This window comes from Pseudomonas sp. UMAB-40, from assembly GCF_900095275.1.
GTDB classification, from domain to species: Bacteria; Pseudomonadota; Gammaproteobacteria; order Pseudomonadales; family Pseudomonadaceae; genus Aquipseudomonas; species Aquipseudomonas mandelii_B.
Map to the genome: position 1 here is coordinate 129643 of NZ_LT607558.1, position 115343 is coordinate 244985.

The 115343-nt window shown below is 58.4% G+C and carries 104 protein-coding genes (1 of these 104 running past the window's edge); 38 read left to right on the plus strand and 66 right to left on the minus strand.

All coding sequences use genetic code 11. From position 1 onward, the window contains the following. Window positions 1–669: ABC transporter permease (locus K0F88_RS32370; protein ID WP_306823123.1), on the plus strand; the 669-nt coding region annotated here is incomplete at its 5' end. A 34-nt stretch (window positions 670–703) separates the two neighbouring features. After that, window positions 704–1201 carry a transcription elongation factor GreB gene (greB, locus tag K0F88_RS13220; protein ID WP_033057207.1) on the plus strand — a complete coding sequence of 166 codons (498 nt, stop codon included), beginning with the start codon at window positions 704–706 and terminating at the stop codon, window positions 1199–1201. A 4-nt stretch (window positions 1202–1205) separates the two neighbouring features. Here the strand turns inward: greB and K0F88_RS13225 are convergent, their stop codons facing one another. The 3 genes from K0F88_RS13225 to K0F88_RS13235 form a co-directional block, all read right to left on the minus strand. After that, window positions 1206–1514 carry a hypothetical protein gene (locus K0F88_RS13225; RefSeq protein WP_094468403.1) on the minus strand — a complete coding sequence of 103 codons (309 nt, stop codon included), beginning with the start codon at window positions 1512–1514 and terminating at the stop codon, window positions 1206–1208. A 248-nt stretch (window positions 1515–1762) separates the two neighbouring features. After that, entirely contained in the window at window positions 1763–2197 is a 435-nt protein-coding gene (locus K0F88_RS13230; RefSeq protein WP_094468404.1) for a DoxX family protein, read from the minus strand. A 103-nt stretch (window positions 2198–2300) separates the two neighbouring features. Continuing rightward, a complete protein-coding gene (locus K0F88_RS13235) occupies window positions 2301–3722 on the minus strand; it encodes a transglycosylase SLT domain-containing protein (protein WP_219095326.1) in 1422 nt (473 codons plus the stop codon). Between the two features lie 235 nt (window positions 3723–3957). Between K0F88_RS13235 and K0F88_RS13240 the strand changes: the two genes are divergently transcribed. The 3 genes from K0F88_RS13240 (at window position 3958) to K0F88_RS13250 (ending at window position 7032) form a co-directional block, all read left to right on the plus strand. Further along, entirely contained in the window at window positions 3958–4767 is an 810-nt protein-coding gene (locus tag K0F88_RS13240; protein ID WP_219095327.1) for a TatD family hydrolase, read from the plus strand. A gap of 208 nt (window positions 4768–4975) precedes the next feature. Beyond that, window positions 4976–6457: a methyl-accepting chemotaxis protein gene (locus tag K0F88_RS13245; RefSeq protein WP_219095328.1), complete on the plus strand. Its 1482-nt coding sequence runs from the start codon at window positions 4976–4978 to the stop codon at window positions 6455–6457. A 209-nt stretch (window positions 6458–6666) separates the two neighbouring features. Continuing rightward, on the plus strand, window positions 6667–7032 hold the full coding sequence (locus K0F88_RS13250) for a terminase (RefSeq protein WP_094468408.1): 366 nt from the start codon (window positions 6667–6669) through the stop codon (window positions 7030–7032). Here the strand turns inward: K0F88_RS13250 and K0F88_RS13255 are convergent, their stop codons facing one another. The 3 genes from K0F88_RS13255 to K0F88_RS13265 all read right to left on the minus strand — a co-directional run bounded on the left by K0F88_RS13255 (window position 7033) and on the right by K0F88_RS13265 (window position 9075). Next, a complete protein-coding gene (locus tag K0F88_RS13255) occupies window positions 7033–7830 on the minus strand; it encodes an acyl-CoA thioesterase II (RefSeq protein ID WP_219095329.1) in 798 nt (265 codons plus the stop codon). A 155-nt stretch (window positions 7831–7985) separates the two neighbouring features. Next, a complete protein-coding gene (locus K0F88_RS13260; RefSeq protein ID WP_219095330.1) occupies window positions 7986–8753 on the minus strand; it encodes a CHAD domain-containing protein in 768 nt (255 codons plus the stop codon). A 43-nt stretch (window positions 8754–8796) separates the two neighbouring features. Then, complete coding sequence (locus K0F88_RS13265; protein WP_094468410.1) at window positions 8797–9075, minus strand: hypothetical protein; 279 nt, start codon at window positions 9073–9075, stop codon at window positions 8797–8799. Window positions 9076–9298: 223 nt separating this feature from the next. On the opposite strand from K0F88_RS13265, the gene K0F88_RS13270 reads away from it, so the two are divergent. Then, entirely contained in the window at window positions 9299–10339 is a 1041-nt protein-coding gene (locus K0F88_RS13270; protein ID WP_219095331.1) for a patatin-like phospholipase family protein, read from the plus strand. Between the two features lie 143 nt (window positions 10340–10482). On the opposite strand, the gene K0F88_RS13275 is transcribed toward K0F88_RS13270, so the two are convergent. The 6 genes from K0F88_RS13275 to kdpF all read right to left on the minus strand — a co-directional run bounded on the left by K0F88_RS13275 (window position 10483) and on the right by kdpF (window position 18656). After that, on the minus strand, window positions 10483–11181 hold the full coding sequence (locus tag K0F88_RS13275) for a response regulator (RefSeq protein WP_219095332.1): 699 nt from the start codon (window positions 11179–11181) through the stop codon (window positions 10483–10485). A gap of 48 nt (window positions 11182–11229) precedes the next feature. Then, on the minus strand, window positions 11230–13881 hold the full coding sequence (locus tag K0F88_RS13280; RefSeq protein WP_219095333.1) for a sensor histidine kinase KdpD: 2652 nt from the start codon (window positions 13879–13881) through the stop codon (window positions 11230–11232). 161 nt (window positions 13882–14042) lie between these two features. Next, on the minus strand, window positions 14043–14588 hold the full coding sequence (gene kdpC, locus K0F88_RS13285; protein ID WP_094468414.1) for a potassium-transporting ATPase subunit KdpC: 546 nt from the start codon (window positions 14586–14588) through the stop codon (window positions 14043–14045). 207 nt (window positions 14589–14795) lie between these two features. Beyond that, window positions 14796–16853, minus strand: coding sequence for a potassium-transporting ATPase subunit KdpB (gene kdpB, locus K0F88_RS13290; protein WP_219095334.1), 2058 nt, complete (start codon window positions 16851–16853; stop codon window positions 14796–14798). 10 nt (window positions 16854–16863) lie between these two features. Beyond that, a complete protein-coding gene (kdpA, locus tag K0F88_RS13295; RefSeq protein ID WP_219095335.1) occupies window positions 16864–18558 on the minus strand; it encodes a potassium-transporting ATPase subunit KdpA in 1695 nt (564 codons plus the stop codon). Window positions 18559–18566: 8 nt separating this feature from the next. After that, a complete protein-coding gene (kdpF, locus tag K0F88_RS13300) occupies window positions 18567–18656 on the minus strand; it encodes a K(+)-transporting ATPase subunit F (protein WP_007899818.1) in 90 nt (29 codons plus the stop codon). A gap of 428 nt (window positions 18657–19084) precedes the next feature. Between kdpF and eat the strand changes: the two genes are divergently transcribed. Both eat and K0F88_RS13310 read left to right on the plus strand, forming a co-directional pair. Next, window positions 19085–20449, plus strand: coding sequence for an ethanolamine permease (eat, locus tag K0F88_RS13305; protein WP_219095336.1), 1365 nt, complete (start codon window positions 19085–19087; stop codon window positions 20447–20449). Between the two features lie 125 nt (window positions 20450–20574). Next, a complete protein-coding gene (locus K0F88_RS13310) occupies window positions 20575–20742 on the plus strand; it encodes a DUF2897 family protein (protein ID WP_094468421.1) in 168 nt (55 codons plus the stop codon). 45 nt (window positions 20743–20787) lie between these two features. Here K0F88_RS13310 and K0F88_RS13315 read toward each other — a convergent pair whose 3' ends face one another. Both K0F88_RS13315 and K0F88_RS13320 read right to left on the minus strand, forming a co-directional pair. Next, window positions 20788–21639, minus strand: a complete 852-nt coding sequence (locus tag K0F88_RS13315) for a DUF1989 domain-containing protein (protein ID WP_094468422.1) — start codon at window positions 21637–21639, stop codon at window positions 20788–20790. Window positions 21640–21654: 15 nt separating this feature from the next. Further along, window positions 21655–22308, minus strand: a complete 654-nt coding sequence (locus K0F88_RS13320) for a GntR family transcriptional regulator (RefSeq protein WP_219095337.1) — start codon at window positions 22306–22308, stop codon at window positions 21655–21657. Window positions 22309–22484: 176 nt separating this feature from the next. Here K0F88_RS13320 and K0F88_RS13325 point away from each other — a divergent pair, with 176 nt between their 5' ends. After that, a complete protein-coding gene (locus K0F88_RS13325) occupies window positions 22485–23042 on the plus strand; it encodes a TetR/AcrR family transcriptional regulator (RefSeq protein WP_094468424.1) in 558 nt (185 codons plus the stop codon). On the opposite strand, the gene fabF is transcribed toward K0F88_RS13325, so the two are convergent. From fabF to K0F88_RS13345, 4 genes are all read right to left on the minus strand, one after another. Then, window positions 23039–24313: a beta-ketoacyl-ACP synthase II gene (fabF, locus tag K0F88_RS13330; protein WP_094468425.1), complete on the minus strand. Its 1275-nt coding sequence runs from the start codon at window positions 24311–24313 to the stop codon at window positions 23039–23041. The two genes, K0F88_RS13325 and fabF, sit on opposite strands and share 4 nt — an antisense overlap. 32 nt (window positions 24314–24345) lie before the next feature. Continuing rightward, window positions 24346–25140, minus strand: a complete 795-nt coding sequence (locus K0F88_RS13335) for an SDR family oxidoreductase (RefSeq protein WP_094468426.1) — start codon at window positions 25138–25140, stop codon at window positions 24346–24348. A gap of 198 nt (window positions 25141–25338) precedes the next feature. Next, window positions 25339–25674: a helix-hairpin-helix domain-containing protein gene (locus K0F88_RS13340; RefSeq protein ID WP_219095338.1), complete on the minus strand. Its 336-nt coding sequence runs from the start codon at window positions 25672–25674 to the stop codon at window positions 25339–25341. Between the two features lie 112 nt (window positions 25675–25786). Further along, the gene (locus K0F88_RS13345; RefSeq protein ID WP_219095408.1) at window positions 25787–27781 is read right to left on the minus strand and encodes a nucleoside-diphosphate sugar epimerase/dehydratase; all 1995 of its coding nucleotides are present in this window, start codon (window positions 27779–27781) and stop codon (window positions 25787–25789) included. Window positions 27782–29339: 1558 nt separating this feature from the next. On the opposite strand from K0F88_RS13345, the gene wecB reads away from it, so the two are divergent. The 10 genes from wecB (at window position 29340) to K0F88_RS13395 (ending at window position 41932) form a co-directional block, all read left to right on the plus strand. Then, window positions 29340–30467 (plus strand): non-hydrolyzing UDP-N-acetylglucosamine 2-epimerase, encoded by a 1128-nt coding sequence (gene wecB / locus K0F88_RS13350; protein ID WP_219095339.1) that lies wholly within the window; start codon window positions 29340–29342, stop codon window positions 30465–30467. Between the two features lie 9 nt (window positions 30468–30476). Beyond that, window positions 30477–31742, plus strand: a complete 1266-nt coding sequence (gene wecC / locus K0F88_RS13355) for a UDP-N-acetyl-D-mannosamine dehydrogenase (RefSeq protein ID WP_219095340.1) — start codon at window positions 30477–30479, stop codon at window positions 31740–31742. Between the two features lie 131 nt (window positions 31743–31873). After that, window positions 31874–33118: a hypothetical protein gene (locus K0F88_RS13360; protein ID WP_219095341.1), complete on the plus strand. Its 1245-nt coding sequence runs from the start codon at window positions 31874–31876 to the stop codon at window positions 33116–33118. Window positions 33119–33120: 2 nt separating this feature from the next. After that, complete coding sequence (locus K0F88_RS13365; RefSeq protein ID WP_219095342.1) at window positions 33121–33582, plus strand: serine O-acetyltransferase; 462 nt, start codon at window positions 33121–33123, stop codon at window positions 33580–33582. Window positions 33583–33602: 20 nt separating this feature from the next. After that, the gene (locus K0F88_RS13370) at window positions 33603–35174 is read left to right on the plus strand and encodes an O-antigen ligase (protein ID WP_219095343.1); all 1572 of its coding nucleotides are present in this window, start codon (window positions 33603–33605) and stop codon (window positions 35172–35174) included. A gap of 60 nt (window positions 35175–35234) precedes the next feature. Continuing rightward, entirely contained in the window at window positions 35235–37073 is a 1839-nt protein-coding gene (gene asnB, locus K0F88_RS13375) for an asparagine synthase (glutamine-hydrolyzing) (protein ID WP_219095344.1), read from the plus strand. A 54-nt stretch (window positions 37074–37127) separates the two neighbouring features. Further along, window positions 37128–38777, plus strand: a complete 1650-nt coding sequence (locus tag K0F88_RS13380) for a heparinase II/III family protein (protein WP_219095345.1) — start codon at window positions 37128–37130, stop codon at window positions 38775–38777. A gap of 7 nt (window positions 38778–38784) precedes the next feature. Further along, window positions 38785–39963: a glycosyltransferase family 4 protein gene (locus tag K0F88_RS13385; protein ID WP_219095346.1), complete on the plus strand. Its 1179-nt coding sequence runs from the start codon at window positions 38785–38787 to the stop codon at window positions 39961–39963. Window positions 39964–39965: 2 nt separating this feature from the next. After that, window positions 39966–40925, plus strand: a complete 960-nt coding sequence (locus tag K0F88_RS13390; RefSeq protein WP_219095347.1) for an SDR family oxidoreductase — start codon at window positions 39966–39968, stop codon at window positions 40923–40925. Further along, entirely contained in the window at window positions 40922–41932 is a 1011-nt protein-coding gene (locus K0F88_RS13395; protein WP_219095348.1) for a glycosyltransferase family 4 protein, read from the plus strand. The genes K0F88_RS13390 and K0F88_RS13395 overlap by 4 nt, the downstream gene beginning before the upstream one ends. Before the next feature lie 125 nt (window positions 41933–42057). On the opposite strand, the gene K0F88_RS13400 is transcribed toward K0F88_RS13395, so the two are convergent. The 11 genes from K0F88_RS13400 to mtnA all read right to left on the minus strand — a co-directional run bounded on the left by K0F88_RS13400 (window position 42058) and on the right by mtnA (window position 55689). After that, window positions 42058–42297 carry a LapA family protein gene (locus K0F88_RS13400; protein ID WP_219095349.1) on the minus strand — a complete coding sequence of 80 codons (240 nt, stop codon included), beginning with the start codon at window positions 42295–42297 and terminating at the stop codon, window positions 42058–42060. 27 nt (window positions 42298–42324) lie between these two features. Beyond that, window positions 42325–42621 (minus strand): integration host factor subunit beta, encoded by a 297-nt coding sequence (gene ihfB / locus K0F88_RS13405; RefSeq protein ID WP_002554561.1) that lies wholly within the window; start codon window positions 42619–42621, stop codon window positions 42325–42327. 142 nt (window positions 42622–42763) lie between these two features. Then, window positions 42764–43042 carry a hypothetical protein gene (locus K0F88_RS13410; RefSeq protein WP_094468429.1) on the minus strand — a complete coding sequence of 93 codons (279 nt, stop codon included), beginning with the start codon at window positions 43040–43042 and terminating at the stop codon, window positions 42764–42766. Window positions 43043–43257: 215 nt separating this feature from the next. Further along, window positions 43258–44952: a 30S ribosomal protein S1 gene (gene rpsA / locus K0F88_RS13415; RefSeq protein ID WP_123406822.1), complete on the minus strand. Its 1695-nt coding sequence runs from the start codon at window positions 44950–44952 to the stop codon at window positions 43258–43260. Between the two features lie 119 nt (window positions 44953–45071). Further along, entirely contained in the window at window positions 45072–45761 is a 690-nt protein-coding gene (gene cmk, locus K0F88_RS13420) for a (d)CMP kinase (RefSeq protein ID WP_059406801.1), read from the minus strand. Further along, window positions 45758–47965, minus strand: a complete 2208-nt coding sequence (locus K0F88_RS13425; RefSeq protein ID WP_257605250.1) for a bifunctional prephenate dehydrogenase/3-phosphoshikimate 1-carboxyvinyltransferase — start codon at window positions 47963–47965, stop codon at window positions 45758–45760. Before K0F88_RS13425 ends, cmk begins: the two co-directional genes overlap by 4 nt. A gap of 28 nt (window positions 47966–47993) precedes the next feature. Next, window positions 47994–49106, minus strand: coding sequence for a histidinol-phosphate transaminase (gene hisC, locus K0F88_RS13430; RefSeq protein WP_219095351.1), 1113 nt, complete (start codon window positions 49104–49106; stop codon window positions 47994–47996). Between the two features lie 10 nt (window positions 49107–49116). Continuing rightward, the gene (gene pheA / locus K0F88_RS13435) at window positions 49117–50211 is read right to left on the minus strand and encodes a prephenate dehydratase (protein ID WP_162436108.1); all 1095 of its coding nucleotides are present in this window, start codon (window positions 50209–50211) and stop codon (window positions 49117–49119) included. Beyond that, on the minus strand, window positions 50211–51296 hold the full coding sequence (gene serC / locus K0F88_RS13440) for a 3-phosphoserine/phosphohydroxythreonine transaminase (RefSeq protein WP_219095352.1): 1086 nt from the start codon (window positions 51294–51296) through the stop codon (window positions 50211–50213). Before serC ends, pheA begins: the two co-directional genes overlap by 1 nt. A gap of 237 nt (window positions 51297–51533) precedes the next feature. Beyond that, on the minus strand, window positions 51534–54197 hold the full coding sequence (gene gyrA, locus K0F88_RS13445; RefSeq protein WP_219095353.1) for a DNA gyrase subunit A: 2664 nt from the start codon (window positions 54195–54197) through the stop codon (window positions 51534–51536). Between the two features lie 415 nt (window positions 54198–54612). Beyond that, window positions 54613–55689 (minus strand): S-methyl-5-thioribose-1-phosphate isomerase, encoded by a 1077-nt coding sequence (gene mtnA / locus K0F88_RS13450; protein WP_219095354.1) that lies wholly within the window; start codon window positions 55687–55689, stop codon window positions 54613–54615. A 108-nt stretch (window positions 55690–55797) separates the two neighbouring features. On the opposite strand from mtnA, the gene K0F88_RS13455 reads away from it, so the two are divergent. The 5 genes from K0F88_RS13455 (at window position 55798) to K0F88_RS13475 (ending at window position 60785) form a co-directional block, all read left to right on the plus strand. Then, the gene (locus K0F88_RS13455) at window positions 55798–57129 is read left to right on the plus strand and encodes a TRZ/ATZ family hydrolase (RefSeq protein WP_219095355.1); all 1332 of its coding nucleotides are present in this window, start codon (window positions 55798–55800) and stop codon (window positions 57127–57129) included. A gap of 62 nt (window positions 57130–57191) precedes the next feature. Continuing rightward, window positions 57192–57890, plus strand: coding sequence for a bifunctional 2-polyprenyl-6-hydroxyphenol methylase/3-demethylubiquinol 3-O-methyltransferase UbiG (ubiG, locus tag K0F88_RS13460; protein WP_219095356.1), 699 nt, complete (start codon window positions 57192–57194; stop codon window positions 57888–57890). A 4-nt stretch (window positions 57891–57894) separates the two neighbouring features. Next, window positions 57895–58566, plus strand: a complete 672-nt coding sequence (gene mupP / locus K0F88_RS13465) for an N-acetylmuramic acid 6-phosphate phosphatase MupP (protein WP_219095357.1) — start codon at window positions 57895–57897, stop codon at window positions 58564–58566. Between the two features lie 177 nt (window positions 58567–58743). Continuing rightward, the gene (locus K0F88_RS13470; RefSeq protein ID WP_219095358.1) at window positions 58744–59484 is read left to right on the plus strand and encodes a YciK family oxidoreductase; all 741 of its coding nucleotides are present in this window, start codon (window positions 58744–58746) and stop codon (window positions 59482–59484) included. Between the two features lie 374 nt (window positions 59485–59858). After that, window positions 59859–60785 carry a GGDEF domain-containing protein gene (locus K0F88_RS13475; protein ID WP_219095359.1) on the plus strand — a complete coding sequence of 309 codons (927 nt, stop codon included), beginning with the start codon at window positions 59859–59861 and terminating at the stop codon, window positions 60783–60785. A gap of 140 nt (window positions 60786–60925) precedes the next feature. Here K0F88_RS13475 and K0F88_RS13480 read toward each other — a convergent pair whose 3' ends face one another. The 7 genes from K0F88_RS13480 to K0F88_RS13510 form a co-directional block, all read right to left on the minus strand. After that, window positions 60926–61687 (minus strand): TenA family transcriptional regulator, encoded by a 762-nt coding sequence (locus tag K0F88_RS13480; RefSeq protein WP_374039717.1) that lies wholly within the window; start codon window positions 61685–61687, stop codon window positions 60926–60928. 78 nt (window positions 61688–61765) lie between these two features. Continuing rightward, window positions 61766–64225: an EAL domain-containing protein gene (locus K0F88_RS13485; protein ID WP_094468443.1), complete on the minus strand. Its 2460-nt coding sequence runs from the start codon at window positions 64223–64225 to the stop codon at window positions 61766–61768. A 135-nt stretch (window positions 64226–64360) separates the two neighbouring features. Continuing rightward, a complete protein-coding gene (locus K0F88_RS13490) occupies window positions 64361–66178 on the minus strand; it encodes an ABC transporter ATP-binding protein (RefSeq protein ID WP_219095361.1) in 1818 nt (605 codons plus the stop codon). After that, window positions 66171–66773: a DsbA family protein gene (locus tag K0F88_RS13495; protein ID WP_219095409.1), complete on the minus strand. Its 603-nt coding sequence runs from the start codon at window positions 66771–66773 to the stop codon at window positions 66171–66173. The genes K0F88_RS13490 and K0F88_RS13495 overlap by 8 nt, the downstream gene beginning before the upstream one ends. 39 nt (window positions 66774–66812) lie before the next feature. Continuing rightward, window positions 66813–67754, minus strand: coding sequence for a rhodanese-related sulfurtransferase (locus tag K0F88_RS13500; RefSeq protein WP_109633750.1), 942 nt, complete (start codon window positions 67752–67754; stop codon window positions 66813–66815). Window positions 67755–67952: 198 nt separating this feature from the next. Further along, window positions 67953–68252 (minus strand): BolA family transcriptional regulator, encoded by a 300-nt coding sequence (locus K0F88_RS13505; RefSeq protein ID WP_052964137.1) that lies wholly within the window; start codon window positions 68250–68252, stop codon window positions 67953–67955. Between the two features lie 12 nt (window positions 68253–68264). Then, window positions 68265–68795, minus strand: a complete 531-nt coding sequence (locus K0F88_RS13510) for a DUF2059 domain-containing protein (RefSeq protein WP_219095362.1) — start codon at window positions 68793–68795, stop codon at window positions 68265–68267. 192 nt (window positions 68796–68987) lie between these two features. Here K0F88_RS13510 and K0F88_RS13515 point away from each other — a divergent pair, with 192 nt between their 5' ends. Further along, the gene (locus K0F88_RS13515; RefSeq protein ID WP_219095363.1) at window positions 68988–70382 is read left to right on the plus strand and encodes a class II fumarate hydratase; all 1395 of its coding nucleotides are present in this window, start codon (window positions 68988–68990) and stop codon (window positions 70380–70382) included. 130 nt (window positions 70383–70512) lie between these two features. Here the strand turns inward: K0F88_RS13515 and K0F88_RS13520 are convergent, their stop codons facing one another. Beyond that, window positions 70513–71472, minus strand: a complete 960-nt coding sequence (locus tag K0F88_RS13520; protein WP_219095364.1) for a DMT family transporter — start codon at window positions 71470–71472, stop codon at window positions 70513–70515. 211 nt (window positions 71473–71683) lie between these two features. Between K0F88_RS13520 and K0F88_RS13525 the strand changes: the two genes are divergently transcribed. Further along, window positions 71684–71878 carry a DUF6316 family protein gene (locus K0F88_RS13525; protein ID WP_094468451.1) on the plus strand — a complete coding sequence of 65 codons (195 nt, stop codon included), beginning with the start codon at window positions 71684–71686 and terminating at the stop codon, window positions 71876–71878. A 138-nt stretch (window positions 71879–72016) separates the two neighbouring features. Here K0F88_RS13525 and K0F88_RS13530 read toward each other — a convergent pair whose 3' ends face one another. Next, window positions 72017–73201: a thiolase family protein gene (locus tag K0F88_RS13530; RefSeq protein WP_219095365.1), complete on the minus strand. Its 1185-nt coding sequence runs from the start codon at window positions 73199–73201 to the stop codon at window positions 72017–72019. Window positions 73202–73303: 102 nt separating this feature from the next. After that, window positions 73304–74827, minus strand: coding sequence for a polyphosphate:AMP phosphotransferase (gene pap, locus K0F88_RS13535; RefSeq protein ID WP_219095366.1), 1524 nt, complete (start codon window positions 74825–74827; stop codon window positions 73304–73306). A 281-nt stretch (window positions 74828–75108) separates the two neighbouring features. Here pap and mnmC point away from each other — a divergent pair, with 281 nt between their 5' ends. The 5 genes from mnmC (at window position 75109) to K0F88_RS13560 (ending at window position 82599) form a co-directional block, all read left to right on the plus strand. Further along, the gene (gene mnmC / locus K0F88_RS13540; protein ID WP_219095367.1) at window positions 75109–77088 is read left to right on the plus strand and encodes a bifunctional tRNA (5-methylaminomethyl-2-thiouridine)(34)-methyltransferase MnmD/FAD-dependent 5-carboxymethylaminomethyl-2-thiouridine(34) oxidoreductase MnmC; all 1980 of its coding nucleotides are present in this window, start codon (window positions 75109–75111) and stop codon (window positions 77086–77088) included. Window positions 77089–77287: 199 nt separating this feature from the next. Beyond that, window positions 77288–79060 (plus strand): N-acetylglutaminylglutamine amidotransferase, encoded by a 1773-nt coding sequence (locus tag K0F88_RS13545; RefSeq protein ID WP_219095368.1) that lies wholly within the window; start codon window positions 77288–77290, stop codon window positions 79058–79060. A 3-nt stretch (window positions 79061–79063) separates the two neighbouring features. Beyond that, window positions 79064–80812, plus strand: a complete 1749-nt coding sequence (gene ngg / locus K0F88_RS13550; RefSeq protein WP_219095369.1) for an N-acetylglutaminylglutamine synthetase — start codon at window positions 79064–79066, stop codon at window positions 80810–80812. Between the two features lie 161 nt (window positions 80813–80973). Then, window positions 80974–82164, plus strand: coding sequence for an osmoprotectant NAGGN system M42 family peptidase (locus K0F88_RS13555; protein WP_219095370.1), 1191 nt, complete (start codon window positions 80974–80976; stop codon window positions 82162–82164). 207 nt (window positions 82165–82371) lie between these two features. Then, window positions 82372–82599, plus strand: coding sequence for a YheU family protein (locus K0F88_RS13560; RefSeq protein ID WP_010461751.1), 228 nt, complete (start codon window positions 82372–82374; stop codon window positions 82597–82599). A gap of 5 nt (window positions 82600–82604) precedes the next feature. On the opposite strand, the gene csrA is transcribed toward K0F88_RS13560, so the two are convergent. From csrA to K0F88_RS13575, 3 genes are all read right to left on the minus strand, one after another. Continuing rightward, window positions 82605–82790: a carbon storage regulator CsrA gene (gene csrA, locus K0F88_RS13565; protein ID WP_010461752.1), complete on the minus strand. Its 186-nt coding sequence runs from the start codon at window positions 82788–82790 to the stop codon at window positions 82605–82607. A gap of 144 nt (window positions 82791–82934) precedes the next feature. Beyond that, window positions 82935–83267 (minus strand): YnfA family protein, encoded by a 333-nt coding sequence (locus tag K0F88_RS13570; protein WP_094468458.1) that lies wholly within the window; start codon window positions 83265–83267, stop codon window positions 82935–82937. A gap of 64 nt (window positions 83268–83331) precedes the next feature. Continuing rightward, on the minus strand, window positions 83332–84147 hold the full coding sequence (locus K0F88_RS13575) for an SDR family oxidoreductase (protein WP_219095371.1): 816 nt from the start codon (window positions 84145–84147) through the stop codon (window positions 83332–83334). 281 nt (window positions 84148–84428) lie between these two features. Between K0F88_RS13575 and K0F88_RS13580 the strand changes: the two genes are divergently transcribed. Then, window positions 84429–84587 carry a DUF3309 family protein gene (locus tag K0F88_RS13580; protein WP_169858239.1) on the plus strand — a complete coding sequence of 53 codons (159 nt, stop codon included), beginning with the start codon at window positions 84429–84431 and terminating at the stop codon, window positions 84585–84587. 58 nt (window positions 84588–84645) lie between these two features. On the opposite strand, the gene K0F88_RS13585 is transcribed toward K0F88_RS13580, so the two are convergent. From K0F88_RS13585 to K0F88_RS13630, 10 genes are all read right to left on the minus strand, one after another. Next, a complete protein-coding gene (locus K0F88_RS13585) occupies window positions 84646–86739 on the minus strand; it encodes an LTA synthase family protein (protein WP_219095372.1) in 2094 nt (697 codons plus the stop codon). A 376-nt stretch (window positions 86740–87115) separates the two neighbouring features. Further along, window positions 87116–87721, minus strand: a complete 606-nt coding sequence (locus K0F88_RS13590) for an START domain-containing protein (protein WP_094468461.1) — start codon at window positions 87719–87721, stop codon at window positions 87116–87118. Window positions 87722–87762: 41 nt separating this feature from the next. Next, a complete protein-coding gene (locus K0F88_RS13595; protein ID WP_094468462.1) occupies window positions 87763–88017 on the minus strand; it encodes a YkgJ family cysteine cluster protein in 255 nt (84 codons plus the stop codon). Window positions 88018–88183: 166 nt separating this feature from the next. Next, on the minus strand, window positions 88184–88675 hold the full coding sequence (locus K0F88_RS13600) for a translation initiation factor 2 (protein WP_094468463.1): 492 nt from the start codon (window positions 88673–88675) through the stop codon (window positions 88184–88186). Between the two features lie 89 nt (window positions 88676–88764). Beyond that, window positions 88765–90204, minus strand: coding sequence for a PLP-dependent aminotransferase family protein (locus K0F88_RS13605; RefSeq protein WP_219095373.1), 1440 nt, complete (start codon window positions 90202–90204; stop codon window positions 88765–88767). Window positions 90205–90405: 201 nt separating this feature from the next. Beyond that, the gene (locus K0F88_RS13610) at window positions 90406–91218 is read right to left on the minus strand and encodes an OmpA family protein (protein ID WP_219095374.1); all 813 of its coding nucleotides are present in this window, start codon (window positions 91216–91218) and stop codon (window positions 90406–90408) included. Continuing rightward, window positions 91215–91571: a DUF4398 domain-containing protein gene (locus K0F88_RS13615; protein WP_219095375.1), complete on the minus strand. Its 357-nt coding sequence runs from the start codon at window positions 91569–91571 to the stop codon at window positions 91215–91217. Before K0F88_RS13615 ends, K0F88_RS13610 begins: the two co-directional genes overlap by 4 nt. Before the next feature lie 9 nt (window positions 91572–91580). Then, window positions 91581–92405: an ABC transporter substrate-binding protein gene (locus K0F88_RS13620; RefSeq protein WP_219095376.1), complete on the minus strand. Its 825-nt coding sequence runs from the start codon at window positions 92403–92405 to the stop codon at window positions 91581–91583. A gap of 79 nt (window positions 92406–92484) precedes the next feature. Continuing rightward, window positions 92485–93414, minus strand: coding sequence for an electron transfer flavoprotein subunit alpha/FixB family protein (locus K0F88_RS13625; RefSeq protein WP_010461774.1), 930 nt, complete (start codon window positions 93412–93414; stop codon window positions 92485–92487). Continuing rightward, window positions 93415–94164 carry an electron transfer flavoprotein subunit beta/FixA family protein gene (locus K0F88_RS13630; protein ID WP_010461775.1) on the minus strand — a complete coding sequence of 250 codons (750 nt, stop codon included), beginning with the start codon at window positions 94162–94164 and terminating at the stop codon, window positions 93415–93417. It abuts the gene before it with no gap. A 548-nt stretch (window positions 94165–94712) separates the two neighbouring features. Between K0F88_RS13630 and K0F88_RS13635 the strand changes: the two genes are divergently transcribed. Continuing rightward, window positions 94713–96377, plus strand: a complete 1665-nt coding sequence (locus K0F88_RS13635) for an electron transfer flavoprotein-ubiquinone oxidoreductase (protein WP_219095377.1) — start codon at window positions 94713–94715, stop codon at window positions 96375–96377. 178 nt (window positions 96378–96555) lie between these two features. Here K0F88_RS13635 and K0F88_RS13640 read toward each other — a convergent pair whose 3' ends face one another. Further along, window positions 96556–97446 (minus strand): AraC family transcriptional regulator, encoded by an 891-nt coding sequence (locus K0F88_RS13640; protein WP_219095378.1) that lies wholly within the window; start codon window positions 97444–97446, stop codon window positions 96556–96558. Window positions 97447–97636: 190 nt separating this feature from the next. On the opposite strand from K0F88_RS13640, the gene K0F88_RS13645 reads away from it, so the two are divergent. Continuing rightward, window positions 97637–98689, plus strand: a complete 1053-nt coding sequence (locus tag K0F88_RS13645) for an NAD(P)-dependent alcohol dehydrogenase (RefSeq protein WP_219095379.1) — start codon at window positions 97637–97639, stop codon at window positions 98687–98689. Here the strand turns inward: K0F88_RS13645 and K0F88_RS13650 are convergent. The 6 genes from K0F88_RS13650 to K0F88_RS13675 form a co-directional block, all read right to left on the minus strand. Beyond that, complete coding sequence (locus tag K0F88_RS13650; protein ID WP_219095380.1) at window positions 98686–99489, minus strand: IclR family transcriptional regulator; 804 nt, start codon at window positions 99487–99489, stop codon at window positions 98686–98688. The two genes, K0F88_RS13645 and K0F88_RS13650, sit on opposite strands and share 4 nt — an antisense overlap. Window positions 99490–99549: 60 nt before the next feature. Next, complete coding sequence (locus K0F88_RS13655; protein WP_219095381.1) at window positions 99550–100860, minus strand: MFS transporter; 1311 nt, start codon at window positions 100858–100860, stop codon at window positions 99550–99552. A 172-nt stretch (window positions 100861–101032) separates the two neighbouring features. Further along, entirely contained in the window at window positions 101033–102181 is a 1149-nt protein-coding gene (gene dgoD / locus K0F88_RS13660) for a galactonate dehydratase (protein ID WP_008152275.1), read from the minus strand. A 63-nt stretch (window positions 102182–102244) separates the two neighbouring features. Beyond that, window positions 102245–102865: a 2-dehydro-3-deoxy-6-phosphogalactonate aldolase gene (locus K0F88_RS13665; RefSeq protein WP_219095382.1), complete on the minus strand. Its 621-nt coding sequence runs from the start codon at window positions 102863–102865 to the stop codon at window positions 102245–102247. 19 nt (window positions 102866–102884) lie between these two features. Continuing rightward, window positions 102885–103877: a 2-dehydro-3-deoxygalactonokinase gene (locus K0F88_RS13670; RefSeq protein ID WP_094468476.1), complete on the minus strand. Its 993-nt coding sequence runs from the start codon at window positions 103875–103877 to the stop codon at window positions 102885–102887. 192 nt (window positions 103878–104069) lie between these two features. Then, entirely contained in the window at window positions 104070–104552 is a 483-nt protein-coding gene (locus tag K0F88_RS13675) for a GNAT family N-acetyltransferase (protein WP_219095383.1), read from the minus strand. Window positions 104553–104716: 164 nt separating this feature from the next. Here K0F88_RS13675 and K0F88_RS13680 point away from each other — a divergent pair, with 164 nt between their 5' ends. The 4 genes from K0F88_RS13680 (at window position 104717) to K0F88_RS13695 (ending at window position 107406) form a co-directional block, all read left to right on the plus strand. Beyond that, window positions 104717–105394: an HD domain-containing protein gene (locus tag K0F88_RS13680; protein ID WP_094468477.1), complete on the plus strand. Its 678-nt coding sequence runs from the start codon at window positions 104717–104719 to the stop codon at window positions 105392–105394. Between the two features lie 88 nt (window positions 105395–105482). Next, the gene (locus K0F88_RS13685) at window positions 105483–106688 is read left to right on the plus strand and encodes an MFS transporter (RefSeq protein WP_094468478.1); all 1206 of its coding nucleotides are present in this window, start codon (window positions 105483–105485) and stop codon (window positions 106686–106688) included. 84 nt (window positions 106689–106772) lie between these two features. Continuing rightward, entirely contained in the window at window positions 106773–107111 is a 339-nt protein-coding gene (locus tag K0F88_RS13690) for a hypothetical protein (RefSeq protein ID WP_094468479.1), read from the plus strand. 40 nt (window positions 107112–107151) lie between these two features. Then, window positions 107152–107406: a hypothetical protein gene (locus K0F88_RS13695; protein WP_094468480.1), complete on the plus strand. Its 255-nt coding sequence runs from the start codon at window positions 107152–107154 to the stop codon at window positions 107404–107406. A 118-nt stretch (window positions 107407–107524) separates the two neighbouring features. Here the strand turns inward: K0F88_RS13695 and K0F88_RS13700 are convergent, their stop codons facing one another. The 7 genes from K0F88_RS13700 to K0F88_RS13730 form a co-directional block, all read right to left on the minus strand. Further along, window positions 107525–108454 carry a PfkB family carbohydrate kinase gene (locus tag K0F88_RS13700; RefSeq protein ID WP_219095384.1) on the minus strand — a complete coding sequence of 310 codons (930 nt, stop codon included), beginning with the start codon at window positions 108452–108454 and terminating at the stop codon, window positions 107525–107527. Further along, on the minus strand, window positions 108447–109913 hold the full coding sequence (locus tag K0F88_RS13705) for a cytosine permease (RefSeq protein WP_219095385.1): 1467 nt from the start codon (window positions 109911–109913) through the stop codon (window positions 108447–108449). The genes K0F88_RS13700 and K0F88_RS13705 overlap by 8 nt, the downstream gene beginning before the upstream one ends. Before the next feature lie 222 nt (window positions 109914–110135). Then, window positions 110136–111134 carry an ADP-ribosylglycohydrolase family protein gene (locus tag K0F88_RS13710; protein WP_094468484.1) on the minus strand — a complete coding sequence of 333 codons (999 nt, stop codon included), beginning with the start codon at window positions 111132–111134 and terminating at the stop codon, window positions 110136–110138. Continuing rightward, complete coding sequence (locus tag K0F88_RS13715) at window positions 111131–111844, minus strand: GntR family transcriptional regulator (protein ID WP_219095386.1); 714 nt, start codon at window positions 111842–111844, stop codon at window positions 111131–111133. Before K0F88_RS13715 ends, K0F88_RS13710 begins: the two co-directional genes overlap by 4 nt. 223 nt (window positions 111845–112067) lie before the next feature. Next, window positions 112068–113036: an L-arabinose ABC transporter permease AraH gene (gene araH, locus K0F88_RS13720; RefSeq protein ID WP_010461824.1), complete on the minus strand. Its 969-nt coding sequence runs from the start codon at window positions 113034–113036 to the stop codon at window positions 112068–112070. Between the two features lie 9 nt (window positions 113037–113045). Further along, complete coding sequence (gene araG / locus K0F88_RS13725) at window positions 113046–114590, minus strand: L-arabinose ABC transporter ATP-binding protein AraG (protein ID WP_219095387.1); 1545 nt, start codon at window positions 114588–114590, stop codon at window positions 113046–113048. 66 nt (window positions 114591–114656) lie between these two features. After that, window positions 114657–115343, minus strand: the 3' portion of a protein-coding gene (locus K0F88_RS13730; RefSeq protein ID WP_219095388.1) for a substrate-binding domain-containing protein. The gene runs 318 nt beyond the window's last position; 687 of the gene's 1005 nt are visible here — the last part of the coding sequence; its start codon lies off the right edge, out of view — the gene reads right to left on this strand; its stop codon occupies window positions 114657–114659.

A 115343-nucleotide genomic window follows, 5' to 3' on the forward strand; every position in this document is an offset into this window, starting at 1 on the left:
CTGAAGCTCAAGCTTGGCGATCACATGGTCTTTACCGTCGGCGGGGTCAATCGCGAAGCGAAGGTCACCAGCTTGCGGGAGATCAACTGGGACAACTTCCAGCCGAACTTCTTCATGATCTTCCAGCCTGGCACGTTGAAGGATTTGCCCGCGACCTACCTGACCAGTTTCTATCTGGCGGCGGGTCACGATCAGCAGATTGTCGACCTGTCCCGGGCCTTCCCGGCGGTCACTATTCTGCAAGTCGAAGCCTTGCTGGAGCAGCTGCGCAGCATCCTCGCCCAGGTCACCCTGGCCGTGGAATACGTGCTGCTGTTTGTATTGGCGGCGGGGATGGCGGTGTTGTTCTCGGGTTTGCAGGCGACCCTCGATGAGCGCATTCGCCAAGGCGCGCTGCTGCGAGCACTGGGGGCCGAACGGCAGTTGCTGGTCAAGGCGCGGCGGATCGAGTTCGGTTTGCTCGGTGCGGTCAGCGGGTTGTTGGCGGCGTTGGGTTCGGAACTGGTGAGCCTGGTGCTTTACCGCTACGCCTTCGACCTGCCGTGGCATCCGCATCCATGGCTGTTGGTGTTGCCGTTGATTGGCGCGGTGCTGATCGGCGGCGCTGGCGTGTTCGGTACCCGTCGCGCGTTGAACGCCAGCCCCCTGACAGTGTTGCGCGAGGGTTGATAGACTCAAGGCCTTTCCCTCACAAGAAGTTGCCATGAGCCGTTATCGCCCTCCCCGCACCGCTGGCACCGCGCTGATCACCCCCGAAGGTGAAGCGCGGATGCGGGCCGAGTTTCATGAGCTCTGGCATGTCCGTCGGCCTCAGGTGACGCAATCGGTCAGCGAGGCGGCGGCCCAGGGGGATCGTTCGGAAAACGCCGAGTACACCTACGGTAAAAAGATGCTGCGCGAAATCGACAGTCGCGTGCGCTTTCTCACCAAGCGTCTCGAAGCACTGAAGGTTGTCAGCGAGAAGCCCAGCGACCCGAATAAGGTCTACTTCGGCGCCTGGGTCACCATCGAAGATGAAGACGGCAAAGAGTCACGCTACCGCATTGTCGGGCCGGATGAACTGGACCTGAAACTGGGCCTGATCAGCATCGACTCGCCGCTCGCTCGTGCGCTCATTGGCAAGGCGCTGGACGCCGAGGTTCGGGTCCAGACACCGACCGGTGAGCAGTGCGTGTATATCGTGGCGATCGAGTATCTCTAAAGCTTCAGCGGCGCGTGATCAAACCTTGCCGGGCAACCCGGGTCAGTTGCTTGATCACTTCAGGTGCGTCCTCAATGCTGGGCGATTGAATCACCGCCAGATCAAAACTGTCGCTGGCAAATCGCGCCAGTGATTCACCGTCTTCGACAAACTGGATCAGGAACGCCGCAGGGCCGCCGGTACGACGTGGCCAGCCATCGAGATAACGCAGGAGCGTCGGCTGATGTTTCCCGCCAAGCAGGATTTTTGGATTGCGCTGGGTGAGGTGTGCCGTGATCGGCGCGGGGCGTACAACAGGGCTTAGTGCATTCATTGGGTCGTGTCTCTGCCTCAAAAGTCTGCATGGCAGGTGAGAGGCAACACCGAACCAGCGCTTTAGCGGTATTTCGAAGCCTGTTTCAAGCTTCTATCGGCAACTGGATGAGTCACCTGGCGCCCCGCAAGTAGCTGTTTAAATCGGCGCATGAGCAGCATCCTAGAGAAGCTGACCGGACAGTGTCAAGAATGACGCACAACAAAAAAGGCCCGCGCAATGCGGGCCTTTTCGTTGAGCCAGAGCGGTCAGTCAGCGATCGCGCGGTCTACCGACAGTTTGCCGGCACCCTCGATCAGTACAGCGATGCTGCCGCCGAGCAAGGCCAGAGCGAATTCATAACCGTTGTTGGACATGAACAGGCCGTGGCTGATATGCACGGTAAAAATGGCGACCAGCGAAAGAAAGGTCAGCCCCAGTGCTGCCGGGCGTACCAGCAGACCGATGATCAGGGCCAGACCGCCGAAGAACTCGGTACCACCGGACAGGATCGCCATCAGGTGACCCGGTGCCAGACCCAGGCTTTCCATGTACTGCGCGGTGCCGGCAATGCCGTAACCACCGAACATGCCGAAGAGTTTCTGCGCGCCGTGAGCGGCAAAGATGATACCGACGAAGATCCGCAGAACGGTCAAGCCGTAGCCAGCGCGGGTAAACAGTACCTTGTTGATCAGTGTGCTCATGCTGTGTCATCCATTGTGATTGTGTGTTGGTTGGCCGCTATAATAATCGACAAACCAAATGTTAAAAGCGCGATTTTTGCGACATAACAATCAGTTTAGTCGATCATTTTCGTGAGGCAACTTTCTGCCCCTGGGGCTCCAACGATTCCCTCTCACGATCGAACGCCAAGTAATACTTGTTCACGCTATTAACATAGCTGACGGCACCCATTCCCACTTGCTCCATGGCAATGCGCTCGACCTGGAAGAACCACTGATTGGGATTCAGGCCTCGGCGCCGGGCTTCGGCGCGCATGCCCTGCACCCGTTCCGGCCCCATGTTATAGGCCGCCAGCACGAACGCCATGCGCTCACGCTCGTTGAGTTTGGGGCTTGCGAAGAACTTGCGTCGGATCATCGCCAGGTACTTGGCCCCGGCCTGCACATTGGCGTCGAGGTTCTGAATGTTGTTAACCCCGACGCGCTGGGCGGCGGACGGAGTGATCTGCATCAGGCCGGTGGGGCCGCTGCCGCTGCGGGCGTTGGGTTGCAGGGCAGACTCCTTGAAGGCCAGCGCTGCCAGGTTCAGCCAATCCATGCCCTGGGCATCCGCGTGCTTTTGCAGCACCGGGCGAAGTTTTTCCAGACGCTGGCGATCAGCCTTGGCCAAGGGATAGTGCACTTGATACAGACGTCGATAAATGCGCAGGAACGCCGCATCCTGGTCCGACGGTTTCTTGTAGGTGGTCAGGAAGCGATCGATGCTCGCGCGCAGCATCGAGGCGTCGCGGCGCACGAACCAGAACTCTTCGCCCGGGTCGCTGATCGACACCTGCTTATCAAAACGTAATTTGGGCAGGATCTTGCCCCAGCGCTCGGCAATCGGTTGCTCGACAATGGTCAGGTGAAAGATCCCGCCCTGGACCATTTCCAGAACGTCCTCGACCGCCAGACTGGGGTCGACCCATTCGATTTTCACCGGTGCCAGCTTGTGCAGTGCAAGCTTTGAATTGATCTGACTGACCGCATCCCCAGCCGCGCTGCCAGTGGGCAGCGCCAGGGTTTTACCCGAGAGTTGTTCGACGCGGGTGTAACGGCGCTCCCCCTTGATGCCCACCAGCACCAATGGGATGTTGCTGGCAATCGGTTCGCTGCTGCTGATCGCATGGCCCGGTTGCAAATCGAGCAGCTCCCCCGGCGCCACCAGGTCGCCTTCCCCGCGCTGCAAGGCACCGAGCAGTTGGTCCTTGCCTTTGGGAATGATCTTGAGGGTGACTTCCTGACCGTCACGGGCGTGACCGTTGAGGTATTGCTCGAAGGCGCGCAAGCGGTGGTATTCGACGCCGATGGCCTGCCCCTGGACTTCGCCGGAACTGTTGCGGCTCTGATTGACCAGCACCCGCAACACTCGACTGCTGCGAATCTCCGCCAGGTCACGGACCTTGGCCGCCGGCACGGCTTGCAGCGGGCCGGCCAGACGCGCGACCGCCGGCATCGGCAGCAGCAACGAACAGCACAGCAGTAGCAACATCGAGGGACGTGTCATCCACTCTCCGGAAAGAATACTGGGCCGACCTCATGAGTTTTCATGAAATCGAACGACAGAAACAGAGCGCCTTGAGCGCTGACAAAGTGCGAAAGACTGGCACAGTGATGGCACCTTGGCCACCCCGGCGTGTCTCGCGGCATCAAGAGACAGCTTTAACTCGTTGTAGTTCTTGGCTTTTCTTATAAATCTACAGCTCTGATATGCTTTCCGGCCTTTGGTCCGAGGTAGCACCATGCAACTCATCGATATCGGCGTCAACCTGACCAACCCCAGTTTTGGTGATAAACACCAGGCCGTACTTGATCGCGCGTATGCCGCGGGGGTCTGCCAATTGGTGCTGACCGGCACCAGTGTCGAAGGCAGCGAGCAGGCGCTGGAGCTGTGCCGGCATCTGGACGAAACGGCCCAGCGGCTGTTCGCCACCGCAGGCATTCACCCTCATTCGGCCAGCGACTGGAACGCCGACAGCGACCAGCGCCTGCGCAGTTTGCTCAAGGAACCCAACGTGGTGGCCGTGGGTGAATGCGGGCTGGATTTCAATCGCGATTTCTCGCCGCGTCCCCAGCAGGAAAAAGTCCTCGAAGAGCACTTGGCGATGGCGGTCGAACTGCAATTGCCGGTGTTCCTCCATGAACGCGATGCCAGTCAGCGACTGCTGGAAATCCTACGTGATTACCGCGATCAACTGCCGGCCGCAGTAGTGCATTGCTTCACCGGGGAAAAGAAGGCGCTGTTCAGCTACCTCGATCTGGATTTGCACATCGGCATCACCGGCTGGATCTGCGACGAGCGCCGGGGCACGCATTTGCATCCGTTGGTGAAAGAGATAAAGCGCGGGCGTTTGATGCTGGAGAGCGATGCGCCGTATCTGTTGCCACGCAGCTTGCGACCCAAGCCGAAGAACGGTCGCAATGAACCGGCGTATTTGACGGAAGTGTTGCGGGAAGTGGCGTTGCATCGGGGTGAAACGGAAGAGGATCTGGCCGCCCACACCACTGCCTGCGCACGGGCGTTTTACGGCCTGCCCTCAATCCCCCAGTAATCACAAATCCCCCTGTGGGAGCGGGCTTGCTCGCGAAGGCGTTGGAACAGTCAATGTAGAAGTCGACTGATTCACCGCTTTCGCGAGCAAGCCCGCTCCCACAGGGGATTTGTGATGATCCTTGATCCACATCAAGTTCAGAATCGCTGCATAGCGGCACAATGCTGGCACCTTGCCAATACTGTTTCCGCTATCAGAGAAGACCTCCATGGGTGCCTGGCTTAGCAACATCTCGCTGAAATACAAATTCTGGGCGGTCAATGCGGTCGCCTTCTTGACCACGCTCTTACTGGTGCTGTACGCCGTGCAGCTCGAACAACAGGCCCGCAGCCAAGCCTCTCAAGTGTCGGCTCAGGCGCAGGCTCGCTTGCTCAATGCCTGGCCTGCCGGACAACCGTTGCCCAAGGCCGATAATCTGCTGACCTTCAGTCGCGGGCAGGCGCCGTTGCTGAACGAGCAACCGGTGCTGGAACTGGCCGAGGCCAATGGCTGGGTCAAGATCAATTCCATGCCGCTATTCGGCGACAACCCGTTGATGGGCGCTGAGGTGTTCTCCCGCCCCGACGGTCAGCAGGTCGCGGTGATCGCCCATGGCCCGAGCCTGAGCCAGGTGTTCGGCGAGCGCTTTCCCAACTACGCGGTGGCGGTGTTCATCCTGATGCTGGCGATGCTGGGCGCTTCGCAGCTATTGATCCGCTTCCTGCTGAGTCAGCTCAACACCTTGAAAGATGTGATGCTCCACGTCGAGAAAACCGGCGACCTGTCAGCCCGTGTGCCGCTCGCCTGCAAGGACGAGGTCGGGCAGATGGCCAATGCCTTCAATGCGATGCAGGCCGGTTACCAGCGAGTGGTCAACACCGTCGCCAGCACCGCCCGGCAACTGGATGTCGGCGCGGCACGACTGGCTTCGAGCATGAACGAGGTGCGTCACGGCATGCTCGGCCAGCAAAGCGAAACCGATCAGGCTGCCACGGCGATCAACGAAATGACCGCCACTGTCTATCACATCGCCCAGCACGCCGGCGCAACCCGCGACCTCTCGCAAACTGCTGACACCTTGGCTGGCAGCGGGCAGGAAGTGGTCAGTCGGGTGCAGAAATCCATCGCCGGGTTGTCCAGCGGCGTACAGCAGACGGCCGAGATGATCCAGCGCCTGGCCGAGGACAGTCAGAAAATCAACGGCGTGGTCGGCGTGATTCACAGCATTGCCGAGCAGACCAATCTGCTGGCCCTGAATGCTGCGATTGAAGCGGCACGGGCCGGCGATATGGGCCGTGGCTTTGCGGTGGTTGCCGATGAAGTGCGCAACCTGGCCAAGCGCGTGCAAACCTCGACCGACGAGATCACGATCATGGTCTCCGCGTTGCAGGCCGGGACTCGGGACGCGGTGGACTTCATGCAGGAAAGCTCGTTCAAGGCCGACGATTGCGTGCAACAGGCCCAAGAGGCTGGCGTCGCGCTGGCACAAATCACCAGCGCGGTGGCGCAGATGCGCGAAAGCAATACGCAGATTGCGGTGGCGGCCGAGCAGCAGAGTCAGGTCGCGGAAGAAATGAACCGGGCGGTGGTGAGTATTCGGGACGTGACCGAGAACACGGTGCAGCAAACGGTGGATTCGGCGACTACCAGCAACGAGCTGGCGGCGTTGGCCGGGGAATTGAACAAGGCGATCGGGCAGCTCAAGCTTTGAAGGCCTCTTCGCGGGCAAGCCTCGCTCCTACAGGGAATTGCGCGCTCTTGATGTTGTAGGAGCAAGGCTTGCCCGCGAAGGCGTCAGCCCGCTCAACATCAATCCTGACCATGACCGCTATCACTTCGATAGCCAACCTTGATTCGTCGCTCGCAGTGACCACGCCTATTCTTCAATCATGTGTTCAACATGGATCGAGGATTAGCATCATGGGCAAACGTCACCCCAACCTACCCGCCTGGCAATGGCGCGCCTACCCGGGCAATCACCAGCACCCGACCAATCTGGTGTTGCACCTGATTGCCGTGCCGCTGTTCATCGTGGCGTTTCTACTGATTGTTTCCGGGGTGTTCGGCCTGAACTTCGTGAACTTCACCATCGGCGTCATTGGCGTGATCGCCGCGTTGGGCTTGCAGCGCCATGGCCACAGCCTGGAGGCGCAAGCCTCCGAGCCGTTCAGTGATCGTAAAGATGCGCTGTCGCGCTTGCTGGTCGAGCAGTTCCTGACCTTCCCCCGGTTTTTCCTCAGTGGCGGCTGGTGGCGCGCCTGGCGTGAGCGCCACCGTCGTCACTGATCAGGCGAAAATCGTCACCGTCTGCCGGCTCATGGCGATCAACTGACCGTCCGCGCTCCACAGTTTCGCGGCCGCGTGACCGTAGCCGTCAGCACCATGCTCAATTTCCACCAGGTATTTGCACCAGTCCAGCGTACTCAACTCGAGCAACGGCTGGACGAATTCGATGGTCCAGGTCAGCGTGCTGCCCATCGCGGGTTTGCTCAGGTGCGGCAACAGAGCCGGTGGCCAGGCGTCCACCAGTGCCAGAATGTGCGACTCGCCGAGCGCCTCTTCCTTCACATCCCCACGCAAACGCACCCAGCCACCCATTTCGCGGGATTTGTTGCCGGTGAACGGCAGACCGCCGACACTCCAGCGCATCGCCAGGTGCTGCATGAATGCCGGGAGTACGCCTTTGATATACGGCAGTTCCTGGCAATCGTCCCAGTGCTTCATTTCAGGTGCCGGCTCGGCCGCGACCGCCACTTCGGAAGGTCGCGAGGCACCGAAGCTGCCCTGGATCAGCGTCACCACTTGGCCCTTCTGCATCGCCCGGCCCAGCACCTGACTGACGGCTTTGCCTTCACGCAACACATCGACCTCAAAACTGACCGGCACCTCCGGTTCGACCGGCCCGACAAAGGTGATCGCCAGCGAACGCACCGGCCGGTCCGCCGGGACTTTTGCGCGCATGGCTTCGAATTGCAACGCGGCCACCAGGCCACCGAAACTGGCACGCCCCTGCGCCCATTCAGCCGGGATAGACAGCTCCAGCGGCTGGCTGCGGACGGCGTCGAGCAGATCGGAAAAGCGCATGGGAACCTCGGAGCGGAAAAAGGATGGAGGGATGTTAACCAGACGGCGAGGCAGGCACAGCGCTTATTCCGGCCAAATAGACTGACAAACAAGCCGGATCCACACGACCCCCTGTAGGAGCTCCTACACAGCTCCTACAGGGGCCGGGGATGGTTTCAGGATTTGAAGCAGGCGGCGCTGAGTTTGTCGAGGACGCGATCGGCGCAGCCTTCGGCCTTGGCCATGGTGGTTTTCCAGACCGCGACGCAAGGTTGCAGATCGGGTTCCTGTTCAGCCTTGGCCAGCCATTGAAAACAGTCATGCCATTCGCCCAGGGCACCTTGCGCAGACTTCAATCGCGGCATCGCCGCTTCAGGCAATCGATCCAGTTCGGGATAGGCGTCGATGCCATAGCGCACACGCTTGATCAGCAGGCGCAAGCGATGGCGATCATGGGCAGGATCATGCAGGGCCTCATCCAGCTTCTTCCATTGTTTGGCGAGGCGTTTTTCGATGCGTTTGCGCAAGCCCTTGAGCAAACCCTGGCGTTGGGAGGCACGGATAAATCGCGGAAAAGCATCGACGATCATCAACAATTGCGTCACTTCGGGGCTGGTCGCCACCGCCGGATACGCCGCGGCCATCTGCGCCATGCGCCGTTGCGCCGCCTCGGGTTGATCGTGCTTGAGCAAGTACGCCGCCAGCACCTCGCGATCACGCAACGGCGTGGTCAACTCGCCCACCCGGGACGCCGCCGCTTCCAGCTGCTCGACCCCGGGGAGACCGCGTAGCGGGCGCAACAGACTGCGCAAACGGCGAACCGTGGTGCGCAGGTTGTGCAGCGCTTCCGGGTCGGTGCGTGCACTCAAACGCGCCTGGCACGCCAGCAGACGAACTTCCAGACCCAGAACATGAGCCACCAACCGATCAACCAAGGCAGACATCGTTTGCTCCCTGAAGCGAATTTCCGTAAGCCTAGATCATGCCTCAACGACCAGCGCGTGACTCACGAATATAGAAGCGCGCCTTCTCGGCCTTCTTGGTGCAGCCTTCAAAGCCTTCGAATTGTTGCTGGGTCTTGGCCGCCGTCAACAGCGACAGAGCCTTGGAGTAGCTGACGGTGCCAGCGAAACCCTCGGCCTTGGCCAGGTCCAGTTCATGCCACGCCGCGTCGAGCCCACTACCGCAGCTGTCACGATAAGCGGTTTTACCGGCACAACCGGCGAGAGCCAGGGCAATCAATGGCACGTAAATCCAGGCTTTCATCACTCACACCTCAACATTAGGTAAACAGTCGTGCTGGTAAGACGGTCTGGCACGTGAAAAGTGCCTTGGCCGCGCCACGCAAACTTCAAGCGTGCGTGAGAATACCCATGCGCCGCCATGGAGTGTCGAAAAAACGACGCTCTGGGTCCGCCGAGCGACCTTAGCGATTGAAGCGCGCCCCTCGATGGGTGCATTGTTGAACCTTGTCAGACGAGGGCGATTCATGAAAAAGCGTGTCGCACTGGTGCTGGGCTCAGGCGGGGCCCGGGGCTATGCCCATATCGGTGTCATTGAAGAAATCGAACGACGCGGCTACGACATCGCCTGCATTGCGGGATGCTCGATGGGCGCCGTGGTCGGTGGGATCTACGCCGCCGGCAAACTTGACGATTATCGCGACTGGATCGAAAGCCTGGACTACCTCGACGTCTTGCGCCTGGTGGACGTCAGTTTTCGCCTGGGCGCGATTCGCGGGGAGAAAGTGTTCGGGCAGATCCGCAAGATCGTCGGCGAGATCAACATCGAAGACCTGCGAATTCCTTACACGGCGGTGGCCACGGACCTGACCAACCAGCAGGAAATCTGGTTCCAGGAAGGTTGCCTGCACCAGGCCATGCGAGCCTCGGCAGCGATTCCGAGCCTGTTCACGCCCGTGATGCAGGGTAATCGCATGCTGGTGGACGGCGGCATTCTCAACCCTTTACCGATCGTGCCCGTGGTGTCGAGCCATTGCGACCTGATCATTGCGGTCAACCTCAACTCCACCAACCAGCGCCACTATCAACTGCCGGTGATTCAGCGTCCGCCCGCGTTCAAGACCCGGTTCGACAGCCTGATCAATTCCCTGGGTTCAAAAATGCCGTTCCGCCGCAAACAGGCAGAACAATTGCTGCTGCTGGAAAAGGAAGCGTTGATGGCCGAAGCGGCCGACATCAACCCCTGGATCGAGTCCGCCGAACCCGAAGCCCAGCAACCGGCGGCCGCCCCCGAACGCGAAGGCGCACCGAAGTCGGCCACTGGATCTTTCATCATCGACAACGTGGGGCCGGCGTCCTTGCTGGACCTGATCAACCAGAGTTTCGAGGTGATGCAGACGTCGTTGGCGCAGTACAAGATCGCCGGGTATCCGCCGGATATCTTGATCAACGTGCCGAAACGGGTGTGCCGGTTTTTCGAGTTTTACAAGGCGCCGGAGTTGATCGCGTTGGGGCGGGAGATTGCGCGGGATACGTTGGATCGGTATGAGAATGAGCGGGATTCCTGACGTTTTCGGGTGAATGATCCGGCCTCATCGCGAGCAAGCTCGCTCCCACAGTGGACTCAAGTGAGGCACAAATTTTGTGACCACCAAAGATCACCTGTGGGAGCGAGCTTGCTCGCGATGGGGCCGGATCATTCAGCAAACAGCTAAAGGCTGCCCTCACTCAACAATCGATACCCAACCCCCGCTTCGGTCACGATAAAGCGCGGCTGAGTCGGATCATCCGCCAGCTTCTGGCGCAAATGCCCCACCACAATCCGCAAATAATGGCTGTCTTCGGTATGGGTCGGCCCCCAGATATCTTTCAGCAGTTGCTGTTGGGTGATCACCCGCCCGGGGTGCCGGGCCAGTTGCGCCAACACCGCATACTCTTTGCGGGTCAGGGCGACTTCGGTGCTATCGAGCAGCACCCGGCGATAGGCCAGGTCCACGGTCAACGGGCCGAACGTCAGCGCCGCTTGCTGAGCCTCACCCGCGGGCGCCTGGCGCAACAAGGCGCGCACCCGGGCCAGGAACTCCTGAATACCGAACGGCTTGGTCACGTAATCGTTGGCACCGCCATCGAGTGCTTCCACCTTCTGCCCTTCGCCGGCACGTACCGAGAGCACCAGCACCGGCACTGTCGACCATTCGCGAAACTCGCGCAGCACTTGCTGGCCGTCCATGTCCGGTAAACCGAGGTCGAGCACCAGCAGGTCAGGCTTGTTCAGCGCCGCCTGCGCCAGGCCTTCGGTGCCAGTGCCAGCTTCCAGTACTTTGTAGCCTTGGGAGGCGAGGCTGATGCGCAGGAATTTGCGGATCTGCGGTTCGTCGTCGATGACCAAAATGGTCGCGGTCTGGCTCATGAATTCACATCAAAAAAAAGAAGTAGCAAGAGAGTAGCGCAAGCGCGTTCAGGCTTCACTTTCGTATCCCGGTTGTTCCTGCAAAGGCAAGTGAAGCGTGATGCAGGTACCGCGCCCCTCAATACCATCGGCGACACTTATCCGCCCGCCATGCGCACCGACCATTCCCTGACAGATAGCCAGCCCCAGCCCCGTGCCCTGCCCGCCCCGATCACCGCGCGCAGCGGTGTAAAACATGTCGAAAATCTTCGCCCGCTCCTCCTCCGGAATTCCCGGCCCCTCGTCGCTGACCGAGAAAAACAGCTCGTTGTCATCGGCGCCGGCGCGTAATTGCAGACGGCCGTGAGGCGGAGAAAAACGCGCGGCGTTTTCCAGCACGTTGACCAGCGCCTGCTCGATCAGCGCGGCATGCACGTACAGCAGCGGCAATTCGGCCGGCACTTCGGTGCTGACCTGCAACGGCGCCAGCACCGCGCGCAGGCGATTGAGTGAACTGCCGACAATGTCGGCCGGCGACACCCAGTCCCGCGCCAGCTTCAATGCGCCGTGACCGAGGCGGGTCATGTCCAGCAGGTTTTGAATGTAGCGGTCGAGGCGCTCGGCTTCATCGCGGGTGCCTTCGAGCAGTTCACGGCGATCCTCCAGCGGGATGGCTTCACCGAGGGCCAACAGGCTGTCGATGCTGCCGCGCATGGAGGTCAACGGCGTGCGCAAATCGTGGGATACCGACGCCAGCAAGGCACTGCGCAACTGCTCGGTTTCGCCATGCAGGCGCGCCGCTTCCAGGTCTTCGGCCAGTTGCGCACGCGCCAAGGCCTGGGCCAGCGGCTGACTCAACGCTGTCAACAAACGCCGACGCTGACCGCTCAAGGTCTGGCCTTCTTTGGCACAGACGCCCAGCAGCGCCAACGGCCCCTCCTCCACCGACAACGGCCACCACCACCAACGCCCGAACGGCAGCGTGCCAGTGCCCGCGCCCGCCGGCTGGTCGTGTTGCCAGGCCCAATCGGCAGCGGCACGCTCGGCTTCGGAAAACGCCAGCGGGCCGCCGGTTTCGACCTTCCAGCCGCCCTGGCCGTCGCGGTTGAGCAGGCACAGTTGCAGATCGCTCCAGCCGTTGAGGTGCTGGGCCGCCGCGCTGACCACAGCCTGGCGGTCGGTGGCAGCAGTGAGTTTGCGCGACAGGTCGAGCAGTTCGGTGGTCTCTTCCTGGGTGTCGCGCAACGCCTGCAATTGCCGCCGTTGCCGCGCCGCGAGGTTACCGGTAAGGGCCGCCATCAGCAGGAAGAACAGCAAGGTCAACACGTCTTCTTCGCGCTGGATGGCGAACGAGAAATTCGGCGGAATGAACAGAAAGTCATAGGTCAGAAACGACAGTGCCGCACAGGCCAGCGCCGGGCCGAGGCTGCTGCGCACCGCCACCAGCAACACGGCGGCGAGGAACACCAGCGAGATATTCGGCAGCGGCAAGACACTCGCCACTGCCCAGGCCAAAGCACTGGCCAAAACCGTTGCCACCACCGCTAAAGCGTAGTCGAACCAGACCAGCGTTTGCGCCGAACGCTGGCGCGGCTGATGCTGTTCGTGCTCGCTGTCGAGGACGTTGATTTCCAGCCCGCGCGCATCGCGCAGCAAGCGTGACGCCAGTCCGCCGCCGAACAACCGTCGACGCAAACGCTGCCGGGACTGACCGACCAGCACCAGGCTGGCACGACGTTCGGCAGCGTGCTGAATCAATGTTTTTGCGACTTCACCGGCGCGCAGTAAAACCACTTCGCCGCCCAGTCGCTCGGCCAGTTGCTGGGCACTTTGCAGGCGCAGTCGCGATTGTTCGTCGCGCACGCTACCGTTGTCCACGTGCACCAGGCTCCACGGCAAATGACGACGCTGGGCGACGCGGCTGGCGTGGCGCACCAGGCGCTCGGCCTGAGCATCGCCATCGACGCCCACCAACAATCGACCGCGCACCGCTGGCGCGGCCTGGCCGAGTTGTCGATAACCCTGGGCCAGGTCATCGTCGACTTGCGCAGCGGCGGTTTGCATCGCCAGCTCGCGCAAAGCAGTGAGGTTGGTCTGGGTGAAAAATGCGTCGATGGCCGCCCGCGCCTGCTCCGGCACGTAGACCTTGCCATCGCGCAGACGCTCAAGCAGTTCGCGTGGCGGCAGGTCGATCAGCAGCAGTTCGTAGGCTTCTTGCAGCACCCAGTCCGGCAGGGTTTCGCGAACCTGCACGCCGGTGATCCCGCGGACTTGATCGTTAAGGCTTTCGAGGTGCTGGACGTTGACCGTGGTGAACACGTCGATGCCAGCGGCGAGCAGTTCCTGGATGTCTTGCCAACGTTTGGCATGACGGCTGCCGGGGGCATTGGTGTGGGCCAGTTCGTCCACCAGCACCAGCTTCGGCTTGGCCGCGAGCAGGCCGTCGAGGTCCATTTCTTCAAGCATCACGCCACGGTATTCCGAACGCACCAAGGGCTGCTGCGGCAAGCCGCCGAGCAGTGCTTCGGTTTCGGCGCGGCCGTGGGTTTCGACCACACCGGCGATGACTTTCACGCCCTGGCGCAGTTGGGTGTGGGCGGCTTGCAGCATGGCGTAGGTCTTGCCGACACCGGGCGCGGCGCCGAGGAAGACCTTGAGCCGGCCACGGCCATCGCGGGGCAGGTCTGCTAACAGCGCGTCGGCGCGGCCGGAGTCACTCATGCTTGAAGCTCTCTTTATTCAGATGTTGATGTGGTGATTGTTCTGCCGCCATCGCTAGCAGGTCGAATCGTCGCGCCGTAGCTCCCACAGGGGAATGCCGACTTCCTGTGGGAGCTGCGGTGCGACGATTCGACCTGCTAGCGATTGGCGGCGCCACCGATCTACAGGTTTTCCAGCGCCAGGTTCAATGCCAGCACATTAACCACTGGCGGGCCAACGAGCGGCTGCTCAATGTGCGCATTCATCAATTGCTGAAGCGTAGACACCGGCAAATTACGCGCTGCCGCAACACGCGCCAGTTGATAGGCAATCGCCGCCGGTGGCAAGTGTGGATCGAGGCCGCTGCCGGAGGTGGTCACCATCGCCAAGGGCACTGGCCCCTGACCGGGCACCAGCAGTTTGTTGGCATCGTCAATCACGCGAGTCGCGAGCGTCGGGTTGCTCGGCGAGAGGTTGCTGGCACCGCTCGCCACGGTGGCAAACGCACCCGCCGATGGCCGTGGATGGAACCAGGCATCGCCGACGAAATCCTGGGCGATCAGTGAGGAGCCGCGGACCTTGCCGTCGGCGTCACGCACCAGGCTGCCATTGGCTTGATCCGGGAACGCGACCTGGGCGACGCCGGTGACGACCAAGGGGTAAGCGACGCCGGTAATCAGGGTCATCAACACGAGCAGGCTCAGTGCGGGACGTATCATTGTGGACATTTCAAAATCCTCGAATTCAAAGAACATTCATCAAGCACACACGTCACTTGTGGCGAGGGAGCTTGCTCCCGCTCGACTGCGAAGCAGTCGTAAAACCGGTCAATGCGGTGTGCCTGAATAAACACGGTGCCCAAGTGGGGCTGCTTCGCAGCCCAACGGGAGCAAGCTCCCTCGCCACAAAAGCCGCTCCCACCCGTTTGCTGAGGGTTAAACCAGATGCAACGCCGTCAACAGCATGTCGATGGCCTTGATCCCCACAAACGGCACCAGGATCCCGCCCAACCCATAGATCAGCAGGTTGCGTCGCAGCAACGCCGCCGCACTCGCCGCCTGCACCCGCACGCCGCGCAACGCCAGTGGAATCAGCACCACAATGATCAAGGCGTTGAACACAATCGCCGACAGAATCGCGCTCTGCGGACTGGCCAGATGCATGACGTTCAGCACGCCCAATTGCGGGTAGATCGAGGCGAACAACGCCGGCAGGATCGCGAAGTATTTGGCCACGTCGTTGGCGATGGAAAACGTCGTCAACGCACCGCGGGTCACCAGCAATTCCTTACCGATTTGCACCACGTCCAGCAGCTTGGTCGGGTCGCTGTCGAGGTCGACCATGTTCGCCGCCTCGCGCGCGGCTTGCGTGCCGTCGTTCATCGCCATGCCGACGTCAGCCTGGGCCAGGGCCGGGGCATCGTTGGCGCCGTCGCCGCACATGGCGACCAGGCGACCGTCGTTCTGTTCGTGGCGAATGCGCGCCAGTTTTTTCTCTGGCGTGGCCTCGGCCAGCACGTCATCGACGCCCGCTTCGGCGGCAATGGCAGCGGCGGTCAGCGGGTTGTCGCCGGTCACCATGACCGTGCGGATGCCCAGTTTGCGCAGCTCGGCGAAACGCTCGCGAATGCCGGGCTTGACCACGTCCTTGAGGTGAATCGCGCCGAGCAATTTACCCTCGGCGCAGACCAGCAATGGGGTGCCGCCGCTCTGGGCGATCTTGTCGATTTCCCGGGACAGGGACGGTGCCAGATCGGCGCGTTTCAGGCCGACGAAGGCCAGCAGCGAATCCACTGCGCCCTTGCGATACACGCGGCCCTGATAGTCGACACCGGACAGACGAGTTTCAGCACTGAACGGTACGGCAGTCAGCAGCTCGGCGCTTGGTTCAGGCTGCGGATGCAGGCCGCGCAGATACTCGACGATGGATTTACCTTCAGCCGTGTCATCGGCCAGCGAGGCGAACAGGGCACCCTCGGCGAGTTCCTTGGCGGTGACGCCAGGTGCCGCATAAACCGCGGTGCAACGACGGTTACCGAAGGTAATGGTACCGGTCTTGTCCAGCAGCAGAACGTGTACGTCCCCCGCCGCTTCCACGGCGCGACCGGATTTGGCGATGACATTCAGACGCACCAGACGGTCCATCCCGGCGATACCGATGGCGGACAACAAACCGCCAATGGTGGTCGGAATCAATGTGACCAGTAACGCCACCAGGAACACCAGCGGCAGGCTGCCGTTGGCGAAGTGGGCGAACGGTTGCAGGGTCACGACCACCAGCAGGAAGATCAGGGTCAGCCCGATCAGCAGGATATCGAGCGCCACTTCGTTCGGGGTTTTCTGGCGTTTGGCGCCTTCGACCAGGGCGATCATGCGGTCCAGGGTCGACTCGCCCGGGTTGGCGGTGATGCGCACTAACAGCCAGTCGGACACCAGGCGGGTGTTGCCGGTGACGGCCGAACGGTCGCCTCCGGACTCACGAATCACCGGCGCGGACTCACCGGTGATTGCCGCTTCGTTGACCGCGGCGATGCCTTCAATCACCTCGCCATCACCGGGGATCATTTCCCCGGCTTCGACGCGCACCACATCGCCCTTGCGCAGAGCGGTGGCCGGCACCACTTGAAAAGCGCCGTTGCTGGTTTTGCGACGGGCGCTCAGGCCTTCGCTGCCGGCCTTGAGGCTGTCGGCGCGAGCCTTGCCGCGACCTTCGGCCAACGCTTCCGCGAAGTTGGCGAACAGCACCGTGAACCACAACCACAGGGCGATTTGCGCAGCGACGAAGGTCGGCACGGCGCTGTCGGGAATGAAGCACAGCACGGTGGTCAGGATCGCGGTCAGTTCGACCACCAGCATCACCGGCGCGCGTTGCAATTGCCGTGGGTCGAGCTTGACGAACGCTTGCACCAGCGCCGGGCGCCACAGGGCCGAGATCGCGGTTTTGGGTTGCTCCGGCGCCTTGGCGACGACGGTTTTGCTTACAGGCATATTCATGATGGATTCCTTAGAAGCCCATGCTCAGATGTTCGGCAATCGGACCCAGTGCCAACGTCGGCAGGAAGGTCAGTCCGCCCACCAGCAAAATGGTCACGGTCAGCAGAGTCACGAACAGCGGGCCATGGGTCGGGAAGCTGTTCTGGCCGATTGGTGCGGTTTTCTTCATCGCCAGGCTGCCGGCCAGGGCCAGTACCGGGAGGATGTAACCGAAGCGACCGATCAACATGCCAAGACCGAGCATCAGGTTGTGGAACGCCGTGTTGGCACCGAAGCCGCCAAACGCCGAACCGTTGTTGGCACTGGCCGAGGTGTAGGCGTACAGCAACTGGCTGAAACCGTGGGCTCCTGGGTTGCTCACCGCCGCCACAGGGCCGGGCAGACTCGCGGCAATCGCGCCCAGTACCAGCACGCCGACCGGCATCACCAGCAAGGTCACCACCAACAGCTGCACTTCCTTCGCTTGCAGTTTCTTGCCAAGGTATTCCGGCGTGCGGCCGATCATCAGGCCGGCGAGGAACACCGCGATCAAGACGTTGAGCAACATGCCGTAGAGCCCGGCGCCGACGCCGCCGAAGATCACTTCGCCGACCATCATGTTGACCAGCGCGACCATGCCACTGAGCGGGTTAAGGCTGTCATGCATGCCGTTGACCGAACCGTTGGACGCCGCAGTAGTGGTCACCGACCACAGCACAGTGGCGGTGGTGCCGAAGCGCGCTTCCTTGCCTTCCAGCGGCGCAGTCTGTTCGACGGCGACGTTGTTCAGGGTCGGGTTCGGTTGGTATTCAGCCCACAACGAAGTTGCGCCGCCGATCAGGAACAGCGCGAACATGCAAGCGATGATCGCGCGGCTCTGACGCAGGTCTTTCACGTAGTGGCCGAAGGTGAACACCAGGGCGACCGGGATCAGGATGATCGAGACCATCTCGAACAGGTTGCTCCACGCCGTCGGGTTCTCGAACGGATGCGCCGAGTTGACGCCGAAGAAACCACCACCGTTGGTGCCCAATTGCTTGATCGCAATCTGGCTGGCGGCCGGGCCCAGTGGAATCACCTGATCGACGCCTTGCATCGTCACGGCATTCACGTACTGCGCGAAGGTTTGCGGCACGCCCTGCCAGACCAGGTACAGCGCCAGCAACAGGCACAGCGGCAGTAAGCCGTAGAGCGTGGCGCGGGTCATGTCGACCCAGAAGTTGCCCAGGGTCTTGGTCGATTTGCGACCGATACCGCGACACAGCGCAACCAATACCGCCAGGCCGGTGGCAGCGCTGACGAAGTTCTGCACGGTGAGGCCGACCATCTGACTCAGGTAGCTGAGCGACGCTTCACCGCTGTAGGCCTGCCAGTTGGTGTTGGTCATGAAACTGATGGCAGTGTTGAACGCCAGCGTCCACTCCTGGCCCGGCAGGTTTTGCGGGTTGAGCGGCAAGTGGTCTTGAAACAACAGGATCACGAACAACAGCAAAAAGCCCGCGAGGTTGAAGGCGAGCAAGGCCAGGGTGTATTTCTGCCAGCTCTGTTCGGCCTGCGGATCAACGCCGGCCACCCGATAACAGCCACGCTCCACAGGTCCCAGGATCGGTGAAAGCCAGGTGCGCTGACCTTCCATTACCTTGTAGTAGAACCGCCCAAGAAACGGTGCCGGGATCAGCACCAAGGCAAAGAAGGCCAGGATCAGCCAATAGTCATAACTGTGCATAGCCGCTCCTAGTTCCGGTCCGCGCGCAACAGCGCAACCAACAGATAAATGAACAGCCCCACTGCCAATAGCAGTGACACCCCGTCCAGAACGCTCATGGAAGTTCTCCGTGTTACGGCGTATTGCCGCGTGTGGAGTCATTGTCGGCAGGGAGGCTGTAAAGGAACGAGATCGAGGGGTGTGGCGGGGCATAAAGAAAGCGTAAAGAGTGGGTTTATGCGGGCGTTACAGTCAGGGTTTTGGGGTGTCTGGGCGGGCCTCTTCGCGGGCAAGCCCGGCTCCCACAGGTTCAGTGGTGGAGTCGGATTCGGAGATTGATTCAGATCCCTGTGGGAGCGTGGCTTGCCCGCGATGGCGGCAGGCCAGACAACATCGCACCCAACTGGCGCACCAAAATGCATACATCCAGTGCCGAACATCCCCGATACGACACCTTTTTACGCTTTACGACTGCTATCACAACACTGGCACGCCCACTGCAAACACCCTCACCTGAAGCTTTTCAAACCGTTCAGTGAGCAAACGCATGAACACACAACTCAAACCCACACTGGGCACATTGCACCTGTGGGGTATTGCGGTCGGGCTGGTGATTTCCGGTGAGTATTTCGGCTGGAGTTACGGCTGGGGCGTGGCGGGCACGCTCGGGTTCCTGGTGACCTCGTTCATGGTCGCCACGATGTACACCTGCTTTATCTTCAGTTTCACCGAACTGACCACGGCGATTCCCCATGCTGGCGGCCCATTTGCCTACAGCCGCCGCGCCTTTGGCGAGAAAGGCGGATTGATCGCCGGGCTGGCGACACTGATCGAATTCGTCTTCGCCCCGCCGGCGATTGCCTTGGCTATCGGGGCTTACCTGAATGTGCAATTCCCGGCCCTCGATCCAAAACATGCAGCGGTCGGCGCTTACATCGTGTTCATGGGCTTGAACATTCTCGGCGTGAAACTGGCCGCTACCTTCGAGTTGATTGTCTGCGTATTGGCCGTGGCGGAACTGCTGGTGTTCATGGGCGTGGTCGCCCCGGCGTTCAGTTTCAGCAACTTCGCCCTCAATGGCTGGGCCGGTTCCGATGTGTTCGGGGCGCCGGCGATTGCCGGGATGTTCGCGGCGATTCCTTTCGCCATCTGGTTCTTCCTTGCCATTGAAGGCGCAGCGATGGCCGCCGAAGAAGCCAAGGACCCGAAACGCACGATTCCCAAGGCCTACATCAGCGGCATCCTGACCCTGGTATTGCTGGCCATGGGCGTGATGTTCTTTGCCGGCGGCGTCGGTGACTGGCGCACCCTGTCGAACATCAACGACCCGCTGCCACAAGCCATGAAGACCGTGGTCGGCGAAAGCTCGGGCTGGTTGCACATGCTGGTATGGATCGGCCTGTTCGGTCTGGTGGCGAGTTTCCACGGGATCATCCTCGGCTACTCGCGGCAGTTCTTCGCCCTCGCCCGCGCCGGTTACCTGCCGGTATCACTGGCCAAACTGTCGCGCTTCCAGACACCCCATCGGGCGATCATCGCCGGCGGCGTGATCGGTATCGCAGCAATTTATAGCGACGGCCTGATAAACCTCGGTGGCATGACGCTGACCGCAGCGATGATCACCATGGCGGTGTTCGGCGCAATCGTGATGTACATCATGAGCATGCTCAGCCTGTTCAAGTTGCGTAAAACCGAACCGAACCTGGAGCGCACCTTCCGCGCGCCCTGCTACCCATTGGTGCCGATGATTGCGCTGATCCTGGCGGTGGTGTGCCTGGTGGCGATGGCCTGGTTCAACACGTTGATCGGGTTGATCTTCCTCGGCTTCATGGCGGTGGGTTTCGTGTACTTCATGCTCACGGCGCAGTTGCGCGCGGATGCACCGGCGGACGCGATGTTGACCGGACGCTGAATGGTCTCAGGTGTTACCGACAGATCAGGCATAGAATGGAACCACCGCGAAATGAAATCGCTCAAAGTGGTATGCATGATCGATTGGCGAAACCCGCCAATCGGCCTGCCCTCAAGGAGAGCCCTATGCCCTGGTATGCCTGGTTGATTCTGGTCGTTGCAATCGGCTCGATCGTTGGTGGTTTGATGATGCTGCGTGACACCGCCAACAAGGTCGACCTCACCGAAGAGCAACGTAAGCGCGTCGCGGAACGCAACGCGGAAGCGGACGCCAAGGATGCGCAGGACCGCTAAACCAAAAACCCTGTCACTCTGATCGAGTGACAGGGTTTTGCGTTCCTACTTTTCCCAGTCGGCTTTGGCAATGTGCAAGCCATGCAGCCCCTTATACGCAGCACGCTCAGGCTGGCTCCAGCCCTCGAGCAATGAATCCTCCAACCGATAAATCTCCACGCCCAATGGGCGACAGACGCTCAGCGGATCCTGTGCATCCGGCCCCCACATGGCCAGCGACAGGTCCCCTCCCGGACAGGTCGACAGCGCACACAGCAGATCGATCTCGGCAAAGAACTCCAGGTAATCGCCCTTCTGCGCCGGACAGGCCTTCATGAAGTACATGTCGTCGTGGTTCAGGCCCGTGCACTGGAAAATGTTCAGCACGTCATGCACATCGAACTCGGTCAGGCCGTGGGGCAACACGGCGCGCGTCAAGTTGGAGTGGCAGTGATGATGGAAATCCTCGCCAGTGAGCATTTTGTTTACATAGGGATCGCAGCGAGTACCCAGTAAATCGTGCAAGCGACCGCCATGTTCGTCGATGCCGTAACCGGCCAGGCTGTCGTCGGTGATGGTCACCAGCGGCCGTAAAAAAGGCAGGTTCGACCAGAGCCGGTCATGGGTGCTGACGTGGGCGCCCTGCAGTTGCCGGGTCCGCGCCGCCCACAAACGCTCGCGCGGATCGTTGGCGTTCCAGACATTGAAGTCGCCGACTTGCGGGCCGACCGGCGTGGTCACGCGAAACACGTGCCCGGCCGGTACATTCCAGGCCCGACCGGTACGGATCGGCACTTCGAACTGCTCGATCAGCGTGCGGCCGTCCTTCGTGTCGCGGATCCGTTCGTAGAAGGCTTTGTCCACCTGCAAGGCCGAGCCTTTGCTGACTTGATAGGCTGCCGGATAGTCTTTGTACATGGCACAAATCCTCGATCAGTGATGGGGGGTTGAGGCAAGCATTTGCAACAGAAGGTGTTGTGAGTCATCGAGATAAGCGCTCATGGCGTCCGTGGCGGCGCGCTTGTCGCCCTCGGCGAGGAAGTCATGAATCTGCCGGTCGCGAGCCAGCCAGGGCGCCTGAAAACGTGATTCATCGGGCGCGGTGCAGAACGCCAGGCGCAGTTGTGCAACAACGTTGGTGAAAAACTCATCGAACAATGGACTTCGCAGTAGCCCGACGATGTGTTGATGAAACGCCAGGCTGTGGGTGCCGACGGCGCGCCAATCCTCACGTTCCCGGGCCAGCTCGGTGGCCTCCAGCGCCTCGAGCATCCGGTCGGACTGCTCGTCGCGCAGCGGCTGGCTCATGCTGATGGCTTGTAGTTCCAGGGTACGCCGAACCTTGAACAGATCCCGAACATCATCCTGGCCCAGCCTGCGCACCATCACGCCCTTGTTGCGCACGTAACGGGTCAGACCATCCTGAGCCAGGCGATGCAGCGCTTCACGAATGGTGTTGCGGGAGGCGTTGTAGGCAGACACCAAATCGTTTTCCACCAGCGCCATGCCAGGCAGCAGGCGACCGCCAATGATGTCTGCGCGCAACTCCAATGTGATGTGATCGGCCAGGGACAGTCCACTGTTCATGCTCATCGCCTCGTGATTGTTCAACAATCGTCAACTGACAAGTAATCACTATTCGTGCCAGCTGAATCGATGCGGCAGGACGAAGTTGGACGCATCTGCATGCTTTTTAGAAGTAGAAGTACAGTCACCATCCCATTTTCATTGGTTAAGATGGCGCATTGTTGCGGAGATTTCAGATGCGTTACTCGCAGGACCACAAAGCCCAGACCCATCAACGCATCATCAAGGAAGCATCGGCGCGATTTCGCCGCGACGGTATTGGCGCGACCGGCCTGCAACCCCTGATGAAAGCGTTGGGGCTGACCCACGGCGGGTTCTACTCGCATTTCAAGTCCAAGGACGAACTGGTGGAAAAGGCCCTGCAGGCCGCCGGCGAACAATGCGACGCCATCTGCGCCGAGCTGTTCGCGCAGGAGCACCCGCTGGAAGCGTTCATCGACACCTATCTGTCCGAATGGCACCAGACTTCACCCGATGAGGGTTGCCCGCTGCCGACCATGTCCTCGGAGCTTGGCTTGCGCGGACAACCCAGTCCGACCTCTGACGTGGTGCTCAATTCGAGGCTCGAACAAGTGCAAGGCACGCTTGAAGGCGAAGATGCCGCCGACCGCAGCATCTTTATTATGTCTGCCCTGGTCGGGGCGTTATTGCTGTCGCGCAGTGTCGAGAACCCGGAGATGGCCCAGCGGATTCTCGACGTGACACGCGAATTTCTCAAACAGCCCCGGGATTAATCCTGCCAGCGTTTGAACAGCACGCTGGCATTGACCCCGCCAAACCCGAAGCCATTGGACAGTGCGTACTCGATAGCCATCGGCCGCGCCTGACCGTGGACGATGTCCACACCTTGCGCCGCCGGGTCCGGGTTTTCAAAATTGAGGGTGGGCGGCACGACTTGATCGCGGATCGCCAACAGCGTGAAGATTGCCTCAATCCCGCCCGCCGCCCCCAGCAAATGCCCGGTGGCGGACTTGGTCGACGTCACCGCAATCTTATTGTCCGAACCGAACAATGACTTGATGGCCGCCAATTCTCCAAGGTCCCCAACCGGTGTCGAGGTGGCGTGAGCGTTGAGATGCTGCACCTGTGCGGCAGAAATGCCTGCTTGGGCCAGGGCCAGTGACATCGCCCGACGTGCACCGCTGCCATCTTCAGGGCCGGCAGTCAGGTGATAGGCATCGGCACTGGTGCCATAACCGACCAGTTCGGCCAAGGGTTGAGCGCCACGGGCAAGCGCATGCTCCAGCGACTCGATCACCAACAGGCCAGAACCCTCCCCCATCACGAAACCATCACGACCACTGTCGAATGGCCGAGAGGCACGCTCCGGGGTGTCGTTGTAACCGCTGGACAAGGCACGCGCTGCCGCGAACCCGGCGAGGCTGACCCGATCGATCGCTGCCTCCGCACCACCGCACACGGCAATATCCGCCTCGCCACAACGAATCAGCCGCGCCGCATCGCCGATCGCCTGGACTCCGGCCGCACACGCTGTCACCGGAGCACCCAGCGGGCCTTTGAAACCATGCTGGATCGACACATGACCGGCCGCGAGGTTGACCAGAAAGGAAGGAATGGTGAAGGGCGACAAACGCCGCGGACCGCGGGTATCCGTGGTGCGGACCGCATCGGCAATCGCGCCGAAACCTCCGACGCCCGAGCCGATAATCGTCGCGGTGCGCTCCTGAGCGTTAGCGTCTTGCGCTTGCCAACCGGCCTGCTCCAACGCCTGGCGCGCGGCCTCCATGGCAAACATGATGAAACGGTCCATTTTTTTCTGCTCTTTGGGCGGCGTCGCCCGATCCGGGTCGAAACCCGCCTCGGGATCTTCCGCCACGCTGAGCACTGCGCCACCGACCTTGGCCGGCAGATCGGCGACCACGTCGTCAGGCAAGTTACGCAGCCCGGAGCGTCCGGCCAACAGACGCTCCCAAACCACCTCAACACCGCTACCCAGCGGGGACACCAGGCCCATGCCCGTTACAACCACTCGACGATCACTCATACCGCAATTACCTCAAGCCGATTGAAGGCGCCTCACTTGTAACGCGTGGCGGCCGTACTTTTGGAAAGATTCGGCGCCATGACCAGACGGGCTTTTACAAAGTCGTCCCACTCGGAGGCGTTTGGTAGCGATGGAATGGTGATCAGCTCACCCTGGTCCAGTCCGGACAATGCCGCATCGACCATCTCGCCGGCTTCCATCACCATGTCTGCGGGAATCTGAGTAGCGTCGATACCGGAGCGCTCCCAGATTTCGGTGCGTGTTACGCCTGGCAACACGGCCTGGACCTTGATCCCGGTACCGTCCAGTTCCGCGTTCAACGACTGGGTCAGACTTAACACATAAGCCTTGCTTGCGCTGTAAGTCGCATTGAATCGCTCAGGAAACAACGCCACCACCGAGGCGATATTGATGATCGTGCCACGGCCAGCCTTTGCAAAGCTGGCGGCGGCTGCCGATGCCAGGCGTGTGACGGTGGTGACGTTGAGCTGGATTAACTTTTCCAGTTGCTCCATGTCGGAATTCGCCAACAGACCATCCGCTGCGACCCCGGCATTGTTCAGCAGCAAGCTGATACTCGAGTCGCTGCGTAGACGCTGTTCAATTTTCAGAACGTCATCTTTTTGAGTGAGGTCTGCCTTGAGTACTTCGACCTGGACACCATGTTCGGCGCGCAACTTGCTCGCCGCTGCCTGCAATCGCTCCTCGTCGCGAGCGACCAGCAACAAATCAAAACCACGCGCAGCCAATCGCTCGGCGTAAATGGCGCCAATTCCGGAGGAGGCTCCGGTGACAAGGGCGGTTCCTTGGGTCTGGACAGAATTCATGAGCGTGCTCCTGGGAGGATACGTAGGAAGATGAACGCCTGAGCGCTTCAGCGGTTACAGGAATTATTATAGGCATAATTTAAAGGCAATATGATAGCCGTAATTTTTCATATCCCTATGAAAGGGACGACACATCATCAAGACCAAAATGCAAAAAGGCCGGTCAATGACCGGCCTCTTGGGCGTTGATCTAAAAGCTTAGTTCACTTCCAGCTTCTCGCGGTTCTTATCCAGGATCGCCTTGCCTATCCCCTTCACTTCCAGCAGCTCGTCTACGGACGAAAACGGCCCATTACTGTCACGATAGGCAACAATCGCCTTGGCTTTCGCCTCACCGATACCGGACAGCTCACGCTGCAGCGTCGGTGCATCAGCTCCATTGAGATCGACTTTTCCAGACTGAGCCTTGGGCGAAACTTCCAGCACCAAGGGTGCGCTGCCAACCTCAGGCTTTGCCGCAGGCGCGGCGATTGCAGCGATAGAGGCGCTGGTCAGCAGGGCGAAAACTAGAGAGTAGAAATAGCCAGTACGCATAAATGAAGCTCCATGACATCGATTGAGAAAGCAGCTTTTCCGAAGCTGCTCTCCAAACTTAGGCGATGTGGTGGAGCTGTCAAAAGTGTGTCTGTTGCAGGATGTGAAACAATCAGGGTTCGAGGCGGCGTTGCTGGTAGATCCAGTCGACGATCTCGCCGTCGGGGGTGTAGCCGCTGACGGTTTCGCGCAGCAATTGACGAACTCTCGCGTAATCATCCTGTTCGACAGCGGCCAGCAACTCAACCAACCGTCCCTTGAGAACATCCCATGCCAGGTAGTCCTCATTCGCAGTCATGATCATCGGGTGTGGAGTCGCGGAAACGTTATCCCCAATTAGCAATTCTTCGTAAAGCTTCTCGCCTGGACGCAGCCCGGTAAATTCAATGGAGATATCACCGTGAACATTTTTGTCCGAGCGGACGCTAAGTCCAGAAAGATGGATCATCTTCTCGGCCAACTCGATAATTTTCACCGGCTCGCCCATGTCGAGCACGAAAACATCGCCGCCCTGCCCCATGGATCCTGCCTGGATGACCAGTTGTGCGGCTTCCGGGATGGTCATGAAATAACGTGTGATCTTGGGGTGCGTAACTGTCAACGGACCACCAGCCTTGATCTGCTTATGAAAAAGCGGAATCACGGAACCTGACGAGCCCAGCACGTTCCCGAACCTGACCATCGTAAAGCGAGTCTTGTTGACTCGGGACACACATGCCTGATCGTTGAATAACACCGGAGCCTTCTCGCGACTAAGCGCCTGGAGCGTCAGCTCGGCAAGCCGTTTAGTACTGCCCATTACATTGGTAGGGCGCACCGCCTTGTCGGTGGAGATGAGAACAAAGTTCGAAACGCCGGCCTGCAGCGCCGCTTGAGCGGTATTCAATGTACCAATGACATTGTTCAACACGCCTTCGGCAATATTGTGTTCAACCATGGGGACATGCTTATACGCCGCGGCATGGTAGACCGTGTCGACATGCCAAGTCTTCATGACATCCAGTAACTTGTCTTCATTTCGGACAGAACCCAAAATTGGCAGCAACTTTACGGATAACGACTCACGCGCGATGCGCTGTTCAAGCTCAGACAAAATGCTGTAAAGATTGAATTCACTGTGCTCGAATAACAGCAACGTCTTAGGTCTGAGTTCCACTATTTGACGACATAGCTCCGAACCAATTGATCCACCTGCACCGGTGACCATAACCGATTGATGGGTAATGCAATGTTCAAGCAAGTCCTCTTGAGCCGGCACGGCATCACGCCCCAATAGGTCTGCAATGTCTACCTCTTGAATATCATCGACTTTGACTCGACCACTAGCCAGATCCATAAAACCAGGCACGCTGCGTACGTGCAGGGGAAAGCGCTCGAGAAAGCCGAGAATCTCCCGACGACGCCCACGATTTGCAGAAGGAATAGCGAGAAGAATTTCCTGAGCGCCGGTGGTGTCAATCATTTGCTGGATATGTTTGGGCTTGAAAACCTGCAACCCCGCGATGACACGACTCGCGATGGCACTGTCATCATCGATAAACGCTACCGGGCGCATGACCCTGCCCATTCGTAAGGCAGCCACGAGTTGATTGCCCGCAGCGCCTGCACCATACACCGCCACCCTTGGCAAACCATCATCAAGATTGGCAAAAGGAACATGCTGGGCGGCTACAAACCAATCACCTGAAAAATACTGGCGCATTGCCAAACGCAGACCACCGATCATGACCAGACTTAGCCACCAATAATTGAAAATAATTGATCGGGGCACTATCGTTTGATGGTTACTGTACCAGTAGACCCAAATACCGAGAATAAGAGAAGAGAGACTGACAGCCTTACTTATCGCGATGAGTGCATCATTACCGACATAACGCATCACGGCACGATACATCCCAAAACGGATGAAAAGTGGGATAGCTACAACAGGAGCACTGAGAAACAACCAGAGGTGCTGTTGAATGGGATTGTTCAGGTCGTCTATTCCAAGACGAACAATGAAAGCCATCCACAGGGAAACCCAGACCAAAATTATGTCAGCCACTACCTGCAGGACTCGCTTACGTCGGCGAGGGAGGCGCACCAAAAATGATCTTATTCTATCCATAACCTTATCGAACACCTCTTCAAGCTCCTGACACCAAAAACAAACTATTAGCTTTAGACCCTAGAATAAAACTGCCCGACTTGCACTGAAGTGTTTTCCAGAACCTTTCCTGGCCTTCCCTGCATGATCCTCTCAAGGAAATCACTGAAAACAACCGCCGAACCAGTAAATCGTTGCACCTCAACGTGAAACCTTTGGCGAAGGTGAGCTTATGCTGATCAACTCCTCCCGTGAAAAGACGATGCGTGAGCAAGACCAGACACCTGAACTTCTCTTGCGAGGATCAACCACAAAAAACAGCCAAGGACGTTTTTCCTGCAATTGAATCACGCCGCTCTGACACACTTCGACCCGGCGAGCCCGAGGACAGGTTCATCACCCCCTGAAAGGCAGGCTCATGATACCTAGGTTCTACCAAAAATCCCTTGAAATCCCCTGCTGCCCTGAAAATCAATGCAGCCATACGCAGGGACAACAGGAAAAAGGATTCGAATCCACCGCCAGGACTGTTGACGAGTATGTCGTCGGCATGCGCCAACAATGTTGATCGACATCAGATGCCTCGTGACCTGTCCAAGGCACCCGCACGAGCACCATCCGATCAATCCCGACAGCAACGGCAAACACCCAAACCGCGCGTTCATTGCTTATGGCAAGGATGATTACTCTCTCCGGAATGGCTGAGACATCCAGGCTGGCCGCCAATCAGAACCAAAAATGCGGAGCGCACTCCCAAGATGCTACAACCTTGGAAAGCGCCGGGCAAAGAAGGCTATAATCCGTGCCGCATTCTTCAAGCGCACTGCCCCCTCCAGTAAAAGTACAGCGGCGTCAGGACGCTCTGAAGGAATGCCTATTTGCAATGAAATACCCGGCTTACACGAACCGAGCGGTTGCCCCCTGATGACAATGATATCTTTCGACATGGTCGAATGTACCAGCGAAGCACCACAGGCCTACCGCGAGCAATTCCGCGATCCGGGTCGGGCCGCCTACAGGCAGGCTCAGTCGAGGATAATCAAAGGCAATCTGCAAGAGCCTACGGCCGATACCCTCGACATTCGCGGACGGTCCAACTATTCATCCGGCATCGCGAGGCCTTGACCACCTTTGTTCGCTCTTCAAAAAAATCATTATCCAGCGCCCGCATTTAAGGCTGACTTTAGAAAATGGTTCACAACGAACAATAAACATTGCTCTTTATCGCATGAGCCAGGCGCGATGAAAAAACGAACGTTGGCGCCATGAATGGCATCCAGCCACTGAGTAAAAAAATCCGACAAATGGAATGCATCAGGGAAAATATGGATTAACAAAAGTCAATTTTTGAGTATCGGCAACCCACTGACGTCCCTGAGCCCCGATATGAACGGAAGATCAAAATATCTAATGCAACCTTATTTCAAACCAGGACAACTCGACGTCCTGTTTGAGGTGAATAGTCATGGGGCTCTACGGAAAAAGAAAAGCTCAGTGAATGACCGGACTCAACCTTTTCCACTAGCGTGACTGCCAGTGCACGTAATAAAATTTATCTATTTTCAATAGCGGTGTAGCTATGACTTTGAAAACCTTATGTGTGTTCGGCACACGCCCCGAAGCAATTAAGATGGCCCCGTTGGCGCTGAGTCTCGCAGCCGACGAACGCTTCGACGCCAAGGTGTGTGTGACGGGTCAGCATCGCCAGATGCTGGATCAAGTGCTGAATCTGTTCGAAATCGAACCTGACTTCGACCTGAATATCATGAAGCCCGGCCAGGACTTGACTGACGTCACCACGGCAATCCTGCAAGGAATGAAAGGCGTATTCGCGGAATTCAAGCCCGACATCGTTCTGGTACACGGCGACACGGCAACGACCTTCGCCGTTACGCTGGCAGCCTACTATCAACAGATTCCGGTGGCACATGTTGAGGCAGGCTTGCGTACTGGCAATCTCTACTCGCCGTGGCCGGAAGAAGCTAACCGGAAATTGACCGGTGCTTTGGCGACCCTGCATTTCGCCCCGACGGATACCTCCCGACAGAACTTGCTAAGGGAAGGAGTGGAGCCCGGTTCCATCCATGTCACAGGCAACACTGTCATTGATGCTCTGCTGGACGTTGTCGCCAGAATCAACAACAGTTCAGATCTGCAGAACGAATTCCATCAACAATTTTCGTTCATTGGCGAAGGCAAGCGGGTAATCCTCGTCACAGGTCATCGGCGTGAAAGTTTCGGCGATGGCTTTGAAAAAATTTGCCAGGCGCTGGTGAATACAGCGAAAGAATTTCCCGATGTAGAGATCGTTTACCCTGTGCACCTGAATCCAAATGTGCGCGAACCAGTCAACAGACTTCTGGCAGGTATCAAAAATATCCATCTGATTGAACCTCTGGATTATTTGCCATTTGTGTACCTGATGGACCGCTCTTATGTGATCCTCAGCGATTCCGGTGGCATACAGGAAGAAGCCCCGTCCTTGGGCAAGCCGGTGCTGGTGATGCGTGATACCACTGAGCGACCAGAGGCCGTAACGGCCGGTACCGTAAAATTGGTCGGCACCGAAATAGACGTCATTACAAGTAACTTAAGTCGCTTGCTGACCAACTCTGATGCGTATACCCAGATGAGCTATGCTCATAATCCCTACGGTGACGGGAAGGCTTGCGCTCGCATTCTTGAAACTCTTTCCCACATCGAATAAGGCTAACTCATGAGCTTTGAAACTATTTCCGTGGTCGGTCTTGGCTACATTGGGCTGCCAACCGCTGCTGTTTTCGCAGCGCGTAAAAAGAAAGTCATCGGCGTTGATGTAAACCCGCATGCGGTTGCTACCATTAACCGCGGTGAAATTCACATCATCGAGCCCGATCTGGATATCGTTGTTCGTGCAGCCGTCACTGAGGGATACCTGCGCGCTACCACCACAGCGGAACCAGCTGATGCATTCCTGATTGCAGTACCCACCCCTTTCAAGGGCGATCATGAACCAGATCTTTCTTATATTCAGTCCGCCAGCAAATCCATTGCTCCCGTCCTGAAAAAAGGCGATCTGGTCATACTTGAGTCGACCTCACCGGTAGGTGCAACAGAGCAAATGTCTGCCTGGCTGGCTGAAGCCCGTCCCGACCTTAGCTTTCCGCAAACTCATGGCGAAGACTCCGACATTCGCATTGCTCATTGCCCTGAGCGCGTTTTGCCTGGCCATGTGCTGCGTGAGCTCATTGAAAATGACCGCATCATTGGCGGTTTGACTGCCAAGTGTTCGGCTGCCGCCATGCAACTCTACAAGACCTTTGTAGAAGGCGAGTGCATCATCACCGATGCGCGTACTGCCGAAATGTGCAAACTTACCGAGAACAGCTTTCGCGATGTAAATATCGCGTTCGCGAACGAGCTGTCCATCATTTGCGACAAGCTCGACATTAATGTGTGGGAGTTGATTCGCCTTGCCAATCACCACCCACGAGTCAACATTCTGCAGCCAGGCCCTGGCGTTGGCGGCCACTGCATTGCCGTCGACCCTTGGTTCATCGTGAGCAAAACACCCGATGAAGCACGATTGATTCGTGTCGCACGAGAGGTGAATGACAGCAAGCCGCAATGGGTTCTGGACCAAGTCAAACTCGCGATGGGCGCACATCTCCAAGAGAATCCGTCTAAAACCTCCAAAGATGTGACCATCGCTTGCTTCGGTCTGGCGTTTAAGCCAGACATCGATGACCTGCGTGAGAGCCCATCCTTGGCGATCACCTTAAAAATTGCCGAGTCTCATCCAGGTACTATTCTCGCGGTCGAGCCCAATATTGAGCACCTACCTGCCAACTTGGAAGGAAAAGTGACTCTGAGCGAAATCGATAACGCGCTTTCTACTGCGGATATCATCCTCCTCCTGGTGGACCACAGCCTGTTTAAAGCCATCCCGAAAAATCGCGTATCCAGTCTTAAAGTAATTGATACCCGTGGAATTTGGACCTGACACTACGGCCCAATATCAGACACGAAATCAGGCAAAGGATAATCTGATTTCGTGTCCCATAAAGATGACGATTGTAATTTTAGATGATCATGCGCTCGAATTAGTCATGATGGGGTTAAAGAGGTTGTAGCATGGTCAATCTATTGATTCAGGCGCTGACACTGATAAGCGGCCTGGTTGTAAATTTTGTTATTCCTGGTCTGTATGGACTTGACGCTTACGGAGAGTTCATCAAAGTCAACGTGCTGGTTTTTTTATTTCAGAAGCTTCTAGACATTATCAACGAACAACTTCTGGCTAGCGTCAAGCCGGAGCACATCCTTGTCACATCTTTGTTTATGGCAAGTTTGATTTTCTTGCTGTTCAGCGGATTCAGCCTGATCGTCGATCTTGGCAACCCGCTATTACTAAGCGTAATGCTGCTCAGCTCAGCGTGTTTGTTGTCGCTTTTTGGTTTACGCCTTCATCGCTGGATTGTCGCCTATCTCATTATTTTCTTGGTTGTCTTCTCTGTCTCTTTGTTCATTGGCTATCAAAAAATATGGTCTCTCAGCATTGTAGACATTTTGTTCCTGACAAACTTGATCCCGTGCTTGTTTGCCTTGGGAGTACTCTTCACCCATGGCGCCAAGCTTCCGATAGGCAAACAGTTGCTGTCGACCTTCCGACAAGTAATAGTTTTACTACCTCGGATGGTTTCGATCACACTGGTCTTTAATCTTTTCACCAACATCCTGCCTTTTATTTTATCCCGGAGCCTTCCGGTAGGCGAACTTGGCCTCTTTCGGGTGATCGTATCGATTATTCAGTCAGCTACCAGCCTGTTCCCGATAAACGTAAGAGCTGTCTTCGTTGCTTTCATCTCAGGTGGACAACGCCAAGAGCAATATCGAATCATCATGTCAGTAGCACTGTTGTATTTCGCTCTTGTTGGCTTGTCGGGTTATGCAATGGGGTGGCTACTGCCCCAATACTCTGGTTACCTGGCTTTGCTTCCGTGCCTCCCAGTCTTGTATTGGGCTGTCGTCACAGAAAGGTATCTCGTAGCTTCCGGACTTCAGCGCAAGGTAATAATCGCAAACATTACCGTAGGTGTCCTCGCCGCAGCCGGGATGCTACTTTTCGTGAGGGGACTAAAAGATGCTGAACTGTTTTATGCAATCGGATTCTCTGCCTATTTAATGACGTTACATCTTCTGTGTCGACCAGGCATCCGCCTACCCATCATCTTTTGGGTCTCGATACTGTCACCACTGGCAATCGCCCTGAAAAATATCAATATGATCTGGGGGGTGCTCTACATGTGCTCGCTGTTGATCATAGCCGTTTGGACACTCCGGCTTCGTCCGGCAGATTTTCGCACTTTGAGGTTTTGACAATGAATGCAGTAAAACTTTATCGCATCGGAAACTGGTTCTATGAACGTAAAGTCCCCGTCATACCGACATTGATCCGAAATTTTATTTTTGTTTTATTTAATTCATACATTCCTGTGTCTGCAAACATAGGAAAGGGATCAATTTTTGCCTACGGTGCAATAGGCGTTGTACTTCATGCGAACGCTAAAATCGGGCGCGGCTGTGTGATAGGTCAAGGAATTACAATTGGAGCCTCTGAAGGCTTCGCCTCCAGTGAAATCAACAAATGTCCAGTGATAGGGGATAACTGCTACATCGGCGCAGGTGCCAGGATCATTGGTGATATTCGAATAGGCAACAACTGTCAGATTGGTGCTTCAGCTGTCGTCCTGAAAGACATTCCAGACAACTCAATCGTGGTCGGCATCCCAGCTAGAATTGTTGGACAAACTCCTACAGACTATAAAGCTATTCGTCCCTAATGAGGCGGAGGGAGAAAAAAATGTTGAGCAACGCTTATTCTAAAAACAATAGTTTTGCGATTGCAGCCGGGGCCGTCATCTCCATTTTGCTCATGCAAGATCCCGGCGCTTTATTCTATACGGGGATGCTGGGAGCAGCTCTACTCATACTGATGGCCCTGATATCACCATGGCTGGGCTTATTAGCACTTTTCCCGCTTGCATTTGCCATGCGTCCAGCACCACCTTCAATAGGGTTTCAAGAACTGGCATTTGCAATCCTTCTGACTGTTGTATTCGTTGCCTCACTGATAAAGCTGCTGCGTTCCTTCGGCGCCATTGCAGCATTAAAACTTTTTGCCGCCCCCGTAATTATTGGTTTAGGGATACTTGGTATAAACCTCGTGGTAGCCATGAACAATCATGTCCCCCTGTCAGACTGGCTTCGAGGCACCATCCCCTTTCTGTTTATTTATGCGTTGCTTCCGGTTTGCGTACTGATCGGTGACGACGAAAGCAAAATTCGCTGGATAGGCGGATCCTTCGCAACGCTTATCTTTCTAACAGCGGGGTATATTGTTTTCTACTACTTCTACCAAGGCATTTGGCGCCCTTACTGGATTGTTCCGGGCGACAGTGAAGCTATCAAGCTTACTAAAGAAGCAGCCATGAACAACGTGAACGCTATTGGTCCAATGCGCGACAGAATCACAATGGTGTTGGCACAGGCGACAGATAGCCTGCTGCCTGTCGGAATGGTAGCCGGGTTTGTAACATGCGTTTTAACTCGCAACAAATATATTACGGGCATAGGAGCAACGATGTCGCTGCTGTGCATGACGGCGACCCTGATAACCTTTACAAGAAGCATGCTCTTAAGCGCCCTGTTAGTTATCTTTCTATTTTCAAGCTTAGTATTTTTGTTTCGCAAAATGCTACGCAAAAAATTATTGATTAGCATAACTACTTTAGGTCTAGTCGGATTGATGTTTATTTTTTCGACAGGCATGCAACAAATCTGGTTCGGGAGAATGAGCTTATTGATTGAGTCCGGGATAGAGACAATCGTTAATTGGAAGCCCGCTCCCGAGAGAACTGTTGTACAAAATACTGAACTATTGGAACCTCCGCTCACGCCCAAGGAAAGTGCCGACTTCAATGTGTCCTCTCGTGTTGAAGAATATAAAATCGCGTGGGACCTGTTCACCTCACACCCTGGACTGGGTAATGGTCTTGGCACAAAACACGAAATGCGCTGGGAAACATCAAATGGCACTTCCTTTACTCAGTTCGTCGCTTACATTCACAACTGGCCTCTTTACATATTAATGGTTGGCGGCATACTGGGCATACTGACTTACTCTTTAATCCTATTAGGACCGATCCTCATCCGGATCACATCTCTAAAATCCGAATCGGAACATTGGACAATCATTCGCGCTGTCGTGTTGACAATGGCAATATATGGCTTGTTTTTTGCCGTCTTCCGGTTGATTACATTCAACCTGCTACTCGCTACTGTTTGGGGAGTTATTTTTGCGCGAAATCTCTCTCGCGAACACGCTTCTCGAAAAATGCCAGACAAAGAAGCATTTAGGAGCGCTGTCGACTAATCCGAACGGAGCGTCGAACAATAAATCTGCCGATCAGAAAATTATGGAGCTACCGGTATAATGTGCGGCCTAAGTTTTTTTTGTGTCAAGGGTAATGCCCCTGTAATCAGGAGCCAGTTAGAAACAAGCTTGGCTGTCACGAAGCATCGTGGGCCGGATGCTTCCGGCACCTACTTTACGAGTGTCGCGGACTACGAGATTGGACTCGGTCACAACAGACTAAGTATCTTGGACCTCTCCGCCGCCGGCAGCCAACCTATGTTCGCCGGCAAGGGTGTAAGCATCGTATTCAATGGTGAAGTGTTTAACCATCACGAACTACGTGATCAACTAATTGCGAAAGGTTATACCTTCAGCGGTACTTCAGATACAGAGGTCATTCTTAAGCTCTACGTTGAATACAAAGAACAAGCCTTCAAGCTTCTGGAAGGAATGTTCTCCCTGGTCATTCTTGATGAAAACAACCAGAAATTCTTCCTCGTTCGCGATGTTATCGGCATCAAGCCCGTTTATTATTTTTCCAACGAGAACGGGTTATATGCCTGTTCAGAAATCCGTGGATTGAAAAGCTACTCTGAAGTTGTTAGCGAAATTGACAAAAATGACGTTTTTGAATTCTTCAACAACGGCTTTCTCTATGAACCCAACACCGGCTATAAAGCCATAAAAAAAGTACTGCCGGGCACATACTTGGAGTTCGACATTTCAACGGGTAAGTGCGAGGCCAAGCGCTACCAGAACATCAGCAACTTTAAGACAGACCACTCCATCGCAAAAAGTGTGCAATCCGCTGTCGCACGCCAATTAGAGGCAGACGTTCCGGTGGGTGTGTTTTTCAGTGGAGGGGCAGACTCCAGCATCCTGGCTAATTACACCGGGGATGCGGATCTATTTTTTGCCAAATATGAATCGACAGAAGAATCCGCGATCGACCTTAAGTTTTCTGCGGACATCGCGAAACACTTGGGCAAAGAGCTTAAAATCACTGAAATCCTTGACTCGAAATCCAATGTGTTCGAATCGATCGATTTTGTAGCGGCGAACACGGAAGAACTGATTTCCGACTATACATTCTGGGCGACTTACCGATTGTCCGCGGAAGCAAAGAAAAGCGGATATACAGTGATGCTCAGCGGAATGGGCGGCGATGAGGCGTTTGCTGGATACCCGCGTTATAAAGTCCTGAAGCACCACAAGCTGATTCGTCTACTCTACCCTTTGCTTAGCTCCCTACTCAAACTGAAGCTTTTTCCAAAACAACTGGACAAAAAATTTGAACGGCTTGTTTCGTATGCTCAGGAAAGCTACTGGCCTTTGGCGTACTCAAGAATGTTGGGATACTTCTCAAAACAGGAATTGAAGGGATTTTTTCCTGACTATTCAGGGTTGGAAAAGAACTATAAACAACGTCTTGATTCCGTGCTTGCTGATTACGATGGCGACGTGAACGATAAAGTAAAGTGCGCACAACATTTCGACATGACCGGTTTTTTAAGCCACAACCTCTGCGTCTCCGATAAAGCAAGCATGTTGGCTAGCATAGAACTGCGCGTACCCTTGCTGGACGAGCGAGTTGTAGCCAAGGGCTTCGCCACTACAAGCGCTGAGTTATTGAAAGATGGTGTTCCCAAAGCACCGCTCAAAAACCTTTTGAAAAGCCTGCTGCCTGACTCACTTGTAAACCGTCCTAAAACAGGATTTAACCCTCCACTGGATGGTGTAATTCATAGCATAGGTTCAGAGCGGTTGCTTTCTGAATTTGAGCGAATCTACCAATACCTTGAGCGCGAAGAAGTAGAAAAACTGGTTGAAAATCATTTTTCCAGTGCAATCAACAACACCTACAAACTTTGGCAGCTGGTGTATTTTGAACGTTGGTTGAAACTGAATTTCGTTTAATTTTTTTGGCACCACCCTAAAAGCCAGTCAAACCAACATTATTAAGTGACAGTTATGGGCAATACACTGAAAAACCGGATTTTGAAGCTGTATTACACAACTAAAATGCTGCGTGCAAAGCAGATTCTTTATCGGATCTACTATCGTTTCGCAACAATAAAACCATTCAAGGCACTTGGCTTCACACGCCGGGCAGCCTTTAATATGAATCCACCACCCTGCTGGAGTCCGTCACGCTTTACAGCGGATGGGCAGTTTGACTTCATGGGCAGTAAAGCGTCTATTGATTGGAACAATACGACTCTACCAAAAATATGGCTCTACAATTTGCACTATCTCGATCATCTAACATCTTCTAATCGGGGTGTAATCCATTCATTTGATGAGCATCTGGTGAATAGCTGGATCAAGGGTAATTCTCCCTATGCCGGTTGTGGCTGGGAACCTTACACACTGTCATTACGGATCGTGAACCTGGTCAAATGGTTTAATTCACAGCCAGCGTTAGAAGATGACTGGCTAAATAGCCTGGCCTTGCAAACTCACGCCTTGTCCGAACAGGTTGAGTATCACATTCTCGCCAATCATCTATTTGTAAACGGCAAGGCTCTGGTTATTGCAGGTAGTTTTCTGGAAGGTGCTGACGCGGAACGCTGGCTGGCACTCGGACTGAAAATAATGGATTGCGAGGTGAAGGAACAATTCCTGACTGACGGTGCGCACTTTGAACTATCCCCGATGTATCACGCGTCGCTTCTATGGGACATGTGCGACCTGGTGAACCTGGCACTTCATACTCAACTCCCTACTCTGAAAAGCCGGCTGAATGAATGGAAGCTTGTCATCGAACGAGGCATTGTCTGGCTAAGGAGCATTCAACACCCGGATGGCGAAATCCCGTTTTTCAACGACTCTGCGTTCGGCATTGCTCCCTCTCTACACGACATCGAACAGTATGCGAACTTGCTGAATTGCCAACCTAAAAATGAAGAACGCAAGGCGTCCAACATTTCAGCAATTTGTCATGCCGAAAGCGGTTTTGCGGCGATCGACTTCAGCAAGGGTAGCAAAGCACTTCTTAACTTTGCTCAGATAGGGCCCGCTTATCAGCCTGGACATGCACACGCCGACACCTTGAGCTTCGAGCTCAGTCTTTTCGGCCAGCGTATTTTCGTCAACTCGGGAACGTCACAATATGGCGAAGACAGTGAGCGTCATCGTCAACGCAGTACAGCGTCCCATAACACGATCGAAGTGGATAGCGAAAACTCTTCCGAGGTTTGGGCCGGTTTCAGAGTCGCTCGGCGCGCCCAAGTGGTGCTGGATTGTTTCGATCAAACAGAAAATCGGGTGCGCATCCGTTGTACACACGCTGGATACAAACGACTGAAGGGGAAAAACCTGCACAGTCGTGAGTGGGTTGCTACTACGAACCAGCTACTGATAACTGATTCGATTACCGGAACTTTCAGCCAAGCAATCGCCAGATTTTTCCTGCACCCCGAGGCAAAAATTCTTCAAAATGGTGAGGACCTGGCAATCACCCTCCCAACAGGAGAATTGATATCGGTATGTATCCAGGGTGCTGCAAGTGTCAATGTAATTGACTCTACATGGCACCCAGAATTCGGTAAGTCTGTTCCGAACCAGTGTATTGTCGCTGAGCTATCGTCCAGCACACTTATTACCAGCGTAACGTGGTGAGGTTTATTTGAAACTTTTAATCCTGAGCTTTTACTATCAACCAGATCTTTCTGCAGGATCGTTTCGCACCACTGCGCTGGTGAAGGCCCTTCTGGAAAGATTGCCGGCAGATGCTCATATTGAGCTCATTACGACCTTGCCGAACCGCTATAGCTCGTTCAGCAGCGAAGCTCCTGAGCTAGAAGAGCATCCACGCCTCACCATACGCCGCATCGCCTTACCGGCCCATAAAAGCGGCATGGTTGATCAAGCAAAAGCTTTTATGGTTTATGCGAAGCACGTCCGTAGTATTGCTCGAAATCAACGCTATGATCTCGTCTATGCCACGTCGTCGCGCTTGATGACTGCGGCGCTCGGTGCATTCATAGCGCGCAGTCAAAAGACACCACTTTATCTGGATATCCGCGATATTTTTGTCGACACCATCAAGGACGTCCTACCTAAAAAAATCATCTGGCTAATCAAGCCGATGCTCTCGCTACTTGAACGAATCACGATCACATCAGCCAAGAAGGTCAATCTTGTGTCTGCCGGGTTTCTTCCTTACTTTAAAGAAAGGTACCCGGACCAGGCATATTCGCTGTTCACTAACGGCATCGACGACGAGTTTCTTGACGTCCAAACAGAGCAGGATAATAGCGTTCAGGATGAGATTCTGAACGTGGTCTATGCGGGGAACATTGGCGAAGGCCAAGGCCTGCACAATATTATTCCTCAGTTGGCCAAACAATTTACAGGCAAATTGAAATTTCAAGTAATTGGTGACGGGGGCAGACTTCCGATCTTGAAAGAAGCAATTGCATCAGCAGGCTGTACTAATGTTGAGCTTCTGAGCCCGGTAAAACGCGACGCACTAATTCAGGTTTACCAATCTGCCGATGTATTATTTTTGCATCTAAATGACTACGACGCGTTCCGAAAGGTTCTGCCCTCGAAATTATTTGAATATGCTGCAATGGGCAAACCTATTTGGGCTGGCATTGCCGGCTACTCTGCAAGTTTTGTCTTAGAACATATCGAAAACGCTGTCGTCTTTCCGCCTTGCGATGTAACGGCCGCGGTTAAATCATTCGAAAGCTTGAATATTTCAATCGGCCAGCGCGCCGGGTTTATCGAGCACTTCGCTCGCGTCAACATCATGCGTGATATGTCCAAAGACATTATTGCCGTAATAGAGGCCCATTGATCATGCGTATTCTTTTGGCAGGAGCCAGTGGTTTCGTCGGTCGAGGACTCGTCCCCCTACTACTGAATCAAGGACACGAAGTCACCGCTGCTGTTCGCAAGCTGACAGTTGATCTTGACTCGCGGGTGAAACAAGGCCTGATAGATGGCTTGTCCGCCGAACAAGATTGGCAACCACTATTAATCGGGCAAGAAGCGGTCATTCACCTGGCTGCTCGCGTGCATGTCATGAGTGATGACTCATCTGACCCTCTCGCTGAATACCGCAAGGTTAATGTTGAAGGAACACTAAAGCTTGCCCGACAAGCTGTTGATGCCGGTGTAAAGCGTTTTATTTTTATCAGCTCTGTCAAAGTTAATGGCGAAGGTACGACTCTGGGCGCACCGTATAGTGCAGACATGCAAGCCGCCCCCTCGGACCCCTACGGAGTCTCCAAAATGGAGGCGGAACAGGGCTTACGAGCACTGGCGGCAGAAACCGGCATGGAAGTGGTCATTGTTCGTCCAGTGCTCGTGTATGGGCCGGGCGTGCAAGCCAACGTCCTCAGCATGATGCGCTGGTTGCACAAAGGAGTACCTTTGCCGTTTGGCGCCATACACAACCGGCGTAGCCTTGTAGCACTGGATAATCTTGTTGATCTGATCGCGACCTGTATTGCTCACTCAGCCGCGGCAAATCAAACCTTTCTGGTTAGCGATGGAGAAGACCTATCGACTACCATGCTGCTACGTCGAATGGGAGCCGCTCTTGGCAAGCCTGCACGCTTACTATCGGTACCAAGCTGGATGCTTGAAACTGGCGCAACGATGTTGGGTAAACAGGCGCTCGCCCAACGGTTGTGCGGCTCACTTCAAGTCGACATTAGTAAAACGCGTGAACTATTAGGTTGGACACCGCCAGTCACCGTCGATGAGGCGCTGAACAAAACGGCTAAACACTTTCTGGATTTGCAAACAAAATGAATATGTGGTGGTTACTACCGGCTGTTGCCGTCGTCGCACTTTTTTTGACCGGGGCTTTACGCCAGTATGCATTGGCAAGGAGCATTATCGACATACCCAACGCTCGAAGCTCACATGTTGTGCCGACACCAAGAGGTGGCGGGGTCGCAATCGTAGTTAGCTTTCTGTTGTCGCTGATACTGGCGGCAAGCATGGGATTTGTAGCCTGGCCACTAACTTTGGCGCTACTTGGTGCCGGAGCAGGCATAGCGGTGCTTGGCTTTCTCGACGACCATGGCCACATCGTTGCCCGCTGGCGCTTGCTCGGCCATTTTATTGCGGCTATCTGGGCGCTCTTTTGGGTGGGTGGTTTGCCACCATTGACGTTTTTTGGCTTTTCGTTTGACTTGGGCTGGATTGGCCACGCACTGGCTGCAGTCTATTTAGTCTGGCTGCTCAATCTCTATAACTTTATGGATGGTATTGACGGCATCGCCAGCGTTGAAGCAATTTGTGTTTGCCTCGGTGCAACGCTGTTGTACTGGCTCGCGGGCAATGAAGTTTTGGCAATGCTGCCGCTATTGCTGGCTTTTGCCGTAGCTGGCTTTTTGTACTGGAATCTACCCACTGCACGAATTTTCATGGGCGACGCAGGAAGCGGCTTCCTCGGAATCACTTTGGGAGTACTGTCATTACAGGCTGCTTGGGTTGCCCCGCAGTTACTTTGGAGTTGGCTGATCTTACTCGGCGTCTTTATTGTTGATGCTACCTGGACATTGCTCCGTCGACTCTTGAGGGGAGACAAAGTCTATGAAGCTCACCGCAGTCATGCCTATCAATTTGCCTCTCGCCAGTTCAAGAAACACTTACCGGTGACCTTGACAGTAGGTGCGATCAATCTCTGCTGGTTGTTACCGATTGCCCTTCTGGTCGGTGCCGGACGAGTAGATGGATTCTTGGGGGTGCTCATCGCCTACATTCCATTGGCAATACTGGCGGTGAAGTTTAACGCTGGAGCAAAGGAGTAGGGTCTCCTTCACAGATCCTAGTGCTTTGGAGAGGGGGCTCTTGTGCCCCCCTCACAGGCACATCAATCAGTTTGTATACTGCTACATCGCACTCTTTCGATAAAGTGCCCAACAACCCGAGTTGATCAAATCACAGGTTTGCGACGCACTCGAGCAGCACGACTGACAAACACGCTTATCAACGGACCCATTACCATACCTATCAGTAATGCACCTACAGTCACAACTGATACCGGCAACTGCGGCCCGCTCCATCCCAAAAAGAGCAGAGAAACAGATTGTTGATTCTCAAGCACAAACACCAGAACGGCCAAGACCAGTAAAAGGGAAAAAATTCCGAAGAGTAAACGTTTGAGATTACTCATAGGTAGCTCCTTCGTCCGCTGTGACTATCAAAACCCCTCTTCCTCATCCTCATTCACCCGATCCCTAAGCTCCTTCCCCGGCTTGAAATGCGGCACAAACTTGCCATCAAGGCTAACCGACTGACCTGTCTTCGGATTGCGACCAACGCGGGGCGCACGATAGTGCAGAGAGAAGCTGCCAAAACCACGGATCTCGATGCGATCACCGGTGGCCAGACACTGTGACATCTGCTCAAGCATGGTCTTGATGGCCAACTCCACATCCTTGGATGAGAGCAGCCCTTGATGGGTGACAATTCGTTCGATCAACTCCGACTTCGTCATATTTTTCCCTTCTTTTTCAAGCATCTAGGAAAAGCGCTTCAAAAGGTTTTAGCATGCCCGGAGGAATTTGAACAGCCCGAGTTTTCACATATCTCTACCAGCAATGACCGCCCAATTGCCACGAACTACGACGCGATCTGCCTCAGCGACAAATCACCAGCATGGTGCGCGTCAGATACCCCGCAGGATTAAAGCCGAAAGGGAATTCATCCTCATCCTTTGCATCGTCGGACCTTGCTATAACCTTGTAACCTGCCGCCTTACACTCTTTGTCCGCGCGCTTACGACACTTCTCCCACCCAGAACCCAATCCCGAGCAATCTATCTCTACGCCACTGACTCCGCGCACAGCATGGGTCTTGGCGTTCGTACCACAACCCGCCAGTGTCAATACCGCAATTGCGACAATGAGCTTGTTCATTCACTTCCTTATGGCAGGCACCCTGCCCGACATTCGTTCGCTTGAGGTAAGACTAGCTGCAAATAAGCGATTGATCCGATTAAAGAAAGAGACAACGTAGAAGAACCATTGGTTGCAAGGACTGCCGGACCAACATGAATCATCACCACGCTCACCAAATCCCAGGCACAAAAAAGGGCGACCGAAGTCGCCCTTTTTCTATGGTCTGACAGAACTTAGTTCTGCTTTTCCATTTGTGCACGCAACAGGTCGCCCAGAGTGGTAGGACCAGCAGCAGGTTCCGAAGTCGCTGGCTTGTCGCGCAGGCTTTGGATTGCTTCTTTCTCTTCAGCATCGTCTTTCGACTTGATGGAGAGCTGGATTACACGGCTCTTGCGGTCAACGCTGATGATCTTGGCTTCTACTTCCTGGCCTTCTTTCAGCACGTTGCGCGCGTCTTCAACGCGGTCACGGCTGATTTCGGAGGCTTTCAGAGTCGCTTCGATATCGTCGGCCAGAGTGATGATGGCGCCTTTAGCGTCAACTTCTTTCACGATGCCTTTAACGATTGCGCCTTTGTCGTTCTCTTGAACGTACTCGGAGAACGGATCGCTTTCCAGTTGCTTGATACCCAGGGAGATGCGCTCGCGCTCTGGGTCAACCGACAGGATAACGGTGTCCAGCTCGTCGCCCTTCTTGAAGCGGCGAACGGCTTCTTCGCCCACTTCGTTCCAGGAGATGTCGGACAGGTGAACCAGACCGTCGATGCCGCCGTCCAGACCAATGAAGATACCGAAATCGGTGATCGACTTGATGGTGCCGGAGATTTTATCGCCCTTGTTGAACTGGCCAGAGAAATCTTCCCATGGGTTAGATTTGCACTGCTTGATGCCGAGGGAGATACGACGACGCTCTTCGTCGATGTCCAGAACCATAACTTCCACTTCGTCGCCGACTTGTACGACTTTCGAAGGGTGGATGTTCTTGTTGGTCCAGTCCATTTCGGAAACGTGTACCAGGCCTTCAACGCCTTCTTCCAGCTCAGCGAAGCAGCCGTAGTCGGTCAGGTTGGTTACACGAGCGGTAACACGAGTGCTTTCTGGGTAACGGGCTTTGATAGCAACCCATGGATCTTCGCCCAGTTGCTTGAGGCCCAGGGAAACACGATTGCGCTCGCGATCGTACTTCAGAACCTTGACATCGATCTCGTCGCCAACGTTGACGATTTCGGAAGGATGCTTGATACGTTTCCAAGCCATGTCGGTAATGTGCAGCAGGCCATCGACGCCACCCAGATCGACGAATGCGCCGTAATCGGTGAGGTTCTTGACGATACCTTTGACTTGTTGGCCTTCCTGCAGGGATTCCAGCAGAGCTTCACGCTCGGCGGAGTTCTCGGCTTCGAGGACGCTACGACGGGAAACGACAACGTTGTTGCGTTTCTGGTCAAGCTTGATGACCTTGAATTCCAGCTCTTTGCCTTCCAGGTGCGTGGTGTCGCGCACAGGACGGACGTCAACCAGAGAACCTGGCAGGAACGCACGGATGCCGTTAACGTCGACAGTGAAGCCGCCTTTAACCTTACCGTTGATAACGCCCTTGACCACTTCTTCGGCTGCGAAGGCTGCTTCCAGAACAATCCAGCATTCAGCGCGCTTGGCTTTTTCACGGGACAGCTTGGTTTCACCAAAACCGTCTTCAACCGAGTCCAGAGCAACATGAACTTCGTCACCGACGTTGATAGTCAGTTCGCCAGCATCGTTGTAGAACTGCTCAAGCGGGATGAGTGCTTCAGACTTCAGGCCAGCGTGAACGGTTACCCAGCGAGCTTGGTAATCGATATCAACGATAACACCGGTGATGATGGAGCCTGCCTGAAGGTTCAGGGTTTTTAGGCTTTCTTCAAAGAGTTCCGCAAAGCTTTCGCTCATTTTAATTCCTGTGAATGAGGGCGAAGGATACGCCCATCTCCACACCCCAGACGGTGTGGGTTAGTTTCATTTAGAAGAAGCGCCACAGGACTATGACTGGTCCCCTGCGGCCTTCTTGGTCACCCGGCAATATCGCGAATGGCGATCTCGCTCATGATGCGTTCCAGCACCTGATCGATGGATAATTCCGTGGAATCCAGCTGTATGGCGTCAGCCGCCGGTTTGAGCGGGGCTACCGCTCGCTGGGTGTCACGCTCATCGCGTGCACGTATCTCATCTAGCAGACTCGACAGACTAACACCATCGACTTTGCCCTTCAACTGCAAGTATCGACGGCGAGCTCGCTCCTCGGCACTGGCAGTGAGGAATATCTTCAGCGGCGCGTCCGGGAAAACCACCGTGCCCATGTCGCGCCCATCGGCAACCAACCCCGGAGGCTCCTGAAACGCCCGCTGGCGTTGAAGCAGAGCGTCGCGGACGGCCGGCAAGGCCGCCACCTGGGAAGCCCAGGCGCCTACCTGTTCGTTACGCAAATCATCAGTGACATCGTCACCTTCAAGGATGATCCGCTGCGGATGACCTTCGGTCGCACCGACGAACTGCACATCCAGATGAGCGGCCAGCAGCTTCAGCGACTCTTCATTGGTCAGATCGACGCCATGATTGCGCGCCGCGAACGCCAGCAGGCGGTACAGCGCACCGGAATCCAGCAAGCACCAGCCCAAGCGCTTGGCCAGAATCCCGGCAATAGTGCCCTTGCCCGAACCGCTAGGCCCGTCGATGGTGATGACCGGTGGCTTGATAATCACGACTGAGCCTCTTGTGCAACACGGATGCCGACCTGCGCACACAGCGCGAGGAAGTTCGGGAACGAGGTTGCGACGTTGGCACAATCATGGATGCGGATCGGTGCGGTGGCGCGTAGCGAAGCCACGCTGAAGGCCATGGCAATCCGGTGATCGCCGTGACCGTGCACTTCGCCGCCGCCGATCAGGCCGCCGTCGATGATGATGCCGTCCGGGGTCGGTTCGCATTTGACGCCCAGCGCCAGCAAGCCATCCGCCATGACCTGGATACGGTCCGATTCCTTGACTCGCAGCTCTTCGGCGCCGCGCAATACGGTGCGCCCTTCGGCGCAGGCCGCCGCCACAAACAGTACCGGAAATTCGTCGATGGCCAGCGGAACCAGCGCTTCGGGAATCTCGATACCTTTGAGTTTAGCTGCCCTTACGCGCAGGTCAGCCACAGGCTCGCCGCCGACTTCACGCTGGTTTTCCAGGGTGATGTCAGCGCCCATCAGACGCAGGATGTCGATCACACCGGTACGGGTCGGGTTGATACCAACGTGCTCGAGCACCAGCTCAGAACCTTCGGCGATCGACGCGGCCACCAGGAAAAACGCGGACGAGGAGATATCGCCCGGCACTTCAATATGGGTAGCGGTCAGCTTGTGGCCGGATTCGACCGAAGCGGTAGCACCGCTGACAGTGACCGGATAGCCGAAGCCGCGCAGCATGCGCTCGGTGTGATCGCGAGTCGGTGCCGGCTCGGTAACGGTGGTTTTGCCTTCGGCATACAGGCCGGCCAACAGCAGGCAGGACTTAACCTGGGCACTGGCCATCGGCATGGTGTAAGTCAGGCCCTTGAGCTTGTTGCCGCCACGAATAGTCATCGGTGGGCGACCTTCAGCGGCGGTCTCGATCACGGCGCCCATTTCACGCAACGGATTGGCCACACGATTCATCGGGCGCTTGGACAGCGAGGCGTCACCGGTCAGGGTGCTATCGAAGTCCTGCGCAGCCAGCAGGCCCGACAGCAGACGCATCGAAGTGCCGGAGTTGCCCAGGTAGATCGGGCCCGGCGCAGGTTTAAGGCCATGCAGGCCGACGCCGTGAATGGTCACGCGGCCGTGGTGCGGACCTTCGATCACCACGCCCATGTCGCGGAAGGCTTGCAGGGTCGCCAGGGCGTCTTCGCCCTCGAGGAAGCCTTCGACTTCGGTGACACCTTCAGCGAGGGAGCCAAGCATGATCGAACGGTGAGAAATCGATTTATCGCCTGGTACTCGAATCCGCCCAGTCAGGCGGCCACCAGGTTGTGCCAGGAAAATCAGGTCGTTGGAATTCATAGCGTCCACATAAGCCCGGCGGGCCAGGATTTTACTGAAATGTTCGCGGGCAACCCGGGCGCGAGTGAATACGCCCAACAATTGGTGCCCATCCCCTGCATCGACCGCGTCGCGCAAGGCGTCGAGGTCGCTGCGAAATGTATCAAGTGTACGCAGGACAGCTTCGCGGTTGGCGAGGAAGATGTCGTGCCACATGACCGGGTCGCTACCCGCGATTCTTGTGAAATCGCGGAAACCGCCCGCAGCGTAACGGAAGATCTCAAGGTTTTCATTGCGCTTGGCCAACGAATCGACCAGGCCGAACGCCAACAAGTGCGGTAGATGGCTGGTTGCCGCCAACACCTCGTCATGACGTTCGACCTGCATGTGCTCGACATCGGCGCCCAATTCGCGCCACAAACGGTCGACCACTGCCAGCGCGGCCGGATCGGTCTGATCCAGCGGCGTCAAAATCACTTTATGGCGACGGAACAGCTCAGCATTGGAGGCTTCCACCCCACTCTGCTCGGAACCGGCAATCGGATGGCCCGGCACAAAACGCGACGGCATGCCGCCAAACGCTTCGGTCGCGGCACGCACGACATTGCCTTTGGCGCTGCCAACGTCGGTCAGAATCGCCTGCCCCAGGTCCATGCCGGCCAATCGGCCAAGCATTTTTTCCATGGCGAGGATCGGCACGGCGAGCTGGATCACATCCGCGCCCTGGCAAGCAATCGCCAGGTCTTCTTCGCAGCGATCCACCACGCCCAATTCAACCGCGAGCTTGCGCGACTGCGGATCGAGATCGACCCCGACCACTTCGCGGCACAGGCCACTTTCGCGCAAACCCTTGGCAAACGAACCGCCGATCAACCCCAGGCCGACCACCACCAGGCGACCGATCATAGGGACAGCAGATTGCAGTGCAGTGACATCAACCACGAGCCAGAACCTTGGTCAGCGCCTCAAGGAAGCGGCTGTTTTCAGTGGGCAAACCGATGGTGATGCGCAGGTGGTTCGGCATGCCGTAGTTGGCCACCGGACGCACGATCACGCCTTCGCGCAGCAACCCCTGGAAGATTGGCGCCGCCACCTGCCCCATATCGACGCAGATGAAGTTGCCCTTGGAAGGAATCCAGCTCAGCCCCAGTTCACGGAAACCCGCTTCCAGTTGCTGCATGCCGGCTTCGTTCAGGCGACGGCTTTCGGCCAGGTAGTCGGTGTCTTGCAGTGCAGCGCACGCAGCGGCCAGGGCCAGGCTGTTAACGTTGAACGGCTGACGCACGCGGTTCAGCACATCGGCAACCACCGGGGTGGACAAGCCATAACCGACCCGCAGTGCCGCCAGGCCATAAGCCTTGGAGAACGTGCGCGAAACCAGCAGGTTCGGGTACGCCGCCAGGAAATCCAGACCATCCGGCAAGTCGCTGCCTTCGGCGTATTCGATGTAGGCCTCGTCCAGCACCACCAGAACGTGCTCAGGCACATCCTGCAAAAACTCGTCCAGCGCCTCGGCACCGAACCAGGTTCCGGTCGGGTTGTTCGGGTTGGCGATGAACACCACACGAGTATCGGCATCAATCGCGGCCAGCATGGCCGGCAAGTCATGGCCCCACTCTTTGGCCGGGATCACCTTGGCCGTCGCGCCGACGGCTTGCGTGGCGATCGGATAGACCGCAAACGCATGCTCACTGAACACCGCGTTCAAGCCAGGCGCCAGGTAAGCACGCGCCACCAGCTCCAGAATGTCGTTGGAACCGTTGCCCAGTGTCACCTGATTCAGCTCGACGCGGCACTGCTCGGCCAGCAGGGTCTTGAGCGCAAAACCGTTGCCGTCCGGATAGCGGGTCAGCTCGGCCAGTTCATCGCGAATGGCCGCCAGCGCCTTTGGGCTGGCGCCCAACGGGTTTTCATTGCTGGCCAGCTTGATGATTCTGGCCGGATCGATATTCAGCTCACGTGCCAGTTCGTCCACGGGTTTGCCCGGAACGTAAGGCGAAAGTTGTTGCACGCCCGGCTGTGCCAGAGCGAGGAAGTTGCCACTCATTTGCTACCCCTTAGAGAACGGCTTTCGGGTAGGAACCCAGCACTTTGAGTGCTACTGCTTCCTGACTGATCTTTTCCAATACGCCTTTGATCAACGGATCACGGTGGTGGCCGACGAAGTCGATGAAGAACACATAGGTCCATTTACCGCTGCGCGACGGACGGGTCTCGATTCGCGTCAGGTCGATGCCGTTGTCGTGGAACGGCACCAGCAACTCATGAAGCGCACCGGGCTTGTTGCTCATGGAGACGATGATCGAGGTCTTGTCGTCGCCGGTCGGCGGTACTTCCTGGCTGCCGATCATCAGGAAGCGCGTGGAGTTGTCCGGGCGATCCTCGATTTTCTCGGCCAGACGGGTCAGCCCGTACAAGCTGGCGGCCATGTCGCCGGCAATCGCCGCCGAGTTCCACTCACCCTTGACCCGCTTGGCTGCTTCGGCATTACTCGACACCGCCACGCGCTCGACATTCGGGTAGTGCGCGTCCAGCCACTTGCGGCACTGGGCCAGGGACTGGGCGTGGGAGTAGATACGACTGATGCTGTCGGTCTTGGTGTTTTCACCCACCAACAGGTGATGGTGGATCCGCAGCTCGACTTCGCCACAGATGACCATGTCGTGTTCGAGAAAGCTGTCAAGGGTGTGGTTGACCGCGCCTTCGGTGGAGTTCTCCACCGGGACCACGCCAAAATTCACCGCACCGGCCGCCACTTCACGGAACACTTCGTCGATCGCCGCCATCGGCTTGCTGATCACCGCATGGCCGAAATGTTTCATGGCGGCGGCTTGGGTGAAGGTGCCTTCAGGGCCGAGGTAAGCCACTTTCAGTGGCTGTTCGAGGGCCAGGCACGAGGACATGATTTCGCGGAACAAACGCGCCATCTCTTCGTTGCCCAGCGGCCCCTGGTTGCGCTCCATCACGCGCTTGAGCACCTGAGCTTCACGCTCAGGACGATAGAACACCGGCACTTCGCCTTCGGCCAGCGAGGCCATCTTTACTCGCGCAACTTCCTGGGCGCAGCGTGCACGCTCACTGATCAGCTCCAGGACTTTGGTGTCCAGGGCATCAATGCGAACGCGCAGTGCCTTGAGTTCTTGCTCAGACATTAGCCGTGTTCCTTCTCGAACTCTGCCATGTACGAAACCAGTGCGTTGACCGCAACGATGTCGACGGCGTTATAGATGGAGGCACGCATGCCGCCCACGGAACGGTGACCCTTGAGGTTCAACAGGCCACGCTCGTCGGCACCAGCCAGGAATGGCTTGTCGAGACGATCGTCAGCCAGACGGAACGGCACGTTCATCCACGAGCGATCCGACTTGTTGATCGGGTTGCTGTACAAGCCGCTGGCGTCAATGAAGTCGTACAGCGTGCGCTGCTTCACGTCGTTGAGCTTACCGATGGCTTCAACACCACCCTGCTCTTTCAGCCACTCGAATACCAGACCCGAGAGGTACCAGGCCAGGGTTGGCGGGGTGTTGTACATCGAGCCGTTGTCGGCCGCGACCTTGTAGTTGAGCATGGTCGGGCACAGGGAACGGGCATGCCCCAGCAGGTCTTCGCGGACGATATTCACCACGATGCCGCTCGGGCCGATGTTTTTCTGTGCGCCGGCGTAGATCATGCCAAAGCGCGAAACATCAATCGGGCGGGACAGGATGTCCGAGGACATGTCGGCAACCAGCGGAACGTCACCGGTTTCCGGGACCCAATTGAATTCCAGACCACCAATGGTTTCGTTCGGCGCGTAGTGAACGTAGGCCGCATCTTTCGACAGGTTCCATTCGTTCTGACCGGGAATTGCGAAATAGTCGTAAGGCTTGGCGGTAGCGGCAACGTTGACGTTTCCGTAGCGCGAAGCTTCTTCGATGGCCTTCTGCGACCAGATACCGGTGTCTATATAGTCGGCGGTGCCGCTTTCCGGCAACAGGTTCAGAGGAATCTGAGCAAATTGCTGGCTGGCGCCACCTTGCAGAAACAGCACTTTATAGTTCGAGGGGATATTCAGCAGATCACGCAGATCCTGCTCGGCCTTGGTGGCGATGGACACGAACTCATCACTGCGATGGCTCATTTCCATGACCGACAGGCCCTTGCCGTGCCAATCAAGGAGTTCACCCTGGGCGCGCTGCAGGACAGCTTCGGGAAGTGCCGCAGGACCGGCACAGAAGTTATAGGCTCTCTTGCTCACATCCAATCTCGCTCTGATTTGGTGACCACATAATCTTGATTCAACACATCGGTCGATGTGGGAGCGAGCTTGCTCCGGGCGGCGTTCCGACGATTGCGGTGGATCAGCAATCTCAATACTGTCTGATCTGACGCCATCGCGAGCAAGCTCGCTCCTACAGGGATGTGCAGTGTTGCAAATTTTCATACGGGACAAACAACAAGGGGGCGAATTTTCATCCGCCCCCTGTTTGTCCACTTACTCCTGTGGCTCTTCGTCGGCTGCGGCGTCGAGTTGCTGGTCTTCGACAACGTCGTCAATCACGACTTCACCGTCGAACACTACCCCTTCTTCACCCTCTTCGCCTTCGAGCTCTTCGCCTTCGACTTCCGACGGCTCCTGCACCCGCTCCAGACCGACCAGCGTTTCATCGCTGGCGAGTTTGATCAGGGTAACGCCCTGGGTGTTACGACCCAGACTGGAAACTTCGTCGACACGGGTACGCACCAGGGTGCCTTGGTCGGAAATCAGCATGATTTCCTCGCCGTCGAGCACCTGGACCGCGCCAACCAGACGGCCGTTACGGTCGTTGCTGACCATGGCGATAACGCCCTGGCCGCCACGTTTGTACTCAGGGAACTCGGTGATCGCCGTGCGCTTGCCGAAACCACGGGCCGAAGCGGTGAGAATCTGGCTGCCTTCTTCCGGGATCAGCATGGAAATCAGCTTCTGGCCTTCCGGCAGACGCATGCCGCGGACACCGCGAGCGGTACGGCCCATGGCGCGAACGTCGGTTTCCTTGAAGCGAGTCACCTTGCCGCCGTCGGAGAACAGCATGACTTCGCGGCTGCCATCAGTAATGGAAGCAGAAATCAGCACGTCACCTTCGTCCAGCTCCAGCGCGATCAGGCCAACGCTGCGTTGACGGCTGAAGGATTCCAGCGGGGTCTTCTTCACGGTGCCTTTGGCAGTGGCCATGAAGATGAAGTGACCTTCGGTGTACTCATCGACCGGCAGCATGGTGGTGATGTATTCATCACTGTCCAGCGGCAGCAGGTTGACCAACGGACGACCACGGGCAGCGCGGGACGCTTCCGGGATTTCGTAGGTTTTCAGCCAGTACACTTTACCTTTGCTGGAGAACAGCAGCAGCGTGGTGTGGCTGTTGGCGACCAACAGGTGAGCGATGTAGTCCTCATCCTTCACGCCGGTAGCCGATTTGCCTTTACCGCCACGACGCTGGGCCTGGTACGCAGCCAATGGCTGGGTCTTGGCGTAGCCACCGTGGGAGATGGTCACGACGCGCTCTTCTTCCGGGATCATGTCACCCAGGGTCAGGTCGAGACGGGCATCGAGAATCTCGGTGCGGCGCACGTCGCCGTATTCGGCGCGGATCACTTCCAGCTCTTCGCGGATCACTTCCATCAGGCGCGTGGCGCTGCTGAGGATACGGATCAGCTCGCCGATCTGGTTGAGGATCTCTTGATACTCGGCCAGCAGCTTTTCGTGTTCCAGACCGGTCAGACGGTGCAGACGCAGTTCCAGAATGGCTTGTGCCTGTTCCGGCGACAGGAAGTACTTGCCTTCGCGCAGACCGTATTGCGGGTCCAGGGTCTCTGGACGGCAAGAGTCAGCACCGGCACGCTCGACCATTGCGACCACGGCGGAAGATTCCCACGCAGTCTTGATCAGCGCTTCCTTGGCTTCCGATGGGGTCGGCGAAGCCTTGATCAGGGCAATGACCGGGTCGATGTTCGACAGGGCAACCGCTTGACCTTCCAGAATGTGACCACGTTCACGAGCTTTACGCAGTTCGAACACGGTACGGCGGGTGACGACTTCGCGACGGTGACGAACGAAGGCTTCCAGCAGGTCCTTGAGGTTCAGGATGCGTGGACGGCCGTCGATCAGCGCGACGATGTTGATACCGAATACGGCTTGCAGCTGGGTCTGGGCGTAGAGGTTGTTGAGGATCACCTCAGGCACTTCACCGCGACGCAGTTCGATCACGACGCGCATACCGTCCTTGTCGGACTCGTCGCGCAGTTCGGTGATACCTTCGAGCTTTTTCTCTTTAACCAGCTCGGCGATCTTCTCGATCAGACGGGCCTTGTTCAGCTGGTAAGGGAGTTCGGTGATGACGATCTGCTGACGACCACCGACCTTGTCGATGTCTTCGATCATCGAACGGGCGCGCATGTAAATGCGGCCACGACCGGTGCGGTAGGCTTCGATGATGCCGGCGCGACCGTTGATGATCGCGGCGGTCGGGAAGTCCGGACCGGGGATGTATTGCATCAACTCATCGATGGTCAACTCGGGGTTGTCGATGAGGGCCAGGCAACCGTCGATGACTTCACCGAGGTTGTGCGGCGGGATGTTGGTCGCCATGCCCACGGCGATACCGCTGGAGCCGTTGACCAACAGGTTGGGAATACGGGTCGGCATGACCGCCGGGATCATTTCGGTGCCGTCGTAGTTCGGCACCCAGTCCACGGTTTCTTTGTGCAGGTCAGCCAGCAGCTCGTGCGCCAGCTTGGTCATGCGCACTTCGGTGTATCGCATGGCGGCGGCGTTGTCGCCGTCCACGGAACCGAAGTTGCCCTGACCGTCTACCAGCAGGTAGCGCAGCGAGAATGGCTGCGCCATCCGAACGATGGTGTCGTACACCGCGGTATCACCGTGCGGGTGATACTTACCGATCACGTCACCGACAACACGGGCAGATTTCTTGTACGGCTTGTTGAAGTCGTTGCCCAGCTCGCTCATCGCGAACAGCACACGCCGGTGCACGGGCTTCAAGCCATCGCGCGCATCCGGCAGGGCCCGCCCGACGATTACGCTCATCGCGTAGTCGAGGTAGGACTGCTTCAGCTCGTCTTCGATATTGACCGGGAGGATTTCTTTGGCCAGTTCGCCCATGAGAAGCTCGATTCCTTTTTCTGGTGAAACTTCGTCACATCCATATGGGACGAACGAAGCTCGCCGCTGCAGGCTGAGTGCCATGCACCGACTTACGACAAATCAGCAAGTTGAACCATGGATTTGCGCAGTAAAGACAACCCCGTGGGACTGCCTCGGAAAACGCCGGATGTTATCACAAGAGCCGCCACGCACCTATCCCCCAGATGCGCATGGAGTGTAGTTAGTTGACTGGTGGCAGGCTGAAAGGGGACGAGAGAGGCTTAGAGGGTTGCCGAATGCACAATTCAGGCAGTTTTATTGGCTTTGCGGGCCTAATCGCGGGCAAGCCCGCCCCCACAAGGTTCTGTTGTGCTCGCAAATCCTGTGGGAGCGGGCTTGCCCGCGATAGCAATTGATCAGGCGCCAAAGATCATCAATGCAGCCGCTTACGACACATCAATTGCGCCATTTTCGCGGTGTCCGGGCGCTCGACGATGCCTTTTTCGGTGACGATCGCATCGATCAGGTCCGCCGGGGTCACGTCGAACACCGGGTTGAACGCATCAACCTCCGCCCCGACCCGCTTGCCGCCGACTTCCAGCAACTCGCGGCCATCGCGCTCTTCGATAGGAATCTCGTCGCCGCTGGCCAGGTTCATGTCGATGGTCGAACTCGGCGCCACCACCATGAAGCGCACGCCGTGGTGCATGGCGTTCACCGCCAGTTGATACGTGCCGATCTTGTTCGCCACGTCGCCATTGGCGGTGATCCGGTCTGCGCCGACGATCACCCAGGTCACGCCCTTGGTTTTCATGATGTGCGCGGCGGCGGAGTCGGCGTTGACAGTCACGGGAATGCCTTCATTGGCCAACTCCCACGCAGTCAATCGCGAACCTTGCAACCATGGGCGGGTTTCGTCGGCGTAGACGCGCTCGACCATGCCTTCGATAAAGGCCCCGCGAATCACCCCCAACGCGGTGCCGAAACCGCCGGTGGCCAGGGCGCCGGTGTTGCAGTGGGTCAGGATCGCTTGCGCGTTGCCCTGGTGCTTGCGGATCAGGTCCACACCGAGTTGCGCCATGGTCAGGTTGGCTTCGCGATCACTTTCATGGATGGCGATGGCTTCCGCTTCAAGCACGGCCAGCGGATCGGCGTGATGCTTCAGGCGCTCAAGCCGCTCGCGCATGCGGCCCAGGGCCCAGAACAGATTGACCGCGGTCGGACGGGAATCGGCGAGTAGGGCGAAATCCTCTTCCAGCGCCGCCTGCCAGTCGCCACCCTCGACAAACCGGGCGCGAGCCGCCAGCACGATGCCATAAGCCGCACTGATGCCGATGGCCGGCGCGCCGCGCACTACCATCGAACGAATGGCCTCGGCCACGCCTGCGGCGCTGGTGTAGGCGATCCACGTTTCCTCGAACGGCAAAATACGCTGATCCAGCAGGTACAGGGCGCCATCACGCCAATCGATGGCCTTCACCTTCTCCGCAGCCAACAGTCGATCGCGCATCCCACACCCCGCACTCATGAACAAAAGCCGCCGATTATAGCGATCCCCCCGCGAAGACGCTCGGGTATACTTCGCCATCCTTTACAAAAGCACTGGAACCGACCCTCGATGCCGAACACTGCCGCTGCGCTCGACCTGTTATTGCTGCCGACCTGGCTGGTACCCGTCGAACCCGCTGGTGTTGTCCTCAAAGAGCACGGCATCGGTATTCGCGATGGGCGTATCGTGTTTATCGGCCCACGGGCGGCTGCGCTGAAGCTTAACGCAACCGAAGTACGTGAGTTGCCGGACATGTTGCTCAGCCCCGGCCTGATCAATGCCCACGGGCACGCCGCGATGACACTGTTCCGGGGCCTGGCCGACGATCTGCCGCTGATGACCTGGCTGGAAAACCACATTTGGCCCGCCGAAGCCAAATGGGTCGATGAAGCCTTCGTCCGAGACGGCACCGACCTGGCGATCGCCGAGCAGATCAAAGGTGGCATCACTTGCTTCTCTGACATGTATTTCTTCCCGAAGGTTGCCAGCGAACGTGTCCATAACAGTGGCATTCGCGCACAGATCGCCATTCCGATCCTCGACTTCCCGATTCCAGGCGCCAGCACGGCGGACGAGGCCATTCGTCAGGGCGTTGAATTGTTCGGCGACCTCAAGCACCACGAGCGGATCAAAGTCACGTTCGGCCCCCATGCGCCCTACACCGTGGGCGACGAAAACCTGGAGAAGATCCGGGTGATCGCCGAAGAACTGGACGCCTCGATTCACATGCACGTTCATGAAACCGCGTTCGAAGTGCAGCAATCGGTCGAGCAGCGTGGCGAGCGCCCCTTGGCTCGACTCGGCCGCCTGGGCTTGCTCGGCCCGCGCTTCCAGGCCGTGCACATGACCCAGATCAGCGATGAAGACCTGGTGCTGCTGGTAGAAAGCAATACCAATGTGATTCATTGCCCGGAGTCCAATCTCAAGCTGGCGAGCGGCTTCTGCCCGGTCGAGCGTCTATGGCAGGCCGGCGTCAATGTCGCCATCGGTACCGATGGCGCGGCCAGCAACAATGACCTCGACTTGCTCGGCGAAACCCGTACCGCCGCACTGCTGGCCAAGGCTGTCGCTGGCTCGGCCACCGCGCTGGACGCCCACCGTGCGCTGCGCATGGCCACGCTCAATGGCGCCCGTGCGCTGGGGATCGAGGCTGAAACCGGCTCGCTGGAAGTCGGCAAAGCCGCGGACATCGTGGCGTTCGACCTGTCGGGCCTGGCGCAGCAACCAGTCTACGATCCGGTTTCGCAGCTTATATACGCCACCGGCCGGGATTGCGTGAAACACCTATGGGTCGCCGGCAAACAATTGCTCGACGACCGTCGCCTGACTCGCCTGGACGAGGAGCAGCTCTGCGCCACCGCCAAGGCCTGGGGTCAACGCATCAGCGGCCACACCGAATAGTAAGCCCCCCCGGACTGAATTCCGGGGCAACAGGATTTTTCAAGTTTTAGAGGATTTAAACCATGAGCAACGTCGACTACGCCGAAATCGCCAAATTCGAAGCCCTGGCCCATCGCTGGTGGGACCGCGAAAGCGAGTTCAAACCGCTGCACGACATCAACCCGCTGCGGGTTAACTGGATTGACGAACGGGTCAACCTGGCCGGCAAGAAAGTCCTCGATGTGGGCTGCGGTGGCGGCATTCTCAGTGAAGCCATGGCTCAGCGCGGCTCCACCGTCATGGGCATCGACATGGGCGAAGCGCCGCTGGCGGTCGCGCAATTGCATCAGCTGGAATCCGGCGTGAGTGTCGAGTACCGGCAGATCACCGCCGAAGCCCTGGCCGAGGAAATGCCTGAGCAGTTCGACGTGGTCACCTGCCTGGAAATGCTGGAGCACGTGCCGGACCCGTCCTCGGTGATCCGCGCCTGCTTCAAAATGGTCAAGCCGGGCGGCCAGGTGTTCTTCTCCACCATCAACCGCAATCCGAAGGCGTATCTGTTCGCCATCATCGGTGCCGAATACATCATGAAGTTGCTGCCACGGGGCACTCACGACTTCAAGAAATTCATCCGCCCTTCCGAACTGGGTGCCTGGAGCCGCATGGCCGGCCTGACCGTCAAGGACATCATCGGGCTGACGTACAACCCGCTGACCAAGCACTACAAACTGGCGGCCGATGTGGACGTCAACTACATGATCCAGACCCTGCGCGAGGAGTAAGCCGATGCGTATCAGAGCGGTCCTTTTCGACATGGACGGCACGCTGCTCGACACCGCGCCGGACTTCATCGCCATCTGCCAGGCGATGCGCGCCGATCGCGGCTTGCCGCCGGTGAACGACAAGCACATCCGCGACGAGATTTCCGGCGGTGCCAAGGCGATGGTCGCCGTGACCTTCTCCATGGACCCGGAATCCCCGGGCTTTGAAGAGCTGCGCCTGGAGTTCCTTGAGCGTTACCTCAAGGATTGCGCGGTTCACAGCAAACTCTTCGACGGCATGGGCGAACTGCTGGCCGACATCGAGAAGGCCAACCTGATCTGGGGCGTGGTGACCAACAAGCCCGTGCGCTTCGCCGAGCCGATCATGCAACAACTGGGGCTTGCCGAGCGCTCGGCGCTGCTGATCTGCCCGGATCATGTCAAGAACAGCAAGCCGGACCCTGAGCCGTTGATCCTGGCGTGCAAGATGCTCGACCTGGACCCGGCCAGCGTGCTGTTTGTGGGCGATGATTTGCGCGATATCGAGTCCGGCCGCGATGCCGGCACCAAAACCGCGGCGGTGACCTACGGCTACATTCACCCGGACGACAACCCGCGGCATTGGGGGGCGGATGTGGTGGTGGATCATCCACTGGAGTTGCGCAAGGTGCTGGATAGCGCCCTCTGCAGCTGTTGAGAGCTGGTTCCAGTCTCTGGGGATGTGGTGTGAATGCTGACGCCTTCGCGGGCAAGCCCGCTCTCACAGGGTTTTGTTGGTGGATACGAAATGTGTGAACACCTTCAATCCTTGGGGGAGTGGGCTTGCCCGCGATGGCCGCGCCGCGATCTGTTTTTGTTTTAGTCGAGGTTTTTTATGTTTGATTATTCCGCCTGCCCTGAATTGCTCAAGGACCGGGTCATCCTGGTCACCGGCGCAGGTCGCGGCATTGGCGCTGCGGCTGCGAAAACCTACGCAGCCCATGGCGCAACCGTACTGCTGCTGGGCAAGACCGAAGCCAATCTGACTCAGGTCTATGACGAAATCGAAGCGGCCGGGCATCCACAACCCGCAGTGATACCGTTCAACCTGGAAACTGCCCTGCCTCATCAATACGACGAGCTGGCCGCGATGATCGAAACCGAGTTCGGCCACCTCGACGGTTTGCTGCATAACGCGTCGATCATTGGTCCGCGCACGCCGATCGAGCAGCTGTCCGGCGAAAACTTCATGCGCGTCATGCACGTTAACGTCAACGCCATGTTCATGCTCACCAGCACCTTGCTGCCCCTGCTCAAGCTGTCCCAGGACGCTTCGGTGGTGTTCACCTCCAGCAGCGTCGGTCGCAAGGGTCGTGCGTACTGGGGCGCCTATGGCGTATCCAAGTTTGCCACCGAGGGCCTGATGCAAACCTTGGCCGACGAAGTCGACACCGTGGCGCCGGTACGCTCCAACAGCATCAACCCGGGGGCCACCCGCACCAGCATGCGCGCCCAGGCTTACCCAGGTGAAAATCCGCTGAACAACCCGACGCCTGAAGAGATCATGCCGGTCTACCTGTACCTGATGGGTCCGGACAGTGCGGGCATCAATGGCCAGGCTTTCAACGCTCAGTAACAACCGCACGTCGCTTTTTGTATCGCGCCGGGTTCCCGGCGCGGCGCTCAAAGTGTGTCGTAACTGCAGCCGTTTCAGTCAAATCGCCGTCACCCTATCCGGCAGTAACTCACGAAAAATTTTTCAAAATGTTGATTTTGAAAGCTTTTAATCAAAATGAACTCATTGGCATGACTTTCGCTCTAAATTTGCTCAGACACGCCGTGTGAAAGCAATCGGGCAGACGCCTCAGTCGATAGGTTACTAATCTTCGGCAAAGCGGACTAAACTTGCGCCAAATGTCCTACGGGACTGATGGACCAGTATGACGCGCAGCCCAAAGCCGCTCTCACCCAGCCTGTAAGACAGCCTTACTGCTTAGGGGCTCACGCCATATGAAATCACCATCCCAGACCAACGCAATTGACTTCGACAGCGCCAAATTGCAACGCCTGGGCTTTGGTCAGCAACCTCCCATTCTGGAGCGGCCATTCAGCCTTGCACAATTGCGCCAGCAACTCGGCCAGCAGCTGCAAACCAGTCTTGAGCCACAACGCATCCTCGGACTTTTCTTCCGCGAGATTCAGCGCCTCGTGCCGCTGGATGCGCTGAATTATCAGCACCCGGCCAGTGACTTGCGGCTGGAGTTCGGTCAGCGCGGCCATCATTCAGTGTCCTATAGCCTCAGTCATGAAGGCGAGAACCTGGGTGAACTGGTGTTCCGCCGCAATCAGCGATTCAGCGAAAACGAACAAGGCAATCTGGAATCGTTGTTGTCCGCTTTGCTGTTCCCGATGCGTAACGCCCTGCTCTACCGCGCGGCGACGCAAAGTGCATTGCGCGATCCGTTGACCGATACCGGCAACCGCATCGCCATGGACCAGACCTTGCAGCGTGAAATCGAGATGTCGCGGCGCCACTTGATGCCGTTGTCACTGCTGATGCTGGACATCGATCACTTCAAAAACGTGAACGATAATTTCGGCCACAGTGCGGGCGATGACGTACTCAAGGGCGTCGCAGCCTCGATCAAGAACCAGCTGCGCAATGTGGACATGGTGTTCCGGTTTGGTGGCGAAGAGTTTCTGATCCTGCTGTCCAACACCAGTCGGGAAGCCGCTGCCATGGTCGGCGAACGACTACGGTTTGCGGCGCAGGCGCAGAACTACAAGGCCGATGGCAATATGATCGAACTGACGGTCAGCCTGGGTTGCTCGACCCTGCTGCCCGGTGAATCTGCCGATAGTTTGTTGCGTCGGGCCGACAGCGCGCTGTATGTCGCCAAGCGCGAAGGGCGTAACCGGTTGGCCATGGCGGGTTAAAACTTCAGCTGAGCCACATAACTAATGTGGGAGCGGGCTTGCTCACGAAGGCGGACTGACATTCAACGATGATGTTGACTGATAGTCCGCTATCGCGAGCAGGCTCGCTCCCACATTTTTTTGCCTGTATTACCTATGGATCAGCTTTCGGCCAATGCCATGCGCTCACGCGCGACCGGAGCCTTTTCCGAATGTTCCAGCTGCATGCAGCGCTCCAGGAACAGGTGCATGTAGTCGTAGCTCTTGCAGACAGCCTCGCGCAATTCCACTTGCAGGGATTTGCTCGGGTTCATGCCCGCCAGTGTGCAGATGATTTCCAGCGCCTCCCAGGGATGGGCATCGTCGTACTGGGCGTGCATCTTCAACCACTTCATGGCCCGCTTGCGATCTTCCTCCGGGAACGCTGCCGCGTAGACACCATTGGAACAGACCAATGCCGACCACTCTCCGGTCGCACCTTCGATGGCGTAGTTGGTCGCGGCGATGGCGACAATCAGCGAATCCGCCGAACTGGTGTGCCAGCACCAGTGGCTCAAGGCGTGAAGCTCAGGGGCAACGTGTTGCGCCTGCAAGTCTTCCAGGCTGACACCATGGGCCCGGCTCCAGTTGACCCAATAATCGGCATGGTTAAGTTCGACACGAATGTTACGCATCAACCAACGACGCGCCATGTCTTCACCTGGGTGGCGGGCAAAACGAGTCTTGGTCAGGTTTTGTGCCATATATAACGCGAACTGTTCAACGACCGGCCAGCCACCAATAAGGTACTGACGCATTGTTTTTGCGCTGAGTTTATTGTCTCGCATGCGCTGATACAGTTCGTGTTCGACAACCCGGCGCTTACTCTCGCTGCAGTCCTTGATGAGCTGTTGCGCCCATGCGGGATAACTTGCAGCTTCCATGAGTGGTCCGGTTCGGTTGAATGTGTCGATCACTGTCGGGCTCCTTTTGATTGTGATTGTTAGGATCAGCAAGAGATTTCAACGGAACGTGCCGGGCGCCTTGAATAACAAAGGTTGAGGCCTGGCAGGACGACTTTGCAAACTATCGCAGGTAAACAGATGCGGGCGTTCAATGACATACCCTTGAGCGAAGTCGACCCCGATCTCCAGCAATGCCTGCTCGATCTGGGGTGTTTCTACAAACTCGGCAATCGTGCGCTTACCCATGACATGGCCGATGTGATTGATCACTTCTACCATGGCGCGGTTAATCGGGTCGTCCAGCATATCCTTTACGAAACTCCCATCGATCTTCAAGAAGTCTACAGGTAAATGTTTCAAGTAGGCGAATGAGGACATCCCGGCGCAAAAATCATCCAACGAAAAGTGGCAACCTAAACCTTTGAGTTCATTGATAAATCTAATTGCACTTCCCAGATTTGAAATGGCACTGGTTTCTGTAATTTCAAAACAAATCATTTCAGGTGGAATGGCCCAAACAACAAACTGTTCCCTCAGGAAGTCCAGAAACGCGTCATCTCCGATAGTAGTGCCTGACAGATTAATCGCACACATGGCCAAAGGACCTTTGCGCTCTTCGGCAATACATTGGGCAATGATCTTGAAGACGTTCTGCACCACCCAACGATCAAGTGCGGTCATCAGGCCATAACGTTCGGCTGCCGGAATAAAACTGTCCGGCAATATCATGCGCCCGGCTTCATCATGTAGACGCAACAGGATTTCTATATGCCCGCCGCCGTGTTCGGTGTGTCCAAGGGGCGCGATTTCCTGGGAGTAGAGGCAAAAGCGATCCTCTTCCAGGGCCATGTGCAGGCGTTGTACCCATGCCATCTCACCGAAACGCAGGGACAGTTCCGAATCATCGGCGTTATACACCTGAACACGGTTACGCCCTTTTTCCTTGGCCATGTAACAGGCCATATCAGCAGCACGTAGCGAAGCTTCGAGGGTGGTCGGGGTTTGCGCGACATGAACCATCCCGATGCTCACCGTCGTGACGAATGGCCGGCCTTTCCACACAAAATGCAGGTTCTGCACGGTATGGCGCAGGCTCTCGGCAATTTTCTCGGCTGCTTCCGGCGGACAGTTTTCCAGCAAAATCCCGAACTCGTCACCGCCCAGTCGGGCCAGGGTGTCACCTTCGCGCAAGCCTGATTGCAACAGCGCGCAGATATGCCGAAGCAGTTCGTCCCCCGCCGCATGGCCGCAGGTATCGTTGACCAGTTTGAACTGGTCCAGATCGAGGAACATCAAGGCGTGGCGCCCGGAGTATCGGGTCAGGTTGTGCAGCGCCTGTTCCAGGCGATACTCGAACTCGCGACGATTGGCCAGCCCGGTCAGGGCGTCGTGGGTAGCCTGCCAGGACAGATTGGCGATGTACTGGCGCTCCTGAGTCATGTCATGCAACACCAGCACGGCGCCACTGACCTTGTCGGCGTTGCGGATCGGTGCCCCGACCAGGGTGACCGAGACGGTGCTGCCATCGAGGCGCTGGATCAGTTTGGAATGCTCGCTGCCGCCGCTGAGCTGACCGCTCAAAATATGCTCGATCAAGGTAAAACCGTCAGCCTGAGCGTTGTCATCCAGCAGATTGAACAAGGCTGCCAGCGGCAAGCCGATGGCCTGCTCGCCTTTCCAGTGGGTCAACGCTTCGGCGGCTGGGTTCATGTAGGCGATCGCACCGTCGACATCCGTGGTAATCACCCCGTCGCCAATGGATTGCAGGGTGATCTGCGCCCGGTCTTTCTCCAACTGCAAGGCCTCGGCAAAGGCATGGCGCTGCTTGAGCAGTTTGTGGGTACGCATCAGGGCCAATGCAATCAAGCCCAGGGCCGTGGCCAGGTTCGTGACCAGCAGCAGGCGCAGAATCAAGCGCGACCCCTCGCCCAAGGCATCGCTGAAGGCTGTGGCGGCTGGCGTCACACCATCGTTGATTGCAAAAATCTGGTCTTTCCAGCGCTTGATGTCGGCGTCCGACGCCTGATTTTCGGTAATACGCTGGTGCATCTCTTGCGCCACGTCATCGAGTTGTACCAGGTATGCGTCACCCACCGTCCAGCGGTCGATGGCTTTTTCAAGGTAACTGAAATGCCTGAAATTGAGGTACAGCCAGATTACGCTTGAGACGTCGTCGGGGTGATTGCCACCCTTGAGAATCGCCACCCGTGCGGCTTCGATATTCGGTGGTTGGTGATCCAGCGCCACACGCAGCTCGTGGCCCCCCTGGGGGACGGCAATGGCGTTCTGGTACTTTAGGAAAATGGCCCCGTCGCGACTGTCCGCGTAGAGATTGAGGTAATAGATGGCGTCTTTCTGGCCCTTCGACCACAGGCTCTCCCCGGCCACATAGCCGCGAACTGCCGAAAGCACATAGAGACTGACCCCGCCCAATAGCGCTTGAAATAGCACTACGGCAATAAATGGCCAGACGATGCCCAATAACCTGGGGGTTCCGAGAGTCCGCTTTTGCTTCATGAGGTCCCTTGCATTAGCACTGCCAGATCATCATCCAAAGTGATCGCTACAGCTAGACTAGGGTGCGTATTCGCTCCCGGCAAGCCAATGGCCATATTTTGCGTACTCTTGCCGTCAACCTGGCGCGAACTGTCACTAATGCTGCTGTAAATGGCCATAAAGCTTGGCGTACAACCCACCTTCGGCAATCAGCTGCTGATGGTCACCATCCTCGGCAATTTGCCCGCCGTCGAACACCAGCACCCGATCGGCCTGTTTCACCGCCGACAACCGATGCGCAATGATCAGCGTGGTGCGGTTGCTCAAGAACCGCGCCAGCGCCTGGTGCAGGTTGTATTCGGTGGCAGCGTCGAGCGCCGAGGTGGCCTCGTCGAGAATCACCACCTTAGGTTCGGCCAGCACCATCCGCGCAATCGCCAGCCGTTGCCGCTGGCCACCGGACAAACGGACGCCGGAACGCCCGACGATGCTGTCCAGGCCATCAGGCAATTCTCGAACCGTTTGGTTCAGTTGGGCAATTTCCAGCGCCTGCCAGCAGGCCTCGTCGCTACGTATACGGCCCATCGTCAGGTTGGCGCGAACGGTATCGTTGAACAGAGCGGGATGCTGCAGGACCACGGCGACGTTTTCGCGCACCGTCTCCAGGCCGATTTCCTGCTGGGTCGAGCCACCGAAGCGGATGGTCCCGGCAAGGGGCGTGTACAACCCCAGTAGCAACTGCACCAGGGTGCTCTTGCCGCCACCGCTGGCACCGACGATCGCCACTTTTTCACCGGGCGCGATGGACAGGTCCATCTGGTTCAACACCAACTCGTCGCCGTATCCGAAACTCAAGCCCTGAACTTCGATGCCCACGGTGTCCCGCCCCTGAAACGGATCGACACCGCCGGGGTACTGCGGCTCATCGGCGCGAGCCAGCAACTCGTTGATCCGCGACAGCGCACCGCCGGCGGCGTAATAGGCGTACTGCAAATTGAGCAGCTGCTCCACCGGACCGATCATGAACCACAGGTAGCTGAACACCGCCAGCATCTGGCCGATGGACAAGTCGGAGAACAACACGGTAAGCATCGCCGCGGCGCGGAAAATATCGATGCCGAACTGGAACAGCAAGCCACTGGCGCGGTTCGACGCATCGGTCTTCCACTGCGAGTTCACCGCGTAATCGCGTACTTCCCGGGCCCGCTGCCCCAGACGCCCGAGGAAAAACCCCTGACGGTTACCCGCACGCACTTCCTGAATCGAGTCGAGGGTTTCGGTCAGGGCCTGGGTGAAACGCGAGGTGCTGTCGTTCTCGAGCTTCTTCAGGTGCTTGACCCGCTTGCCCAGTTGCACCGTGGCGTAGATCACCAGCGGATTGAACAACATGATCAGAAGTGCCAGCTTCCAATGCATCCAGATCAGAATGCTGGCGGTGCCGACCAGCGTCAGCATCGCCACGAGGAATCGACTGAGTGTCTCGCCGACGAATTTGTCCAGCGTGTCCAGGTCCGTGACCAGGTGCGTGGTCACTGTGCCGCTGCCCAGGCTTTCGTATTCGCCCAGAGAAATGCGCTTGAGCCGTTCGATCAGCCGTATGCGGATGCGATACACGATGTCTTTGGCCAGCGCCGCGAACAACTTCGCCTGCACCACGTTGAACAGCAAGGCACCACAGCGCAGCAACAAGGTCACCAGCAGCATCAGGCCGATGTAGCCCGCCGCTTTCTGCCAGCCTTCCGGCAACGCGTGGTTCATGATTTTCAGCGCGGAATCGCCATGCCCCAGCAGCACTTCGTCCACCAGCAACGGCAGCAGCAACGGAATCGGCACGCTGCACAGGGTGGCCAACACCGCGACGCCATTGGCGATCCACAGGGATTTTTTATGGTGAAGGGCCAAGCGACGGATTTCAGCCCAACTCAGCCGATCGACACGCTTGGGAGCTGGCGTGTCATCGGGCAGGTCAGGCACAGGCAGCGCGCTCCAGCCAACGGCCGAGCAATGGCGACAATTCACTCAAGGGTTGATAACCATTGGTCAACAACGCCAGTTGACCATTACGTTCGGCCAACAGCGTTGGGAATCCGGCGATGCCGAGGTCCTGGACCCAGGTGAAATCGGCAGCGGTCGCGGCGTGCTGATCGGCACGGTCAAACGCGGCCGCAAACTCGATGCGCGGCAGGCCGGCTTTCTCGGCCAATTCGACCAGGACACTGGCGTGGGTGACGTCTCGGCCTTCGGCATAGAACGCGTGTTGAATCAGCCCGAGCAGTTTCCACGCGCAATCCGGCGCCAGGTATCGTGCTGTCACCAACGCCCGACAGGCAGGTTCGGTGTCGTAGACAAAACCTTCAGGCAACGCCCCTTCCCGCTTGAACGGTTGGCCGGTCGCTTCGGTCACGGCCTGCCAATGCTCAAGGATGTAGCGCCGGGTAGTCGGTTCCAATGCAGAGCCGCTGCCGGTGCGCAAGCCACCCACCACCAGATGCACGTCCACCCCTGCGGCCTGCGCCTGCTCGACCAGCGCGTTGGCGACGGGCGCAAAGCCCCAACACCAGGAACACATCGGGTCCATCACATAGAGCAGGCGTTGGGCAGACATGGTTCAAGCCTCTGAAGGAGTTTGCTTGTAGTTGTAGCCGATCGGGTGAGGCAGGTTGCGCGCCTTGGCCAGTTCGATCTGCTTCTGCCGATCAATGGCGCTGCGACGGGTTTTCTCGCTCAGCGTATCCCAGCAATGCGGGCAACTGATGCCGGCCACGTAATGCTCGGACGCACGGTCTTCCACGCTCACCGGGGTACGACAGGCATGACATTGATCGTAGTCGCCTTCGCTGAGGTCATGACGCACCGTCACGCGGTTGTCGAACACGAAGCAGTCGCCCTGCCATTTGGTTTCTTCCTGCGGCACCTCTTCGAGGTACTTCAGAATGCCGCCCTTGAGGTGATAGACCTCGTCGAAACCCTGGCTGAGCATGTAGCTCGAGGCCTTCTCGCAACGAATGCCGCCGGTGCAGAACATCGCGACTTTCTTGTGCACGGCCGGGTCGAAATGGGCTTTGATGTAGTCGGGGAATTCGCGAAAACTGGTGGTTTTCGGGTCGATGGCGCCTTCGAAAGTGCCGATCGAGACCTCGTAATCGTTGCGGGTGTCGATCAACAGCACTTCAGGGTCGCTGATCAGCGCATTCCAGTTCTGTGGATCGACATAGGTGCCGACCTTTTTGTTCGGGTCCACGCCTTCGACGCCGAGGGTGACGATTTCTTTCTTGAGTTTGACCTTGGTGCGGTAGAACGGCTGGTCGTCGCAGTACGACTCTTTGTGGTCGATGTCGTCCATGCGCGGGTCGTTCTTGAGCCAGGCCATCAGCCCGTCAATGCCTTCGCGGCTGCCGGACACGGTGCCGTTGATGCCTTCTTCGGCGATCAGCAGCGTGCCTTTGATGCCGTTGTCGACCATGGCTTGCAGCAGTGGCTCGCGCAGGGCAACGTAATCTTCCAGAGTGACGAACTTATACAGTGCCGCCACGACAATCTGTTGTGTCATGGGTGTTTCTCCAGGTGGCTACCCTCGTAAGGGGTGAACCGGATTCAAAAAAAAACGCGCCGGGTGAGCGGCGCGTTGCGGATTCTAGCAAAAATGGTGTGGTTTTAGGACTGCGAGTTGCAGGCTTGGCACAAACCACTGTGGTGAGGGGGCAAGCCCCCCCCGCCACAAAAGCCTTCATCACAACAGCCCATCACATCAATGCTTGCTACCGCCAGCACAAGTCGGCGAGGCCGGGGCCGCGTCGATCTGTGCCCATTCTTCAGGCGTGTAGGTATGCAGCGCCAACGCATGGAACTCGCCCATCAGCTCGCCGAGCGTGCCGTAGACTTTCTGGTGACGCTTGACGCGGTTGAGCCCTTCAAACTGCTGGCTGACCACCACTGCCTTGAAGTGGGTCTGCAACCCACGGCTGTGCATGTGGCTTTCATCCAGCACTTGCAGATGCTCGGGCTGTAACAGACCCAGCGTCGATTCGATGCGTTGTTGCATGGTCATACCGGGCTCCGCTTAAGGCTTTTTCTTGGCAGCAGGAGCAGCAGCGCCGGCTTTAGGATCCAGCTCGTTAGTCATGTCAGCCAGCAGTTTGTTGACCACAGGCACGGCGCTTTCCAGCTTGGCTTGAGTCATCTGGGCCGATTGCTGAGTCAGCTGCGGCATTTTCTCCAGGACTTTCTTGCCCAGTGGCGACTGGTAGAACGCGACCAGGTCTTTCAGCTCGGATTCGCTGAAGTTGGTGGTGTAGAGCTTGACCATGTCCGGCTTGAGCTTGTTCCAGCCAATGGCTTGGTCCAGCGCGGCGTTGGCTTTGGCCTGGTAGGTTTCCAGCAAGGCTTTTTTCGATTCTGGGGCTTTGGTCTGTTCAAAGCGCTGAGCGAACATTTGCTGCACTTGCATGTACACCGGAGTGCCCAATTTGTCAGCGTGCGCCAGGGTCAGGAAAGCTTCGGCACTGGCGTTGTGGCTGGCGGTATCGGCAAAAACAGGGCCGCTGGCGCAAACCAGTGCAACCGCGGTACAGATGGCACGAAGACGAGTCATCGAGTTTCCTTTTCTAGCAGGCGAGGTCATTACCCCAAGGGCGACCATTCTGCACCTAAAAAAGTGTGTCACTCAACCCCAAGCCTTGCAGGGCCTGAATTAGAGGGGTTGAACGGTCAAAATCCAGACTGATGGAACCACGGCCGGCGATCACGGCCTAAACTGCGCTATCGACCTACAGGAGTGTGCATCATGAGCCGTATCGAAACCGACAGCCTTGGCCAGGTGGAAGTCCCGGATGAGGCCTACTGGGGCGCTCAGACGCAACGCTCGCTGATTAATTTCGCGATTGGCAACGAACGCATGCCGCTGGCCGTGCTGCACGCACTGGCCCTGATCAAGAAAGCTGCGGCGCGGGTCAATGACCGCAACGGCGACCTGCCCGCCGACATCGCCCGCCTGATCGAACAGGCCGCCGACGAAGTGCTCGACGGCAGCCACGACGACCAGTTCCCGCTGGTGGTCTGGCAGACCGGCAGCGGCACCCAGAGCAACATGAACGTCAACGAAGTGATCGCCGGCCGCGCCAACGAACTGGCCGGTAACCCCCGTGGCGGCAAGACACCGGTTCACCCCAACGATCACGTCAACCGCTCCCAAAGCTCCAACGACTGCTTCCCGACCGCCATGCACATTGCCGCCGCCCAGGCGGTGCAGCAGCATTTGCTGCCGGCGATCAGTGAACTCTCCGGCGGCTTGGCCGAGTTGGCGGCGCGGCACATGAAACTGGTCAAGACCGGCCGTACCCACATGATGGACGCCACGCCGATCACGTTCGGCCAGGAACTCTCGGCGTTCATCGCGCAACTGGATTACGCCGAACGGGCCATCCGCAGCGCGCTGCCGGCGGTGTGTGAGCTGGCGCAGGGAGGCACCGCCGTCGGCACCGGGCTGAACTCGCCCCACGGTTTTGGTGAAGCGATCGCTGCGGAGTTGGCCGCCCTCTCCGGCCTGCCGTTCGTCACCGCGCCGAACAAGTTCGCCGCGCTGGCCGGCCATGAGCCGCTGACCACCCTGTCAGGCGCGCTGAAAACCCTCGCCGTGACCCTGATGAAAATCGCCAACGACCTGCGTCTGCTGGGTTCCGGGCCGCGCGCCGGATTTGCCGAAGTGAAACTGCCGGCCAACGAACCGGGCAGCTCAATCATGCCGGGCAAGGTCAATCCGACCCAGTGTGAAGCGCTGTCGATGCTCGCTTGCCAGGTCTTGGGCAATGACGTCGCCATTGGTTTTGCGGCGAGTCAGGGGCACTTGCAATTGAACGTGTTCAAACCGGTGATCATCCACAACCTGCTGCAATCGATCCGCCTGTTGGGCGATGGCTGCAGCAACTTCCAGCAGCATTGCATCGCCGGCCTGGAACCGGACGCGGCGAAAATGGCTGAGCATCTGGAGCGTGGGTTGATGCTGGTGACCGCGCTGAACCCGCATATCGGCTACGACAAATCGGCGGAAATTGCCAAGAAGGCTTACAGCGAAGGGCTGACCTTGCGAGAGGCGGCGTTGCAGCTGGGGTACCTGACGGATGAACAGTTTGATGCGTGGGTAAGGCCGGAGAATATGTTGGAAGCTGGCGCCAAGGGCTGAATCCAGTGGTGACTGTTAGTCCGCCATCGCAGGCAAGCCAGCTCCCACAGGTTTCGTATCGTTCACGGAAATTGTGACCGACACAAAACCTGTGGGAGCGTGGCTTGCCCGCGAAGAACGATAACTCGGTCTAACTGGCGGCCATCCGCACCCGCCGCGCCCTGAGCCCGGCAATCAACGACGGCCCAAGGGCCACCAACGCCGACCCCACCACCACCAGCACCGCCCCGCCATACCCCAGGCCATTGATCGTCTCGGCATGCACATATTCCGGCCATGCCCACGCCGCCACGGCCACCGCGCCAAACGTCACCAACGGCGTAATCGCCAACGTCGCACTGACCCGTGAAGCTTCCCAATGGGCCAGCGCTTCGGCAAAGGCGCCGTAGGCGATCAAGGTGTTCATGCAGCACGCCAGCAGCAGCCAGCCTTGCAACGGGCTCAACTGCAGCGCCTCCAGCGGATGCACCCAAGGCGTCAGCAATAGCGCGCAGAACAGGTAGATCACCATCATCACCTGCAACGAGTTCCACACCGTCAGCAATTGCTTCTGCCCCAGCGCGTAAAACGTCCAGACCGTCGAGGCCAGAAGCACCAGCAACACGCCGGCGGTGTAATCGGTCAGCGAGGTCAACAACTCGGCCAGGCGTTGATTAAAGAACAGCGCGAAACCGATCAGCAGCACCAGCAGACCAATCCCCTGCCCCACGCTGAACCGTTCCTTGAACACAAACAGGCTGGCGATCAGCAACATGATCGGGCCCATCTGCACCACCAGTTGCGCAGTGCCGGGGCTGAGCAGGTTCAGGCCCATCAGGTACAGCACGTAGTTGCCGACCAGGCCAAGCACCGCCATCAACACCAGCCAGCCGCCACGGGGACCGAGAACTTTGCGGCTGGGCAGGCGGCGGGTCGCCGCCAGGTAGATGAACAGGCAGCCACCGGACACCGTCAGGCGAAACCAGGTCACCGTCACCGGGTCCATCACCAGCAGGACTTGCTTGAGTTTGATCGGCAGGATTCCCCACAGAACCGCGGTCAACAAGGCCAGGAACAGACCGTAAACCCAGCGACCGGATGAAATGTGCATGCGAACCCCAAAGCCAGATGGCAAGAAACACCATTCTAGGCGCAGACCCCGGCCCGACACAGGGACAGTTGGCGACGGGCCGCGAATGAAACTGTGCAGGTCGCATCATTAAATTGGCGATGTGCCGTCGATCAGTTGGTCAGGCGCCGCAAGTGGTTCATGCATAAGCTCATTGAATCCGCCAACCGGAACATCCTTCAGGAGACCCGCCATGTACGGCATGCGCGCCCAGGACACCGCCCCCGCCACGCACTTTCGCTGCGACCGGGTGAGTCGTGTGAATGGGGAACTGTATTTCAGCACCCGGGAAAACACGCTGGAGGGGCCGTTTGATAATCCGCAGGTGGCAGAGCGGGAGATCCAGGCTTATATCGAGCGGATGCAGCTTTCGGGTGCCCGCCGTTAGACCGAGGCGTCTGCATCGCGGGCAAGCCCGCTCCCACAGGTTTTGTGGCGTACGCAATATTTGTGAACGCCGCCAATCACTGTGGGAGCGGGCTTGCCCGCGATGGCTAATTCAAAGTCGCTGTAAAACCTCAGGCATTTAACGCACCGCTTCGAACAACCCCGTCGCACCCATCCCGCCCCCAACGCACATGGTGACGACGCCATACCGCAAGTTGCGCCGCTGCAACTCACGCACAATGTGCCCGACCTGACGCGAGCCGGTCATGCCAAACGGGTGGCCGATAGAGATCGAGCCGCCATTGACGTTGTACTTGTCGTTATCGATCTCCAGGCGATTGCGGCTGTAAAGGCACTGCGAAGCAAACGCTTCGTTGAGCTCCCACAGATCAATGTCGGCCACCCGCAGCCCCTTGGCCTTGAGCAATTTCGGTACCGAGAACACCGGACCAATGCCCATCTCGTCCGGTTCGCACCCGGCCACCGCGAAACCACGGAAGAACGCCTTGGGCTTGAGACCCAGCGCCAGGGCTTTTTCCAGGCTCATGACCAGCGTCATCGAAGCGCCATCGGACAGTTGCGACGAGTTACCCGCCGTCACCGAACCGTCTTCGGCAAACACCGGTTTCAACCCGGCCAGGCTTTCCAGCGTGGTGTCCGGGCGGTTGCAATCGTCGCGGTCGACGATCCCGTCGAGGATCTGGATTTGACCGGTGGCCTTGTCTTCAACCCGATACTTCACCGCCATCGGCACGATTTCATCATCGAACAATCCAGCAGCCTGAGCCTGAGCCGTGCGCTGCTGACTTTGCAGTGCGTACAGATCCTGCTCCTGGCGACTGACGCTGTAACGGCGCGCGACGATTTCAGCGGTCTGGCCCATCGGGAAATAGATGCCAGGCACCTGCTCTTTCAGCAGCGGGTTGATCAGGTTATCGGTGTTGACGCTTTTCATGGTCAGGCTGATGGATTCGACGCCACCGGCCACGATGATGTCGCTGCAACCCGATGCGATCTGGTTAGCAGCGATGGCGATCGCCTGCAAGCCCGACGAGCAGAACCGATTGAGGGTCATGCCCGCGGTGCCGATGCCCAGACGCGACAACACCGCGACGTTGCGACCGATGTTGAAACCCTGGGCGCCCTCGTTGGAGCCCGCACCGACGATGCAATCCTCAACGCTGGCCGGGTCGATGCCGGTGCGCGCCAACAAGGCATCGACACAATGGGCCGCCATGTCATCCGGACGGGTCTGGTTGAATTTGCCGCGAAAGGATTTGGCCAGGCCGGTCCGCACGCTGTCGACGATCACCACTTCACGCATGGCATACCTCATTGTTGTTGTCGGTTGAGAGTGGACCGAGCATATGTCCACCCCATAACCGACCGCGACAATCATTCACCCCGCGTATGCGTAACCATCGGCTCACGACTGGCGTTTTTTGGCCTTCTTGTCGTGCTTGTCGGACTTCTCGAACGCTTCTTCCAACGCCAGGTTGATCGTGCGCAGGACCTTGACCCGGGCCCAGCGCTTGTCATTGGCCTCCACCAGGGTCCACGGCGAGATTTCGGTGCTGGTGCGGTCAACCATGTCGCCGACGGCCGCGCGGTAGGCGTCCCACTTGTCCCGGTTGCGCCAGTCGTCTTCAGTGATTTTGAAACGCTTGAAGGGGATTTCTTCCCGCGCCTGGAATCGCTCCAGTTGCGTCTCCTTGTCGATGGCCAGCCAGAACTTGACCACGATGACACCCGACTCGGAAATCTGCTCTTCGAAATCATTGATCTCGCTGTAGGCCCGCAGCCAGTCCGCCGGTGGGCAGAAGTTTTCGACGCGCTCCACCAGCACGCGCCCATACCAGGATCGATCGAACACCGTGAACTTGCCCTTGGCCGGCAGGTGCCGCCAGAAACGCCACAAATACGGTTGCGCCCGTTCTTCCTCGGTCGGCGCGGCAATCGGCACGATGCTGTACTGGCGAGGATCGAGCGCCGCGGCCACTCGCCGGATCGCCCCGCCCTTGCCCGCCGCGTCATTGCCTTCGAACACCGCGATCAAGGCATGTTGACGCATGCGCTTGTCACGCATCAGACCCGAGAATCGCGCCTGCTCGGTAATCAGTTGTTCTTCGTAATCGTCCTTTTCCAGGCGTTGACTCAAGTCGAGGCTGTCGAGCAGGTTGAGCTGATCGACATGGATCGGCAGCGGCGCCGCGTTGACCTTGTCGGGATGAACGGTGGGTCGCTTCAAGGCATTCTGCAGGCCGTCGAGCAGGATTTTGCCCACCGCCAGACTTCGATAATGCGCATCCACGCCTTCAATCACATACCAGGGTGCGTAGTCGCGGCTGGTGCGACGCAACACGCGCTCGCCGTACTTCACGAACTTGTCGTAGGTCCGGGACTGTTGCCAGTCCAGCGGACTGATGCGCCAACTGTGCAAGGGGTCGTCGGCAAGGGCCTTGAGGCGCGCTTTCATCTGCTTCTTGGAGAGGTGAAACCAGAATTTGAAAATTAGCGCGCCTTCGTCGCAGAGCATTTTTTCAAAGCGCTCGGACTGGTTGATCGCCTGGTCCAGCACCGCGTCCTTGAACAGCCCATGGACCCGGCCCTGGAGCATCTGGCTGTACCAGTTGCCGAAGAAAATCCCCATGCGCCCCTTGGCCGGAAGCATCCGCCAGTACCGCCAGGCCGGTGGTCGCGCCAGTTCTTCATCAGTCTGTTGATCAAAAGTGCGGACTTCGATCAGTCGCGGGTCCATCCACTCGTTGAGCAACTTGACCGTCTCGCCCTTGCCCGCCCCTTCGATGCCGTTGATCAGGACGATCACCGGAAAGCGCTTTTGCTGTTGAAGTTCGAACTGCGCTTCGAGCAACGCTTCACGCAGTGCCGGTTCTTCAGCTTCGTAGGTTTCTTTGTCGATGGCGTGACCGATTTCAGCAGATTCGAACATGGACGGCTCCCTTTCCTGATTGCGCAAGACTAGCGGATTGAGTTGTTTTGCGTGGAAGAATCCATTTCTTCACCGCAACCACTGTTCCCTGTAGCAGCTGCCGAGGCACGAGGCTGCGTTGGGCTGCGCAGCGGCCCGCGGCCCTCTAGGGCGGTCCTGCGGACACGCAACGCAGCCTCGTGCCTCGGCAGCTGCTACAGGATTTTCTGCGAGTCGGCGGTCGTGCAAGCATCGCCACGTCGATCAGCTAGAATGGCCGCCTTGCCGTTGCCGAGCCTGCCATGAAACCTGTATTGCCTCACGCCCAACTCGACTGGGACGACCAGGGTCGCCCGTATTCACGGGTATTCGACGACGTGTATTTTTCGGACAAGTCAGGCCTTGAAGAAACCCGCTACGTATTCCTCGAACAGAACGGTTTGCGTGAACGCTTCGCCGCGTTGCCGGACGGCGGTCGACTGGTCATTGGCGAAACCGGTTTCGGCACCGGACTTAATTTCCTCTGCGCCTGGCAGTTGTTCGAACAGCACGCCGTGGCCGGTGCGCGACTGCACTTTGTCAGTGTCGAAAAATACCCGCTGAGCCAGCCAGACCTGCAGCGTGCGTTGGCGTTATGGCCGGAGCTCAAGCCGTTTGCCGATCAATTGCTGGCGCAATACGTGGCGATCCATCAAGGCTTCCAGCGAATGGTCCTGGACAACGGTCGTGTGACCCTGACGTTGCTGATCGGCGATGCGCTGGAGCAATTGCCGCAACTGGACGCGCAGATCGATGCGTGGTTTCTCGACGGTTTTGCCCCGGCGAAAAATCCCGATATGTGGACCGCCGAACTGTTTGCCGAACTGGCACGCCTGGCCGCGCCCGGCTCGACCATCAGCACCTTCACCAGCACCGGTTGGGTGCGCCGTCTGTTGAACGCGGCGGGTTTCAAGATGAAGCGCACGCCCGGCATCGGTCACAAATGGGAAATCCTGCGCGGTGTGTTTCTGGGCTGGCCTGCAGAAACCCCCACGCCTGTCGTTGCGAAACCCTGGTTTGCCCGCCCAACGCCGTTGACCGGCGAACGTCACGCCTTGGTGATTGGCGCAGGACTGGCCGGTTGCGCCACCGCCGCCAGCCTGGCGGCACGGGGCTGGCAAGTCAGTTTGCTGGAGCGCCACGATGCGCTGGCACAGGAAGCATCGGGCAATCCACAGGGCGTGTTGTACCTCAAGCTGTCGGCCCATGGCACGGCCTTGTCACAGTTAATTGTCAGTGGTTTCGGTCACACCCGGCGCCTGCTGGAGCATTTGCAACGCAGCGTCGACTGGGACGATTGCGGCGTGCTGCAACTGGCCTTCAACGCCAAGGAAGCCGAACGTCAGGCACAACTGGCGGCGGCGTTTCCCGAGGATTTGCTGCACACACTCGATCAGGAACACGCACAGATACGCGCAGGCATCGCGTTGCAATCGGGCGGCCTGTTTTATCCGGAAGGCGGTTGGGTGCATCCACCCGCCCTGTGCGCATGGCAAGCGGCGCATCCGAAAATCCGGCTCCATACCCATCACGATGTACTGGAACTGCGCCGTGTGCAGGGGCAATGGCAAGCGTGGGAGGGTCACAAACTGCTGGCCAACGCGCCGGTGGTGGTGCTGGCCGGTGCTGCCGAGATCAAGCGTTTCGACTTCAGCAGCGACTTGCCGCTCAAACGGATTCGCGGACAGATCACCCGCCTGCCCCAAACACCTGCAAGCCAGAGCCTGAGCACCGTGGTATGTGCCGAAGGGTATGTCGCACCGGCCCGCCTGGGTGAACACACCCTGGGTGCAAGTTTTGATTTCAACAACGACGACCTGACGCCCACCACAGCAGAGCATGCCGGCAACCTGCAAATGCTCGAGGAAATCTCGGTGGACCTGGTCGCCCGACTCGGCGCAGACGCCTTGCAACCCGAGGCACTTGAAGGTCGCGCAGCGTTCCGCTGCACCAGCCCCGACTACCTGCCGATTGTCGGCCCCTTGTCTGACAGCCAGGCCTTCGCCGACGCCTACATCGCCCTGAGCAAGGATGCCCGGCAAACGCCGGACATCCCTTGCCCATGGCTGGACGGCTTGTACGTCAACAGCGGCCACGGTTCACGAGGGCTGATCACCGCGCCGCTATCAGGCGAGTTGCTGGCCGCCTGGCTCGACAACGAACCGCTGCCATTACCAAGACCCGTGGCCGAGGCGTGTCACCCGAACCGCTTTGCCTTGCGACGACTGATCCGGGGTAAATGAATCCGCCTTCTCACTGTTTAAACTATCCCTGTATTGCCTGTGGCCCGGCGTTTTCTGCAGAAGGCGCCTCCCTGCACATTCCCTCTTATTACTTATCGATCTAAAACTCCCACGATCCCACCGGGTCAGTTTCTGAGTACCTGGCGTTTTGGCCGGGTATCGATTGACCCTCCCCAACGGAAAAACCGGTAAGGACTTTATGTGCGGATTAGCTGGCGAGTTACGCTTTGATCATCAACCTGCGGACCTTGCAGCCGTTGAACGAATCACCCATCACCTGGCCCCTCGCGGCCCTGACGCGTGGGGCTTTCACAGCCAGGGGCCGATTGCCCTGGGCCACCGTCGCCTGAAAATCATGGACCTGTCGGACGGATCGGCGCAGCCGATGGTCGACAACCAACTGGGTTTATCCCTGGCCTTCAATGGCGCGATCTACAACTTCCCGGAGCTGCGCACCGAGCTTGAAAGCCTTGGTTATGCCTTCTATTCCGGCGGTGACACCGAAGTGCTGCTCAAGGGCTATCACGCCTGGGGCGAAGCGCTGCTGCCGAAACTCAATGGCATGTTTGCCTTCGCCATCTGGGAGCGCGACGCCAAGCGCCTGTTTATCGCGCGTGACCGTCTCGGTGTGAAGCCGTTGTACCTGTCGCGCACCGGCCAGCGCCTGCGTTTTGCCTCGGCGCTGCCGGCGCTGCTCAAGGGCGGTGATATCAACCCGATCCTCGATCCGGTGGCGCTCAATCACTACCTGAATTTCCACGCGGTGGTTCCCGCGCCGCGCACCTTGCTGGCCGGTATCGAAAAACTGCCACCCGCGACCTGGATGCGCATCGAAGCAGACGGCACCACCGAACAGAAAACCTGGTGGACCCTGCCCTACGGCCCACACGCCGACGAGATGAACCTGACCCTCGAAGACTGGCGTGACCGTGTACTCGACAGCACCCGCGACGCGGTCGCGATCCGTCAACGTGCGGCCGTGGACGTCGGCGTACTGCTGTCGGGCGGTGTCGATTCGAGCATGCTGGTGGGGCTGTTGCGTGAAGTCGGCGTGGAAAACCTGTCGACCTTTTCCATCGGTTTCCAGGATGCCGGCGGCGAACGAGGTGATGAGTTCCAGTATTCGGACTTGATCGCCAAGCACTACAACACGCAGCACCACCAACTGCGCATCAATGAGAGCGAGATCATCGAGCAATTGCCCGCGGCGTTCCGCGCCATGAGCGAGCCGATGGTCAGCCATGACTGCATCGCCTTCTACCTGCTGTCTCGGGAAGTGGCCAAACATTGCAAAGTGGTACAGAGCGGCCAGGGTGCGGACGAGTTGTTCGCCGGTTATCACTGGTATCCACAAGTCGATGGCGCCGCCGATCCTTACGCAGCTTATCGCGATGCGTTCTTCGACCGCAGCTACGAGGATTACGCCGCCACCGTGCAACCGAAATGGCTGACGGCCAATGACGCTGCCGGTGACTTCGTGAAGGAACATTTCGCACAGCCCGGCGCCGAGGCGGCAGTGGATAAAGCCCTGCGTCTGGACAGCACGATCATGTTGGTGGACGACCCGGTCAAACGCGTCGACAACATGACCATGGCTTGGGGCCTGGAAGCGCGCACACCGTTTCTCGACTATCGCCTGGTGGAATTGTCGGCCCGGGTCCCGGGCAAATTCAAACTGCCGGACGGTGGCAAGCAAGTCCTGAAAGAGGCGGCGCGGCTGGTGATTCCAAGCGAAGTGATTGACCGCAAGAAAGGTTACTTTCCAGTGCCGGGCCTCAAGCATTTGCAGGGCGATACGTTGAACTGGGTGCGCGAACTGCTGCTCGATCCAAGCCAGGATCGCGGCCTGTTCAACCCGGCCATGCTTGACCGCCTGCTGACCGATCCGCAAGGCCAGTTGACCCCGTTGCGCGGCTCCAAGCTGTGGCAATTGGCGGCCCTGAACCTGTGGCTCAGTGAACAAGGAATCTGATCGATGAAACCCCACGCCACGGCTTATAGCCAACGCTTGTTGCGCGGTCAGTCGCCCTCCTATGAACGTTTGCAGGCACGTCTGGCCGAAGACGGCAGTGAACTGGGCGCGGCGCCGATTGCGGTGCATTGCGGCTGGGGCCGGTTGCTGATCGGCCATACCTTTCCAGATGCGGCGAGCCTGGCCCAGGAGCTGCTCAACGAGCAGACCGGTGAGCGCGACATCGCGTTGTACGTTGCCGCCCCCCAGCAAGTGTTGGGGCTGGAACCGGCGCAACTGTTTCTCGACCCCTCCGACACCTTGCGTCTGTGGTTCAGCGATTACCGTCAGTCAACCCGGGTGTTTCGCGGCTTTCGCATTCGCCGGGCCCAAAGCGAGACAGACTGGCAGGCGATCAATCAGCTGTACCAGGCGCGCGGCATGTTGCCGATTGATGCGAATTTGCTGACGCCGCGACATCAGGGCGGCCCGGTGTATTGGCTGGCCGAAGATGAAGACAGCGGCGCGATCATCGGCAGCGTCATGGGCCTCAATCATCACAAGGCGTTCAACGATCCCGAGAACGGCAGCAGCCTGTGGTGCCTGGCGGTCGACCCGCACTGCTCGCGGCCCGGCGTCGGAGAAGTGCTGGTGCGGCATTTGATCGAACACTTCATGAGCCGTGGGCTGAGTTACCTGGATCTCTCGGTGTTGCACGACAACCGGCAGGCGAAAAGTCTTTACGCCAAGCTCGGCTTTCGCAACCTGTCGACCTTCGCCATCAAGCGCAAGAACGGCATCAACCAGCCGCTGTTCCTCGGCCCCGGACCTGAAGCCGAGTTCAACCCGTATGCGCGGATCATTGTCGAGGAAGCCCATCGACGTGGCATCGATGTGCACGTCGATGACGCCGACGCCGGGATGTTCACCCTCAGTCATGGCGGGCGCCGGGTGCGTTGCCGCGAATCCCTGAGCGACCTGACCAGCGCCATCAGCATGACCCTGTGCCAGGACAAAAGCCTGACGCACAACGTGCTCAAGGCCGCCGGTTTGAACCTGCCCTCGCAGCAACTGGCCGGCAACGCCGACGACAACCTGGCGTTTCTCGATGAACACGAGCGGGTGGTGGTCAAGCCTCTGGATGGCGAGCAAGGTCAAGGCGTCGCGGTGGATTTGCGAACCATCGAAGAGGTCCAGCAAGCGATCGAATCCGCCCGGCAGTTCGACAGCCGCGTGCTCCTGGAAAGTTTCCACGAAGGTCTCGATTTGCGGATTGTGGTGATCGGTTTCGAAGTGGTCGCCGCGGCGATTCGCCGGCCCGCCGAGGTGGTGGGCGATGGTCAGCATTCCATCGGCGCACTGATCGAAGCGCAGAGTCGGCGTCGGCAGGCGGCCACCAGCGGTGAAAGCAAAATCCCGCTGGACCATGAGACCGAGCGCACGTTGCAGGCAGCAGGTTATGACTACAACAGTGTTCTGCCGGCCGGTGAGCATTTGTTCGTAAGGCGTACCGCGAATCTTCATACCGGTGGGGTTCTGGAGGATGTCACGGCGATGTTGCATCCGACCCTGGTGGATGCGGCGGTGCGGGCGGCGCGAGCGCTGGATATTCCCATGGTCGGGCTCGACCTGATGGTGCCTGCCGCCGATCAACCGGCCTATGTGTTTATCGAAGCCAACGAACGCGCCGGGCTGGCCAACCATGAACCGCAGCCGACGGCCGAGCGGTTTGTGGATTTGTTGTTTCCGCACAGTCAGCCAGCAGCTTCTTAGTGATGTGTCGCCTGAGCTGACGCTATCGCGAGCAGGCTCACTCCCACATTTGGAATGCATTCCCCTGTGGGAGCGAGCCTGCTAGCGATGGCGCCAGTCCAGGCACCCAATCTTTTCTCCTCATCGAAACCATCGATGGCCTCAACTCATCAGGAGTTTCCATGACCAGCAAAATCCCCGAACCGGATCTCAACTACTTGCAAAAAGTCCTGCTGGAAATGCTCGCCATTCCCAGCCCGACCGGCTTCACCGACACCATCGTGCGGTACGTCGCCGAACGCCTCGAAGAGCTGGGCATTCCCTTTGAAATGACCCGGCGCGGCACCATCCGCGCCACGCTCAAGGGCAAGAAAAACAGCCCGGACCGTGCGGTCTCCGCTCACCTCGACACCATCGGCGCCGCGGTTCGCGCGGTGAAAGACAACGGTCGCCTGACGCTCGCCCCGGTCGGTTGCTGGTCCAGCCGTTTTGCCGAGGGCAGCCGCGTCAGCCTGTTCACCGACAACGGGGTGATTCGCGGCAGCGTGTTACCGCTGATGGCGTCCGGGCACGCGTTCAACACCGCGGTGGATGAAATGCCGATCAGTTGGGATCACGTCGAGTTGCGCCTGGACGCTTACTGCGCCACCCGCGCGGACTGCGATTCCCTGGGGATCAGCGTGGGCGATTTCGTCGCCTTCGACCCGCTGCCAGAGTTCACTGAAAGCGGCCACATCAGCGCCCGTCACCTCGACGACAAGGCCGGCGTTGCAGCGCTGCTGGCGGCGATAAAAGCGATCGTCGACAGCGGTGAGGAGTTGATGATCGATTGTCATCCGCTGTTCACCATCACCGAGGAAACCGGCAGCGGTGCGGCGGCCGCTTTGCCGTGGGACGTCAGCGAATTCGTCGGCATTGATATCGCGCCGGTTGCGCCCGGCCAGCATTCCAGCGAACACGCGGTGAGCGTGGCGATGCAGGATTCCGGCGGGCCTTACGACTATCACCTGTCGCGGCACTTGCTCAGGCTGGCCAGTGAAAACGAGTTACCGGTGCGCCGCGACCTGTTTCGCTATTACTTCAGCGATGCGCATTCGGCGGTCACCGCCGGGCACGACATCCGCACCGCCCTGCTCGCCTTCGGCTGTGATGCCACTCACGGTTACGAGCGCACGCACATCGATAGCCTGGCGGCGCTGAGTCGTCTACTCGGCGCCTACATTCTGAGCCCGCCGGTGTTTGCCAGCGATGCGCAGCCCGCGAAGGGCTCGCTGGACCGGTTCAGTCATCAGATCGAGCACGACACGCAGATGGAAAGCGATACGCGGGTGCCGTCGGTGGACAGTCTGGTGGGACAGCGAACAGATAGCTGACCCACGTAGTGCGTCGCTTGGGCCGTCGCCATCGCGGGCAAGCCCGCTCCCACAGGTTTAGCGTCGATCAGGACATAGTGATCGCCGCAAAACCTGTGGGAGCGTGGCTTGCCCGCGATGGCATCAGATCAGGCAACGTTGAAGGCCAAGGCTAGCCGCAACCGAGCATTCGCCGTAGCATCGCGCCATTGTTTAGCCGAGGTGCCTATGCTGATTCCCTACGACCAACTTGAAGTCGACACCCTGACCCGCCTGATCGAGGACTTCGTGACCCGCGACGGTACGGACAATGGTGACGACACGCCGCTGGAAACCCGCGTATTGCGTGTTCGCCAGGCATTGACCAAGGGCCAGGCGCTGATCGTTTTTGATCCGGACAGCGAGCAATGCCAGTTGATGCTCAAGCACGATGTGCCCAAGCACCTTTTCGACTGAGGGGCTCAACGTCTTTTGGTTTTGGCCAGTTTGACCTGGATGCGATCGTAGACCTCGGCCCGATGCACATTGACGTTTTGTGGCGCTTCGACACCGAAGCGCACGCTGCCTCCGTTGACGGCGATGATGCGCACTGAAATGTTGTCACCGATGGAAATCATCTCGCCCACAACGCGACTGAGTACAAGCATGGCATTCATCCTTCAGGGTTACCGGCCCTTGAAGATGCCCGGCCCGCAGCCGCTCTTCAATGCAGCAACGGCAAATCAGTCCCGCCCTACAGCGCAGGAAGATCCCGCCTTACGGAAACGTCTGACAAATCTTTGAGTGCCGCTTCAGGAAGCAGAGAAACGCGGGCCGAACAGAATCACACTGGCCCCGATCACGCACAGCGCCACGCCCAGCCAGTCCGAGCCAAGGGGACGAATTCGCTCAACCACCGCCAGCCAACCGATCGACGCGACGATGTAAATGCCCCCATAGGCGGCATAGGCCCGACCGGCGTAAGTCGCCTCGACACGGGTCAGCAACAGCGCAAATAACGTCAGGCTGAGCAGCGCTGGTGCCACCCACCAAATGCTCTTACCTTGGCGCAGCCACATCCAGAAGGCGAAGCAGCCGGCAATTTCGAACAGCGCCGCGAGGAAAAACCACAGGTAATTGAGCATTCACGCGTCTCGTAAGGATGACCGGTTGCGGCCACCCTAACGACGGTGTTGCGCACGGGCAAGTTCAGCCTGCGTTTTGTTTGGCCTTGGCGCGCATTTTGTCGGCCATGACGGTCATTTCGTTGTAGAGCAGTTGCGGGTTTTTCTGCTTCAGCGCCCAGGCCATGCGTCCCTGTTCGTGGGGCAGGATCATGAATTCACCGGCGGCGACGTGCTCATAGATGTAATCGGCAATGTCGGTCGCGGTGATTGGCGAACTTTCCAGCAATTTGCCGACCTGGGCTTTCATGGCCGGGGTCGGGCCACGGAAAGAATCCAGCAGGTTGGTCTGGAAGAACGACGGACAAACCACGTGCACGCCCACTTCCTGCTGCGCCAGTTCGACCAGCAGGCTTTCGGACAGGGCCACTACGCCGGCCTTGGCCACGTTGTAGTTGCTCATGGCCGGACCTTGCATCAGGGCGGCCATGGACGCGATGTTGATGATTTTGCCTTTGCTTTTCTCCAGCAACGGCAGGAAGGCCTTGCAGCCCTTGACCACGCCCATCAGGTTGATTGCGATCTGCCAGTCCCAATCTTCCAGGGACAGTTCACTGAAGAACCCGCCCGAAGCCACGCCGGCGTTGTTGACGATGATATCGATGCCGCCAAGCTTCTCTTCGCACGCCTGGGCGAATGCGGTCAGTTGGCTGTAATCGCGCACATCGCAACGCTGGATAAAACCGTCGCCACCTGCGTCGCGAACCAGTTTCAGGGTTTCCTGCAGACCGGGCTCGCTGACATCCGACAAGGCCAGCTGCCAGCCTTCACGCGCCCAGCGCAGCGCGATTTCGCGACCCAGGCCTGAGCCCGCGCCAGTGATCATCATGCGATTTTGCATAGCAAACAGCCTTGTTGTTCCGGGGAAGATGCGCTGAGTGTAGCGAAGGACATTGCGCGACCCACGCTCCATCAGATTGCTGAATGGTCCGAGCAAACCGAGGGAGCGCCGGAGTCAACTAACGCCGCCAAAAACGAAATAAGGCTTTCTTCGAAATACATTAAAAAAACTTGGAATTTTCCGACACAAGCGGCAGTCGGATTTTGTAAGCAGCTCGGGTTTATTGCAGTCCAGCTGACAGTTAAAAGCATAGGTTATTCCAGAACACTTCCAACAAGGAAATAGACATGGGCACAATTCTTATCGTAATTCTGATTCTCCTGCTGGTAGGTGGTTTGCCGGTCTTTCCACACTCCAGAAGTTGGGGTTATGGCCCGTCGGGTATCATCGGCGTGGTGTTGGTGGTGCTGTTGATTCTGCTGTTACTTGGCAAGATATAAAGAATTAACAAGCAAAAAAAGAGGCCCTCGAAGGCCTCTTTTTTATTGCGCCGAAAACTTAGTCCGGCTTGCCGTCAACCACACCGGCGGTGTTGTCGATCAGGCTCTTGGTCGCCGTTTGCAGGAAGGCTTCGAGCTTGAGCTTAAGCTCAGCGGTACGCGGTGCATCCGGAACGATCTCGGCGTGAGGTGTCGCGCCCAGTTCGTACTGATACATCTTCGGCGCCATTTCCTTTTCCTTCGGCAGCACCAGAATCTGATCAGCCGTGATGATGGCGGTGGTCTGCTCGCTACCCGACGGTTTGATCACACCGAAACCGGTGTCGCCTTCAGGCAGGTTGAGCAAATCGCGGCCCCAGCACTGATGACGCACTTCGCCACCAATACGGCCCATGATGGTCGGCACGATGTCGATCTGCGTGCCCACGGTATGGTCACGCTCGCCGAACTTTTCCTGGATGCCCGGTGCAATCAGCAGCAGCGGTACGTTGAAGCGGCCAAGGTCCATTTCGGTGATCTGACGCTCGTTGCCAAAACCATGGTCGCCGACGATTACAAACAGGGTTTCCTTGAAATAAGGCTCCTTGCGGGCCTTTTCAAAGAACTGGCCCAGCGCCCAGTCCGCATAGCGCATGGCGGTCAAATGCTCGTTCAGGCTACCGCGATCGGTCACGCGCTCAACCGGCAATGGGGTCGGCAAGGCGTAAGGCGTGTGGTTGGACAGGGTTTGCAGCAGCGCATAGAACGGCTTGCCGTTTTCCCGCGCCTTGAGCTCTACCAGACCACGGTCGAACATGTCCTGGTCGGACACGCCCCAGGTCGGATCGGAGAACACCGGGTTCACGAAGTCGTTACGACCAATGAAGTTGGTCATGCCCTGGTTGCTGAAGAAACCCGACTGGTTGTCCCAGGCAAAGTCGCCGTTGTAGACGTACACGTCGTCATAGTCACGGGCACTGAGCAATTGCGGCAGGCCGGACAACTTGTGGCTGCCTTCCGGCGTCTGCATCAGGTATTCAAAACCCGGCAGATTCGGGAAGCACGCCATGGTGGCGAACATACCCTGGTGGGTATGGGTGCCGTTGGAGAAGAAGCGGTCGAACATCAGGCCTTCCTTCGACAGTTTGTCGAGGTAGGGCGTGATGTTGCCCGGTGCACCCAAGGCGCCCACCGAGTGACCGGCCATGCTCTCCATCAGGATCACGACGACGTTCTTGATCGGCAGGGTCTTGTCGGCTGGTGGCGTGTAGTCGCGGCGCACGGCTGCGGTTTCGGTATCCACCAGTTTGTCGTCCGCCATCACCAGCATGTCACGCACGACTTTCTGCGCTTCAGGCTGTGGCAGGGTGGCCTTCCAGATGTTGTCGCGATCTTCGGACATCCGGCTCTTGGCCGCCGCAATCAGCGACAGCGTGCCGTTGAGGCCCAACTGGTTGGCGAAGTTCGAGTCGGTGGTGTAGACGTCACCCCAACGCAGCGGCGGGCCCTGACGCAGGGTGCCACGAGCGGCGACCACGCAGACCAGCAGGCAAACCACGAATACGACGCCTCGTGCATACCACGGGGCGACCTGGCGTGTGCCGATGCTGCCGCCGCTGAACGGGCCACGAGGACGGGTCGCCCGGTCGGCCCCCTTGAACGCGAGGGTCAGGATCAGCGTGCCGAAAGCCCAGGCCAGCAGGTAGCGAACCACAGGAAAACCGTACCAGAGCATGCTCATCACGGTTTTCGGGTCTTCCTTCACGTACTGGAAGACCAGGCCGTTGAGGCGCTGGTGGAACTCGCGGTAAAAATCCATCTCCATCAGGCCGAGGAACAGCGCGATGCTCGAGGCGATGGTCAGCCAGAAGCGGAAGAACCCCCGAGCGGCCATGGCCCGGGCGCTGAACAGTGCCAGAATCAGCGGAATGCAGAGGTAGACCACCAGGCGCAGGTCGAAACGCAGACCATTGGCGAACGCCTCGATAAAGGTCGAGGCAGGTGAATCCAGAATCATTTCGCGGTTGTAGACCAGCAGCGCAACACGCAGCAGGCTGAACATGACCATCATGATCAAGGCGCACAGCAGCGTGTAGGCCAGGTGCGATTTGACGGTCGGTTGCAGCAGGCGACTAGAAGCTCGCTGCTGACTCAGGGCGTCCGGGTTTGCCATGTCGTTTTAGGACCCATTGGAAGTTGAAGTATCAAAAATAAAGCGGCGCCCTGCCCTCTGTTGGCCAGTTCTCGGCCCCGGGGCTTGCGCGGTGCGCAAATGTTGCACGATCACCCGCAGCATTGCCATTGATTAGTGCCCGGTATGCTGACGCGGGCGAATTGTCTTGGAGGCTTTGTGAAAATTTCGTGCAACGTATATTTGGAAACAAAATATACCTGTGGGAGCGAGCCTTCTCGCGATAGCGGTGGATCAGTCGACCCTATGTCGGATGAGAAACCGCTATCGCGGGCAGGTTCGCTCCCACATGCATAACTGACTATTGCCAAATAAAAAACGCCCCGAAAGGTCGGGGCGTTCATGAAACAGCGCGCAATTACTTCTCTGCGCGTTCCTTCAGGGCTTTGAGCGTGTTGAACGGCGCATCGACCACGAACTTGTTGGCGACCATCGATGGGATGCTGCCGCCTGGCTCAGTGTGCACCTGGTAGGTCACTTCGATCTGGTCACCCTTGGGGACGAACTTCCAGAAACCGTCGACCTTGGTGACCCGCACGAAACCCTTTTCCTCAGGAATGTACTTCGGCACGCCTTCGAGCTTGCGGGTCAGGCTGCCGTCGGCGCCTTCGGTGGTGGTGATATGCAGCACCGAATCACGCGGCGTCACCGGCCACGGGGTATTGAACTGGGTGTAGGTCCAGCTCTGATCGCCTTCGTGCTTGAGCAGTTTCTGCATTTTGCACTCGTGAATCCAGGCGCAGGCGCCTGCCACGTCTTCCTGCAGCGCGCGCAATTTGGCCAGGGTGGTTTTCATCAGGGTCACGCCCTGGTAGGCCTTGTAATCGGAACCGGCCACTTCACTCAGGGACACCTTGATGCCGTCTTCATTCTTGGCGACTTTCCAGTCTTCGGCCTGTGCGGCGGTGGTGGCCAGCACCACCGTCAAACCACACAGCACAGCCATACGATGCAGCGAACCCATAGTCTTATTCCTTGTTGTTGAAGTTCCGTTCGTAGAACACATCATGCAGCCGTCATTTGCTCCCACCATCCCAGCAACTTGATCGCTTCGTCACTGCTGCTTCCGCAGACTTCGACGTCGGCTTCAAACGCCGAACACACGGCAGGCCGTTGTGGATTGCCGAAAATATTGCACAGGTTATCGACAGACAGTTGTACGCAACGTTCGCCAGCGGCCTTGCCATTGGGCATGCCGGGAATCGGTGAACTGATGGAGGGGGCAATGCAACAGGCGCCACAGCCTTCACGGCATTTCATGACGAAAAGCTCCTCGCGACGGGAGATGTGTTAATGGACGAGGCACAGAGTAACCGCTAAAACAGTTGTTTTAAATTACCTGGACCGGGGTTTTTGCGCTCAAACGAACGTGACTGACCAGTCTCCGACAAAGCGTCTGGGTCGCGGGTCACGAATCAGCGCAGATTTACTGTTTGAACTCGAAATCCAGCGCTGCGCCTTCAACGTCCCGGCGCTCTTCATTGCGCAGTTGCAACTGCATTTCGTTGCTGAGCAGCCGGCCGTTGAGCTGAAATTGACTGTTCTTGTCACCGAACATCTGCGGCAATACGGCGTCGTGTCGTGGCATCGGGACCGTACCGATCGGTTTCAGCTCCTGAACCATGTCTTGAGGTAGGCTCAGATCGAGATTGGCGGAAGGCAACCGGGTTTTCACGACTTCACTTGCCGGTTTCGACTTGGTAGCAATCGGTGGACGCTTTTTCAGCACCGCCGGTTTCTTTTTGGTCGGCGCGGCTTTCTTTTTGACCGCCTCGGCTTTCTTGACGGGCGCTGGTTTTTTCGACGTTGTTGCGCTGGCTGCCGGCGTTTCCTGAGTCGAAGCCGCCATGACGCCTTGGGCATTAACGGTCAAGAGGAGGCAGATCGATAGGCAGGCGGCAGGAAAAATCGGTTTCATGGACCCAACGACGCTAACGGCAGAGGGCCATATGCTCGCCTGTTGTACGCAACATGACAAGCACGCGTAGGAAACGACCGGCGTTCTTGTCAGAAACCGCTGGCCGTCTCCTGGCAAAGCTGCGTGGCCAACATCCCCAACGTCATCAATGCGCGCTCCGCTTCACGATTCCAGGGCGTCCCACAGTTCAGGCGAATGCAGTGATTGAACTGCTCGGTGTTACTGAAAATCAGCCCCGGCGCGATGCTGATGCCCTGCTGCAACGCACGCACATGCAGCTCTTGAGTGTTGACCCGTCCTGGCAGGCTGACCCACAGAATGAAGCCGCCAGTGGGCCGGGTCATCTGCGTGCCTTCCGGGAAGTACTGCTGCACGGCCAACTGGAAGGCGCTGAGGTTCTTGCGGTATTCCTGACGGATGTAGCGCAAGTGACGGTCGTAGCCGCCATTTTCCAGGTACGCGGCGATGCCCATTTGCGTGACGCTGCACGCCGAATGCGTACTGAACGTCTGCAAACGCTGAATCTCTTGCTGATGTTTGCCGGCGATCATCCAGCCAATCCGCACGCCCGGAGACAGGGTCTTGGAGAAGCTCGAGCAATAGATCACTCGATCAAGCCGATCGTAGGCCTTGAGCGATTTGGTCCGGCCTTGTTCGAACATCAATTCGCCGTAGATGTCGTCTTCAACGATCTGGATATCGAAATCGGAGGCCAGTCGCAGCAGTTGTTTCTGCCGCTCTTCGGGCATGGTGCCGCCCAGTGGATTACTCAGACGCGTGGTCAGCACCAGCGCCTTGATCGACCACTGGTTGGCCGCCAACTGCAGGGCTTCGAGGCTCATGCCAGTCGCCGGGTCGCTGGGGATCTCGATGACTTTGAGACCCAGCAGGTCGGCCAATTGCAACAAACCATAATAAGTCGGCGATTCGGCGGCGATCAGGTCGCCCGGCCGGGTCAGCACGCGAAGAGACATCTGCAATGCATCGACACAGCCGTGGGTGATCACCACTTCGGACGGATCGACCACCACGCCGGCATCACGCATGCGGATCGCCACCTGCCGGCGCAACGGTTCAAAACCGGGGCTGAACATGTAGCTGAAGGCACGCGGACTATGGAAACGGGTGACCTTGGCCAATTGCTGGTGCAAGGCGCGGACCGGTAGATAATCGACGCTCGGCACCGCCGCGCCCAAGGGGAAAACGCCCTCGCGGCGGGACTCGACGAGCACTTGCTGGATGATGCTGCTGCGGGTGACCAGACCAGGCCGCTCGACCCGGGCGATGTCCGGCGTGGGCGCCGTCAGGGCCGGCGTCTGGTGCACGTAGTAACCCGACTGCGGCCGGGCGCGGATCAGCCCTTGATCCTCGAGATTGGCGTAAGCCTGCAAAACGGTTGCATGGCTGACGTTGAGCTGCGAGCTCATCTTGCGCACCGAAGGCACGCGCTCCCCCGGTTGATAGACGCCACGGCGGATGTCTTCGGCCAGTTGCTGAGCAATACGTTGGTAGAGCAAGAGATTGGTCATGACGCAGCACTCGATTTCACGGGCATTTTATTCTTGTGCGAAACAATACCGGAACAGTTTAGAAGTGTACTGGGACAGTTGCCACAATAGTCGACCGTACAGTGCAGTGTCAGTAAAAACTGTACTGTTTTGAGAGGCAATTGGCAGGCGCAAAAAAACCCGGCACTGTCGGGCAGGCCGGGTTTTCCAGAAACGCAGCCCTTAGCGGGCGGCGCCGAGCTGGCCTTTTTCGTCGGAGAACACAATTTCGACCCGACGGTTCTGCGCGCGACCACGCTCGGAAGCGTTCACGTCCACCGGGTATTCATCGCCGTAGCCTTCGACTTTGATACGTTTGTCGTCGATACCCAGGTCCATCAGCACATCCGCCACCGACTGCGCACGGTCACGGGACAGTTTGAGGTTGTCCTGCTTACCACCGGTGCTGTCGGTGTAGCCCTCGATGCGGACCACGCGTTTGGGATTGAGCTGAAGGAATTGCACGATCTTCAGCACCACGCGGTTCGCCGAATTCTTCAGCTCTGCTTCGCCGGTGTCGAACAGCACATCGCCCAGGGTCATCACCAGACCACGGTCGGTCTGTGTGGTTGCCAAAGCAACGATCTGTTCTTCGAGCCACTTGCCTTGCTGCTGCACGCTGAGCAATTTTGACTCGCGCAGAGCAAGTTGCAGACGCTGACGTTCCAGTTCGAGCTTTGCAGCGCGCTCTTCGTTGAGCACCTGATTAGTGTGCTCACGGGCGATTTCGCTGTAGCGCTGGCTCAGGTAGGCGTAATGCACCACATCCGAGCCGCTGCCCCAATAACTGGAAAGACGATCAGCACGGGCCAGGGATTCGCCGGCACGAATCACATCCTTGGGCGCGATTCGCAGCACGTTGGAGTCTTCCTTGACCTTCTGGAAGTCAGTCCCGGCCTGCTGCAATGCAGTCTCGCTGTGTTGGCCGGCGCAGCCGTAAAGGCTTGCGCAACCTGCGAGGATCAAGCCGCCGAGTGCTTTGGACTTGAGGCTCATTGGGCATCTCCCAGTTGCTTGCGCAGGCGAGTGATGCGGGTATTGAGCACATTCAGTTGCTCCTCGCTCTTGAGGGTCAGCACCTTGGCTTCGGCCAGACGCGCGTCCAGTTCTGCCTGCTCGGCCCGCATGCGCGCATGCCTGTAGGACTGATCAGTCATGTCGCCCTGGGCACGAGAAAACTTGCCTTCGGCCAGCTTGAGTTCCGGCACGTCGGCGGCGGTAGCGCCTACGGCTTTGGCTTGCTCGAGCGCCTGCTCGGTCAGGCGTATTTGTTCATTCGGCGCCGGATCGGCTGCACAACCCGCCAGAGCCAGAACGGCCAGGGCAGCGAAAAGAGGTCGAATACTCACTAAAAATCCCTACTGTTTTGGGGTACTGGCGGGTTGCTGTTGCTGCGCTGTCCAACGCTCGATATTGCGTTGCAGCACGCTTTCCGTCAGTCCGGACGCGGGCAATTCTGTCATCTTTTTGGCCAGCTGTCCGCGCAACCACGGATCGTTGCACGAGGAGTTATGGGAAACCGCGAGGAACAGGCCGGGTTTGTCGACCGGTTGGGGACGGGCGATCAGGTCGTTGGCCATACTCAGGGTTTGCGCGGCGGCCATGCCCGAGTAGCGTCCCGCGAGGACAAATTCCACCTCGCCCAGCAGCAATTTCTGAAAGGCCTGGGTCAGGTTCGGAGTACGCACGAGGGTCAATTGCTGCTCGGCGAAAATGCCGAATGCCTGGGTCATTCGAGACTTTTCCGACACGGCACCTGGATGGCCGTGAAGGTCTTGCGCCTGGTTGTAGACCAATGCTGAGTCTTTTCGGGTCCAGACCAGATAGTCGTTTTCCAGCAACGGCGGATGGATGTAATCCAGGGTGTCCAGCTCGCTGACTGTCAACGGCGCGTCGGCCAGCATGTCCATGCGTCCGCTGCGCACTTCGTCCAGGGCCTGGGCGCGCTTGCCGGCATAAAGCAGTTCGATCTTGATGCCCAACTCCCCTGCCACGTGTTGCAACAGGTCTGCGCTGGCGCCGATCAGGTGCTTGGGGTTTTGCGGGTCTTGCCACAAGTACGGCGGCGCGTCCGAGCTGCCGGTCACCACCAGGCGTTCGCACTTGCCTGCGGCCACGGCCAGCGCCGGCAGCACCGTCAGCCCCAGCAGTAATGACCAGCCACCCACGCGGCGCAAATCCATGGCGACACTCTCCACTCAAATCCGGAACAAAAAAAAGCCCGACCAAAAGGTCGGGCTCTTTATAAGTCAAGCGACTGGATTAGACCAGCTTCTCAAACTCGGGGATAGCTTCGAACAGGTCTGCCACCAGGCCATAATCGGCCACCTGGAAGATCGGCGCTTCTTCGTCCTTGTTGATCGCAACGATCACTTTGGAGTCTTTCATGCCGGCCAGGTGCTGGATCGCGCCGGAGATACCGACGGCGATGTACAGCTGTGGAGCAACGATCTTGCCGGTCTGACCGACCTGCATGTCGTTGGGTACAAAACCTGCGTCGACCGCGGCGCGGGAAGCACCGACGGCAGCGCCAAGCTTGTCGGCCAGAGCGTACAGGTGTTTGAAGTTGTCGCCGTTCTGCATGCCGCGCCCGCCGGAAACGACGATCTTGGCAGCGGTCAGTTCCGGACGATCGGACTTGGCCAGTTCTTCGCCAACGAAGCTGGAAGTGCCAGCGTCGTGGGCAGCAGCAACGGCTTCAACCGACGCCGAACCACCTTCAGCAGCCACCGGGTCGAAACCGGTAGCACGCACGGTGATCACTTTGACCGCAGCGTTCGATTGAACGGTCGCGATAGCGTTACCGGCGTAGATCGGGCGCTTGAACGTGTCAGCGCTTTCGACCGAGATGATCTCGGAGATCTGGTCAACGTCCAGCTGAGCGGCAACGCGCGGCAGGATGTTTTTGCCGTTGGAAGTGGCGGCAGCCAGGATGTGGCTGTAGCCAGCGCCCAGTTCGGCTACCAGCGGCGCGACGTTTTCCGGTAGTTGGTGAGCGTAGGCAGCGTTGTCGGCGACCAGCACTTTAGCCACGCCAGCGATTTTCGCAGCGGCTTCAGCCACGGCGCCAACGCCCTGGCCGGCAACCAGAACGTGGATGTCACCGCCGATTTTGGCGGCAGCAGCCACGGTGTTCAGCGTGGCCGGGGCCACTACTTTGTTGTCGTGTTCAGCAATAACCAAGATAGTCATTTAGATTACCTTCGCTTCGTTTTTCAGTTTCTCGACCAGTTCAGCCACCGACTTGACCTTGATACCCGCGCTGCGTGCAGCCGGCGCTTCGACTTTCACGGTCTTGTTGGTGGAGGCGGTGGAAACGCCCAAAGCGTCCGGAGTCAGCACTTCGAGAGGCTTCTTCTTGGCTTTCATGATGTTTGGCAGGGACGCGTAGCGCGGCTCGTTCAAACGCAGGTCGGTGGTGACGATGGCCGGCAGTTTCAGGGAAACCGTCTGCGCGCCGCCGTCGATTTCGCGGGTCACGGCAACGGTGTCGCCGGACACTTCGACTTTCGAAGCGAAGGTGCCCTGACCGTAGCCGCTCAACGCAGCGAGCATCTGGCCAGTCTGGTTGTTGTCGCTGTCGATGGCTTGTTTGCCAAGGATCACCAGCTGAGGCTGTTCCTTGTCGACAACAGCCTTGAGCAGCTTGGCAACGGCCAGCGAAGTCAGGTCTTCGGCGGATTCGACGAGGATGGCGCGGTCAGCACCCAGAGCCAGCGCGGTGCGCAGTTGCTCTTGAGCGGTAGTCGGGCCGATGGAGACGACGACGATTTCAGTCGCAACGCCTTTCTCTTTCAGGCGCACGGCTTCTTCCACTGCGATTTCGCAGAACGGGTTCATCGACATCTTGACGTTGGCGAGGTCGACGCCGGAATTGTCCGCCTTGACGCGAACCTTGACGTTGTAATCCACAACGCGTTTGACAGCTACAAGAACCTTCATGGATTCCTCGTTACTCTCCGGTGAAAAGAAAGTCGCCTAGGCGAACCTGGCGGTTTGATGCTCATCGGCGCAAGGGCACCTCTAAAAACGCTGGCAGGTGTATCGAGTGAACCTTGCTCACGAGGCGAATGACCGTTCGTCAGTGGTGACCCACGAGTCATTCATTATCGCGGCGTGTAAACTGCGCGCCAAACCTGTGCAGCAAATCACCCTGTACTGCCATCGCCCTGTCTTTAGAGGTGCTCTTGAACCCAACAGTCAGCCTACGGCGAGCGCAAAACCGACCGTATCTTGACCGGAACGCCTATTCCGGTCAATACGGCAAAATAGCCGTTCATAAGCCGCGTGACTTTGATTTCTCTGGCTTTGAGCCAATTCAAACAAACGTTTGTATTGGACGCTAGGAGTGGTGTAGATATAATGCGCCACCCAGAGAGAAAGGTGGTCTATCGATTGTCCTGTTCTTCGCATCGCGCAGGAATTCATGGATGCGACACCAAACCTCCAATTAGAAAAAAAACTGTTGAGCCTTGAGTAGGAGATAACCTGTGGAACGCGAATACATGGAATTCGACGTGGTCATCGTCGGTGCCGGCCCCGCGGGTCTTTCCGCCGCCTGCCGCTTGAAGCAGAAAGCCGCTGAAGCCGGTAAGGAAATCAGCGTCTGCGTGGTCGAAAAAGGCTCCGAAGTCGGCGCACACATCCTGTCCGGCGCGATCTTCGAACCCCGCGCCCTGAACGAATTGTTCCCGGACTGGAAAGAACTCGGCGCCCCGCTGAACACGCCGGTGACCCGCGATGACATTTTCGTCCTCAAGAACGCCGACAGCGCGCAGAAAATCCCTGACTTCTTTGTGCCCAAGACCATGCACAACGATGGCAACTACATCATCTCCCTGGGCAACCTGTGCCGCTGGCTGGCCCAGCAGGCCGAGAACCTGGGCGTAGAAATCTACCCGGGCTTCGCCGCTCAGGAAGCGCTGTTCGACGAGAACGGCGTGGTTCGCGGGATCATCACCGGTGATCTGGGCGTTGACCGCGAAGGCCATCCGAAAGAAGGCCTGTACACCCCGGGCATGGAACTGCGCGGCAAGTACACGCTGTTCGCCGAAGGTTGCCGTGGCCACATCGGCAAGCAGCTGATCAAGCGCTTCAACCTCGACAGCGAAGCCGACGCCCAGCATTACGGCATCGGTCTGAAAGAAATCTGGGAAGTCGATCCAGCCAAGCATCAGCCAGGCCTGGTGGTCCACACCGCCGGTTGGCCGATGGACATCATGGGCACCGAAAACACCGGCGGCTCGTTCCTCTATCACCTGGAAAACAACCAGGTGGTCGTCGGTCTGATCGTCGATCTTTCCTACAGCAACACCTACCTGTCGCCGTTCGACGAGTTCCAGCGCCTCAAGCATCACCCGGTACTCAAGCAGTACCTGGAAGGCGGCAAGCGCATCAGCTACGGCGCCCGCGCCATCTGCAAAGGCGGCCTGAACTCGCTGCCTAAAATGGTCTTCAAGGGCGGCGCGCTGATCGGTTGCGACCTCGGCACCCTGAACTTCGCCAAGATCAAAGGCAGCCACACTGCGATGAAGTCCGGCATGCTCGCCGCTGAATCCGTGGCCGAGGCGCTGTTTGCCGAGAAGGACGGCACCGAAGAGCTGACCACTTACGTCGACGCGTTCAAGAAGAGTTGGCTCTACGACGAACTGTTCGCCAGCCGCAACTTCGGCCCGGCGATCCACAAATTCGGCGCCATCGTCGGCGGCGGTTTCAACTGGCTCGACCAGAACATCTTCGGCGGCAAACTGCCGTTTACCTTGCACGACAACAAGCCGGACTATGCCTGCCTCAAGCTCGCAGCCGACTGCAAGAAGATCGACTACCCGAAACCGGACGGCAAGATCAGCTTCGACAAACTCAGCTCGGTATTCATCTCGGGTACCAACCACGAAGAAGAACAGCCTTGCCACTTGAAGCTGACCGACCCGAGCATCCCGATCAGCAAGAACTTGCCGCTGTACGATGAGCCTGCCCAGCGTTACTGCCCGGCCGGCGTGTACGAAGTGGTGACCAAGGAAGACGGCGAGAAGCGCTTCCAGATCAACGCCCAGAACTGCGTTCACTGCAAGACCTGCGACATCAAGGACCCTGCACAGAACATTACTTGGGTGGCGCCGGAAGGTGCTGGCGGCCCGACTTACCCGAACATGTAAGCCGAATGCCTGAACATCAAGGCTCCCGGAATGGGGGCCTTTTTGTTGCCCGCAATTCAAGCTACACCCGGATCCCCTGTGGGAGCGAGCGTGCTCGCGATGGCAATTTACAATTCAACACCGATGCAAGCTGATCCACCGCTATCGCGAGCACGCTCCCACAAGGGATTGCGGTGTGTCAGGCCGCGCGCTCATCCCCGGGATTGCGCTCGAAGTAGCGTTTGTACTCGCGGCTGAACTGCGACGTGCTCTGATACCCGACCCGATGCGCCACCTGCGCCACGCCCAAACCCTCGGCGAGCAACAACTGCTGCGCCTTGAGCAAGCGCAGACGCTTCAAATACTGCACCGGCGACAACAACGTGCTGCGCTTGAAATGCTCATGAAAGGTCGACGCGCTCATGTTCGCGCAACTGGCCAGGGTTTCCACATTCAACGGCTCGGTGAAATGCCCGTGCAAATGGTTGAGCGAGGCTGCAATCCGGGCGAACTGCCCCTGCTGTTCGACTAGCGCACGCAACACATCGGCTTGCGGACCGCGCAACGCGACGAACAACAATTCCCGCAACCGCGCCGGCCCCATGATCTGGCATTCCAGCGGATCGTGCAGGCAACGCAACAGCCGTTCCACGCAACCGCGCATCGCATCGTCGAGCACCGCCGACGTCATGGATTCCAGTGTTTGCGCAGGCACCGTGCGCCCCGGCACCAGCCCCATGGCCAACACCAACTCACCGAGCACCACTCGGTCGATGGCGATGGACACCCCGAGCATCGGCCCGCCCGGCGCGGAAAACGTTTCGCACTCAAACGGCACCGGCAAGGCCTGAATCAGATAATGCCCAGCGCCGTACTCCAGCGTCCGAGGCCCCAGATACGCCAGTTTGCTGCCTTGGGCGATGATCACCAGGCTCGGTTCGTAAATCTGCGGACCACGGGCCACATCACAACTGGCCCGTAAAACCTGGACGCCCGGCAACGCCGTAGGGGCGAATCCATCGCGAGTGGTCAGGGGCTCGATCAACGAAACCAGCGTGGCATTCGCATCAAGATGACGGGTTAACAACATGGGAGATCTTCACAAAAAAGTCGCGGAAAAAGGGATGAAAGCATCATCGCAGGTCTGGTCGCCCATTTGATCAAACGAACGCTGATGCCGGAGGAATAGGCATGACACCCGGAGGAATCGCCATGGCCGATACCCGGTACGGCGCCCAAAATGCGCCGCCTCACTTGTCATTGCTTCTGCGAGGTTCACCATGTACACCGCCATCGGATACGCCGCCCAGTCGGCCACCACTCCCCTCGCCCCCGTGAAATTCGAACGCCGTAGCCCAAGGGCCGACGACGTGGCGATCGATATTCTCTACTGCGGCGTCTGCCACTCCGACATCCACCAGGCCCGCAACGAGTGGGGCATTGCCGTTTACCCGTTGATGCCCGGCCACGAGATCGTCGGCAAAGTGACCGCCGTCGGTGCGAATGTTACCCGGCACAAGGTCGGCGATCTGGTCGGCGTCGGTTGCATGGTCGATTCCTGCCGCAGCTGTGAAGCCTGCCAGTCCAACCTCGAGCAATATTGCCTCGAAGGTCCGACCATGACCTACGCCACCCCGGACCGGGTCGATGGCAGCAACACCATGGGCGGCTATTCCGACAGCATCGTGGTCAGCGAACACTTCGTCGTGCGCATCCCGGAAAAACTCGACCCGGCCAGCGCCGCGCCGATCCTCTGTGCCGGCATCACCACTTACTCGCCGCTAAAACACTACGGCGTGAAGGCCGGCGACAAGGTCGGGATTCTCGGCATGGGCGGCCTCGGCCACATGGGCATCAAATTCGCCAAGGCTTTGGGCGCGCAAGTCACGCTGTTCACCCGCTCGGCGAGCAAGGCTGAAGAAGGTCGTCGCCAGGGTGCGGACCATGTGATTGTGTCCACCGATGCCGAGCAGATGAAGGCAGCGGCCGGTCATTTCGACTTCCTGCTGGACACCATTCCGGTGCAGCACGACCTCAATCCCTACCTCGACACCCTGCGTTTCGACGGCGTGCACATTCTGGTCGGGTTGATCGAACCGGTCGATCCACCGGTCCACGCTGGCAAACTGGTGATGAGCCGTCGCGTACTGGCCGGCTCGCTGATCGGTGGCATTGCCGAAACCCAGGAAGTGCTGGATTTCTGCGCCGAGCACAACATCACCTGCGACATCGAAATGCTCGACATCCGCCAGATCAACGAGGCTTACGCCCGCATGATCGCCGGTGACGTGAAATACCGCTTCGTCATCGACATGGCGACGTTGAAGCTCTAAACCTTCGCGCCGAGTTCTGCCGAGAGCCGGGCCGTGACCCCTTTGATCAGGGGAATCAGCTCGGCCATTTTTTCCAGCGGCATGTACGGCACGGTGCTGGCGATGCTGATGGCCGCGACGATGCGTTTGCTGGCATCACGGATCGGCGCCGCCACACAGCGGATCGACGGTTCGTTGTCTTCCAGATCGAAGGCATAACCGCCGGCCACGTACTCGATCATGCGTTGCTGAAACTGCTCCCAGGACTGCTCTGGGTGCAGCGGCCAGAACTGATTTTTCCCACCCGCCGGCAGGCTGACTTCGTACAGCCGCTGCCATTCTTCCTGCGAGTCATCCAGCATCAAGGCTTTGCCGATCCCGGTGCGCGCCAACGGCATGCGATGGCCGACCCGCGAGCGCATTTCCGGGCCATTGCGCCCCGGATTCTTGTGCAGGTACAGCACCTCGTCGCCTTCACGAATCGCCAGGTGAATGGTGTCGCCGGTCAACGCCGACAACTCGTCCAGATACGGCCCTGCCAAGGTCACCAGCGGCAATTCTTCACGCGCCTGAAAACCCAGCTCGATCAGCTTCGGCCCCAGCAAGTAACCAACTTGCGGCACCACGCGCAGATAACGCTCGTCCACCAGGCAACTGGCCAGACGATGGGTGGTGCTGCGCGTCGTGCCGATGAGCCGGGCGATTTCCTTGAGATCGCGGGCGCCACTGGCCACGGCCTGAACCACACCCAGACCACGAAGCAGTGTCTGGGTGCCGGTCGGCGCGGCGTCCTTGGCGATTTTTGGGGCGTCTTCCTGCATATCCAGCCTTTACCGTTGAGCGAGTGAACGGGCGGCATTATGGTCGCCCGATGGCTGCCACTACAACTTGATACGCTCGACCTTGCCGACCAGCAAGATGTAGGAAAGCGCGCCAATCAATGCAAGAACCGAGATGTAGGTGATCGCCGGGGCAAACGAATCGCCGGTCGCCAGGAAACCGATGACAATCGGCGTGGTAATCGCCGACAGGTTGCCGATGAAGTTGAATACCCCACCGGTCAATCCGAGCAGCCGCGCCGGAGCGAGCGTTGACACCAGCGACCAGGTGATCGAAGCCAGCCCGTTACCGAAGAACGCCAACGCCAGGAACGCAATCACCAACGGTGTCGATTCAACGAAATTGGCACCGATGATCGAGGTGGAGATCAGCAAGCCGCCGATGATCGGCAATTTGCGCGCGAAGCCCACCGTGTAGCCGCGACGGATCAGGAAATCGGAGAAGAACCCGGAACACAGCACGCCGACGAAGGCGGCGAGAAACGGCAGCGACGCCAACAGGCCGGACTTGATGAAGTCCATGCCGCGGTATTTCACCAGGTAGGTCGGGAACCACGTCAGGAAAAACCACAACGTCGAGTTGAGGCAGAACTGGCCGAGGTAGATGCCCCACAACTTGCGCTTGGTCAGGACGATGCCGAGGTCGGTCCAGCTGAATTTCGCCTTGACCTTGGCTTGTTCGGCCTGGATATCCACCAGCCCTCCACCTTCGCGGATCAGCTCGATTTCGGCGTCGTTGGCACCCTTGAAATCCCGTGGCTCGCGATACACCGCGTACCAGATCACCGCCCAGAGAATACCGACCGCGCCGGTGCTGACAAACACCATGTGCCAGCCAAACTCATGCTGCAGCCAGGCGAGTACCGGCGTCAGGAACGCCAATCCCACGAACTGCCCGGAGGTGTAAAAACCAATGGCCGTGGCGCGTTCCCGTTCCGGGAACCAAGTGGTGACCACCCGGCTGTTGATCGGGTACGCCGGCGCTTCCAGGGCGCCGACGGCCATGCGCAATACGAACAGCGCGATGAAGCTGGCAGCGAAACCGAGCATCACTGTGGCGATCGACCATAGCAACAAGGCAACGCTGTAGAGGATGCGCGGCGGCACCCGATCCACCAGCCAGCCGCCGGGGATCTGCATGGCGGCATAGGTCCAGCCGAACGCCGAGAAAATCAGCCCGACGTGGATCGGGTCGATGCCCAGTTCGCTGGTCAGCGCGGGGGCGGCGATGGACAGGTTGCTGCGGTCGAGGTAGTTGATGACCACGGTGATGAACAGCAGCACCATGATAAAAAACCGCTTGCGGCTGGGCGCCACCAACGACGCCTGCCCGGTAAGGGTTTGCGGTTGCATGGGGAGTGCCTCTTCTTATGTTTATTGAGGTCGATATCAAGACTTGCGCGAATCCCTTGTGGGAGCGGGCTTGCTCGCGAATGCGGTGTGTCAGCCGACATCAATGTTGAATGATGGATCGCATTCGCGAGCAAGCCCGCTCCCACAGGGATTGAGGTGAGTCAGGGAGCACTCACCACTCAGCAAAACTGCCATCGGCATGGCGCCAGATCGGGTTGCGCCAGCGGTGGCCGACAGCGGCGCGTTCGATCACGTATTCCTCGTTGATCTCGATGCCCAGGCCCGGGCCGTTCGGGATCTTCACGAAGCCCTTGTCGTAGTCGAACACCCGCGGATCTTTCACGTAATCGAGCAGGTCGTTGCTCTCGTTGTAATGGATGCCCAGGCTCTGCTCCTGAATGAACGCGTTGTAGCAAACCGCATCCAGTTGCAGGCACGCTGCCAGGGCAATCGGGCCCAACGGGCAATGCAGCGCCAGCGCCACGTCGTAGGCCTCGGCCATGTTGGCGATCTTGCGGGTTTCGGTGATGCCACCGGCGTGGGACGCGTCCGGCTGGATGATGTCGACATAACCTTCGCTGAGCACACGCTTGAAATCCCAGCGCGAAAACAAGCGCTCGCCAAGGGCAATCGGGGTGCTGGTCAGCGGCGCCAGTTCCTTCAGCGCTTCGTAGTTTTCGCTGAGCACCGGCTCTTCGATAAACATCAGTTTGTACGGGTCGAGTTCCTTCATCAGCACCTTGGCCATGGGTTTGTGCACCCGGCCATGGAAGTCGACACCGATGCCGACGTTCGGGCCCACCGCGTCACGCACGGCGGCAACGTTGGCCAGGGCCAGGTCGACTTTCTCGAAGGAATCGAGGAATTGCAGCTCTTCGGTGCCGTTCATTTTCACCGCGGTGAAACCACGCTCGACCGCTTCTTTCGCCGCGCGAGCGGTGTCTGCCGGGCGGTCGCCGCCGATCCACGAATACACGCGAATCTTGTCGCGCACCTGGCCACCGAGCAGGTCGCTGACCGACACGCCCAAAGCCTTGCCCTTGATGTCCCACAACGCCTGATCGATACCGGCCAGCGCGCTCATGTGGATCGCGCCACCCCGGTAGAAGCCGCCGCGATAGAGCACGGTCCAGATGTCTTCGATGTTGCGTGGGTCTTTGCCGATCAGGTAGTCGGACAATTCTTCAACGGCAGCCGCCACGGTGTGCGCGCGGCCTTCGACCACGGGCTCGCCCCAGCCGGTCACGCCTTCGTCGGTTTCGACCTTGAGGAAGCACCAGCGCGGCGGAACGATGAAGGTAGTCAGTTTGGTGATTTTCATCTTGTGCTCTCTTTTTATAAGTGCAGCTCTTATAGATGCAGCGCGCTCGGCGCCAAAAAAGTCTTAATGCAGAGCGTTCCATGCAGCGACATAGGCCTTGGCGTTTACCGCCACTTCCTCAGGCGTCATGCCCGGTTTGAACAACCCGGAACCGAGGCCGAAGCCTTTGACGCCAGCGTCGATAAACACCTGCATGTTGTCCGGTGTGATCCCGCCGACCGGCGCCAGAATCGTTCCCGCAGGCAGTACCGCTAGCCAGGCTTTGACGACTGCCGGCCCCATCTGCTCGGCGGGGAACATCTTCAGCACGTCCGCCCCTTCGGCCAGCGCGGCAAAGGCTTCGGTCGGCGTGGCAACGCCCGGCGACAGGTATAACCCCGCCGCTTTTGCAGCGCGCAACACCTTGGCATCGCTGTGCGGCATGACGATCACCTGACCGCCCGCCGCTTTCACTTGTGCGACCTGTTCCGGTGTCAGCACCGTACCGGCGCCAATCAGGCAATCGGCGGGCAAGGTACTGCGCAGGATGCGAATACTGTCGTAGGGCTCAGGGGAATTGAGCGGCACTTCGATGACGCGAAATCCAGCGGCGTAAAGGACTTCGCCAATGGCGGCCGCTTCTTGCGGGCGCAGGCCACGCAGGATCGCGATCAGACCGTTTTGCGCCAGGGCTTGCTTGAGCATGTCAGACCTCCAGTCAGGTTTAACGGGATGGGTGTGCGGCGATCAGTCCGGCGGCGACCGCCAGTTGCCACAACCCGCGCTCGGTGGCTTGTTCGGCCAGGGTCACGCGGGCAAAACCACAGGCATCGAGGGCCCGGCTGTAGCGCGCGCAGAGTTGGGAATTACCAATGAGGATGATCGACGGCAGATGAACGCTGTTGCGTCGGCTTCGCTGAACGTTGGCCAGCGCCGACAGCTCATGGCCGATCAGCAGGCCGGACAAATAATCCGGTTGGGCGGTGGCGCTGAGTTCACCGGTCAACCCCAGGCTGCGGGCGCTGAACAACGTCGACAACGGCCCGATCTCGCCCTCCGCCGACAGCGCCACTTGCACGCCGCGATCAAACGCCTCGCCATCAAACGACGCGCCCTTTTGCTGGGTACGCCCGAGAATGCTGTGTTCACTGAGCACGGCGAAGATCTCGCCGGTCATGAAGGTATCGAAATGCACGATGCAACCGGCGGCCACCTCCACCCATTTCGAATGACTGCCCGGCAGGCCGATCAACAGATCACGGCCCTGCTCGATCGGTAGACTCTGCAAAACACCGAGCACCTGGGTTTCTTCGCCGCGCATTACGTTCGGCAAGCGCGAACGCTGAATCACGCCCGGCACAATGTGCACATCAACACCGCGAAGACTGCGAAGGGTTTGTAGGGAAGTTCCGAGATTGGCGACGTTCGCCGGTGTATCGCAGTAGGCCGCTTCGCGCCAGCCCTGGGCGCTGCCGACCATGCCACAGGCAATCACCGGCAAATCCGGCTGCGCGTCGAGCCAGTCACCGCACGCCTCGTCGAAGGCCAGTTCAAAACCGTCGGCACATGCCTGACCGTTGATGATTCGCGGCGTCCGGGGCAGCTGCATGATCCCGGACGACAGCGAACGCTGTTCCAGCACCTGGCCACCCGCGGCGAGTTTGTAAGCACGTAATGAGGTCGTCCCCCAATCGAGCGCGATCAATTGCGCCAGCATCGCTTCACCTGTTTTGTTTATTGGCAGTGAGTGAGCTGGACTATAAACCCTGACGCGGAGAAATCTCAATATATAAATATCACTCCCATATATTGGGACAATATCAAAAAAAATATCGCAGCCTTCGACGTCCCCTGTAAATCGAGTCAGGAGTCGCCGAAGGCTGCGATATTTAACAAACCCTGCTGGAGATCAATTGCCCTCAGCAAACTCGCGCAACACCTTCCCATCCATCCGATACCGGACCCATTCTTCCTGCGGCTGTGCCCCCAACGACTTATAAAATTCGATCGCCGGTTTGTTCCAGTCCAGCACGCTCCATTCGAATCGCCCGCAGTCATTGGCGCAGGCGATTTTGGCGAGGTGGCGCAGCAAGGTTTTACCGGCGCCGCCACCGCGCTGTTGGGGGGTGATGTAGAGGTCTTCGAGGTACAGGCAGTTGCTGCCGAGCCAGGTTGAATAGCTGAAGAAGAACACCGCGAAGCCGATCGGCAGGCCGTCGCGCAAGCAGATCAGGCCGTGGGCGGTGGCGCCTTCGCTGAACAGGCTGCGTTCGATGTCCGCGACGCTGGCGATGACTTCGTGGCGGGCACGTTCGTAGTCGGCCAGTTCAGTGATGAACCCGAGGATTTGCGGTGCATCGCTGGGGGTCGCCGGGCGGATCTCGATCGTCATGGACGGGCCTTTGTCGAAAGTTGAAAACGCCATACTAAGTCGGCGCGTGGCGCTCGTCACACTGGAAATTCAAAGCTGATCCATGGAGCATGTGTATCCGCTGCTCGGCAGCTGCTACAGGGTTGCGTTGCTGACAAATACGTTTTTCACTTAACAGGATGTTTATGACCACTGATGCTTTTGCGCCGCTGCAAACGCTCGCCGCTGAGCTGCTCCCACATGCGCTGGAACCCTCGGAGGATGGCGCTCACGATCTGTCCCATCTGCAGCGGGTGTGGCACAACGTGCGCACGCTTCATGCTGAAGAAGGCGGCGATCTCGACGTGTTGCTGGCGGCGGTGCTTTTGCATGACTGCGTGGCGGTGGAGAAGAATTCGCCGCTTCGTTCACAGGCTTCACGCCTGGCCGCCGAAAAGGCGTCTGTCGTGCTGGCCAACATGAATTGGCCAAGCACAAAAATCAAAGCGGTCGCCCATGCCATCGAAGCCCACAGCTTCTCCGCCAACATCACCCCGACCTCGCTCGAAGCGAAGATCATGCAGGACGCCGACCGCCTCGACTCCCTCGGCATGCTTGGCGTAGCGCGTACGTTTTACATCGCCGGGCGCATGGGCAGCGCGTTGTACGACCCGCAAGACCCGGAAGCGAGAGCGCGGGACTACGATGACAAGCGTTTTTGCCTCGATCATTTCCAGACCAAGCTGCTGCACCTGGCGGACGGTTTCCAGACGATGACCGGCCAACGGCTGGCGCGCGTCAGGCATGAGCGCCTGAAGGGTTTCATGGACCTGTTCAAGGAAGAAATCGGCATACCCCGAGCGCATTACTCCGGCCCGCACTAACCCTGGCATCGATAACCTCGGACCTAACAATGTCGATGTGCGTGGTAGATAGAGGGATAACGCCTTTATCGGGTCAAGGAACCGCGTCATGTCTAACGCACCGCCCCACGTCTCAAGCAGGTTGTTCGGCCTGTTTTGCCTCGCCAGTTATTTGCTGTCGCTGTCCTATGGCTCGACGTTTTTGTTGTCCCTGTTGATCGGCTCACGGGGCGGCAACGAACATGATGCCGGCAGTGTGATTTCGGCGGCGATGCTCAGTACGTTTGCGGCGGTGATTGCCTCCGGGCACCTGTCTGATCTGCTCGGCGCGGCGCGTTCGATTGCGCTGTTCGGCGTGCTGTTGGTGGCAGCCAGTCTGGGCTTCGCGGTGACGCCTGGATTCGGCAATCTGTTGCTGTTTTTCGGACTGCTACTGGGGCTGGGTTGGGGCGTGTTCTACACCTTGGGGCCGATTATCGTGGCGAGCCTGGTGACGCCCGCCCAACGCGCAAAGTACTTCGCGCTGCTGTCCGGCAGCATGATGACCGGGATCGGCAGCGGTCCGTTGTTGGGCCGCGCCGCCAGTGCGCTCGGCTATCCGGTGACCGCAGCGTTTTACCTCGCGGCGCTGGCCAGTCTGATCGGCGTGTTGCTGTTTTGGCGGCTGGATACTCAGCTGAAAAAAGCGCCCTCGCCTGCCACCACCGTCGCGCGTATTTCCTGGCGCGCCACCGCCCAGGTGCTGTCGTCCAAAGCAGTATTCCCTATCATCATGGTCGGCCTCGGCGGGTGTGTATTTGGTGGCCTGTCGAGCTTTCAAACCAGTTACGCAGCGTCTCGCTCGCTGGATTACTCGCTGTTCTTTTTCGGTTTCATGGGCGCGGCGATCAGCAGCCGGATGTTGATTGCCGGTTTCGTGGTCAAGCGCGATCCGTTGCGCGCATCCTGCCTGCTGTCGGGGCTGATGATGGGCTCGATTGTGCTGTTCGGTTTCGTGGTCGACAGTGGGTTCAGCTACGTGCTTGCGGCGATGATGCTCGGAGTCGGTTACGGGCTGACGTACTCGGTGATCAATGGCCTGGCGGCGAACGAAGCGCCGCACGGCACCACGTCGCAATCGTTGTTGCTGTTCAGCCTGTCGTACTTCATCGGCGTGTTCGGTTTTCCGTTGCTGGCCGGGAAGATCATCGTCGAACACGGAATGACGACACTTCTGCTCACAGTTCTCGCCGTAGCGCTGTTGAACTGGCTGATCACCGTGGGCCGCCTGATCTGGCGCCGGGTCGTCAACGCCAGATCGCTTCAGCAAGCCTGAACCGTTCGTCGTTCATCAGGCACCAAACCAAATCGAGGGCGGACCAACTTCAGGTAAGGACTCTAATTGAATGGAGACGACACCATGATCACGTCCCGCTTGACTGCCCTCGCTCTCGCCACGCTGCTGTCCTCTGCCGCTTTCGCGGCGACCACCGCCACCGGCACCGGCCCGACCAACCCGGTCGAAGGTCAGAAAAATCCGACCACCCAAGGCTCGCCCGGCATGAACACCAACGGTACGGGCGTGGACAGCAGCCTGCCTCCGTCCACGGGCACGGACCCACGGATTCAGGGCAACGACGCGGGCCGTCAAGGTGGAATGAACACGCCGGACACCCAGACACCGGATAACGCCGGCGCCGGCATGGGCTCGAAAACCACCACCGGTGGCTCGGGTTCCGAAGGCGGCGCCAGCCAATAATTCGCCCACGCGATCTATCCACATCCATGAAGAGGTAACCATGAACGTCGATAAAAACCTTGAGAAAGAAGTCCTGACCCGTCTGCTGCACGCCCACCCAGGTGGCTTGGGCAAGGAGGTCCTGGACAATTACCGGGGGGAGAAAGTCGTGGCCAGCGCCCTCGCCACGCTGCAGGATCGCGGGCTGATCCAGCACGGGCATGTGACCTGCAACGAGGCCGGCGAACACTCGCTGCAACTGCCGATCAAACTCAGCGCTGCTGGGGTTGAGGCGGCGCGAAAGCTGGACGTCTAACAAGATGAATCAGGTCGCAGTCGTGCGCGGCTGCGACCGTTTGAGGAAGGCTGGTCAAGGCTGACTCAAGTATTGAATTTAATGGCTTCATCGCGAGCAGGCTCGCGATGGCGGTAGATCAGGCGCCAAAAGTCTTGCGGATCAACTCATCCACTTCGGCGGTACCCGGCGATGTCGCCGGCCCCCACCGAGTGACCGCCAGCGCCGCAGCGGCATTCGCCCGCCGCGCCGCTTCACCCGGCGACAACCCTCGCGCCAACCCGGCCAGAAACACCCCGGCATGGGCATCGCCGGCACCATTGCTATCCACCGCTTCAACGTTGAAACCGGGCACATGTTCTCGCTCACCGCGCTGACTGATCCAACACCCTTGCGGGCCATCGCGCACCACCATCAACACCTCGGCCGGAAGATGATCGGTCAGCCTGTCCAGCGCCTCGGCAATGTCCGACGCCCCGGTAAACCGTAGCGCCTCGACACTGTTGCTGGTCCACACATCAATGCGCGGCAACAACATCTGCATCAACGGTGCATTCGGCGAATCCACCAATGGGCCCGGATCGAACACCACATTGACCGCTTCCGGCAAACCCAGCACCCAGTCCACCAGCGCCTGGGCCTTGCCGACATGCAGCAGACTGTAGCCGCTGACGTAAACGTAGTCGCCCGCCACCGCCGGCACGTTTGCCAGGTCCTCGACAGTCAATTCGCCCTCGGCGCCGATGTAGGAAATGAAACTGCGCTCCGCCGACGCATCGGTCACCGCAACGCACAATCCCGTATCCCGTTCGGCCTTGTGTGCGATGCCGAGTTGAATGCCTTCGGTCTTCATCGCCTCACGGGCCAGGTCGCCGAAACGACCGGTGCCATGACGACCGAGGTAGACCACCGGCAGCCCGTTACGCGCAGCGGCGGCCATCACGTTAAACCCTCCGCCGGCTTCGAAACTGGCCGATTGCGCCAGCACGTCGCCGCCCGGTTGAGGCAGTTTATCCACGGCCATGACCAGGTCGATGATGACCTGGCCGGTGTGCAGCAATCTAGGCATGAGCGTTCTCGGTCATTGCGGCACGACGATCCCTGGCCCCACCGAGTACAAAATAAATCCCGCCGGCCACCAGGAACGTCACGATCCAGCCGAGGCCGTTATGGCCCAGCCACGAATCGGAAAGAAAACCGCGGAACCAGACGTTTTGTTCGGTGGTGCCAATGGTGGTGAAGCTGAAACCCAGCACGATTGCCAGCACCCACGCGCCAAACGCGCGCCATTCGATACCGCCGTTGTACCAATAGGCACTGCTCGGGCTGACGTCCAGCAAGTCGTTGGGGCTGTAGTAATGACGATGAATCAGGTCAACGACGAAGATCCCGACCCATGCTGTGATCGGCACCGCCAGCAGCGAAATGAAGGTAATGAAGGGGCCGTAGAAACTGTCGGCGATCAGCATGAAGTAGATCGAACCGGCGAAGATCGCGACGATGTCGACCACCACGGCGTAGACGCGCTTGACCTTCAAGCCCAGGGTCAACGTGGTCAAACCGGCGGAATACACCGACAGGTTGTTCGACAGCAGCAGCCCGCCGAATGCGGTGATCAGATACGGCACGGCCATCCAGGTCGGCAGCATGTCGCGGATCGCGATGATCGGGTCGGTGGCCGACGCCAAGTCGTTGTTGCCCACCGACAGCAGGCCGCCGAGGGTGATCAGCAACACCAGCGGAATCCCCGCACCAAAGGCCGCCGACGCGACCAGGCGCACGGCTTTGACGCTGCGGTGCTGATAGCGCGACATGTCGGCGCCGGCGTTGGCCCAACCGATCCCGGTGCCGGCAGCCATGGTGCCGACGCCGATGATCATCGCGCTCAATGGCGCAGGCGTGGCGTTGAACACCGCGCTCCAGTCGATGGTAGCGCAGAGGAAGCCGCCGACCAGAATGTTCAGCGCGCCGAACACGTAGGTCGCCCACTTCTGGATCACCAGCAAAGTAGCGTGACCGAGGCCGGACACCGACAAGGTCAGCAGCACGAAAATCGCGATGAAGACCAGGGTCAACACCGGTGCGCTTTTGGCCTCAACTGGCGAACCGAACAGGATCGAGCACAGCGACAGCAGCACGAAGGCGGCGGTGGTGGTGTTGACGGTTTCCCATCCCAGCCGCGACATTAGCGAGACCAGCGTCGGGCCGATATTGCCGCGCACGCCGAAGATGGCGCGCGACAGGGTCAGGCTCGGTGCACGACCACGGCGACCGGCGATGGAGATGATGCCGACCACCGCGAAAGAACCCGCAGCGCCGAGGATCGCGACGATGATCGCCTGCCAGATCGCCAAGCCGCGAAACGCCACCAACGTGGCGCCCAGTGGCAGGCCGAGAATGGAAATGTTGGCCGCGAACCAGACCCAGAACAGTTGCAGCGGGTGACCGTTGCACTCCGCTTCCGGCACCGGTTCGATGCCGCGGGTTTCCAGTTGCCCGGCGCTTTGCCCGGCGTTCGATGAACTCATGAAAAATGCTCCTGTTGCCTTTGTTGTGGTTGTGGGCAATGACGGAAGACGAAACTACATCCCGGCGATCCTGGCCGTATTCGTGCGTTCCATTGCGGGGTTATCAATTCAAATACGCGGCGCGTCTATCGCGAGCAAGCTCGCTCCCACAGGTACAGCGTGTACCTTGAGGCTTGCACCTATCCTGTGGGAGCAGGCTTGCTCGCGAAGAGGCCAGTCCGGTCAGCGCAGAACGAGAAGCCCTTTTACCAAAGGCTCCAGCTCCAGATCATTAACGGTTTTGACCTGTTCGATCATCGCCACCGGCCAACTCCCTAGCCCCAGGCAGGCCCCAAGCATCGCGCCGAGAATCGCCGCGATGGTGTCAGTGTCACCGCCCAGGCTCGCGGCCATGCACAGCGCTTCGAAGGCGTTCATTTCACCGACGGCCACTTGTTGCGCCAGGGCAAACGAGACCACCACCGATTCCTGGGACGCCACCGACGTGCCGATCACGTCGTACAGCAGATCCGCCAGCAACGCTTTGTCACTGTCGACGCTGATGGTCCGCGCCCAGCTGATGCGCGAGGCAATCCGCCCGCCCGCCACCCAGTGGCCGTGGCTTTCAGCTTGCTGGGCGATGTGCTGGCCGAGGTTCAAGGCCTCGCCCAGGTCCATGCCGTTGATGCCGGCCGACACCACCGCCGCCACCGCCGCCGCGCTGGAAATTCCCAGCGTGGTGTTGTGGGTGACCTGGCAGGCCTGCACCACGGCGCTTATAAAACGTTCAGGCTGGGCGACATTCGCGGCGATACCGACCGGAGTGATGCGCATCGCCGCGCCGTTGGTGGTGCCGTAGCGCCCCGCTTCTTCCGGCGAGTGGCCGGCGAGGATCATTTCGATTGCGCGTTTGGTCGAAGGGCCGAGCAGGTCTTGCGAACCCTTGGCCTGCATCCCGGCTTCCCATTCGATCAGCCGCTGAGCGAGCACGGCCGGTTCGATCCGGCCCTCACCGTCCACCAACAACTGACCGACCAGAATCGCCTGTTCGGTGTCGTCGGTGATCGAGCCCTTGGGCATGTTGGCGGCGATCGGTTGATCGGGGCCGGCGTCTTGCAGGTCGGTGATCTGGCCGAAGCGCGCCTTGATCTCGGCACGGCTCAGGGATTGCGTCGGCATGCCCAGCGCATCGCCCAAAGCCAGTCCATAGAACGCGCCGAGCGCACGGTCGAGCGCGGTCATTTCGATTCTCCAAATTGCAGGTGCAGGCGAAAGTGCACCGGGTCGAGCAGGCTTTCGACCTGTTCCATGAAACGGTTTTGCCGGTCGTAGGTGGTGCGCAAGGCTTTGAGGAAGACGGTGCCGACCGGACGCCCTAGCAGCTCGGCGTCTTCGGCGTTCAAGGGTTCTGCGCCGATCCATTGATCGCCGCGCTCGCCGATGTAGCCATAGGCGGCCAGGGTGATGGTCAGGGAATTGTCGATCAGACCGACCCGCGGCAGGCTTTCCAGTCCTCCGGTGGCGGGCATCAATGAGCGTTCGAGGGAAACCAGCTTGCCGTCGGTGGAACGGCGGCGCCGGTCGAGGGTGATGAACTGATCGGTGCCGAAGCGCGACATCAGGTCCGGACGCGTGACGGCCTCCAGCCGCAGCACTTCGGTGTTGATCAGCGCCCCGCTGTCGGCCAGCGCTTGCGCCCAGCCGCTGCGTTGATCGAGTACTACACCGTCGAAAGTGACGATGGAGCCCACGCCGCTTTGGGTCGCGATGTAGTTACGTCGTTTCAACTCGGCCAGGGCCTCGCGCAGCGTGCCGCGGCTGACTTTGAATTCTTGAGCCAACTGATGCTCGCCGGGCAACAGAAAGCCGTCCTCCATGAGGCCGCTTTCGATGCGCCGGATGAGTTCGTCGACCACCCGTTGTTTCTTGTCAAATCGTACCTGTCTAATCATGTACAAAGTGATAACCGAAACGGGCTGGACCGAGCAAGGATTATTTAAGGGAGGTGACGGGAGGGTGTGAGTGTTCGCTATAACGATGTGAATCAGATACACCGCCATCGCGGGCAAGCCACGCTCCCACAAGTTTTATGTCGTACCCGGATGATGCGAACGACCAAAAAAACTATAGGAGCGAGGCTTGCCCGCGAAGACGTCAGGCCAAACAGCGCAAATCTCAGCGTTGTTTGAGGCGGTCGATGACGACGGCCAGCAACAAGATCGAACCGCGGATCACGTACTGATAGAAGGTGTCGATGTTCTTCAGGTTCATCGCATTCTCGATAATCGCCAGAATCAACACCCCGGCAATCACGTGCCGGATCATGCCGATCCCGCCGCTCAACGACACCCCGCCCAGCACGCACGCCGAAATCACTGTCAGCTCAAACCCCTGGCCAATCATCGGCTGCCCAGAGGTCATGCGCGACGCCAGAATCACCCCGGCCAGCGCACCGATCACGCCATGCACGGCAAAGATAATGATCTTGGTCCGGTCAACGTTCACCCCCGCCAGCAACGCTGCTTCCTGGTTGCCGCCGATGGCCATGGTGTTGCGCCCGTAGGTGGTGTAATTCAGCAGCCAGCCGAAAAACAGGAAGCACACGATGGTGATCAGGATCGGCACCGGCACGCCGAACAACTGGCCGTTACCGAAGACGAAGAACGACTCCTGCGACACACCCACCGCTTTGCCATTGGCAAAAATGTAAGCCAGGCCACGAACGATCTGCATGGTCGCCAGGGTGGTGATCAACGCGTTGACCCGCAGCTTGGCGATGACGATGCCGTTGATCAGCCCGACAATCAGCCCCATCACCAGCGCTGCACTCACGCCGAGAAAAACACTGTCAGTGTCGCGCATCACCACCGCCGCGACCACGCCGGCACAGGCAATCACCGACCCCACCGACAAATCGAAATGCCCGGACGCCAGGCAATACAGCATGGTGCAGGCGGCGATCCCGGTCGTCGAAATCGCCAGGCCCAGGCCGCGCATGTTCAGCGGCGACAGGAAGTTGTCGATCAGCAGCGTGCACAGCACGAAGATCCCGACCGCCGCCAGCAGCATCACCCAGTCGTCGAGAAAGCGCCGCAGGTCCAGAGGTTTTCGCGCAGTGGGCAGAGCGTTGTTTTGGATGGTCATAGTCACCTCTCAGTTCGCCACGCCGTCAGCGCGTTGGCGCGGCAAAGCCAGTTGCAGCAGGTTGGATTCATTGGCCTCTGCGCGAGACAACTCGCCGCGCATCGCGCCTTCGCAGAGCACCAGGATGCGGTCGGAAATCCCCATCACTTCCATCAGGTCGCTGGACACCACGATCACCGCGATGCCACTGGCGGCCAGGTTATGGATGATCTGGTAGATCTCGGCTTTGGCACCGATGTCGATGCCGCGAGTGGGTTCATCGAGCAGCAGGACCTTCATCGGCATCGACAGCCAGCGACCAAGAATGGCCTTCTGCTGATTGCCGCCGGACAGGTACATGATTTTCTGCTCGGCACTGGGCGTCTTCACTTTCAGCGCCTTGATCTGCTTGTCGGCGTTGCCCTTCTCCCACAAGCCGCGCAACAGGCAGCCGAAGGTGGAATGGGCACCGCGCGCGCTGATGTTGATGTTCTCGGCGACGCTGGCCAGCGGCAGGATGCCTTCCTTCTTGCGGTCTTCGGGACACAGCAGAATCCCGGCCGCAATGGCATCACGAGGGGAACGCAGTTTCACTTCATGACCGCGAAGCTCCAGGCGCCCGGCGGTATTACGCGTCAGCCCGCTGAGCATCCGGAACAGCTCGGTACGCCCCGCGCCCACCAAGCCGAACAGCCCGAGGATCTCGCCCTTGTGCACCTCGAAACTCACCGGTTCACGCAGTCCCGGCCCGAGCAAACCGTCAACCTTGAGCGCCACGGCGCCCCGCTGGCGGCTGCGGTAATCGTAGATGTCCTGAATGTCGCGACCGACCATGCACGTCACCAACTGGTCGTGGGTCAGATCGCTCATGTCCTCGAAGGTGCGCACGTAGCGACCGTCCTTGAACACCGTCACCGCGTTGCAGATGCGGAACACTTCCTCCATGCGATGGGAGACGTAAAGCACTACTTTGCCTTCATCGCGCAGACGTCCGATGATCGCCATCAAGCGATCGATTTCCCGCGCCGAGAGGCTGCTGGTGGGTTCATCGAAAGCAATCACATGCGCGCCACGGGACAACGCCTTGGCAATCTCAACCAGCTGTCGCTGACCGAGGGACAGGCGCCCGACTTTCTCTTGCGGATCGATTTCTTCGGCCAGGCCCTTGAGACAGGCCAACGCTTGCTGACGCAGTGCGCCTCGATTAATCAGGCCGAAACTGGCCGGTAGATGACCGAGGAACAGGTTCTCGGCCACGGTCATTTCCGGGACCAGGTGCAGCTCTTGATGGATCACGGCGACGCCACTGCCAATGCTGTCGGCGGTGGACTTGAAGACCATCGTCTGCTCGCCGATCTGCAGGTCGCCGCTGCTCGGCGTGTAAGCACCGCCGAGGATTTTCAGCAGGGTCGATTTGCCGGCGCCGTTCTCGCCCATCAAGGCGTGAACCTGCCCGGGACGCGCGACGAAGCTGATGCCATCCAGCGCCTTCACCCCGGGAAACGTCTTGCCGATCCCGTTGAAGCGCAGGCTGCCGCCGACGCTGTGCTCATGTGTCTGTACTTGCGCGTGCATAAAACCACCTCATCACACAGATCAGGCGACCCCGTTGCCAGGGCCGCCGATGAAATCAACCGGCCCTCAGTTCCAAAGGCCGATCTTTTCCAGTTCCTGCTTGAAGTTCTCGCGAGTGATCAGCGTCACGTCGTCCATCGCGGTGTACTTCGGTGGTTCTTTGCCGGTGGTGACCCACTCGAACATCATGCTCGCGGTGTTGTAGCCCTCGATGTGCGGGCTTGGCAGCATCGAACCGAAGAAACCGCTGTTGGCTTTCTTCAGCTCGCCAATGGCGTCGGTGCCGTTGATGCCGATGCCGATCACATTGGCCGCGGCGAAACCGGCGCTCTCGGTGGCGCGCACGCCGCCCAGCACGGTGTTGTCGTTCATGCCGCCGATGATCAGGTTTTTCGCTGCGCCCGGCAGTTTCACCAGGGCCGAGTTGGTGGCGTCCATGCTGCCCGGTACGTCGAGGGTTTTCAGGGCCGAGAACAGGATGTGGTCTTTTGGCATCCCGGCATCTTCCAGCGCTTTGACCGAACCGTCGGTGCGCTTCTTGCCGGTGTCGAGCTCATTGAAGGTGTTGATCACCGCATAGGTGTCTTTCCAGTCCCAACCGCGTTTTTTCGCTTCGGTGGCCATCGCTGCGCCCTGCTTCTGGCCAACTTCGAATGCGGCCATGCCGAGGTACGGAACGTCTTCCATGAACTTGCCATTGGCATCGACGAAACGGTCATCGACGGCGATGACTTTCATACCATTGAGCTTGGC

Excerpts from the sequence above, each read along its gene's own strand:
- mnmC (WP_219095367.1), top strand. The coding sequence starts at position 75,109 with ATGAAACCTGTATTGCCTCACGCCCAACTCGACTGGGACGACCAGGGT.
- K0F88_RS13710 (WP_094468484.1), bottom strand. The coding sequence starts at position 111,134 with ATGACCGCGCTCGACCGTGCGCTCGGCGCGTTCTATGGACTGGCTTTG.
- K0F88_RS13575 (WP_219095371.1), bottom strand. The coding sequence starts at position 84,147 with ATGCAAAATCGCATGATGATCACTGGCGCGGGCTCAGGCCTGGGTCGC.
- ihfB (WP_002554561.1), bottom strand. The coding sequence starts at position 42,621 with ATGACGAAGTCGGAGTTGATCGAACGAATTGTCACCCATCAAGGGCTG.
- K0F88_RS13610 (WP_219095374.1), bottom strand. The coding sequence starts at position 91,218 with ATGAGCCTCAAGTCCAAAGCACTCGGCGGCTTGATCCTCGCAGGTTGC.
- K0F88_RS13605 (WP_219095373.1), bottom strand. The coding sequence starts at position 90,204 with ATGACCAATCTCTTGCTCTACCAACGTATTGCTCAGCAACTGGCCGAA.
- K0F88_RS13585 (WP_219095372.1), bottom strand. The coding sequence starts at position 86,739 with ATGGCAAACCCGGACGCCCTGAGTCAGCAGCGAGCTTCTAGTCGCCTG.
- kdpF (WP_007899818.1), bottom strand. The coding sequence starts at position 18,656 with ATGAGCGTTCTGGACGGGGTGTCACTGCTATTGGCAGTGGGGCTGTTC.
- K0F88_RS13325 (WP_094468424.1), top strand. The coding sequence starts at position 22,485 with ATGCGTTACTCGCAGGACCACAAAGCCCAGACCCATCAACGCATCATC.
- mupP (WP_219095357.1), top strand. The coding sequence starts at position 57,895 with ATGCGTATCAGAGCGGTCCTTTTCGACATGGACGGCACGCTGCTCGAC.
- K0F88_RS13620 (WP_219095376.1), bottom strand. The coding sequence starts at position 92,405 with ATGGATTTGCGCCGCGTGGGTGGCTGGTCATTACTGCTGGGGCTGACG.
- K0F88_RS13640 (WP_219095378.1), bottom strand. The coding sequence starts at position 97,446 with ATGTTGTTAACCCGTCATCTTGATGCGAATGCCACGCTGGTTTCGTTG.
- K0F88_RS13505 (WP_052964137.1), bottom strand. The coding sequence starts at position 68,252 with ATGACCATGCAACAACGCATCGAATCGACGCTGGGTCTGTTACAGCCC.
- K0F88_RS13275 (WP_219095332.1), bottom strand. The coding sequence starts at position 11,181 with ATGAGCCAGACCGCGACCATTTTGGTCATCGACGACGAACCGCAGATC.
- K0F88_RS13570 (WP_094468458.1), bottom strand. The coding sequence starts at position 83,267 with ATGCTCAATTACCTGTGGTTTTTCCTCGCGGCGCTGTTCGAAATTGCC.
- K0F88_RS13230 (WP_094468404.1), bottom strand. The coding sequence starts at position 2,197 with ATGAGCACACTGATCAACAAGGTACTGTTTACCCGCGCTGGCTACGGC.
- eat (WP_219095336.1), top strand. The coding sequence starts at position 19,085 with ATGAACACACAACTCAAACCCACACTGGGCACATTGCACCTGTGGGGT.
- K0F88_RS13700 (WP_219095384.1), bottom strand. The coding sequence starts at position 108,454 with ATGCCTAGATTGCTGCACACCGGCCAGGTCATCATCGACCTGGTCATG.
- hisC (WP_219095351.1), bottom strand. The coding sequence starts at position 49,106 with ATGAGTGGCAACTTCCTCGCTCTGGCACAGCCGGGCGTGCAACAACTT.
- araG (WP_219095387.1), bottom strand. The coding sequence starts at position 114,590 with ATGCACGCGCAAGTACAGACACATGAGCACAGCGTCGGCGGCAGCCTG.
- pap (WP_219095366.1), bottom strand. The coding sequence starts at position 74,827 with ATGTTCGAATCTGCTGAAATCGGTCACGCCATCGACAAAGAAACCTAC.
- K0F88_RS13250 (WP_094468408.1), top strand. The coding sequence starts at position 6,667 with ATGGGCAAACGTCACCCCAACCTACCCGCCTGGCAATGGCGCGCCTAC.
- K0F88_RS13530 (WP_219095365.1), bottom strand. The coding sequence starts at position 73,201 with ATGCGTGAAGTGGTGATCGTCGACAGCGTGCGGACCGGCCTGGCCAAA.
- K0F88_RS13395 (WP_219095348.1), top strand. The coding sequence starts at position 40,922 with ATGAATATGTGGTGGTTACTACCGGCTGTTGCCGTCGTCGCACTTTTT.
- K0F88_RS13485 (WP_094468443.1), bottom strand. The coding sequence starts at position 64,225 with ATGAAGCAAAAGCGGACTCTCGGAACCCCCAGGTTATTGGGCATCGTC.
- K0F88_RS13555 (WP_219095370.1), top strand. The coding sequence starts at position 80,974 with ATGACCAGCAAAATCCCCGAACCGGATCTCAACTACTTGCAAAAAGTC.
- ngg (WP_219095369.1), top strand. The coding sequence starts at position 79,064 with ATGAAACCCCACGCCACGGCTTATAGCCAACGCTTGTTGCGCGGTCAG.
- K0F88_RS13225 (WP_094468403.1), bottom strand. The coding sequence starts at position 1,514 with ATGAATGCACTAAGCCCTGTTGTACGCCCCGCGCCGATCACGGCACAC.
- K0F88_RS13715 (WP_219095386.1), bottom strand. The coding sequence starts at position 111,844 with ATGATTAGACAGGTACGATTTGACAAGAAACAACGGGTGGTCGACGAA.
- K0F88_RS13520 (WP_219095364.1), bottom strand. The coding sequence starts at position 71,472 with ATGCACATTTCATCCGGTCGCTGGGTTTACGGTCTGTTCCTGGCCTTG.
- wecB (WP_219095339.1), top strand. The coding sequence starts at position 29,340 with ATGACTTTGAAAACCTTATGTGTGTTCGGCACACGCCCCGAAGCAATT.
- greB (WP_033057207.1), top strand. The coding sequence starts at position 704 with ATGAGCCGTTATCGCCCTCCCCGCACCGCTGGCACCGCGCTGATCACC.
- K0F88_RS13675 (WP_219095383.1), bottom strand. The coding sequence starts at position 104,552 with ATGACGATCGAGATCCGCCCGGCGACCCCCAGCGATGCACCGCAAATC.
- K0F88_RS13590 (WP_094468461.1), bottom strand. The coding sequence starts at position 87,721 with ATGGGTTCGCTGCATCGTATGGCTGTGCTGTGTGGTTTGACGGTGGTG.
- K0F88_RS13360 (WP_219095341.1), top strand. The coding sequence starts at position 31,874 with ATGGTCAATCTATTGATTCAGGCGCTGACACTGATAAGCGGCCTGGTT.
- K0F88_RS13235 (WP_219095326.1), bottom strand. The coding sequence starts at position 3,722 with ATGACACGTCCCTCGATGTTGCTACTGCTGTGCTGTTCGTTGCTGCTG.
- K0F88_RS13370 (WP_219095343.1), top strand. The coding sequence starts at position 33,603 with ATGTTGAGCAACGCTTATTCTAAAAACAATAGTTTTGCGATTGCAGCC.
- K0F88_RS13560 (WP_010461751.1), top strand. The coding sequence starts at position 82,372 with ATGCTGATTCCCTACGACCAACTTGAAGTCGACACCCTGACCCGCCTG.
- K0F88_RS13510 (WP_219095362.1), bottom strand. The coding sequence starts at position 68,795 with ATGACTCGTCTTCGTGCCATCTGTACCGCGGTTGCACTGGTTTGCGCC.
- K0F88_RS13265 (WP_094468410.1), bottom strand. The coding sequence starts at position 9,075 with ATGAAAGCCTGGATTTACGTGCCATTGATTGCCCTGGCTCTCGCCGGT.
- K0F88_RS13630 (WP_010461775.1), bottom strand. The coding sequence starts at position 94,164 with ATGAAGGTTCTTGTAGCTGTCAAACGCGTTGTGGATTACAACGTCAAG.
- K0F88_RS13595 (WP_094468462.1), bottom strand. The coding sequence starts at position 88,017 with ATGAAATGCCGTGAAGGCTGTGGCGCCTGTTGCATTGCCCCCTCCATC.
- K0F88_RS13255 (WP_219095329.1), bottom strand. The coding sequence starts at position 7,830 with ATGCGCTTTTCCGATCTGCTCGACGCCGTCCGCAGCCAGCCGCTGGAG.
- araH (WP_010461824.1), bottom strand. The coding sequence starts at position 113,036 with ATGACCATCCAAAACAACGCTCTGCCCACTGCGCGAAAACCTCTGGAC.
- K0F88_RS13390 (WP_219095347.1), top strand. The coding sequence starts at position 39,966 with ATGCGTATTCTTTTGGCAGGAGCCAGTGGTTTCGTCGGTCGAGGACTC.
- mtnA (WP_219095354.1), bottom strand. The coding sequence starts at position 55,689 with ATGCGCGATCGACTGTTGGCTGCGGAGAAGGTGAAGGCCATCGATTGG.
- K0F88_RS13500 (WP_109633750.1), bottom strand. The coding sequence starts at position 67,754 with ATGACACAACAGATTGTCGTGGCGGCACTGTATAAGTTCGTCACTCTG.
- K0F88_RS13690 (WP_094468479.1), top strand. The coding sequence starts at position 106,773 with ATGATCACGTCCCGCTTGACTGCCCTCGCTCTCGCCACGCTGCTGTCC.
- K0F88_RS13685 (WP_094468478.1), top strand. The coding sequence starts at position 105,483 with ATGTCTAACGCACCGCCCCACGTCTCAAGCAGGTTGTTCGGCCTGTTT.
- K0F88_RS13545 (WP_219095368.1), top strand. The coding sequence starts at position 77,288 with ATGTGCGGATTAGCTGGCGAGTTACGCTTTGATCATCAACCTGCGGAC.
- K0F88_RS13515 (WP_219095363.1), top strand. The coding sequence starts at position 68,988 with ATGAGCCGTATCGAAACCGACAGCCTTGGCCAGGTGGAAGTCCCGGAT.
- kdpC (WP_094468414.1), bottom strand. The coding sequence starts at position 14,588 with ATGTCCACAATGATACGTCCCGCACTGAGCCTGCTCGTGTTGATGACC.
- K0F88_RS13345 (WP_219095408.1), bottom strand. The coding sequence starts at position 27,781 with ATGGATAGAATAAGATCATTTTTGGTGCGCCTCCCTCGCCGACGTAAG.
- K0F88_RS13680 (WP_094468477.1), top strand. The coding sequence starts at position 104,717 with ATGACCACTGATGCTTTTGCGCCGCTGCAAACGCTCGCCGCTGAGCTG.
- K0F88_RS13670 (WP_094468476.1), bottom strand. The coding sequence starts at position 103,877 with ATGCTGGCGCAATTGATCGCGCTCGATTGGGGGACGACCTCATTACGT.
- K0F88_RS13470 (WP_219095358.1), top strand. The coding sequence starts at position 58,744 with ATGTTTGATTATTCCGCCTGCCCTGAATTGCTCAAGGACCGGGTCATC.
- K0F88_RS13245 (WP_219095328.1), top strand. The coding sequence starts at position 4,976 with ATGGGTGCCTGGCTTAGCAACATCTCGCTGAAATACAAATTCTGGGCG.
- K0F88_RS13380 (WP_219095345.1), top strand. The coding sequence starts at position 37,128 with ATGGGCAATACACTGAAAAACCGGATTTTGAAGCTGTATTACACAACT.
- K0F88_RS13425 (WP_257605250.1), bottom strand. The coding sequence starts at position 47,965 with ATGATCGGTCGCCTGGTGGTGGTCGGCCTGGGGTTGATCGGCGGTTCG.
- K0F88_RS13260 (WP_219095330.1), bottom strand. The coding sequence starts at position 8,753 with ATGTCTGCCTTGGTTGATCGGTTGGTGGCTCATGTTCTGGGTCTGGAA.
- K0F88_RS13410 (WP_094468429.1), bottom strand. The coding sequence starts at position 43,042 with ATGAACAAGCTCATTGTCGCAATTGCGGTATTGACACTGGCGGGTTGT.
- fabF (WP_094468425.1), bottom strand. The coding sequence starts at position 24,313 with ATGAGTGATCGTCGAGTGGTTGTAACGGGCATGGGCCTGGTGTCCCCG.
- K0F88_RS13525 (WP_094468451.1), top strand. The coding sequence starts at position 71,684 with ATGTACGGCATGCGCGCCCAGGACACCGCCCCCGCCACGCACTTTCGC.
- dgoD (WP_008152275.1), bottom strand. The coding sequence starts at position 102,181 with ATGAAAATCACCAAACTGACTACCTTCATCGTTCCGCCGCGCTGGTGC.
- K0F88_RS13280 (WP_219095333.1), bottom strand. The coding sequence starts at position 13,881 with ATGAGTGACTCCGGCCGCGCCGACGCGCTGTTAGCAGACCTGCCCCGC.
- pheA (WP_162436108.1), bottom strand. The coding sequence starts at position 50,211 with ATGTCTGAGCAAGAACTCAAGGCACTGCGCGTTCGCATTGATGCCCTG.
- K0F88_RS13335 (WP_094468426.1), bottom strand. The coding sequence starts at position 25,140 with ATGAATTCTGTCCAGACCCAAGGAACCGCCCTTGTCACCGGAGCCTCC.
- K0F88_RS13365 (WP_219095342.1), top strand. The coding sequence starts at position 33,121 with ATGAATGCAGTAAAACTTTATCGCATCGGAAACTGGTTCTATGAACGT.
- csrA (WP_010461752.1), bottom strand. The coding sequence starts at position 82,790 with ATGCTTGTACTCAGTCGCGTTGTGGGCGAGATGATTTCCATCGGTGAC.
- kdpA (WP_219095335.1), bottom strand. The coding sequence starts at position 18,558 with ATGCACAGTTATGACTATTGGCTGATCCTGGCCTTCTTTGCCTTGGTG.
- K0F88_RS13625 (WP_010461774.1), bottom strand. The coding sequence starts at position 93,414 with ATGACTATCTTGGTTATTGCTGAACACGACAACAAAGTAGTGGCCCCG.
- ubiG (WP_219095356.1), top strand. The coding sequence starts at position 57,192 with ATGAGCAACGTCGACTACGCCGAAATCGCCAAATTCGAAGCCCTGGCC.
- K0F88_RS13240 (WP_219095327.1), top strand. The coding sequence starts at position 3,958 with ATGCAACTCATCGATATCGGCGTCAACCTGACCAACCCCAGTTTTGGT.
- K0F88_RS13600 (WP_094468463.1), bottom strand. The coding sequence starts at position 88,675 with ATGAAACCGATTTTTCCTGCCGCCTGCCTATCGATCTGCCTCCTCTTG.
- K0F88_RS13400 (WP_219095349.1), bottom strand. The coding sequence starts at position 42,297 with ATGAGTAATCTCAAACGTTTACTCTTCGGAATTTTTTCCCTTTTACTG.
- wecC (WP_219095340.1), top strand. The coding sequence starts at position 30,477 with ATGAGCTTTGAAACTATTTCCGTGGTCGGTCTTGGCTACATTGGGCTG.
- K0F88_RS13340 (WP_219095338.1), bottom strand. The coding sequence starts at position 25,674 with ATGCGTACTGGCTATTTCTACTCTCTAGTTTTCGCCCTGCTGACCAGC.
- K0F88_RS13315 (WP_094468422.1), bottom strand. The coding sequence starts at position 21,639 with ATGTACAAAGACTATCCGGCAGCCTATCAAGTCAGCAAAGGCTCGGCC.
- K0F88_RS13270 (WP_219095331.1), top strand. The coding sequence starts at position 9,299 with ATGAAAAAGCGTGTCGCACTGGTGCTGGGCTCAGGCGGGGCCCGGGGC.
- K0F88_RS13665 (WP_219095382.1), bottom strand. The coding sequence starts at position 102,865 with ATGCTCAAGCAAGCCCTGGCGCAAAACGGTCTGATCGCGATCCTGCGT.
- K0F88_RS13310 (WP_094468421.1), top strand. The coding sequence starts at position 20,575 with ATGCCCTGGTATGCCTGGTTGATTCTGGTCGTTGCAATCGGCTCGATC.
- gyrA (WP_219095353.1), bottom strand. The coding sequence starts at position 54,197 with ATGGGCGAACTGGCCAAAGAAATCCTCCCGGTCAATATCGAAGACGAG.
- K0F88_RS13455 (WP_219095355.1), top strand. The coding sequence starts at position 55,798 with ATGCCGAACACTGCCGCTGCGCTCGACCTGTTATTGCTGCCGACCTGG.
- K0F88_RS13475 (WP_219095359.1), top strand. The coding sequence starts at position 59,859 with ATGAAATCACCATCCCAGACCAACGCAATTGACTTCGACAGCGCCAAA.
- K0F88_RS13655 (WP_219095381.1), bottom strand. The coding sequence starts at position 100,860 with ATGCAACCGCAAACCCTTACCGGGCAGGCGTCGTTGGTGGCGCCCAGC.
- K0F88_RS13320 (WP_219095337.1), bottom strand. The coding sequence starts at position 22,308 with ATGAACAGTGGACTGTCCCTGGCCGATCACATCACATTGGAGTTGCGC.
- kdpB (WP_219095334.1), bottom strand. The coding sequence starts at position 16,853 with ATGAATATGCCTGTAAGCAAAACCGTCGTCGCCAAGGCGCCGGAGCAA.
- asnB (WP_219095344.1), top strand. The coding sequence starts at position 35,235 with ATGTGCGGCCTAAGTTTTTTTTGTGTCAAGGGTAATGCCCCTGTAATC.
- K0F88_RS13695 (WP_094468480.1), top strand. The coding sequence starts at position 107,152 with ATGAACGTCGATAAAAACCTTGAGAAAGAAGTCCTGACCCGTCTGCTG.
- K0F88_RS13705 (WP_219095385.1), bottom strand. The coding sequence starts at position 109,913 with ATGAGTTCATCGAACGCCGGGCAAAGCGCCGGGCAACTGGAAACCCGC.
- rpsA (WP_123406822.1), bottom strand. The coding sequence starts at position 44,952 with ATGAGCGAAAGCTTTGCGGAACTCTTTGAAGAAAGCCTAAAAACCCTG.
- K0F88_RS13645 (WP_219095379.1), top strand. The coding sequence starts at position 97,637 with ATGTACACCGCCATCGGATACGCCGCCCAGTCGGCCACCACTCCCCTC.
- K0F88_RS13495 (WP_219095409.1), bottom strand. The coding sequence starts at position 66,773 with ATGTGTTCCTGGTGTTGGGGCTTTGCGCCCGTCGCCAACGCGCTGGTC.
- K0F88_RS13650 (WP_219095380.1), bottom strand. The coding sequence starts at position 99,489 with ATGCAGGAAGACGCCCCAAAAATCGCCAAGGACGCCGCGCCGACCGGC.
- K0F88_RS13480 (WP_374039717.1), bottom strand. The coding sequence starts at position 61,687 with ATGGAAGCTGCAAGTTATCCCGCATGGGCGCAACAGCTCATCAAGGAC.